Below are 112,077 nucleotides of genomic sequence, written 5' to 3' on the forward strand. Positions count from 1 at the left end.
GCAAGGGCCACACCGTCCTCGGCGTGGTGACCGGCAAGCCCCTGGCCGTCGGCGGCTCCCGCGGCCGCGCCGCCTCCACCAGCCGTGGCGTGGTCGCGATCGCGGTCGAGGCCCTGCGCCACCTCGGCATCGACCCGACCGGGGCGACCGCCGCGGTGCAGGGATTCGGCAAGGTCGGCCGCGGCGCATCCCGGATCCTGACCGAGCAGGGCGTCCAGGTCCTCGCCGTGTCCGACGTCTACGGCGCCCTCTTCTCCGCCGACGGCATCGACATCGCCGCCTTGGAGGCGTGGGTCGACGAGACCGGCTCGATCGTCGGGTTCCCCCACGCCACCCCGATCGACGGCCCCGACGTCCTCACCGCCGACGTCGACGTCCTCGTGCCGGCCGCGATCGAGGGCGTGGTCCACGCCCAGAACGCCGACCAGGTGAAGGCGCGGCTGATCGTGGAGGGCGCCAACGGCCCCCTGACCGCCGAGGCCGACCGCATCCTGCAAGCCCGGGGTGTGCTCGTCGTACCCGACATCCTGGCCAACGCCGGCGGCGTGGTCGTCTCCTACTTCGAGTGGGTCCAGGCCAACCAGTCCTACTGGTGGTCCGAGGACGAGGTCAACGAACGCCTCGTGGACCGGATGACCCGGTCCTGGCACGAGGTCCTCGACTACGCCCGATCCCACCAGCTCACCCTGCGACTCGCGGCCACCTGCCTGGCCGTCGAGCGCGTCCAGCAAGCCCACGAACTGCGAGGCCTCTACCCCTAGCCGAAAGAAGCCTCCCGGCCCGCCGAAAAGACAGTCGTGGCCCGCCGAGATCGCGATCTCGGCGGGCCACAACCCTTCATTCGGCGGGCCACAACTGTCTTTTCGCGCATCCAGCCCGGACAGGCCGGAGCCCCGGCCATCTCGGGACGGCCGGGGCTCCGGGGTTCGGGGCAGCGAGATCAGCGCACGGCGGCGAGGAATTCCCGGGTCCGGGGGTGCTGCGGGTCGCCGACGACCTGGGCCGCCGGGCCGATCTCGACGACGGTGCCGCCGTCGAAGAACGCGACCCGGTCGGCGACCTCGCGGGCGAAGCCGATCTCGTGGGTGACCACGAGCATCGTCATACCGCTGGACGCGAGGTCCCGCATGACGGCGAGCACGTCACCGACCAGCTCCGGGTCGAGCGCCGAGGTGGGCTCGTCGAAGAGCATCAGCCGGGGCTCCATGCACAGCGCCCGGGCGATGGCGACCCGCTGCTGCTGGCCGCCGGAGAGCTGGCGCGGGTAGCTGCCGGCCTTGTCGGCCAGCCCCACCCTCGCCAGCAGCTCCTTCGCCCGCGCCTCGACCTGCGACCGCGGCTGGCCGAGGACCTTGACCGGCGCCTCCATCACGTTCGCGAGCACCGTCATGTGCGGAAACAGGTTGAAGTGCTGGAACACCATCCCGACCTGGGTGCGCTGCCGGCACACCTCGCGGTCGCTCAGCTCGTGCAGCTTCGTGCCGCGCTGCCGGTAGCCGACGATCTCGTCACCGACCCAGATCCGGCCACCGTCGATCGCCTCGAGGTGGTTGATGCAGCGCAGGAAGGTGCTCTTGCCCGATCCGGACGGACCGATCAGGCACATCACCTCACCCTGCTGGATGGTCATGTCGATGCCCTTGAGCACCTCCAGGTGGCCGTAGGACTTGCGGACGCCCTGCGCCCTCACCATCGGCTGGGCCGACAGGGTCCGCGACGGCTGCTCGGCGAGCACGGTCATGACGCGCTCCTCTCGATCGGGGCATGCGTCCGCACCAGCTGACGCAGCCGTTGGAAGGGGGTGGGCGGCAGGGTGCGGTTGCCGCGGGCGTAGCGCCGCTCCAGGTAGTACTGCCCGATGCCGAGCACGGTGGTGACCGCGAGGTACCAGATGCTCGCCACGATGAGCAGCGGGATCGGCTGGAAGTTCTTCGCGTAGATGATCTGGCTGGAGTAGAGCAGGTCGTGCACCGCCAGGACGCTGACCAGCGCGGTCGTCTTCAGCATGCCGATCGTCTCGTTGCCGGTCGGCGGCACGATCACCCGCATCGCCTGCGGCAGGACCACCCGGCGCAGGGTCAGCCCGCGCGACAGACCGAGAGCGCCGGCCGCCTCGCTCTGGCCGTGGTCGACCGACAGGATGCCGGCCCGCACGATCTCCGACATGTACGCCGCCTCGTTCAGCCCGAGCCCGAGCACCGCCGCCAGGAACGGCGTGATCAGCGTGTTCGCGTCGAGGTGCACGCCCGGCAGGCCGAAGGTGATGTCCGGGTAGAGCGCCGCGAGGTTGAACCAGAACAGCAGCTGGACCAGGACCGGCGTACCGCGGAAGAACGAGACGTAGGCGAACGCCGTCCCCCGCAGGACCGGGTTGGCCGAGAGCCGCATCACGGCGAGCACGATGGCCAGCGCGATGCCGATCGCCATGCAGATCGCGGTGAGGACGAGCGTCGTCACCAGGCCGTGCCAGATCGAGATGTCACGCAGGTAGAGCCAGACGACGTCCCAGCCGAAGCGCTTGTTCCGGAAGACGTCGGCGAGCAGCAGAGCGGCGAACGGCCATGAGACCGGCGCTCAGCCAGCGCCACGGGTGCCGACGACGTACGACGGTGAGCTCGGCGAGCTCGACGTCGAGCGGGGCTGCCACAGCGGTCATCGCTCACGCCCCCGGGGTCTTGGAGAGGTTGCTGGCGGGGATGTTCCACTTCGCGGCCAGCTTCTGCACGGTGCCGTCGGCGTACAGCGCCTTGACCGCGGCGCTGACCGCGGGACGCAGCGACGAGCCCTTCTGCAGGGCGATCCCGGTGGGGGCGGCCTGGTAGATGTCGCCGGGCGCGAGCACGAACTTCCCGCCGGACAGCTCGCCCTGGTAGGAGATCGCGGTGCTGTCGGCCATCATCCCCTCGACGCGGCCGCTCGCGAGGGCGAGGATCGCGTCGTTCTGCGACGGGAAGAGCTGGGCGTCGACGGCGGGCTTGCCGGCGGTGGTGCACTGCTGCGAGATCTCGGGCAGCTCGGCGATGGCCTGGGTGGTGCCCTTCTGCGCGGCGATCGAGTGGCCGCAGAGCACCATCGGGTCCATCGAGAGGTTCTTCGGGTTGCCCGGCTGCACCGCGATGCCCGCGCCACCCTGCAGGTAGTCGACGAAGTCGACGACCTTCTGCCGCTCGGGCGTCACCGAGAAGCTCGACTCGGCGAGGTCGTAACGTCCCGCCTGGAGGCCCGTGAGGATCGTGTCGAAGCCGACGTTGACGAGCTTCGCCTTCAGACCCATCTTCTCGGCGACGGCCGTCGCGAACTCGGCGTCGAAGCCGATGATCGTCTTGTTGTCGTTCGCGAACAGCTCGAAGGGCGGGTACGACGCGTCCATCGCGACGCTGACCGCGCCCGCGGACTTGTACTTCGCCGGGACCAGAGCGGCGACGGCCGGGTCGGTCGCCACCGCCGTGACGGCCGAGGACGAGGCAGCCGGGCCTGGGAGGTCGGTCGCGGTCTCCGACGCCGTCGTGCAGGCGGTCAGGGCCGAGGCCAGCGTGGCGCCGGCGGCCAGGGTGAGCAGGAACTTCATGGTGACTCCAGAGGGTGTTGGTCAGGCGAAGCGGGGACGGGCAGGGATCGGCATGCCGGCCGGGTACGTCGTCACGACGCGACCAGCCGGCCTTCACGGGCCACGACGCGGCCGGTCTTGATGACCACCTCGCGGACCGGGAAGCTGACGACGGCCTCGGCGACGGTGCGCGCGCGGACCAGGACCAGGTCCCCGGGCGCACCGACCTCGATGCCGTAGGCGTCCAGGCCGAGAACCCGGGCGGCGTTGGTGGTGGCGCAGGCGAGCGCCAGGGCGATGTCGTCGTCGCGACGCAGCCCGTTGCGGTAGGCCACGTGCATGGCGCGCTGCAGCATGTCGCCGTTGCCGTAGGGGCCCCACAGGTCGCGGATGCCGTCGCTGCCCGCGGCGAGCACCACGCCGGCGTCGCACATCGTGACGGGCGAGGGGACGGGCACGTCGTACACGGCGGCGGTGACGAGGGCGACGCCCGCCTCGGCGAGGGTCTCCGCCAACCGCTGCCGGTGCTCGGGTGGCACGGTGCCCATCGCGTCGGCGTGGCTGAGGGCGACGCGACCCTGCAACCCGTGCTCGACGGTACGGCGGGCGACGAGCTCGATCTCCCAGGCACCCAGCGTGCCGGTGTCGTGCAGGTGCATGTCGATGCCGGCGCCGCGGCGAGCGGCCAGCTCGAAGAGCGCGTCCACCTGGGCGACCGGGTCGCCGTCGACCCCAGCCGGGTCCAGGCCGCCGAGCGTCGTGGCTCCCGCATCCAGCGCGGCCTCGAGCAGCTCCAGCGTGCCCGGGCGGCGGACGACGCCGTCCTGCGGGAACGCGACCTGCTCCACGTCGATCAGGCCGTCGACGGCCTTGGCGGCGCGGGCCACGGCCTCGATGCCGCTCAGGCCCGCGCCCGGGTCCACGTCGGTGTGGGTGCGGATCCGCGTCGTGCCGACGCTCACCATGTGCCGCAGCAGCGCCTCGATGTTCTCGACGGCGGGCAGGCCGAGCTCGGTGCGGCGTACGCGTTCGTTGGCGATCCGGTCGACCAGCCGCGGCCCGGCGCTGTGCGGCTCCCAGGGGCCGCCCCACAACGTCTTGTCGACGTGGCAGTGAGCGTCGATCAGGCCCGGAAGCAGCAGCAGCCCGGACGCGTCGAGCTCGCCCGCACCGGCCGGTGCGGCCTCGCTGCCCGCCGTGGCGACCCGGGCGATGCGGCCGTCGAGGACCAGGACGTCCTGCGACTCGTCGATCCCGGGAACGGTGGCTCCGCGGACGATCAGGCTGTGCGACATGCCCACCTCTCTCGTTGGTATTTGGTATACCGTAAACAGTCGACTGCGATGTGACAAGATTCATGGTGGGTCGGGCGACGACTCCCCGGGAAGGCCGGTCCAGCCGGACCCTTCTCGGATACGAGACAATGCGACGAGGGACAGGAGGGCCGATGACGCACGCGACCAACGCCGACAGCCTCGGCGCGCGCTACCGATCGCTGCGGGACGTCGCGTGCGACGAGCTGCGCGAGCAGATCATCGAGTCGGTGCTCCCCCCGGGTGAGCGGCTCGTCGAGCGCGACATCGCCGACCAGCTCGGCGTCTCCCGGATCGTCGTGCGCGAGGCCATCCAGCAGCTCGCCGGCGAAGGTCTGGTCACCGTTCTCCCCCGGCGCGGCACGCTGGTCTCGCTGCTGGACGTGGAGTCGGCGGAGCACCTGTTCGAGGTGCGGCTGGCGCTCGAGCCGCTCGCCGCCGGCGCGGCCGCCAAGCGCCGCACTGACACCGACCTGCAGCGGCTGGAGGACCTGGTGGCCGACGCCAAGGACGCCGTACGCCGCAAGGACCCGCGGACGACCGCCCGGCTCAACAACGACATCCACGAGGCGGTCGTCGAGGCGGCCCACAACCCGATCCTCACCACCATGATGCGTTCGGTGTCGGGCCAGGTGCTGCGGATGTTCCGCATCGCTCAAGCGGTCGACGCCCACGCCCTGCAGCACGAGCACCGTGAGCTGCTCGACCTGATCCGCAGCGGCAGCGCCGCGAAGGCCGAGCGGCTGATGCGGTCGCACGTGGCCGCCACCCGGGAGTCGACCATCCAGCAGCTCCGCCGCTCGCTGGAGGGCTGAGCCGGGCTCAGCCCGGTCCGTAGCCCGCGAGGAACAGGTCGACGGCTGCCGTCACCGGTCCTCCGACCTCGCCGTGCGCCTCTCCCCCGGTGAGCAGCAGCCGGTTGAGGGGGGCGCCGATGACCAGCCAGCTGAGCTGCTCGGCCGCGACCCGGGTATCCGCCACCCGGAGCCGTCCCTGCGCGTCGAGCCCGGCGAGCACCCCGGCCAAGGCCTGGACGTTGCGCTCCCAGCTCGCCTCCAGGTAGCGGCCCGCCACCTCGGGGAAGCGCTCGGCCTCACTGGTGACCAGACGTCGCATCCGGAGCACCGGAGCGCTCAGGATGCCGGCGCGCATCGCCTCGGCGAGCTCGACCAGGCCGGCACGGGTGTCCGTGCCGTCGGCGAGCCGGTCGAGGAACGGGCGCATCGCATCGCGCCCGGCGGAGGCCCAGTCGTCCACGACCGCGGCGAACAGTCGTTGCTTGGAGGGGTGCTCGCGATAGAGCGAGGCCTTGGAGATCCGGGCCCGGGCCGCGATCTCGTCCATCGTGGCGCCGGCGTACCCCCGCTCGAGGAAGACCTCGCGGGCGACCGCGAGGAGGTCGCTCCCGGTGCTTCCGGCGGGGCGGCCGCGGGGACGAGTGCTGCTCATGCCCGCGAGTTTAGTACTTGACCGGACTAAAAGAGCGGCGTAGCGTCCTTTAGTACCGACTAGTACTCACGGAGCTGATCTCATGGTCATCGGCATCCTCCTCGCGACCGTCGCCTCGTTCCTGTTCAGCGCCGTCCTGTACGGCGCTCCTCCGGTGGCCTCGCTCGTACGGCGCCACAGCACGCCGCTCCCCGGCGTACCGATGCCCGCCCAGGTGGCGGCCGTCCTGGCCCGCAGCCTGGTCGCCGCATGCCTCGTCGCCGGGCTCCTGCACGCCGCCGACTGGTCGGGCGCCGCCACCGGCGCCCTGCTCGGGCTGTCGCTCGGCGTCCTGCCCGCAGCCATCCTGTCGGGCGCGGTCGTGCACGAGTCGGTGCCCGTACGACTGGCGGCCGTGCACGCGATCGACTGGATCGCGAAGCTCACCATCATCGGCGCGCTCGTCGGCGCCTTCCGCTGAACCCAGGAGGAGCCGTGCCCGATCGCAGCGGTCCGCTCGACATCACCTTCGACGCCGTGCTCGGCAAGGTCCGGCCCGGCGACACCTGGACCTGCGTCCAGCTCCCGGACTCGGCCCGCATCTTCGGCACGCGCGGCCTGGTCAAGGTCGCCGGCACCGTCGACGGCGAGCCGTTCGAGGGCGCGTTCATGGCACTCGGCGACGGCACCCACAAGCTGCCCGTCACCGCCGCGGTCCGCCGCGCGATCGGCAAGGGCGACGGCGACACCGTCACGGTCCGCCTGACCCGCCGCCGCAGCTGAGCCCCTTCAGCGCCGCCAGGCCTGACGCAGCACGGCGGACAGCTCGGGACGGGTGACCGGGCGCGGGTTCGCGTAGGGGTGGGCGAGCACCTCGTCGGCCACACGCTCCAGGTCGTCCTCGCCGACGCCGAGCTCCGCCAGTCCCCCAGGTACGCCGAGCCGGTCGCCGAGCGCGAGCAGCTCCGCGGCCGGGTCGTCGACGCCCAGGGCACGCTGCATCGCCGCGAGAGCAGGCGGCACCGCCGGCAGGTTGAAGGCCGCCACGTGCGGCAGGACGATCGCGTGGGTCGTCGCGTGCGGGAGGTCGAACATGCCGCCGAGGACGTGGCAGAGCTTGTGGTGCAGACCCATCGTGGTGGCGCCGAGGCACGCGCCGCACAGCCACGCCCCCTGCAGGGCGGCGGCCCGCGCCGACCCGTCCCGAGGAGAGGCCGCCAGAGCGGGGAGCGCGGCCACGAGGTCGCGCACGCCCTGCTCGGCCATCGCCGCGACCACCGGCGAGCCGTCCGGTGCGTAGAGCGCCTCGACCGCGTGCGCGACGGCGTTGAGACCGCTCGTGACCGAGACGTCGAGGGGAAGACCGAGGGTGAGGTCCGGGTCGTAGACGACCGCTCGCGGGAGCACCGACGGGTCACGGCCGGTCTGCTTGCGGCCTTCGTCGGTGAGCCCCCAGATCGGGGTCATCTCCGAACCGGCGTACGTCGTCGGCACGGCCACGACCGGCTTCCCGGTGCGCAGGGCGAGGGCCTTGCCGAGCCCGGTCGTCGAGCCTCCGCCGGCCGCGACGAAACCGTCCGCACCGAGCTCGTCGGCCACCGCCATCGCCTCGTCGACGGTCGCGACGGGGACGTGCATGCGGGCCTGGTCGTGCACACCCACGCAGCGATCCCCCAGCAGCGCCGCGGCCCGGTCCCCGAGAGCCCGCTGCCCCGGCGTCGACAGCACAAGCACACGGGACAGGCCGAGCCGGTCGACCTCCTCCCCCAGCCGAGCGAGGCTCCCGGGTCCGAAGACGACCCGCATCGGCAGTGCCTCGTACGTGAAGCTCATGCCTCCTCCACGAGGCGTACGTCGAAGCGGGCCCGCCGGAAGGGCACCGGGAGTCCGGCCGCGCGGGCCTCGTCCAGGTCGTCGCACTCCTCGAACTCCCGCACCAGCGACCGCTTGACCGCGAAGACGGCGTCGCTGTCGACGTAGGGGCTGTCGGCGACGAACAGGTGCGTCGTGACCGGCGCGTAGCCCGGCGCGGTGACCTGGAGGTGCACGTGGGCGGGCCGGAACGGGTGCCGCCGCGTGGCGTCGAGCAGCGTGCCGACGGGTCCGTCGGTGGGGATCGGGTAGTGCGACGGGACGACGCTCCGGAACCGGTAGCCGCCGGCTTCGTCGGTGCGGAACACCCCGCGTCCGTTGCCCGGCGGCTGCACGTCCGGCTGCTGCACGTCGTAGAAGCCCTCCGCGGTGCACTGCCACACGTCGACGCTCGCGCCCGCGATCGGGACCCCGGCGATGTCGGTGACGGTCCCGCTGACGAGGCACGGCGTGCCCTGGCCGAGCAGGTCGATGGAGTCCCCGAGCTCCCGCGCTGGCGACTCCGTCATGTGGAACGGCCCCAGCACCGTCCCCTCGGTGGCGTGCTCGTCGCCGTTGATCGTCTCGACCAGCATGGAGATCCCCAGCACGTCGGAGAGCAGCACGAACTCCTGGCGCGTGTCGTCGCACTTCTGGCCCACCGCGGTCAGGAAGGCGATGGCCTGCTCCCACTCGGCCATGCTGGGACGCACCTCGCGCATAAGGGCGTGCAGGTGCGTCGTCACGGCCATCAGGACCTCGCGGACCCGGGCGTCTGGCGTGCTCGAGAAGCTCGCGAGCACCGCGTCCAGCGCGGTCTCCTCGGTGAAGTCCATCAGGCCCCCTCGGCCGGTCGCAGGTGCTCGGCGAACCAGTCGGCGACGAAGGCCGTCCGCTCGTCGGCGTGGTTGTAGATCGTGTGCTCGCCGTCGTCCCAGACCCTCAGTGTCGCCCGGTCGGTCGCGTCGAGGAAAGGCTGCTGCTCGGCCAGCGACACGATCGGGTCGGCGCCGCCGTGCAGCACGAGCACCGCGCCCGCGATCCGGTCGTCGTCGGGCAGGGCGAGCCGGTCGAGGTTGGCCTGCACCCGGTCCAGGTCGGTCGTGCCCAGCATGGCCGCGGCCTGCTCGTCGAAGGTGCGGAACCCGAGCAGCCGTGGCCGGGCGGGCGCCCCGTTGACGCAGATCGCGCTGATCCGTCGGTCGCGGGCGGCGGTCGTGCCGGCGTACAGGCCGCCCATGCTGTTGCCCCAGAGCCCGACCGCACCGCCGAGCGTCGGGTCGGCGAGCGCGACATCCACGAGCGAGGAGTACGCCGCCGGCACGTCCACGTCGAGCATCACACCGCCGAAGCGGGTCAGCCCTTGGCCCGGACCCTCGACGAGCAGGGCGGCCAGACCGCGTGCGACGAGCGCGTCGGCCGCGCGGAGGTACGCCGCTCCCCACCCCGACTGCCCGCCGAACACCAGCACGGTGCCGGCCGCCGGACCGGTCGGGCGGACGAGGAGACCGTGCAGCCGGCCTGCGCCGAACGGCACGGTGACGGACTCCCAACCGGCGATCTGCGCGGCGTCGGCCACCGCGCCTGCGAAGCGCTCGTATAGCTCGACCTTGCGAGGAACGTCGGTGTTGAAGGCCATCTGCGCGAACAGCAGGTCCGCGGCCGCGAGGCGGTAGGCCTCGACGGCTGCCGCTCCGCTCGCGGCCCGAGCCTCGGCGAGCCGGCGGACGGCCAGCTCCTCGAGCACCACGTCCCAGGCCCCGCCCTCGTCCGTGGCGGCCAGCAGCGCAGCGATGTCGGCGTCCGCCATCCCCGCGTCGCGCATCCGGGAGGGCGACATGGACCGCCACAGGACGTCGGCGGGCGGCAGCACGGTCACGCGCCGGCCCCGACCGGGACGACCGCCCACGCCAGCCGCTCGCCGAGCTGGTCCAGTGCCTCCGGCAGGTCCTCGAGCGCTCCGGCCCAGAACAGGTGGTAGTCCGGCCGGCCGATGAACGCGGTGGCGTCGTGCTCGGCCAGCCAGCCGGCGTACCTGCCCTCGACGTCGACCACCGAGTCCGGGGCACCCGGCGCGAGCGTGGCGGTGGTGACCCCCAGCGCCTCGACGAAGGTGAGCCGCTCGGCGTCGAGCACGGCGCGCCAGTCCCCCGCCGCGACCAGCGAGAAGCCACGACCGACCACGTCGTCGAAGAGGCCCTCCCCGCGCTCGGTCCGCACCACAGCCTGCGGCGTCAGCGTGCCGGCGTACGGGCTCACCTGCTCGCCGGTGTGGTGGACGACCCCGGCGACCAGCGTGGGGAACGCCGGTGGCGGCGGCACGTTCCCGGTCCGGAACGCCTCGTCACGTGCGGCCGCCTCGACCGGGTCGTGGGTGTTGGCGACCTTGCCGAGCGCGGTCGAGATCTCGGTGATCGCGGTCGCGTGCGGCCGCCGCTCGGTCTCGTAGGTGTCGAGCAGCTCGTCCCCGGCCAGCCCGCGCAGGACGAGGTCGAGCTTCCAGGCCAGCGTGATCCCGTCACGCATCCCGGAGCACGCACCCTGCCCCATGTACGGCGGCGTCGTGTGCGCCGCGTCGCCGGCGAGGAGGACCCGGCCGCTGCGCCACCGCTCCGCGATCCGGCCCTGGAAGGTGTAGACGACCTGGCGCAGGATCCGTACGTCGTCCGGCCCGAGCCCGTGCGTGTCCCGCAGCCAGCTCCACGCGAACTCCGGGTCCTCGTAGGGAGCCAGGTCCTCACCGGGGAGGACGGCGAGCTCGAAACGCTGCCGGCTCCTGCCGATCGGCATGAACATGTGCCCGCGCAGCGGGTCGCAGAACTGGGTGGTGCGGTCGAACCGTTCCGGGAGCGGATGCAGGCGCTCGGTGTCGATGTTGAGCCAGCGGTCGTCCACCCCGTTGTCGCTGCGCTCGATGCCGAGCGTGGTGCGGACGAAGCTGTTGGCCCCGTCGGCTCCGACCAGGTAGCGGGCGGAGATCGTGCGCTCCTCGTCGCTGTGCGACCACTGCCCGGTGCGCGACTGGCTCCACGGCCGGGCCGTGACCTCGACCCGGTCCCCCGTGTCGCGGAAGCTGACGACGCTCCACCCCTGGTTGATCTCCACGTTCCCGCTCGCGCGGGCACCCGCGTCCACGGCGTCCTCGATGTCGGGCTGGTACATCGAGATGTGCGCGGGGTGCCCGCTGGACTCGCCGCGCCAGTCCAGCTCGATCAGCTGCTCGCCGGCCCCGTTGTAGTAGCGGTAGTAGTCGAGCGGGAGCGCGTCGCGCAGGGCGTGGCCGAGGTCGCCGACCGACGCGATCACGCGAGCGGTCTCGCCGTCGATGTGGGTCAGTCGCGGCAGCCCGTACAGGCCCGGCCAGCGCTCGAAGACGACCACCTGGTGGCCGGCCTTCCCGAGGGCGGATGCCAGCACGAGGCCGGCTGGTCCGTATCCGACGATCGCGACGTCGTACTCGTTGCTCATGAAGGCGACGCTAGGAACGATCGGCGGTCGTGCCGATCCGCTTCACGCCACCCTGATCCGCGACGCGACATGAGCTGTGCGGGCGGTCACATCGTCCGGTTGCGGAGGGTCTGGGACGGCGCCTCGCCGTACCTGTCCTGGTACGCCGCCGCGAACCGCGGCACGTGCGCGAAGCCCCAGCGCAGCGCGATGTCGGCGACCGTCGTGCCGGGACCGGCGGCGAGCAGGTCGTCGTGTGCGCGAGCCAGCCGGACCCGGCGCACGTAGTCGCGCGGGGTGGCGCCGACGTGCTCGTGGAAGTGACGCTGCAGCGACCGCGGCGAGACCCCGGCGATCCGGGCCAAGGACTCGACCGAGTGGTCGCCGGCCGGGTCGGACTCGATCAGGTCGATGACGCGCTTGAGCGGGAGCGGCCGCCGCACGCCCTGCCGGTCGACGAGCTGATCGGTGTAGTTGTGCGGCTGGGCGAGCAGCAGCCCGCTCATCAGGAAGCGGCTCCACGGGTTGTTCTCGCCAGTGCCGGCCAGCCCGGCGGGATCCTCGAGGTCGCGCACCAGCAGGCGAACCGCCTGCGACCACGACTCGGCCGCCGGCGTGGCCAGGTCCATGGCGGGGGCGAACCGGATCGGCCCGGCCACCGGCCTGTCGATCAGCTCCTCGAGGTGGCGCTCCAGGGCGTGCCGCTCGATCCGCACGTGCAGCTGGCCGTACCCGTCGCTGAGCTGCATCTCCGCCATCATCCGCGGCGAGATGATGCCGGCGGTCGTCGCGTCCACCCGGGTCTGCTCGTCGCCGGTGACGAGGAGGTTGTGCCCGGACAGCGCGAGGTTCACGTCGTAGTAGTCGACCTGCTCGGTGAGCTGGACGCGGAGCTCCGCGCCGGCGTTGCGCCCGTAGACGAGCGACACCGGCCCCAGGTCGACCATGGCCAGGTCGGCCTCGACCGGACCCGCCGGCCCGAGCGGCGCAAGGCGGTGAGGAGTCAGGAACCGCGCGACGTTGGCACGGAACTCGTCGATGTTGCTCGTCCGGAGCACCAGGAAGCGCTCCAGGGTCGTCACCGGGCAATGGTAGGGCCGAATGACGTGCATCACACCGGCCGCTGGGTCACAATGGGCCGCTCTCACCTGGAGGTACGTCGTGTCGGAGACCGGATCCCGCCTGCCCAAGCTGCTCGACCCCAAGCGTTCCCTGGAGGTACGCCGGCAGGCGATCACCAACCTGTGGGACTTCCTGGTCCGGGGCGGCATCGCCGACACCACCCGCACGCCCTCGGAGGTGATCGACACCGGGCGCACCCGCGAGCTGCGCCGCTACATCGCCGACGACGGCGTGGAGACGAGCGGCATCCCGGTCCTCCTCGTGCCGCCGCTCGGCGCGCAGGCGTTCTGCTTCGACCTGCGCCAGGGCCTGTCGCTGGCCCAGCACCTCGTCGACACCGGCCGGCCGACCTACCTGGTCGACTACGGGCCGCTCAAGGGTGAGGACCGCTTCCTCGGCATCGAGCACTTCATCAATGACGTGCTGCCGCCGGCGATCCGCAAGGTATCCGAGGACAACGACGGCCAGGACGTGCACCTGGTCGGGTGGTGCATGGGCGGGCTGTTCTCGCTCGGCACCACGGCCGTCCACCAGGATCTGCCGATCCGCTCGGTCGCGATGGTGGCCAGCCCGTTCGACCTGTCCAAGAACCCGCTGCTCGCGCCGGTCCGCGTGATCAGCAAGGTGACCGGCGGCCGGATCATCAGCACCGCGCTCAAGGCGGCCGGCTCCGTGCCTGCGCCGGTGGTGAGCCTGGGCTTCAAGGCGACCGCGGCGACGACGTACCTGAAGAAGCCGAAGACCCTGTGGACCCGCCGTGACGAGCGCGACTTCCTGGGTCAGATCCAGGCCGTCGACGTGATCATGAACGACATGCTCACCTACCCGGGCCGCGCGACGCTGCAGGCCTACCAGAGGCTTGCGGTGCGCAACGAGCTCGCCAGCGGCAAGGTGCAGGGACCGAACCGGATGGTCGACCTGGCCGACGTGACGGTACCCGTGATGAACGTGGCCGGTGAGACCGACGTCCTGGTGCCGGCCCCGGTCGCGCACCACGTGGGTGACCTGCTGCCGAGCTCACCGGACGTCCGGCTGCCGATGGCGCCCGGTGGTCACCTCGGTGTCCTGACCGGCACGAAGGCGCCGGGCACGACCTGGACCTACGTGGACGACTTCCTCTCCGACCACGACTGAGCCGGCGGGGTCTCCAGCGCCAGCACCAGGGCGGCCACGTCCGCCGGACGGTCCAGCCGCCGGCCGGTCTTGTCCTCGAGCCGGCGCAGCCGGTAGCGCACGGTGTTGGCGTGGCAGAACAGCCGCTCGCCGGCCTTCGTCGCGGAGCCGCCGACGTCGACCCAGACCTGCAACGTCTCGAGCAGGGTGTAGCGCTCGGCCTCGGCGAGCGCGTCGAGCGGACCGAGAACCTCGGCCGCCACGCGCTGCGCGACCTCGCCGCCGGCGGCAGCGGCGACCCGCACCGGCTGGTCCTCGAACCGGACGACGCCGCCGTCGGCCGGTGCGGCGGTGCCGGCCAGCCGCGCCAGCTCGGTGGCCCGGGCGGCCGCGCTGATCTCGTCGAACTCCGGGCTCAGGCCGACCCGGGCCGTGCCGCCGCCGAGCACCTCCATGACCCGCTCCAACCGGGTGTCGCCCAGGTCGATGACCCCGACCTGCACGTCGGCGAGCAGCCGCCACGCCGACCGGCAGCCGACCCCGAGCAGGTCCGTCTCGATCCCCGGCAGCGCGAACCGGCCGGGCTGCGCGAGCACCGCCGAGGCCACGGCGAAGCGGCCGGAGACGGGCAGCCCGAGCAGGTCGGCCACCTCCCAGAGCGTGCGCCGGTCGAGCACCCTTCCCCCGAGCAGCGCCTCGACCAGCGCGGACCGCTCGGCCTCCTGGCTGACGATGCGCGCTGTCACTGTCGTGTTGTACGCACGCGCCATCGCCTCGGTGAACACGTCGTGGGCGACCATCGCGTCGGCCGTGGCCGCCAGGATGGAGTCGGCCGAGATCCCGTGCGCCCGAGCCTCGTCGCAGAACCGCTCCCAGGTGACCTGGAAGCCGATCCGGTACGCCGCCAGCACGGCCGGCAGCGGGACGTCGGCCTGGGCGCGGCGAACCCCCGTCGCAGCCGCGGGCGCTGGGTCCGTCGGCACGCCCCGGGCCAGTGCGTCGATGACGAAGCCGATGTTGTCCCCGCAGCTCGACTCGAGGTCGGCGAGGCTGACCGACGACGCATCCCGGTAGAAGGGGATCCGCTCACGCACCCGCTCCGCGACCTCTGCCCCACGCTGGGTCACGGTGTCGAGCAACGATGCGGCGAAAGCGCGCAGCTCTGCGACGTCGTCGGTCATAGGCGGACCCTACGAGAGCCGTCCGACGCAATGAACCCGATGGTGAGGGTCCACAGCGGGAGCCCGCCATCGCTGTGCGAGGTCACGACCGGAATGCCTGCACGCGCGCGTCGGATGGTCCTAGAGTCACCCTCGGACTCGTGAGTCCCGTCACAGCACTGGGGGTAACCGATGGCAGACAACAGCACGGCGGTCGACTCCGTCACCGGGTGGCAGGCGCAGGCCGTCACGGACCCGGAGGGCGCCGCGGCCGCTGCCTGGGAGCGGATCGTCGAGCTCCAGGAGCTCGGCAGGTCCGATCGCTCCACGGCGGAGGCCGAGCTCAACGAGCTGTTCCGCGCCGGCTCCCCCGCCCGCGGGCTGGACGGGCCCACCGACGGCATCCTCGTGCTGACCACGACCACGCGGCTGACCGACGTCGCGCTCAACGCGCTCACCTCGGCCTGGATGCCGTGGGAGGGCAAGCGCTTCGACTCCGAGACCCAGACCGGCGACAACCGGATGACCGACCAGGCCACGCTGGTCAGCAAGGCGCTGTGGCCGCGCTACTCGATGCGCGAGGAGGAGGCCGGCCGGATCGCGTTCGACTTCACGACGTACGTCGAGGCCGGCAAGGACGACCCGGACCGCGAGGTCATGGTCATCGACTACGCCGACATCGACAGCAACCCGCGGCTGCTCATCCGCAGCATCCGCGACGAGCTCGTCCAGCTGGTGCCCGGCGCGTACCTGGGCAAGATCCTCTACCGGCTGCCCACGAAGTCCTACGTGATGCTCGGCTACTTCGCGCTGCGCACCTGAGCCTCGACGTACTCCCTCGACCCCTCCACCGCTCCCGCCGAACCCAGGAGAGACAACCGATGAAGCCCACGCTCGACCCGACCAACCCGCTCGGCCTGGAGTGGTACCAGCACCCCTCGCTCGCGCTGCAGCTCGCCAACCTGTCGAAGGCACGCGACGACCTGCGCGAGAAGAACCTCTTCGAGGGCGAGGGCATGCGCCCCGAGGGCGACATGGGCGAGCCCACGCCCGAGGTGGAGCGGGCCCGTACCCCGGAGGGCACCTGGAACGACCTCGGCTGCCCGATGATGGGCGCCCGCGGCACCGGCTTCGGCCGCAACGTGCCGATCGAGAAGACCGTGGTCGACCGCAAGAACCTGCTCAACCCCGACCCGCGCGAGATCAGCCGCCGGCTGATGGCGCGCGACACCTTCAAGCCCGCGGGCATCCTCAACGCGCTCGGCGCCGCGTGGCTGCAGTTCGAGAACCACAACTGGTTCTTCCACGGCGACGGCCGCGCCGACCGCGTCATCGACATCCCGCTGCAGGAGGGCGACGACTTCCCGGAGAACCCGATGCAGATCCGGGAGACCATCCCGCTGCACGGCGGCGGGATCGAGGACGGCAAGCCGGCTCCCGTGTTCGCCAACCAGGAGACGCACTGGTGGGACGGGTCGCAGATCTACGGCAGCGGCCAGGAGAAGCAGGGCCAGATCCGCACCTTCGTCGACGGCAGGATCAAGGTCGACGACGACGGCCGGCTGCCGGTCAGCGACGTCCCCGGCGTCGACCTGACGGGCATGCAGGAGAACTGGTGGTTCGGCCCGGGCCTGCTGCACACCCTGTTCGCGCGCGAGCACAACTCCGTCGTCACCGCGATCAAGAAGTCCAACCCGGACCTGTCCGACCAGCGGCTCTTCGAGCTCGGCGTGCTCGTCGTCTCGGCGCTCATCGCCAAGATCCACACGGTGGAGTGGACCCCGTGCGTGCTGCGCCACCCCGCGCTGCAGATCGGCATGAGCGCGAACTGGTACGGCGCCCTCGGCGAGACCTTCCGCGACCGGATCGGCCGGCTCGGCGACTCCGAGGCCCTCTCCGGCATCGTCGGCTCGAGCACCGACCACCACGCGGCGCCGTTCTCGCTGACCGAGGAGTTCGTGTCGGTCTACCGGATGCACCCGCTCATCCCCGACGACTGGGACTTCTTCTCGCTGGAGAGCGGCGAGTTCCTGACCCACAAGTACTTCACCGACATCCAGGGCCGCTACACCCGCGACTTCATGGACAGCCTGCAGATGGGCGACATGTGGTACTCCATCGGCAAGGCCAGCGCCGGTGCGGTCTGCCTGAAGAACTACCCGAACGCGCTGCGCAACCTGACCCGCGTCGACGGCCAGGTCACCGACCTCGCCACCCTCGACATCGTCCGCGACCGCGAGCGCGGCGTCCCGCGCTACAACGACTTCCGCGAGGCGCTGCGGATGCCGCGTCGCAAGTCGATCGACGACATCACGCCGAACAAGGCCTGGGCCAAGGAGATCAACGAGCTGTACGGCGGCGACGTCGACCTCGTCGACCTGCAGATCGGCATGCAGGCCGAGCAGCCGCCGAAGGGCTTCGGCTTCTCCGACACGGCGTTCCGGATCTTCATCCTGATGGCCTCGCGCCGGCTGAAGTCCGACCGGTTCTTCACCAAGGACTTCCGCCCGGAGGTCTACACCAAGACCGGCTTCGACTGGGTCAACAACAACACCATGAAGGACGTCCTGCTGCGGCACTACCCTGAGCTGGAGCCGGTGATCGGCGACGTCGAGCGCGTGTTCGCACCATGGCACGAGCTGGGCGAGACCGAGCCGGGCAAGAAGCCGCGGATCATCCGAGCCGCGGACACCGTGAAGGCTTACCTGCCCTGGGGCTGACATGACCGCTGAGACCACCGACGTCCCTCTCGACTCCGGCGCGGTGGACGGCGCCGTGCTCGCCTCCCTCCTGGACGGTGAGTACGGCGCCCTCCGCGCGCAGGTGAAGGAGTACCTGGTCGACCACGCGTCCTTCGGGCGCGACGCCGAGACCTGGTCCTCCGACGAGTACCGCGACAAGGTGCGCGACATGGTCGTGGTCGCGGCCGAGACCGGCCTCACCGCCTCCGGCTTCCCGGCCGAGTACGGCGGCAAGGACGACGTCGGCGGGAACGTCGCCGCCTTCGAGACGATCGCGTTCGGCGACCTCTCGGTGCTGGTGAAGTTCGGCGTGCAATTCGGCCTCTTCGGCGGCGCCGTGCACCAGCTCGGCACGAAGCGGCACCACGACGCCTACCTGTCCGACATCGCCCAGGCCAAGCTGCTCGGCTCGTTCGCGATGACCGAGACCGGGCACGGCTCGAACGTGCAGGCGCTCGGCACCGCGGCGACGTACGACCCGGAGACCGACGAGTTCGTGATCCACACGCCCGACGACAGCGCGCGCAAGGACTACATCGGCAACGCCGCCCGGCACGCGCAGGCGGCGGCCGTCTTCGCGCAGCTCGTCGTCGGCGGCGAGAACCACGGCGTGCACGCGCTGTTCGTGCCGCTGCGCGACGAGTCGGGGCGCACCCTTCCCGGCGTACGCATCGAGGACTGTGGCCGCAAGCTGGGGCTCAACGGCGTCGACAACGGCCGGATCTGGTTCGACCAGGTGCGGGTGCCGCGCGAGAACCTCCTCAACCGGTACGCCGACGTCAGCGCCGACGGCGTCTACTCCTCCCCCATCGAGAACCCCGACCGGCGCTTCTTCACGATGCTCGGCACGCTCGTCCAGGGACGGGTCTGCGTGGGCGGCGCCGGCATCCAGGCCAGCAAGGTCGCGCTCACCATCGCCACGAGGTACGCCGCGAAGCGCCGCCAGTTCGGGCCTCCCGGCGAGCCCGAGTCGCTGCTCATCGACTACGGCCAGCACCAGCGCCGGCTGCTGCCGCTGATCGCGCGCACCTACGCCCTCACCTTCGCCCAGGCACGCCTCGCGAAGGACTTCAAGGACAGCTTCAACCCCGACGGCGCACACAGCGGCGAGGAGCACGAACGCCGCCGCCGCGCCCTGGAGTCACGCGCCGCGGCCACCAAGGCGCTCGGCACCTGGCACGCGACCCGGGCCATCCAGGAGTGCCGGGAGGCCTGCGGCGGCGCCGGCTACCTGACGGTCAACCGCTTCGCCGCGCTCAAGGCCGACACCGACGTGTTCACCACCTTCGAGGGCGACAACACGATCCTGCTGCAGCTGGTCGGCAAGGGCCGGCTGACCGACCTGCGCGACGAGTTCGGGGCGCTCGACGGTGTGGCCCTCGCCCGGTTCGTCGGCCGCCAGGCGATCGAGACGCTGGCCGAGAAGACCATCGCCCGCGCGCTCGTCGAGCGGGTCCGCGACGCCGCCCGCGGGAACGACGACGCCGAGCCCGGCGGCGACCTGGTCGACCACGACTACCAGCTCGCGATGCTGCGCACCCGGGAGGAGCGGATCACCTCGAGCGTGGCCCGTCGACTGAAGAGCGGCATGGAGTCCGACATGGACCCGGCCGAGGTGTTCAGCCGCTGCCAGCACCACCTGCTCGCCGCCGCGTCCGCGCACGCGGAGCGCATCGTGTTCGAGGCCTTCCTCACCAACGTGCAGGCCATGCCCGAGGGGCCGGAGCGGGAGCTGCTGTCCCGCCTCGCCAGCCTGCACGCCCTCGCCGAGATCGAGCGCGACCGCGCCTGGTGGCTCGAGCACGGCCGCCTCTCGACCGAGCGCGCCAAGGCGATCACCCGCGCCGTCGACTCCCTGTGCCGTGACCTCAGCAAACACGCCCTCACCCTCGTGGACGCCTTCGGCGTCCCCGAGGAACTACTCCCCCAGGAGATCTAAGTGGTTCAGGACTTCCAGCACGCCTCCGTGATCGAGGGCGTGCGCTTCACCGCGCAGGTCGGCGTCCCGAACGTCGCCCAGGGCCTGTTCCGCAAGCGGGAGAAGGTCGTCGCGGTCATCAACAAGGTGCCGGCCGAGCGGCTGGCCTACGACCTGGTCGCGGGCCTGGCGGCGAAGTACGGCCCGGACCCGTTCTGGGTGCGGGTCGGTGCCGAGGAGACGCTCCTCCTGACCCATCCCGACGACCTCAGGTTCGTGCTCGGTGGCAGCCCGAGCCCGTTCGCGTCGGACCCGGAGGCCAAGCGGAAGGGCATGAGCGCCTTCCAGCCGACGGCGCTGTCGATCTCACGCGGCGACCTGTGGGCGAACCGGCGGGCGTTCGCCGACGCGGTGCTCCAGCCGGGCTCGCCCCTGCACCCGCTGGCCGCCGGCTTCGTGGCGCTGGCGGCCGAGGAGGCCGACGCCCTCGTCGCCTCCGGCGAGCCGGTCACCTTCAACGCGCTGAACCTCGCGTTCCAGCGGCTCACCCGCCGCGTCGTGCTGGGTGAGTACGCCGCGGACGACGCCTGGATCTCCGAGCGGCTCGGCGAGCTGATGGCCGCCGGCAACTCGATGCCCGGCTCCCCCGCCGCGGGCTACGAGGAGTTCCACGAGCACCTGGCGGCGTACGTCGACGCGCCGGACGAGACCGCGCTCACCGGTCTGGTCGCGGGTGCGCCCCAGGACGCGGAGACCGACGTCCCCGGGCAGCTGATCCACTGGCTGTTCGCGATGGGCGACACGCTGCCCACCAACCTGTTCCGCACGCTGGCGCTGCTCGCCACCCATCCAGAGCAGCGCGCGAAGGCGCTCGCCGAGGTGGAGAGTCACGCCACCGACGACGTGGCGGCGATCGCCGGGGCGTCGTACCTCGCCGGTTGCATCCTCGACACCATGCGGCTGTGGCCTACCACGGCGCTGTTCGGGCGGGTGCAGGCCGAGGACGTGCGCTGGGCGAACGGCGAGAAGACCCCCGCCGGCACGCCGCTGCTGATCCACAACCTGTTCAACCACCGCAACCGCGAGCGGATCCCGTACGCCGACCGGTTCGCCCCCGAGGAGTGGAGCGACGGCGACGCCGGCCAGGACTGGTCGTTCAACTTCTTCAGCCACGGCCCGCAGGGCTGCCCCGGCGCGGGCCTGTCGGTGCTGCTCGGCCAGGCGTTCCTGGCGCGCGTCCTGACCACGTCGACACCCGTGCTGGCCTCCGGCCCGAAGCTCGACCCGAACCACCGGCTGCCCCACGGCTTCGACGTGTACGCCGGCGCGATCGACCTCACCACGCCGTAGAACCGGCTCGGCTGGGTACCTCTGGACCGACAGCCGTTCGCGAGGAGGTGCCGGGTGACAGGGGCGAGCAAGCCGATCGAGGACTACGCGCTGATCGGCGACCTGCACACGGCCGCCCTGGTGGCCCGCGACGGCTCGATCGACTGGCTGTGCCTGCCCCGCTTCGACGCGCCCGCCTGCTTCGCCGCGCTCCTCGACGACGAGGACGCCGGGCGTTGGCGGCTCGCCCCCACCGACAGCGAGGCGACCAGCACCCGCCACTACCACGGCGAGACGCTCGTCCTGCGCACGCGCTGGCGGACCGCGGACGGCGAGGTGGACGTCACCGACTTCATGCCGGAGCGCGGCGAGGCGGCGGACGTGGTGCGGATCGTCGACGGGCGGCGGGGTCGGGTGGAGATGGAGTCCGACCTGCGGCTGCGCTTCGAGATGGGCCGGATCACGCCGTGGATCAAGCACAGCCGCGACGGCGAGACCGCCGCGATCGCCGGACCCGAGGCGGTCTGGTTCACGTCGTCGGTCCCGGTGAGCACCGACGACGGGGACATCTGCGCACGGTTCAGCGTCGAGGCCGGCGAGCGGGTCACCTTCGTCCTCACCCACCAGAAGTCGCACCGCGACCGGCCGAAGCGGGTCGACGCCGAACGCGCGCTCCGCGAGACCGTCGACTTCTGGGAGTCGTGGATGCGGGGCTGCGACTACGACGGCGAGTGGCGCGAGCCGGTACGACGCTCGCTGCTGCTGCTCAAGGCGCTCACCTACGCCCCCACCGGCGGGATCCTCGCGGCCGCCACGACCTCGCTGCCCGAGGAGATCGGCGGTGAGCGCAACTGGGACTACCGGTTCTGCTGGCTGCGCGACGCGACGTACACGCTGCAGGCGCTGCTCGGCACCGGCTTCGTCGACGAGGCCAAGGCCTGGCGCGAGTGGCTGGTCCGGGCGGTCGCGGGCGACCCGTCGAAGCTGCAGATGATGTACCGGCTCGACGGCTCCCGCCGGCTGCCCGAGTCGACGGCCGACTGGCTCTCCGGGTACGCCGGTTCGCGGCCCGTCCGCGAGGGCAACGCCGCCGCGGGCCAGTTCCAGCTGGACGTGTGGGGCGAGGTGCTCGACGGCCTGCACCTCGCGCGCGAGAGCGGCATGACGATCACGCACCACGCCTGGGACGTGCAGCGGGACCTGCTGGACTGGCTGGAGGGCCACTGGCAGGAGCCGGACGACAGCATGTGGGAGGTCCGCGGCGAGCGCCGGCAGTTCGTCCACTCCAAGGTGATGGCGTGGGCCGGGGTCGACCGTGGGGTCCGCAGCATCGAGAACCACGGGCTGGACGGACCGCTCGACCGCTGGCGCGCGCTGCGCGAGCAGATCCACCGCGAGGTGTGCGCGAAGGGCTTCGACACCGAGCGCGGGACGTTCACCCAGTTCTACGGCTCGCGCGGGCTGGACGCGGCGCTGCTGCTCATCCCCCGGGTCGGCTTCCTCCCCTGGGACGACGCCCGCGTCCACGGGACGATCGCCGCCGTCGAGCGCGAGCTGTGCCACGACGGCTTCCTGGTGCGCTACGACCCGGAGGCGGACGGCGGCACCGACGGGCTGTCCGGCCGGGAGGGCGCGTTCCTCGCGTGCAGCTTCTGGATGGTCGACGCGCTGCACGGCACCGGCCGCGAGGACGAGGCCCGCGCGATGTTCGAGCGGCTGCTGCGGCTGCGCAACGACGTCGGCATGCTCAGCGAGGAGTACGACGTGAAGGCCGGCCGCCACCTGGGCAACACCCCGCAGGCGTTCAGCCTGGTCGGGCTGGTCAACAGCGCGCGGCAGCTCGGCGGCAGCGCCACCCAGACCTCGGCTAGCGGGAGCGAGCAGCAGATCGCCCACGGGTCGACGAGCGGCTGAGCGGCAGGGTCAGCGCGAGGATCGCCCAGGAGACGACGGCCGAGGCGAGGCACCACGAGCACCACGCGTGGACCACGAAGGCCTGGACCGCGACGAGCCCGACCCCGGTGAGGGCGAACCCGACGGCCCCGACCTCCAGCAGCAGCGCGGGCCAGCGGCGCGACCGGCCGTGCGGGGTGCCGGCGTACAGCACGAGCATCGCCTCCCCGGCGTACGCGAGAACGCCCAGCAGCGCGTCCGGGAAGGGCAGCAGGTTGGCCACCGACGACCCGATGACCGTGTCCGTGCCGTCGCCGAACACCGGGTCCCAGGCGTGGCGGACCACGTCCAGCTGGACGGCGGCGAGGTAGCCGGCGACACCGACGCCCAGCAGCGCGAGCAGGGCCGCGAGCGCGCGACGGACGCCGTCAGGCACGGGAGAAGAGCGCCCGCAGGAACGGCAGCGGGTCCTGCAGCGCCATCCGGGCGCCCGCGAGCACGAACGCGATCGGGTTGACCAGCCGGGCCACCCACTGCGGCGAGCGGGTCAGCGAGGCCTGGAGGGAGCGCGTCGACGCCCGCGCGTCGAAGCGGCCGTGGGTGCCGAAGTCGCGGCCGTCGGGGCCGTCGGCCGGCTCCCACAGGTTGGCCGGGCGGCCGGCGTCGGCGGGCTGGGAGGTCTGCTGGGAGTCGTAGCCGGTGAGCGCGAGGTAGCGGTCCAGGAAGCCGGCCGCGATCCGGTTGCCCAGGATCGTGGCGACGGCGCTGCCCCCGACGACGTACTCGCGGCGACGGGGATGCTCGGCGGCGTACACGATGGTCTCGGCGATCACCTCGGGCTGGAAGATCGGCGGCACCGGCTGCGGCCGGCGCGGGAGCCGGCTGAGCACCCAGTCGAACTGCGGCGTGTTCACGGCCGGCAGCTGCACCATCGTCGCGTGGACCCCGCTGCGGTCGTGCAGCAGCTCGCAGCGCAACGAGTCGTGGAAGCCCTGGATCGCGTGCTTGGCGCCGCAGTACGCCGCCTGCAGCGGGATGCCGCGGTAGGCCAGCGCCGAGCCGACCTGGACGATCGCGCCGCGGTCGCGCGGCAGCATCCGGTCCAGCGCGGCCTTGGTGCCGTGGACGAAGCCCAGGTAGCTGACCTCCGTGGTCCGCCGGAACTCCTCGAGCGTGGTCTCCTTGAACGGCGCGAACACGCTGCTGAAGGCGACGTTCACCCAGATGTCGATGGCGCCGAAGTGCTCCTCGGCCCGGCGCGCCGCCTCCTCGACCTGGGCGGGGTCCGCCACGTCGGTGGGTACGACGAGCGCCTGGCCGCCTGCCCGGCGTACCTCCTCGGCGGCTCCCTCCAGCCCTTTCTCCCCCCGCGCGACCAGGACGACCCGGTCGCCACGACGGCCGAACGCGATCGCGCTCGCTCGACCGACCCCGGCACTCGCTCCTGTCACCACCACGACTCGATGCATGCGGTGCCGGTGCCCAGAAGCCGTCCGCGGCACACCCCGCCGGTCGCCGGTCCGGCGGACCCAGCAATTTCCAAGATCGGACTCCTAGCGTCCAAGCGACGCCTCTCCCTTCCTGGAGGGCGCCCCGCGCTGGGACCCCTACAGCGCGGTGCGGCGGAGCCGACCCCCTCTTGCGGCCATCCGCCCGGCGGGCCTCCACGGCTGACCCCCGTGGAGGCCCGTTCGCCGTCGTGACCACCGGTCCGGAGGCGACCTCAAGGATTTCCCAAGGTCACCTTCCGATCGTGGTCGCATCCACCCCCGACTAGAGGCAGGTTCGATCATGCTCCAATTGCGTCCTCGCCACGGTCGCCGCTCGTCCGGCGCCCACGCCGACCCCGAACGCAGGCACCGGCGCCGCAGGCCACCCGACAGGAGGACGCGAGGTCGACTGGTCTCGCTCCTCACCGTCCGCAATCCGCGGGTCGCGCTCGCGACCGCCTTCGCGGTACCGCTCGCGCTCGGCATCCAGGTCGTGGCCATGCCCGCCGGCCAGGGTGCGGTCGGCCCGGTCGGCAACGGCTTCACCGTGACCACCGGTGACCTGGCCTTCATCCTCAAGCAGATCAAGATCGCCGAGCGGCACTCGTTCACGCGTACGCCGGCGCACCCCTGCAGCACGCTGCTCAACCAGCCCGGCGACGGCATCCCGGACGCCGAGCAGGTGCCCGACATCCTGACGTCGTACGGCCTGCGCACCGTGGACGGCAGCTGCAACAACCTCAAGCTCGGGGACGAGAACTTCGCCGCCGCCGACCAGCCCTTCCCGCGGCTCACGACCGCGAAGTTCCGCGACGCCGAGGACGCGACCCAGTTCGGTGGTCCGGCGAACTCGTCGTACAAGCAGAAGCTGGCCAACAACGTCGTGGTCGACTCCCAGCCGCGCGTCATCAGCAACCTGATCGTCGACCAGACCTCGACCAACCCCGCGGCCATCGCGGCCGCCGGGAACCCCGTCCGGTCGCAGGAGAACCCAGGCCTGCACCCGTGCACGACCGACCCCGACCCGACGGCCAACCCGCCGGTGGCGGCGGACCCGCCGGGTTGCGTGCCGTCGCACCAGACCCTGTTCATCCCGAACGTGACCACCGACGTCGGCCTCTCGCCGCCGTACAACAGCCTGTTCACGTTCTTCGGCCAGTTCTTCGACCACGGGGTCGACCAGACGGTCAAGAGCGGGGGCACCGTGTTCGTCCCGCTCAAGCCGGACGACCCGCTGCGGACCCTCGGCCCGGACGGCAAGCCGAACACCGGTGACGAGGTTCCCCCGTCGCAGGCGTTCATGGTGCTGACCCGCGCCCAGAACCAGCCCGGTCCCGACGGTGTCCTCGGCACGGCCGACGACATCACCGACGCGAACAACACCGACACCCCCTGGGTCGACCAGAGCCAGACCTACACCTCGCACCCGTCGCACCAGGTCTTCCTGCGTCAGTACGCGCCCTCGACGCGACCTGGCCCGTACGGCGCCGACAACCCGGCGGTCGTCTCGACCGGCTTCCTGCTCGGTGGCGAGCCGACCGGCGCGATCTACCCGAACTCGCCGGACGGCACGGAGGGTGAGAGCACCTGGCACTCGGTGAAGGCACAGGCTGCCTCGCAGCTCGGTCTGCTGCTCCAGGACAAGGACGTCACCAACGTCCCGATGCTGGCGACGGACCCCTACGGCAAGTTCATCCCGGGCCCGGCCCGCGGACTGCCGCAGTACGTGACCACCACCGGCCTGGTCGAGGGCAACCTCGCCAACCCGGTCCCGGTCCCGAACAACGTCCTGCACTTCGACACGCCGTTCCTCACCGACATCGCGCACAACGCAGACCCGAGCCCGCAGTTCGGTCCCGGCACCTGCAACTGCGTTCCGGTGCCGGACGCGGACAACACGCCGTCCGCGGACTTCGCGCACCAGCCTCCGGGCACCTACGACGACGAGATGCTCAACGCGCACTTCGCCTGTGGTGACGGTCGCTGCAACGAGAACATCGCGCTCTCCACGATCCACCAGATCTTCCACTCCGAGCACAACCGCCTGGTCGGCTACATCAACAACGTGCTGACCAGCGACACCTCCCCGGAGGGCGTGGCCGCGCTCGCCGACTGGAAGGCGATCGGGGTCTCCGGCTACGACTACGGCGAGCGCCTGTTCCAGGCGGCCCGCTTCGTCACGGAGATGGAGTACCAGCACCTGGTGTTCGAGGAGTTCGCCCGCAAGGTGCAGCCGGCGATCCACCCGTTCCACGTGTACTCGCCGGACGTCAACCCCGCCATCGACGCCGAGTTCGCCCACGCCGTCTACCGGTTCGGTCACTCGATGCTCGACGACACGGTCGCCCGCACGAATGCGGACGGCTCGGACAACTCGCTGCCGCTGCTGACGGCGTTCCTGAACCCACCCGAGTTCTTCGACGGTGGGACCGCGGGGACGCTCAACGCCAAGGCAGCCGCAGGAGCCATCGTCATGGGCTCCTCGGACCAGGTCGGCAACGAGCTGGACGAGTTCGTCACGGAGACCCTGCGCAACAACCTGCTCGGTCTGCCGCTCGACCTCGCCACGCTCAACCTGACCCGTGCGCGTGACGCCGGCATCCCGCCGCTGAACGACGTCCGTCGGCAGATCTTCGCGCAGACGAACGACGGTCAGATGCAGCCGTACACGAGCTGGAGCGACTTCGGACAACACCTGAAGCACCCCGAGTCGCTGATCAACTTCGTGGCGGCGTACGGCCTCCACCCGACGATCGTCAACGCGACGACCATCGCCGGCAAGCGGGCCGCGGCTCGCGCGATCGTCGACCCGCTGCCGACGGACACTCCCCCGGCCGACGCTGCTGACTTCATGTTCAGCACCGGTGCCTGGGCGAGCGACCCGAACGGCGTGACGACCACCGGTCTCGACAACGTCGACCTCTGGGTCGGCGGTCTCGCCGAGGCGACCAACCTGTTCGGTGGCCTGCTGGGCAGCACGTTCAACTACGTGTTCCAGCTCCAGCTGGAGAAGCTGCAGGACGGTGACCGGTTCTACTACCTGGCACGGACGCCGGGCCTGAACCTGCGCAGCCAGCTCGAGGGCAACTCCTTCTCCGAGCTGATCCAGCGCAACACCGACAACACCAACACGCTGAAGGCGGACGCGTTCGCGACCGCCGACTGCAAGTTCCAGCTGTCGCACCTCGCGGGCACCCCCGCCGGGTTCACCCAGTTCGGATCCACGGTGGCCGACGACCCGACCACGACCGACTGCAACGAGTCGCTGCTGCTGACCCGCTCGCCCGACGGCACCATCTCGTACAAGACGAGGAACACCGTCGACCCGCCCGGTATCAACGGCCAGGCGGTCTACCAGGGCACGGACGTCACCAACCCCGACACCCACGGCAACGACCGGGTCACGGGCGGTGTCGACAACGACACCTTCTGGGGCGGCACCGGCAACGACCGGATCGAGGGCCAGGGCGGTGACGACGTGGCACTCGGAGGCGAGGGCAACGACATCATCACCGACCTCGACGGAGCCGATGTCCTCAAGGGCGGTCCCGGCAACGACGCCGCTGACGGCGGCCCCGGTAACGACATCGTCCTCGGTGGCGACGGCAGCGACTTCCTCAACGGCGGTGCCAACGACAACGAGGAGTTCGCCGGTCCCGGCAACGACTACATCATCGCCGGCCAGGGTGCGGACGCCGTCTTCGGTGACGGAGGCGACGACTGGATCGAGGGCGGCACGGGTCAGGACCTGCTTCAGGGTGACCACGGAGCGCCGTTCTTCGACGACCCGGGTGAGATCGCACCAGGCAACGACATCTTCATCGGTCAGCCGGGTGAGAACGACTACGACGCCGAGGGTGGCGACGACATCATGCTGCAGAACGCGGCCATCGACCGCAACGCCGGCGCCGGCGGCTTCGACTGGGCCACCCACCAGGGTGACACCACCGCTGCCAACGACGACATGATGATCAACAACAACCTGGGCGGCCTGCCCATCCAGGTGATCGTCAACCGCGACCGCTGGCAGGAGACCGAGGCCGACTCGGGTGGCTCGTTCAACGACGTCATCAAGGGCACCGACGGCGTCCTGGCCAACCCCCGCCTCATCGGTGGCGGTGGCTTCCAGGGATGCGACGCCATCGACCAGGCCGGCATGAACCGGATCAAGGGCCTCAACGCCCTGCTCCCGCCGGTCGCCCAGTGGCTCGGCAACGCTGCCGACGTGGCTGCCATCTCCGCCTCCGGACGCTGCCCGCTCAGCGGCAAGGTCTGGGGCGAGGGTGACATCCTCCTCGGCGGTCCCGGAAGCGACACCATCACGGGTCGTGCGGGCGACGAGATCATCGACGGTGACAAGCAGCTGCAGGTCGCGATCAGCGTGACCGACGGCAACGGCAACGAGCTCGGACGCACCGACCTCATGGAGGGGCTGCCCACCAGCGGCAACTTCGGGCCGGGAACCGCCGGGATGACCCTGCAGCAGGCCGTCTTCGCCGGCCTCGTCGACCCGGGCAACCTGGTCAACATCCGGGAGATCGTGAACAACGTCAACGCCCCCGCCGACTGCGGTGCCAGCTCTCCGGTCAACTGCGACACCTCGGTGTACGCCGGTCCGCGCTCCCAGTACACGATCACGTCCAACCCGGACGGGTCGGTCACGGTCCACGACACCACCAGTGCGGCTCCGGCCCCCGGTGTCGTGTCCACGGGAGACGGAACGGACACGCTGTTCAACATCGAGCAGCTGCAGTTCAGCGACCAGACGGTCCTGCTCGCGGCACCCGACGCACCCACGATCGGAACGGCCACGGCCGGCAACGCCTCCGCTGACGTCACCTGGACGCCCGCGGCCACCGGTGCCTCCGCCACGTCGTTCGACATCCAGGTGCTCTCGGGTGGGGTCCAGCAGGGTGCTCTCCGCACCGCTCCGTCGACCGACACCAGCGCGCACATCACGGGCCTGACGAACGGCACGACCTACACCTTCAAGGTGCGGGCTGTCGGGAGCTTCGGGACCAGCCCGTACTCGGCGGAGTCGAACGCGGTCACCCCGCACTCGACTGTTCCGGGTGCGCCGACGATCGGTACGGCGACCGCCGGGGTGAACTCGGCGAGCGTCACCTGGACGGCTCCGGCCAGTGACGGCGGCTCGCCGATCACCGGCTACACCATCCAGGCGATCAACGGGTCGAACGTGGTGGTGGGCACGGCCTCGGCCGGGCCCGGCGCCACCAGCGCAACGGTCACCGGTCTCGCGGCCGGTACGTCGGTCCGGCTCCAGGTGTTCGCGTCCAACGCGAACGGCGCGGGCCCGACCAGTGCACCGTCCAACGCGGTGACGGTCCTGGCGGACACCACGCCTCCGACCGTGACGGCACGGGCACCCGCGAACGGGGCGATCAACGTCCCGCTCACGAGCACGGTGACGGCGACATTCAGCGAGCCGGTCACCGGGGTCAGTGGCACCACGTTCACCCTGCGGCGGACCGTGACCGGGGCTGCCATCCCGGCGACGGTCACCATGACGGGCAACACGGCCACACTGACGCCGAACGCGCCGCTGCCGCCCAACACGCAGCTGACGGCGACGCTGACCGGCGGTGCCACGGCGATCAGGGACCTGGCGGGCAACCCGCTGGCGACCACGTCGTGGAGCTTCCGATCGGTCCCGGACACGACCCCACCCACGGTCGTGTCGAGGACCCCGGCGCCCAACGCCACGGGTGTCTCCCGCACCACTCAGGTGGTGGTCACCTTCAGTGAGCCGGTGACCGGTGTGACGAACGGGACCTTCGCGTTGGCCACCGTGGCCGGCGGGCGGAACGTGCTGGCGCTCGTCACCCTGAGCCTCGACGGGAAGACGGCGACGTTGACGCCGCTCCTCCCGCTCACGGCGGGCACCAACTACCGGGTCAACCTCACCAACGGGATCCGGGACCTGGCCGGCAACAGGTTGGCTCCCGTCTCCTGGACCTTCCGGACCTAGGAGGCAGCACCACAGCACGACAGCACCAGGCGGATGCCCGTGGCCCGAGGCCACGGGCATCCGTGCGTCCAAGATCCGTGCAAGGAGCGCGGCGCACGATCGGTCCATGGACGCCACTGCGCTGCGCACCCACAGCCACCCGATCACCGTCCGGTGGTCGCTGGTCGCCGCCCTGCTCCTCGTCGCCGTCACGGCGTACGGCGGCTTGCGCGCCGTCTCCCTGTGGCAGACCGCCGGCGAGGACCCGTCGGCGCTGCGGCTCGGCGACGTGACGTTCCAGGTCGTGTCCGCCGAGGAGGTCGTCGGCATCGCCAACGCCGACCTCATGGGCGGCATGGGGCACAACATCCAGGGTCTGGTCAGCGAGGACCAGATGATGGTGCAGGTCTGGCTGGACGTCTCGTCGGGCAGCCGGAAGGCGGCGTACGACGCCGGGCAGCTGCGGGCCTACCTCCCCGGCTCCACCACGCCGATCCTGCCGGCGAGCGGGACGCTCGACGCCGGCGTCCTGACCCCGCACGCGACGGTGGAGGGCTCGATCGGTTTCGTCGTCCCTCGGGGCACCACCCACCTGGTCCTGGGTGCGGTCGGCACCCGTCACACGATCGACCTCCCCGCGCTCGCCGCGGGTGCGCCGTACGTCCCGAATCCCAACAGCTCCGAGCACCACCACTGAGCGCCCGCGCTCAGCACGCCGACCCTGGAGGTCACCATGAGTACGCGCCACGCTCCCGCCACTCTCGGACCCCGCTCCCTCATCCTCGGTCTCGACCTGCTCGCCGGGCTGGTCCTGTGCGTCGGTGGAGCCGCCTGGCTCGCCCTGCTCGAGCCGAACCGGCACGCCGGCCACGGCGGCGCGACCTCCCACCTGGTCGCGTTCGGCTCGCTCGTGGGCTACGCCCTCGTCCCCACGGTGACGGTGGTCGTCGCCCTCCTCAGCCTCCTGCGCCCGACGCGAGGTGGCACCCCTGCTCAGGAGGCGGGCGCAGCCCGGGAGCTCCTCCTGATCGGTCCCGCGGCAGCGCTTGCAGTGGCTGGTGGCGCACAGCTGCACGCGTCCGCGGAGACCGGGACGCTCAGCATCGGCCTCTGGCTCGCCGACGCGGCGACCCTGCTGGTCGTGCTGCTGCCCCTCCTCGCCCTGAACCACAGGGCGCGCCGGGCCGCCGGGACGTTCTCGTCCCGGCGGGTCCGGGCACTCCTCGCCCTCGCCGCCGCGACCGTCACGGTGGTCGGGACGAGTGCCCTGAGCACCGCGTCGCCCGCCGGCGCGGCCATCTCGACCGGTGACTGCCTGTCCGGCGGCCCGGTCGACAAGTCCTTCGACGTGACCGCGATCGACGTCGACATCCCGGTCAACCGGTTCGGCGACCACGACCCGAACGGCGTGATGTACGCGCTCAACGACGCGATCCCCGCGATCCGGCACCAGGAGCAGACCCAGCAGGTCTCGATCGGCGAGCACGACGACCCGATCCAGCCCCTGGTGATCCGCGCCAACGAGGGCGACTGCGTCTCGATCACCTTCACCAACAAGACCTCGCGCGGACCGGTCGGCATGCACATCGACGGCCTGAGCTTCGACGTCAGCTCCTCGGGCGACCAGGTCGGCGCCAACCCCGACTCCACCGCGTCCTTCGGGCAGACGGTCACCTACCGCTACTCGATCCCGGACGACCCGCGCGCCGAGGGCGGTCACCACATCCACCCCGGGCCCGGCAACCGGGCCGCGGTCGACCACGGGCTGTTCGGCGCCTTCGAGGTCGAGCCGCACGGATCGACGTACTGGGACGCCACCACGCCCGGCATGCCGCTAGCGTCAGGCTGGGAGGCCATCATCAAGCCCGCCGGCATGAACGTGCCGTGCGACCCGATGAGCACGATGCCCACCTGCGCGTTCCGTGAGGCGGCGCTGCTGCACCACGAGATCGGCAACGACAACGAGCAGCTCACCGCCAAGGACGGCAGCCTCGTGCCGCTGGTCGACAACACGACCGGCTCCTACCGGCCCGGCGCCTTCGCGCTCAACTACCGCAGCGAGCCGTTCCGCAACCGCCTGCTCAGCTTCCCCAAGGAGAAGGCCCACGCCTACAGCTCCTACACCTTCGGCGAGCCGTCGACCCCGATGATGCGGGGCTACCTGGCCGACCCGACCAAGATCCGGCTGATGCACGCCGGGGCGGAGAAGTTCCACATCTACCACCTGCACGGCGGCGGCGACCGGTGGCGCTTCAACCCGGTCTCCGACCCGACGTGGCACTACGCCCAGACCGGCCTGCAGAAGGACCCCGCCACGAACCTCTCGCCGTCGCAGCGGCTCGACTCCCAGTCGATCGGCCCCGGCGAGTCCTACAACCTCGAGCTCGAGGGTGGCGCCGGCGGCGTCCAGCAGTCCGTGGGCGACTTCCTGTTCCACTGCCACATCGCCAAGCACTACGTCTCCGGGATGTGGTCGGTGTGGCGGGTCTACGACACCATGCAGCCCGACCTGGTCCCGCTCCCCGACCGGATGTCCCCGCCGATGCCGGTGGACTCCACGGGGCTGATCGGGCACACCTACGGCGGCACCACGATCACCGCCAAGAACCTCGACGCCTGGATCCGCCCGCAGCTGCCGCCGTCGGGCATCAAGGCCGACGCCCAGGACGCCACGGTCATGGACTGGAAGGTGGCCGGCACGGCCAGCAAGCCGCTCTACCTCGGCGAGCCCGGTGACCAGACGAACTACATCGAGTCCGAGAAGGTCATCCCCGGCCAGCCCAACCTGTTGCCGATCGACCAGGGCCACATCGTGGGCGGACGCCCGGCGATCCTGTTCAACCCGCTCAACGGGCGGCCGGCGTACCCGCTGCTGCGCACGCACATCGGCCAACGACCGCCGTTCACGGGCAACGGGCACACCGGAGCGCCGTACCTCGGCGAGAACGCGGACACCCCGTCCGCGGGCAGGAACACCGTCAACCCGTGGACGAACCGTCCCGACGGCCTGTGCCCGGCCCACCGACCGTTGCGCACCTACAACGTCGTGGCCATCGCCAAGCCCATCCGGCGCACGCCGAGCTTCGTCGACCCGGACGGCAAGATCTTCGTCCTGGCGCAGGACAAGGACCGGATCCTCAACGCCGGGCCCGACGTGGGCGAGCCGCTCGCGATCCGGGCCAACCAGGGCGACTGCGTCGCCATCACGCTGAACAGCATGATCCCCGACGACAAGGCCTTCGACGGGTACTCCAAGGTGTCGATGCACATCCACCACGTGCAGTTCGACGTCCAGGGATCCGACGGCGTGAGCGCCGGCTTCGCCTACGAGCACAGCGTGCGGCCCTACACGGTCACCGACGCCACGCTGACGAAGCCCATGGCGGCCGGCGGCTCGACCCTCACCCTCTCGTCCGTCGCCGGCCTGACCGGAACCGACGCCAACGGCAAGGCGGCCCAGAAGTGGATCGCCATCGGCCAGGGCACCGAGAACATCGAGATCCGGCAGATCAAGTCGGTGAGCACGTCCACCCGGACGGTGACGCTGACGGCGCCGGTGCAGAAGGCCCATCCGTCCGGTGAGTACGCCGGCACCGAGTTCCTCCAGGAACGCTGGTACCCCGACGTCCAGCTCGACAACATCTTCTGGCACGACCACGTCGACGGCATCCACGGCTGGGGCCACGGCCTGGTCGGGCAGCTGATCATCGAGCCCAAGGGCTCGACGTGGACCGACCCGGTCACCGGCAAGCCCGTCGACTCCGGCACGCTGGTCGACATCCACACCTCGAACCCGCTGGCCCCCGGCCTGGTGGACGGCAGCTTCCGCGAGCTCGCGCTGTGGACGATCAACGACAACGACGCCGACGCCTACTCCACGCTCAACCTGCGGGCGAACCCGCTGGTCGACCGGCCGGACAAGGCCCACCAGTTCAGCTCGTGGAAGTACGGCGACCCGCTGACCCCGCTCCCGAAGCTGTACGCGAACGACCCGCTCGTGGTCCGCACGATCAGCATCTCGCCCACCCTCGACTCGCTGCACTTCCTCGGGGCGAACACGTTGCTCGAGCCACGACAGACGTTGAACGGCGTGCCGAACGGCACCCAGATCGACGCCGTCCACGGCGGCATCAGCGAGCGCTACACCCTCGTGCTCAACGGCGAGCCGAGCTCGATGCGGCTGAAGCCGGGTGACTACCTCTACGCCAACGGCATGGAGAACCGCACCCAGCAGGGCGCGTGGGGCATCGTCCGGGTCCTGCCCGGCATGGTCGGCGACCTGCAGCCGCTGCCGGGGGTGAGTACGCCGAGTGCGCCGTACACCGAGCCGACGATGACCGGGAACAACCCGCCGGCCGCCGACGGCCCCGGCAACCCCTGTCCGATGGGCGCACCGAGCCGGTCGTTCGACCTGACCGCGATGGACCGGTCGAACAACATCTCCAACGGCAGCCGCACGGCGTACGTCCCGACCGATGACGTCAACGCCATCAAGCTGGGCACCAAGGTCGCCCAGCCGCTCGTGATGCACGTCGTCGCCGGCGAGTGCGTGACCGTGACCCTGCACGACGCGCTCAACACGCCCGTCGGGTTCTCGATGGGCAAGCTCGACCGCGAGGTCGGGTCGGGCGGCGTCGACGTCGGCTTCAACCCGGAGCAGAACGTCGACCCCGGCGGGGTGCGGACCTACCGCTACTTCGTGCAGACCGACAAGATCGGGAGCGCGGTGATCGGCGACCTGGCCAACGCGGGCAGCCTGAAGAACGGCCTCTACGGCACCGTCGTGGTCGCACCGGCCTCGCAGGTCCCGGGCCAGCCGACGATCTTCCGGGACCCGGTCACCGGCGCCCTGAAGGACCTCGGCGCCCAGGTGCTGGTCCGTGCGCCCGGGACGGCGACGCCGAACTACCGGGACTTCACCGTCCCGTTCGCCGAGGACGACATCCAGATGGGTCGCGACATGATGCCCTACCCGACGGCCGCCACCATCGGCCGGACGCTGCTGGGCTACAACGCCGCACCCGCGGGGAACTCGTTCACCGACCCCGGATCGGTGCCCACCATGACGGCGTACGCCGGAGACCCGATGCTGGTCCACGTGATGATGACGCCCGGCAGCGAGAACAGCCACGTCTTCACCCTCGGCGGGCTCACCTGGCCGCAGGACCGGTTCATCCCGAACTCCAACTGGATGAGCGCCCAGGGCATGGGACCGTGGGAGACCTTCGACCTGGACGTCGTCGGTGGAGCAGGCGGCGGCCGACCCGGCGACTACCTGTACGGCGACTCGCGGCTGCCGTTCACGCAGGCCGGCGCCTGGGGCCTCCAGCACGTCCTGCCGGCCAGCAGCTGCTCGATCCTCCGGGTCGACGCCAGCGCCTGCTGAGCGTCGCACCCGGCACCGCACCCCCGCCGGCGCCCACTCACGAGGGTGGGCGCCGGCGGCAGCTTGTCAGCTGTCAGCGGCGCCCAGGGCATCGAGGAGGGGCAAGCTACGGTCGGCGGCGTCCCCGGCTCGGTCGAGTCCTGCGCGCACCATGAGCGTGCCGCCGGGGCTGTGCCGCCGGGAGGATCGTGTCCTCCTCGAGCGCCCGCGCAACCTCGGGACTCATGACGAGCTCACCTCGATGGACCGCGCGGACGGCGTCGACCAGCTCAGCCACGGTGGCGTCCTTGAGCACGTAACCGCTCGCACCGGCCGCAAGGGCCGCTCGGATGTGCACGGCGTCGCCGTGGCAGGTGAGGATCAGCGCCCGCGTGGCGGAGTGCCCCACGACGATCTCGGCCGCCGCAGCGAGTCCGCCCTCGCCGGGCATCGACAGGTCGAGCAGGGCCACGTCGGGAGCCTGATCACGGACCTGGACGACGGCGTCCTCGCCGCTGGCCGCGACACCGCACACGGTGATGTCGGGCTGGTCGTCGAGGATCGCCGCGAGCCCGTGACGGATAAGGGGGTGGTCATCGGCAAGAACTATCCGAATCATGTTTTCTTCCTCTCGCCCGAGCCGCGCCGGCGGCGGCGCCTCAAGGCAAGTCTGGTGACGGCCCCCTGTGGATTCCTTGGGCTGCTGTCGCCGACCTGGAGCTGGACGGACGATCACAGATCGGGCTGCGGGACCGGGAACGTTCCGAGCAGCACCGTGCCTCCCTCGTCCGCAGGCCGGATCGAGAGGTCCCCGCCCTGGTCGGCCACGGCGTCGAAGAGCAGCCGGAGCCCGATGTGGCCCGACTGCGGATCGGCGATGGAGACCGGTTCGGCGCCCGGTCCGTTGTCGCGCACCGAGACCTGGATGACGTCCCCGACGGCGCGGATGACGACCCAGGCACGGGTCGCCGTGGTGTGCTTGGCGACATTGAGCAGGCCCTCCCGGACGATCCGGTAGGCGAGCTGGTTCGTCGCGTGCCCGAGCGGCTGCTCGGTCTGCAGCTCGACGCTGACGACCAGGCCCGAGCGCTCCGCGCTCGAGGCGAGCTCGTTGATCGCCGTCGCCAGCTCGCCCAGGGCCAGGGACGGCGGGTAGATGTCGGCGAGCAGCGTCCGCAGCGTCGTCAGGTCGTTGCGGATCACCTCGGTGGCGTTGTCGACGATCTGGCGGGCGCTGTCGAGCTCGGACTCGTCGCGGATCCGCGAAGACGCCGACGGCAGGGCGAATCCGAGCCCGGCGAGGTCCTGGATGACCCCGTCGTGCAGCATCTGGGCGATCCGCGACCGCTCGAGGTCGGCCGCGCCGAGGGCATGGTTGAGGACCCGGTTGCGCTCGAGCACGCTCCGGTTGGCGTTGCGAGCGAGGTTGATCGCGACCGGCAGCATCAGCGTCATCAGCAGCAGGATCGATCCGAGCGACAGCGGCGCGATCTCCCACAGCACTCGCCGCTCGTCGGCGTGGATGCCGCTGGCCGACCAGTAGGTCTCGATGATGACCGGTACGCCGTCGGCGTCGGTCGCGCCGACGTACACCTCCAGGAGCCGGCCCGCGCTCAGCTCGAACTGGTTCTCCGGCTGGTCCAGGGTGGAGACCTCGGAGTGGACGAACTCGCTGCCCGCCTGGGCCTTGACCGGGGGGTCGAGGTCGAAGCGCTTGCCGATCAGGCCGTGCTCGTCGGCCCAGAGCACGGTCCCGTCGATCGCCCACAGCTTCATGTGCAGGATGGAACCGGCATTGATCCGGTTCTCCATGACGGTGCTGAACAGCTGAGTGGCGTCGGGGTCCCCGCTCCGGACGGCCTCGTTGACCAGGGGGGCTGCCACACCGCGGGCGAAGGCCTCGCCCCGCGCCTCCGCGGTGCGGAGCGCGATCTTCTCCGACATCTGCTGCGCGACGAGCAGGCTGGCCACGCTCGCCACGACGATGGCGACCAGCACCCCTAGCGCGAACTGGAGGAGTGCGTGACGGCCGAGTCCACCGGAGAGTGCCCTGGCGCCGTCACGGCGCGACATCGCCGACGCCGACCAGTCCGCTGCGCATCGCCAGCACGACGGCTTCGAGCTGCGAGTGGGCACCCAGCTTCGCCAGGATGTTCTTGACGTAGCCGCGACACGTGTTGACCGAGATGCCCAGCTCGTGGGCGATGACGCAGGCGTCGAGACCCGCGGCCAGGAACTGCAGGACGTCGCGCTCGCGATCGGTGAGCGCCGGCTGCCATGCCGGTGCGTGACGGGTCTCCGTGACCAGGTTGCGCAACAGCTCGGGCTGCACCACGAAGGTCCCGCTGCGTGCGGTGCGTACCGCGTGCAGGATCTCGTCGAGATCGCCGTCCTTGGGGTGGAGGGCACACGCGCCCGCCTCGGCTGCCCGGCGCATCAATGCGCTGTCGATGTGCCCGCTGAGCACCGCGACCCGCAGCCCGGGCGTCCGAGCCACGAGCTCGGCAGTCGCCGCCACGCCGTCGCCGTCACGCAGCCGGGCGTCCATCAGGACGAGGTCGGGCTGCAGCGAGGAGACCATCGCCAGCGCCGTGTCGACGTCGCCGGCGATGCCGACGACCTCCATGTCGGGCTGGTCGTCCAGCGTGAGCGCGAGCAGCTGGGCGAACATCAGGTGATCGTCGACGACGACGATCTTCAGTGTCCCGAGAGATGTTTCCTTGCGAACCATCGTTTGACTCATTGGACTTCCAACCTCTGGGAACTGAGGTCCCCCCCGACGTCAACAGTGAGGCCATTTGCAGAACCGCGCGGCGGGATTCGCGTTTCTTTGCCCGAGCTGTGGATTTCTTTGCCTTTGTCGCACGAGGCGTGTCACGCCATCGCGGCGATGACCTTCGCCGCGGCCGCCGAGAGCGCCGAGTCGCGCGCCGGGAGCACCGCTCCCGGGGTCGACGCGAGCGACTGCCGGAGCAGCACGAGGAGCGTCTGCAGCTCGGGTCCCGCGAAGCGGCGTCGGTCGCTGTCGTCCGAGGAGTCGCGGAGGACCGCGAAGTAGAGGTCGCGGCTCTCCGGCCCCGGCTCGTCGCCCAGCTCGTCGATCATGACCTGCCGGAGGTCGGCGTACGCGCGCAGCGCCTCGCCGTGCCGGCCGGACAGCCAGTACGCCCGGATGAGCTGCTGCCAGGCGAGCTCGCAGAGCCGGTCGAGGCGGACCGCCTCGTGGGCCAAGCGGGTCGCGTCGTCGAACCGGCGGACCCCGTTGGCGAGCCCGGCGGCGCGGACGTACGCCGTCACGGCGGACCGGCTGAAGACGTCCCGCGAGCGGTCCGCCCAGGCGGCGTACGGCTCGCTCTCGAGCAGCTCCCCCGTGGCCAGCCGGACCGCGGCGAGCGCGTGGTCGACGACGACGTCGGCCGAGCCGGAGGCGGCGAGGTGCCGGTGCGCCTCGCTCAGGTCGACGGAGACGTCCGGGCCGGCCAGCACGTAGCCGGCGGCGGACGTCGCGAGGACCGAGGCGCGGCCGCTCTTCACGCCCAGGCTGTGCCGCAGGTTGCAGACGTAGCTCTCCAGGGTGCCCTGGTACGACGCCGGCGGGGCGCCGTCCCAGACCAGGTCCGAGAGCCGGTCCTTGGCGACGGGCGCGCCGTCGGCTGCGGCCAGGATCTCGAGGATCTGTCGCGGTCGACCGCGGAGGGCTCCCGGAGGGAGCCACCTCCCGTCGACCTCGACCGACGTTGCTCCGAACAGCCTGACATTGATCATCGCGAGACCCCCACGCTCGACGGATGGATGTGACCGGGGCCCACCCTCGTCGTCGCGGCCGCGCGTCGGCACCCTCATGCGCGGGGGGGCCGACCCCCAAAACTGATTAGTCCGTCCGCCGGCCCCTGGCCGGGTCGGACCATCAGGCGGTGGCGGTGGTGGTGAAGGCGCCGGCGCCGCTGCCCGCCAGCCAGTCCGGCCACGCGACGTTGTAGTCGGCGTACCCGTTGTCGCCGTCGGCCTTGCCGCGCGGCGAACCGGTCATCGTCACCGGGTCGCCCTGCTTGGCGAGGTTGTAGTACCACTCGGCGTCGTTCCAGGAGAGGTGGACGCAGCCGTGCGAGCCGTAGCTGTGACCCGGGTACGGGTCGGCCGGCGAGTAGTGGAGGAAGGTGCCGGAGTTCGTGATCCGGACGTCCCACGGGAGCGTGAGGTCGTAGAAGTTCGGGTCGCTCTTGCTGCACGCGATGTTGACGCTGCAGGAGGTCATCCGGGTGGTGCGCTCCTTGTTGACCACGGCCATCGTGCCGTCCCAGGACGGGAACTCCGGGCTGCCGGCGTCGATCGGCATGGTGCGGACCAGCTTGCCGTCCTTGGTCACGGTCATCTTGTGCTTGGCGATGAAGACGTGGGTGCGGACGTCGGAGCCGATCGTGAAGTCACGCGTGTAGCCGTGCGTTCCGTAGCGGCCGTAGCCGTCACCGACGTGCTTGAAGGCGGCGACCATCGAGATCTTCGTGCCGGAGGGCCAGAAGTGCTTCGGGCGGAAGTCCACGCGCTGGTCCCCGAACCAGTGCCAGGCGCCGGTCACCGGCACCGAGGTCTTGAGCGTGATCGCCTGCTCGACGGCCTTGCGGGCGGAGGTCTTGACCGGATCGCTGAACACGATCGAGATCGGCATCGCCACGCCCACGGTCGTGCCGCTCAGCGGCGCGATGCTCTCCAGGAGCATCGGCGGCCCCTTCGGGAAGTGCTTCTTCGGCGTCGGGGCGGCGGTCGCCGTCGTCGATCCGGACGACGGCTGGGCCGAGGTGGAGGCACCGACCTGCTGGGAGGCGTCGTTCGAGCCCGCGTCGAGACCGCAGCCGGTCAGGGTCAGCAGCAGGCCGGCGGCTGCGGCCGCAGCGGCTCGGTGCGTCCACGTGGTCTTCATGCGGGCTCTGTCCTCTTCTCAACGGTGGGCTCGCCGAAGCCAAGGGTAGTCGGCGTACCGCGCCCGATCCGCCAGGCGAGGCGTGAGTGTGATGAGTCGCTCAGCGGTTCGGTTGCAGGGCGGCGCACCCGGGGTGGTGCCACGATGGTCACAGCACCTGCGAGAGCCGAGGCCCGATGACCGTCCACCACCCCGAGCTCGCCGAGCGCGTACGCCGCCAGGGCGTCCTCCAGCCGGCGATGTACGGCGAGGTCGACCTGTCCGCGACGCCGTACCGCTTCACGACCGACCCGGAGGTGAAGGCCTCGCTGCCGGACTGGGTCGCTCCGCGCGCGCCGCTGCTGGCCGACGAGGCGACCGTGGAGCTGATGCGGACCGCCACCCTGCTCGGCGACGTGGCGGCCGACCCCTACGCCGCGCTGATGGACACCTACGGCGTCAAGCGGCTCATCGCGATGCTGACCACGGCCTGCCGCGAGGACATCGACGCGGTCGAGGACCCGCCGCAGGAGCTGCGCGACTTCGTGGCCGCGATGGAGGTCGTCCCCGACTGGCTGGACAGGGAGCTCGTCGAGGAGGGCGCCCGCCACTCCCGCATCGCCGCGGCCCTCCTCGCTCCGTTCCTGACCCGCGGCGCGTTCCTGGCGACCTTCATCAACACCTACGCCGCGCTGCCGATGGCGCTCACCGGCGCGCTGTCGGACAAGCGGGCCGCGCGCCGGGTCGTCGAGACGACCAGCTTCTTCGCGGTCACCACGCTCCCCCACGCGTTGGATCGCCACGGGATCGGCTTCGAGACGACCGCCCACGTCCGGCTGATGCACGCGGTCGTGCGCCGCAACGCGCTGCGCTCGCCGCGGTGGGATCCGGAGGTCTACGGGGTGCCCGTCCCCCAGGTCGACCAGATGCCGGCCGGGATGATCAACGTCTACATCCTCGCCATGGCGGCGATCCGCGCCGGTCGCACCGCGTGGACACCGCGCGAGCGGGCGATCCACGAGTTCGTGCGCTACCGCTGCTACCTGATGGGCCTGCCCGAGGACCTGCTGCCCTGCGATCCCGCCGGGATCGTCCGGGTCTTCCACACCCGCGCCGCGACCCTGCGCGACGACTTCGACGAGGCGACCTGCGGTGCGCTGGTGCGGTCGACCCTGGCGGCGTACCTCCGGCCACGGCGTACGCCGCACGACCGGGTCGCGGACCGCGTCGAGAAGGCCTGGAGCAAGGTCTTCTTCGCCCGGGCCTTCGGCCGCGGGCGCGGCCTCGCCGCCGGGTCGAGCGTGCGGATCGACCGCGTCGATCGCGCGCTCGTGGCGCTCACCACGCCCTACGTGCTCGGACGGTTCACGGCGGTCGTGAAGGCCTCGGAGGTTCCCGCGCTGCGCCCCCTCGCCGACGCGTACGCCCTGCGCGTGCTGCGCCGGTGCCTCGCGCGCTACGGCGTCGACGAGGCGATGACCGAGTCGCACGGCCGCATGGCGGCCTGATGCAGCAGGTCGGGTTCGCCGTCGGGCTGGTCCTGATCGGGCTGCTGTCCGCCGGGATCGCCGGGTGGTCACGGCTCGACCTCGGCTGGCAGCCGGTCACCGCGCTCGCCCGGGCGACGGTGCAGCTCGCCGTCGTCGCCCTCCTGCTGCGCGGGGTGCTGTCGGTCCCCGCCACCGCCGCCGCGTTCGTGGCGCTGATGGTCGCGACGGCCTCGTGGACCTCGGGCGGGCGCCTGGACGCCGTTCCGCACGGACGACGCCTCGCGCTCCTCGGTGTCCTGACCGGGGCCGGGATCGCCCTGGTCGTGGCGTTCTCGGCCCGGATGGTCACCTTCGACGCGCGCCACGTCGTCGCGCTGGCCGGCATCGTGATCGGCAACGCGATGAACGCCGCCACGCTCTCGGGCCGGCGCTTCGCCCAGAGCGCCCAGCAGCGCCGCGACGAGGTCGAGGGCTGGCTGGCGCTGGGCGCCACGCCCGAGCAGGCCTACGACGAGATCGCGCGCACGGCCGTGCGCGAGGCGCTGCTGCCGAACCTCGACCAGACCCGCGCCACCGGCCTCGTCACGCTGCCCGGCGCCTTCGTCGGTGCGCTGTTCGGCGGCGCCGGGCCGGTGGCGGCCGCCGAGTTCCAGCTGGTCGTGCTGTCCTGCGTGGTGCTCGCGATGCTCGTCTGCGGGCTGGTGGTGGCCCGGACGGCCGCCCGCACGCCGTACGTCTTCGTGTGACCGCTCCGTGACCGTCAGGGCCGGAAGACCACCTTCACCGTCCCGTTCGCCTTGCCCTGGAAGTCCCGGTACGCCGCCGGCGCCTCCTCGAGCGGGACGTGGTGGGTGGCGAACGACTCGACCCCGAGCACGTCCTCGTCGGCGACCAGCGGCATCACGTCGGGCAGCCAGCGGTGCACGTTGGCCTGACCCATCCGCAGGGTCACCTGCTTGTCGAACATCGTCATCATCGGCAGCGGGTCGGTCTGGCCGCCGTACACACCGGAGAGGGAGACGGTCCCGCCGCGGCGTACCGCCTCGATGGCGGTGTGCAGGGCGGCCATCCGGTCGACCCCAGCCCGCTGCATCAGCGCGGCCGCCAAGCCCTTCGGCATCAGCGTGGTGGCCTTCTGCGCGAGCGAGGCGATCGGCGACCCGTGGGCCTCCATGCCGACGGCGTCCACGACCGAGTCGGCGCCACGGCCGAAGGTCCGGCTGCGCACCTCCTCGACCACGTCGTCGACGTGGCGCAGGTCGATCGTCTCGACCCCGTTGGCCGAGGCCCGGGCCAGCCGCTCGTCCACCATGTCGACGCCGATGACCCGGTAGCCGCGGTGCAGGCCGATCCGGGTCGCCATGTCGCCGATCGGCCCGAGACCGAGCACCAGGAGCGTGCCGCCGTCGGGGACGTCGGCGTACGCCACGGCCTGCCAGGCGGTGGGCAGCACGTCGGAGAGGAAGAGGAAGCGGTCGTCCGGTGGCCCCTCGGGCACCTTGATCGGGCCGAAGTCGCCGTGCGGGACGCGGAGGTACTCGGCCTGGGCGCCGTCGACCGCGCCGTACAGCTTGCTGTAGCCGAAGAGCGCGGCGCCGGTGCCGTGCTCACGCACCTGCGTGGTCTCGCACTGGGTGTGCAGTCCCCGCTCGCACATGAAGCAGTGCCCGCACGCGATCTGGAACGGTACGACGACGCGATCGCCCACGGCGAGGTTCTGGGCGCCCGGGCCGACCTCCTCGACGACACCCATCGGCTCGTGGCCGACGATGTCGCCGGGGGTCATGAACGGCCCGAGCGCCTCGTAGAGGTGGAGGTCGGACCCGCAGAGCCCGGACGAGGTGATCTTGATGATCACGTCGTTGGGCTCCTTGATGACGGGGTCCGGGACGGTCTCCACGGAGATCTTGCGCTGGCCCTGCCAGGTGACGGCGCGCATGTCAGACGTCGCCGCGCCAGCCGCCGGTGGCGGCACCGCGGGACTCGATGAAGTCCCGGAAGCGCTCGGCGTCCTTCTTCACCTGCCGCTCGTCGACCTTGACGGCCGAGCCGACCTTCTCGACGAGGTCGGAGGGCTCCCAGTCGATCTGGATCATCGCCCGCGTGGTGCGGTCGTCGAGCTTGTGGAAGGTGACGACGCCGGCGTGCTTGCTGTCGCCGGTGGTGCTGCGCCAGGCGATCCGTTCGTCGGGGTGCTGCTCGGTGATCTCGGTGTCGAACTCGCGGGTCACCCCGGCGATGTTGGTCACCCAGTGGTTGTGCGTGTCGTCGAGCTGGGTGACGGACTCCACGCCGGTCATGAAGTTCGGGAACGACTCGAACTGCGTCCACTGGTCGTAGGCGACGCGGACGGGCACATGGACGTCGACGGACTGCTGGATCGTGCTCACGAAGGACTCCCCTGCTCGTTGATCGTTGCTGTCGGTCCCCCGTGCCCCGGAGTCCTGATCGCAAACGGTTCCCAGCCTCAGCGCTGTTGCAGCAGGTACGGCAGCCGGCGCGTCAGGAAGGCGCGCGGGAACTCGTCCCGCAGCCGCCACAACCCGGTGTCGACCACGAAGTGGGCCATGACCAGGCCGAGGTACGCGCCGTAGAGCGCGCGAGCCGGGCCGTGCGCGGTGTGCAGGTGGGAGGCCTGGTTGAGCAGGAGCCCGCCCACGAGCGCGATGTTGACGAGGACGAGCACGCCGAGCCGGGGTCCCGTCGCGGACTCGACCGGAGCCCCCGCGAGCATGCCGAGCAGCAGCAGGTACTGCAGCCCGTGGGCGATGGTGAGGCCGGCCACGGCGGCGTACGGCGAGGAGAACAGGAACACCGGCGCGAAGAAGACCAGCGACGACAGGTACACCACCACGTAGGCACCCGGCCGGGCCGCAGGCGGACGGCGCCCGACCGCCACCAGCCCAGCCACCACGCTGCCCAGGAACAGCACCGCACCCGCCACGACGAGCCCGTGCAGACGGAGGTCCGGCTCCAGCCGCAGGAGCGCGGGATGGCCCACCAGCGCGAGGATCCCGCCGCATCCCGCCCCGACGAGGGCGCGTCGTTCGGCCGTCGCGAGCGCGGGCGCGCGCAGCGAGCGCGCAGCCAGCGCCGCGATGCCGAGGTTCTGCTTCTGGAAGTGGAGGAACTGCCAACCGAAGTAGACCAGCAGCGCGTCGACGAACCACGAGGGCGGCGCGACCACGGCGGCGACGGCGGTGCCGAGGACGAGGAGCGTCGGCGCGACGACATACCGACCGCGGTGCCGACGGGCGTGCGCCCGCACCTCCGGAACCGTGAAGAACCAGCCGGTCGCGCCGACGTGGGCCGACGACCCGACGAACAGCAGCCACACGAGGGCCGGTCCCGGGCGCGCTCCCGGCGCCGGCGCGAGCGCGATCGCCAGCACGAGCGGCACCAGCGTCAGCGCCGTGGTCGCGCCCAACCACCACCGCGTCGGACGCAGCAGCGGCGGCGCGGCGGTGTCAGCCACCACCGCAGTCACCGGCGGCGCCCGCCGAGGAGTTCATGAGGATCACGAAGACCGTGATCAGGGCCGCGAGGAACACCAGCCCCCAGAACAGCCACACCCTCATCGACGGACCGCCCCGGAGCGGCTCGACGTGCTCCACGACCGCCCCGGCCGGCGGCTCCGCACCGCTCCTCACGTCACTCATGCTGCCTGGGACGCGCGGGTGGCGCCGGAAGTTGCAGCCCATCGGTCGCGCCGGGTTCGGCGGCCCAGACCGGAGTCGAACCGGTCGCCGCGGTGGCGGCTGTTTCGTCGGCAATCCCTGCGGGCCTCGGCCGGCGCGGTGCTGCCGGCTAGAGGCCCAGTACCCAGATCGGCGCGGTCGTCACCGCTCCAGTGCCTGCGCGATGCGCGCGTCGAGGCTGAACCGACCCGCGCCGATGAGCGCCGCGGCGAGCGCCAGGCCGGCGATGGCCAGGTTCAGCTGGTACCCGGTGCCGGACCCGGTCGGGTTGAAGCCCTCCGCGCCGGTGACGGTGATCATCGCCATCACCATGTCGCCGACGAGCGCCAGCCCGGCCAGGCGCGTGAACAGGCCGAGCGCCATCGCGATGCCGCCGCCGAGCTCGGTCACGCCGGCCAGGACGGCGAAGAGCGTGCCCGGGTGGAGGTGCGCCCCCTGGGCCATGAAGACCGCGGTCTCGTGGATGCCGTGCGGGCCGCCCTCACCGGGGAACGCGCCGAACAGCTTGGCGGCGCCGTAGTAGACGAAGGTCCACGCCAGGACGACCCGCACCACGAGGAGAGCGACGTCCACCGGCGTACCGGACGAGGTGGTCCCGAGGAGCGTGCGCGCCCACCGCGCGGCGCTGGGCTGCGAGCCGGCCACGCTCACCACCGACCCTCGGGTCGGTCGTCCGTCATGTTCGGTGGGGGCTCCTTGACGGACGGGAGCGTGACCGGCTCCTTCATGGGCCGGAACGGCCCGAGCATCTGGGCGGTGAATACGCTGAGGTGGTGCGCTCCGTCCTCGTCCTGCTCGACGCGCAGCGGGCGCTGCGCCAGCCCGGTGTCGGCCCTGATGGTCTCCGGCGTGGGGAAGATCGCCCGGTGCGTGAGCTGGTCCCAGATCGTCAGCGTGAAGCCGAGGTTGACGTCCTGTGCGCCGGTCACGCGGTGGTGGATGCGGTGGTAGTTCGGGCTCACGAACACCCGGTCGAGCGGGCCGAAGCCGAGGTCGGTGTTGGAGTGGGCGAACGCCACCGCGCCGCCGTAGAAGACCAGCAGCAGCGTCGGCAGCTCGCCGTTGGCGAGCAGCACGAGAGCCGGGATCACGGCCAGCAGGTACGAGACGTGGATGAGCGGGTGGGTCCGGAACACGGTGAGGACGTTCATGTCCTCCTGGGAGTGGTGCAGCTCGTGGAAGCGCCACAGCACCCGCACACGGTGGTTGGCCAGGTGCACCAGCCAGTTGAAGAAGTCCATCCCCACCAGGATCACGAGGACCACGGCCCAGCGCGGGACCACGCCGAGCCGGGGCAGGATCACCCAGGGGGCGAGGTGTCGGGTGATGTCGGCCAGGCCCAGGGTCAACGCGGTCACGAGCGGTACGACGACCACGACGTACAGCACGGCGTACAACAGGTCATGGCGGTGACCACGGGCCACGAGCGGTCGCTCCTGCGCCGGGCGCACCCGCTCGGCCACGAGGAACAGCACGATCAACGCGGACGCCGTCGGGCCGATCGTCTCGACGCGGAGGTCCGTCATCGAGCTGGCGAACGCTGCCCCACCCCACCGCGTCGCCCAGCCGATCCCGACCAGGAGCACCCCTGCCACCGGGATCAGCAGGGCCGGGACGTAGACGAACGACGAGAGCCGACGCCAGGCCCGGACGGCTGGTCGGGGATCGGTCACCTCGGGGAGCGGCGTCGCGACGTCAAAGGTCTCCTGCACCATCTCCTGCACCACCTTCCCTGAGTGGACGCCGATCAGAACGCTGCGCCGCCGCCTCCGGGTGCCGACGTGGCCGGGGTCGTCGCGCCGGACGGCTGCCCGCCGGGCGTCTGGTCCTTGGCCGTCGAGCCGCCACACCCGGTGGCGAGCGTCAGTACGGCGGCGGCTGTCGCCGCGCCCAGGATCATCTTCCGTGCATGGGTCGTTGACATCTGGAACCTCATCTCCGGTGACGAGACCCCCGGGCGGGTGCCTCACCGAAAGACACGACGACACCCCGAGAATGGTTCAGATCGCGCCCGTAGGTCACTGTCCGTAGGAGAACCGCAGGTCGGCGAAGATCAGGTGGCTCATCCGCTTGCCCAGGGATGCGGCCGTGCTCTCGTCGGGCGGAGCATCCGGCGTCAGCAGGGTGAACCTGAGCCGCGTGTCGTCGCGGGCGCCGGAGAGCTCGAACACCACCCGGTCCCGGGGCCGGTCGGGCCACAACGACGACCAGACGACGCGGTCCGGGCGCACCGCCTCCAGGACCGTCGGCTCGACCTCGCCGCGCCGAAGGTTCAGCCACGGTCGGGCGCGCGGTGCGTGCGGCTCGGTCAGCGACTCCCACACCACCCACTGCGGAGCCGGCAGCCGCTTCGTCCGGCCCCCGTACTGCTGCATGCGGCACAACCTAGGTCGATCCCCCGTCGACGGCCAGCGATTTCACTCCACGCCGGTGGTCTCGCCCGCGCACCCGGCGTACGCTCGCGCCATGGTCAAGCCCCTGGTGGCGCGACAGTCGACGTTCGTTCCAGCTCCCGCGGACGTGCCGTTCGGGATGCTCCCCGAGCTGCCGCTCGACCACATCTATCGCCGGTGGTACTGGGTGATTCCGCCGATCCGGCGGGTCATCTACGACGACGGCGAGTGGAACAGCGTCGGCCGGAAGCGAACGATGGTCCTCCACGGTGGCACCGCGATCGCTGAGGTCGTGCACGTCGAGCGACCGAAGTCGTTCGGGTACGTGCTGAGCTCGATGACCGGGTTGCTGGCGCCCTTGATCCGCCAGGTCGAGGGCAAGGTCGACCTGGTGCCCGTCGCAGGCGGCACCGAGGTGACGTGGCAGTGGACGATCCACCCCCGAAGCCGGCCCGTGGTTCCGGCGGTCTATGTCTTCGCCTGCCTGTGGCCGTCATGGGCGCTCAAAGCCCTGAGCTACCTGGCAGCCGAGGTGGCCGAGCCCGGCCGCAGCACGGCCTGACCGTCACGGCCGCAGGTCCACGCGTCGGATGGCGACGCGCAGCGCGGTCCCGCGCCCGCCCCAGCTCCGGCTGCACCGCCTCCAGCGCGTGGGACTCCGCATCGGTCCTCATGGACCGAGCTTGTTCCGCGTTCACGCGGATCGCAACGGCACGACAGAACCGGCCCGAGGCAGGCGCGCCCGATCCGAAGGTCGGGCGCGCAACGCCTCGACAGCCGGACTGCCGTCAGAGACGTTCGATGATCGTCGCGTTGGCCAGGCCGCCGGCCTCGCACATCACCTGCAGGCCGTAGCGGCCCCCGCGCTGCTCGAGGACGTTGACCAGGCTGGTGGCGAGCCGGCCACCGGACGCGCCGAGCGGGTGCCCGATCGCGATGGCGCCACCGTTGATGTTGACCTTGTCGAGGTCGGCTCCGGTCTCCTTCTGCCACGCGAGGACGACCGACGCGAAGGCCTCGTTGACCTCGAAGGCGTCGATGTCAGCGAGCGTCAGGCCGGCACGCTGCAGCACCTTCTGCGTCGCGGGGATGATGCCGGTGAGCATGAAGACCGGGTCGTCGCCGACGACGGCGAAGGAGTGCACCCGCGCCCGCGGCGTGAGGCCGAGCCGGGTTGCCGCGTCCTCCGAGGTCACGAGGACGGCGGACGCGCCGTCGTTGACCGGCGAGCTGTTGCCGGCGGTGATGCGCCAGTCGATCTCCGGGTACGCCGCAGCCCAGTCCTCGCTCCAGAATGCCGGTCGTAGACCGGAGAGGACCTCCGCGGTGGTGCCCGGACGGATGGTCTCGTCGGTGCGCAGGTCGTTGACGAAGGTGACCTGGCTGTCGATCAGGCCGTCCTTCCAGGCCCGTGCGGCCCGCTCGTGCGACATCGCGGAGTACTCGTCCAGCCGGGTGCGCGACAGGCCCCACTTGTTCGCGATCAGCTCGGCGCTGATGCCCTGCGGCACCAGCCGTCCCGCGTAGCGATCGTTCACCGACGGGCCGAAGAAGTCCTTGCCGACGAACTGGCTGCCGATCGGGATCCGGCTCATCGACTCGATGCCCGAGGCCACCGCCACGTCGTACGCGCCGGCCATGACGCCCTGGGCCGCGAAGTGGAGCGCCTGCTGGCTGCTGCCGCACTGGCGGTCGACGGTCACACCGGGGACCGTCTCCGGGTAGCCCGCGGCGAGGAGCGCCCACCGCGCGGCGTTGCCGGACTGCTCCCCGATCTGGCCGACGGCGCCGGAGATGACGTCGTCGATCACGGCCGGGTCGATGCCGGTGCGGTCGACGAGCGCTCGCAGGGCGTGGGCATGGAGGTCGACGGGATGGATGTCGGCGTACGCGCCACCGGGCTTGCCCTTGGCGAGCGGCGTGCGGACGGCGTCGACGATGACTGCTGCGTTCATGATGTCCTCCTCGAGTGCTGACTCAACATTTTGAAGCCAGATCCGGAACGCTACACTCTGGCTATCGATTCCTGAAGTCAGTTGAAGGTGAGGTGGGTGACAATGCAGCTGCAGGCACCGCTCGACGACCGCTCGACGTGGTCCCCCGTCGGCCGCTGCCCGATCGAGAAGGCGATGGGCGTGGTCGGCGCCCGTCCGGCGATGCTGCTGATGCGTGAGGCGCACTACGGCACGCGCCGGTTCGACGACTTCGTCACGCGGATCGGCGTCGCACCGGCGACGGCAGCGACCCACCTCCGCAACCTCACCGAGGCCGGTCTGCTCGAGCGCAGGCCCTACCAGGACGACGGCGCGCGCACCCGCGACGAGTACGTCCTCACCGCGGCCGGCGTCGACCTGATGCCTGTGGTCATCGGCCTGTTCGCGTGGGGCCAGAAGCACGCCGACGGCTCCGACCAGCTCGAGCTCGCCCATGCCGGTTGCGCCGAGCCCGTCCAGGTCACGGTCGCCTGCGCGGCGGGCCACGAGGTCACCGAGGACGACGTCGAGGTCCGCCTGCGCAGGCCGAGCGGTACGACGGGCCGGCGCCGGCCCTAGCGGCGGACGGCCTCAGCTGCGGGCGCTCGGGGCGGCCTTGTCGAACACGTCGGCACCGAACGGGCGAAGACCCGCCTGACCCGCGAACCCGAGGTGGCCGTGGCCGTCCGAGCCACCGGTCGTGATGCCGAGGAGGTCCTCGTAGCTGCGCAGCGCCGAGTAGTGGTTGTACGGCGTCGGGTTGACGCTGCCCGCCTGGATCAGGACCGCGCCGACGCGGCCGCCGCCCGGGTACTGACCGGGCGCCGTCGGCGCGGGGAGGTGGCTGAAGAGGGCGTCGAGCGGCGGGTAGCCGGGGTTCGCGTTGTCCGGGCCCGCCTGCTCGCCGCAGCACGCCGAGGTGTCGTCGGGCGACGCCTCGTCGAAGGTCACGACCACCAGCATCTGACCGCTACGGTACGCCGGCGAGCCGAGGATCAGCGGCATCCAGTGCTTCAGCCACAGGTCGGCCCCCACCAGGCCGCCCACGTGGGTGCCTTCGGTGTTCGTGCCGACACAGGTGGCGTCGTGGCCGTCGGTGCAGACGTTGGGCGTCACGAAGGAGAACTGCGGCGTGGTGCTCAGCCGGGAGAGGTCCTGCGCGAGGTGCCCGGAGAAGGTGTCACCGGCCGCGCCGACCTTGACCGTGCCGAGCGGCACAACGTGCTGGTCGCAGTAGGCCTGGTCGTCGATGACCGAGTGGAAGAACAGGGCGGGGACGTGGCGGATCGCGTACTGGTCCGTGGTCGTGGCGTGGTTGGGGAAGGTGCCGTTGGTGGCCGGGTGGGCGCAGTCGGTGCCGCCGAGGAGGTCCGGGGTGCCGAAGTCGCGGGCGGGGTCGTTGCCCATGTCCTCGGCGTACTCCCGCCAGGTGATCGCCTTGGAACCGCGGGCGTTCTGGTTGGCCTGGGCGTCGAGCTGTCCACCGATCGTCTGCACCGAGGCCGGGTAGACGCACCCGCTGCCGTCGACCTGACCGGGGTACGTCGCCTGGTCCGGGTCGAGCGTACCCGGGGTGACGTCGGTGTAGGTCGAGGCGAAGGTGGTCGTGTTCGTGATGCAGTCGTTGCCCGAGGCCTTGTTCGGCGCCTGGCCCGAGATCTGCGCGAGGTAGTTGTCGGTGCTGAAGTGGCCGGTGGCGTAGTAGCTGGTCAGCAGCTGACCCTGGGGCACCAGCACCTTGTTGAGGTACGTCGCCGGCGAGCTCGGCCCGAACGAGTCGTCGAAGTCCTCGTTCTCCAGGTCGATCACCAGCACGTGCTTGACCACACCGCCGGTCACCGACGGCGAGCCGGGGGTCTGCGTGCCGGCGAACCCGGGCGCACCCAGTCCGAGCGCTGCCGCGGCCGCGGCCGCGAGTCCTGCCGTCACGATCGGGAACCTACGCACCGCTGCACCTCTTTCGGAGACGAATGATCTGGGCCACTCCATCGCCTCCACCCGAACAGCGGCGGAACGGTGCCGGACGACCGGCCGAACGACGCGTGATCAGGACGCGCTGGTCGGAGCGGCCGGGCCGGTGATCGGCACCCGCCCCGACGCCGCCGCGCGCGGTCAGGCCTCGGCGACCTCGCCGGCGTAGACCCGGAACGTCGTACCGCAGCCCGCGGCGTGCTGCTGGGTCGCTGCCATCTCGGGGGTCGCGGCCGAGGCCTGGAAGGCGGCCTCGCTCGGCCAGATCAGCTCGGCGACGAGGTACGGCGTACCGCCCTGCGGGTGGCTGAGCTGGAACCTGTCCAGCCCGGGCACGGCCTTGACCAGGGGCACGTGCTCGTCGGTGTAGCGGCGCTCGAAGGCCTCCTTGTCGGCCGGCTCGTCGTACTCCACGGTCAGTCGGTACATCGCTCACTTCCTTCTGCAGATCCTGTGTCGGTCGACGGGACGACAGCCTTCTCTCACCGAGACGGCGGCGCTCCACTCGAGGAGCGGACGACCAGCTCATGGGCGACAAGCTCGTCCTCGACCGGTCCTCGCGCCAGACGCTTCAGCACCATTTCGGCGGCGAGCTCCCCCTGCCGGGCGACCTCCTGGCGAACCGTCGTCAGGCCCATGAGCTCGGCCAACGGGTGGTCGTCGATGCCGACGATCGAGACGTCCTCCGGGACGCGAAGGCCGAGCCGCCGCGCCGCCTGCAGCGCACCGAAGGCGATCTCGTCGGAGAAGCACACGATGGCGGTCGGCGGCTCGGCCGAGGACAGCAGCCGCTCGGCACCCTCGGCGCCGAAGGTCGGCGTGAAGGGCACCGACACGACGTAGTCGTCCCGGGCAGCGATGCCGGCAGCCTCGAGTCCCCGCTGGTAACCCTCGAGCCGTTGCACGTCCGGGTCCCAGTGCACCTCGCCGTAATTCGTCGCCCGGATGAGTGCGATGCGTTCGTGCCCGAGCCCGACGAGGTGGTCGACCGCGGTCTGCGCGATCGCCCGGTCGTCGACCTCGACGTGCGGGAAGTCGCGGATGCGGCCGCCCGCGACGACCACCTCGACCCCGAGGTCGTCGAGCCGGCCGGCCTCCTCGGCCGGCAGGGGCAGCGCGATCAGGATGACGGCATCCACCTTCCGTCGCGTGGGGAGCTCGCGGAAGAACCGCTTCCTCACCTCGGCGTCCTTGACCTGGTAGATCAGGACGTCGAGGTCCGCGGCACGGAGCCGACTCTCGATCGCGGCGAGCATCTCGCCATAGAACCACACCTCCGCGGCCGGTACGACGACGCCGACCCGTCGCGTCTGGCCGCCGGACAGCCGCGATGCCTCCGGGGAGATGACGTACGCGAGCTCGTCGGCGATCCGCTGGATGCGCGCCCGCGTCTCCTCCCCGACACCCGGCAGCCCGCGAAGTGCGCGCGAGACGGTCGCCACGGAGACCTCTGCCCGACGCGCGACGTCGGCCATGTTGATCTCAGTCCGGTTCTGCACGCGCCCCAAGGTAGCCACTCCCGCCTCGTCCGCCGGCACCTCGACTCCGTGCCACCGGAGGAATCTCGGGCCAGGGGGTTGACAGCCCAGTGTGGCAGCCGTCACGATCTCACGCAAACGTTTGCTGCAAACGTTTGCGTGATGTCCCTCACCTCTCAGAAGGGTGCCTCTCTTGCTGCACAACGAGCCCGACGTCGACAGCCTCGCCAGGACGTCGCACAGCACGGCTGCCGCCCGGCCGACGCCCTGGTGGACGGACGCGGTGGTCTACCAGGTCTACATCCGGTCCTTCGCCGACGGCTCCGGGGACGGCATCGGCGACATCGCCGGTGTCCGTGCCCGGATCCCCTACCTGGCCGAGCTGGGTGTCGACGCCATCTGGATCAACCCCTGGTACCCGTCACCGCAGGCCGACGCCGGGTACGACGTGGCCGACTACCGCGACATCGAGCCCGCCTACGGGACCCTCGAGGAGGCTGACCAGCTGCTCGCCGAGGCCCATGCCGCCGGCATCCGCGTCATCCTCGACATCGTCCCCAACCACACCTCCGACCAGCACGCGTGGTTCCGGGCCGCGCTGGCCGGCGACGAGCAGGCCCGGTCCCGCTACGTCTTCCGGCCGGGACGAGGCGAGCACGGCGAGCTGCCGCCCAACAACTGGGAGAGCATCTTCGGCGGCCCGGCCTGGGCCCGTGTGCCTGACACCGACGGCAGCGCGGCGGAGTGGTACCTCCACCTGTTCGCCCCCGCCCAGCCCGACCTCGACTGGAACAACCCGGAGGTCCGCGCCGAGTTCGAGGACATCCTGCGGTTCTGGTTCGACCGGGGCGTCGACGGGTTCCGCATCGACGTCGCCCACGGCCTGGTCAAGCAGGACGGTCTGCCCGACGTCGGTGTCCACGACCCGGCCGCGCCGCACAACGAGCCGCATCCGGCGTGGGACAACGAGGGCGTCCACGAGATCTACCGCGGCTGGCGTCGGGTCGCCGACGCCTACGGACCGGACCGGGTCTTCGTGGCCGAGGCGTGGGTGCGGGACAACGAGCGTCTCGCGGCGTACCTGCGCCACGACGAGCTGCACACGGCCTTCCAGTTCGACTTCCTGCGGGCACCGTTCCGTGCCGGCTACATGAAGGGTGTCGTCGACGACGCGCTGGCAGCGACCGCCGCTGCCGGCGGCACCAGCACGTGGGTGCTGTCGAACCACGACGTCCCGCGCCACCTCACGCGCTACGCCCGCTCCCAGCCCGAGCACATGGTCGAGTCGACGTGGGACCGGCTGCGGTGGGCGACGGAGCCGGTCGACCTCGCCCTGGGCGAGCGCCGCGCCCGCGCCGCTGCGATCTTCGTCCTGGGCCTGCCCGGCACCGTCTACCTCTACCAGGGCGAGGAGCTCGGCCTTCCCGAGGTCGAGCACCTTCCCGACGAGGCCCGCCAGGACCCGACCTGGTTCCAGAACACCAACGGCGACCCGGGCCGCGACGGATGTCGCGTCCCCCTGCCGTGGGGTGGCGACGGTGCTTCCGCCGGCTTCAGCCCTGCCGGGGCCGCCGGCGAGCCCTGGCTTCCGCAGCCGGCCGGCTGGTCGGCGTACAACGCCGCCGACCAGGAGCGGGACCCGGACTCGGTGCTCAACCTCTACCGTCGCGCCCTTCGCCTCCGACGCTCGCACATCGTGGGTGCCGACGGCTTCGCGTGGGTGTACACGTCCGACAGCGTCGCCGCCTTCCGGCACGGGGACGTCGAGGTCTGGCTCAACACCGGAACCACGCCCATCCCCCTGCCCCCGGGCGAGGTCCTCGTCGCCTCGACGCCCGGCGCCGACCCGGACTCGCTCGCCCCGGCCGCCGCCGTCTGGCTGCGCCGACCCTGACCACCCTCCTCACGCCGTCCCCCACAGAAGGAAGTTCCATGCATCACTCCCGCACCGCCGTCTCGCTCGCCGCGCTCAGCCTCTGCGCCCTCCCGCTCGCCGCCTGCGGCAGCGGCGGAGGCTCCGCCAACGATGCCTTCTCCCAGCACCTGTCCGACCGTGGCCCGATCACGTACGTCCAGGGCAAGGTCAACGACAATGCCACGCGCGGCATCATCGCGAAGTGGAACGCGATGCACCCCGACGAGAAGGTCACGCTGAAGGAGCAGACCGCGATCGCGGACCAGCAGCACGACGACATCGTGCGCAACCTCGATGCGAAGAACCCCGGCTACGACGTCGTCTCGGTCGACGTGGTCTGGACAGCTGAGTTCGCCGCCAAGGGCTACCTCCAGCCGCTGACGGGCCCGCTGGCCCTCGACACGAACGGCCTGCTCCCGGCAGCGGTCAAGGCCGGCCAGTACAACGGCACCCAGTACGCCGCACCGGCGACCAGCGACGGCGGCATGCTCTACTACCGCACCGACCTGGTGAAGAGCCCGCCGAAGACCTGGTCCGAGCTGTTCGCGGACTGCGGCATCGCGAAGAAGGCAGGCATCGACTGCTACGCCGGCCAGTTCAACAAGTACGAGGGCCTGACCGTCAACGCGACCGAGGCCATCAACAGCGCCGGCGCCTCGGTGGTCGGACCGGACGGGAAGACGCCGACGGTGGACAGCCCGGAGGCGATCAAGGGCCTCAGCGTGCTGGCCGACGCGTACAAGGACGGCGACATCCCGAAGGCGGCGATCACCTACTCCGAGGAGGAGGGGCGGCAGTCGTTCGAGTCCGGCCACCTCTTGTTCTTGCGGAACTGGCCCTACGTCTACAGCCTCGCCTCGGGTGACGCGAGCTCGAAGGTGAAGGGCAAGTTCGCGGTCGCACCGCTGCCCGGCTTCGACGGTCCGGGGGCCTCCACCCTGGGTGGTCACAACCTCGCCATCAGCGCCTACTCCGACCACAAGGCGACGGCCCTCGACTTCATCAAGTACATGGAGTCCGAGGAGGCCCAGACCGCGTTCATGGAGAAGGGTTCGCTCGCACCCGTGCGGGCCGACGTCTACACCAAGCCGGCGCTCGTCGCGAAGTACCCCTACCTGCCCACGCTGCTGACCTCGATCGAGCACGCCGTCCCGCGCCCGATCACGCCGTTCTACCCCGGCGTCACGCTCGCCATCCAGGACAACGCGTACGCAGCCATCACCGGCAGCAAGCCCGTGCCGCAGGCGGTCGCCGACATGTCCGCTGCGATCAAGGCAGCGTCGAGCCAGTGAGCGCCGACGCCGCGCCGACCTCGGACCGGAGGCGCTCCCTGCGCCGCCGGTCCGGGGCCCGGTCCCTGGACCCGCACGAGCGTCGCCGCGCGTTCCTGCTCATCTCGCCGGCCATGGCGGTGCTCGCCGTCGTCATCGGCTACCCCGTCTGCCGGGCCGTCTACATGTCGTTCCAGAACGACCCACACCTGGACTCCGCCGGCTTCTTCGTGCCGGGCGGCTTCGCCGGGTTCCAGAACTTCACCCACTGGCTGTTCCAGCGGTGCGGCGGCGCCTCGTGCCCGCCGGGCAACCCCGGCTCGGCCTTCTGGAACGTCGTCGGCATCACCATCTTCTTCACCGTCGTCTCAGTGGCGATCGAGCTGGTCCTCGGCTTCTGGTTCGCCACGATCATGAACGGCAGCTACCGCGGCCGCAGCCTGGTGCGCGCCGCCGTGCTCGTCCCCTGGGCCATCCCGACCGCAGTCACCGCCAAGCTCTGGTACTTCATCTTCAGCTACGAGGGCATCGCGAACCGGGTGCTGCACGCCCACGTCATCTGGTTCGGCGACGCGTGGGCAGCACGAACGGCGATCATCGTCTCCGACGTCTGGAAGACCACCCCGTTCATGGCGCTGCTGATCCTCGCCGGACTCCAGATGATCCCCTCGGACGTGTACGAGGCCGCGCGGGTGGACGGCGCCACGAGGTGGCAGCAGTTCTGGGCCATCACCGTGCCGCTGGCCCGGCCCGCGATCGTCGTCGCGCTCCTGTTCCGCACCCTCGACGTGCTCCGCATGTTCGACCTGCCCTACATCATGACCGGCGGTGGCACGGGGAGCGGGCACGCCACCACGACGCTGTCGATCCTGGTCGTCAACCAGGTCCGCAACGGCTTCAACAGCGCGGCCGCCCTGTCGACGCTGACCTTCGTCTTCATCTTCGTGGTGGCCTTCGTGTTCGTGAAGTTCCTCGGAGCGAACGCGACCGGAGCCGAGGAGGAGACCCGATGACCGCCACCCGGACGCGTCTGCGGAGCGTGCGCACCTACCTGGGCATCGCGCTCATCCTGGTGTGGGGGCTGGCGCCCTTCTACTGGATGATCGTCACCGCGTTCCGCGACGTGCAGTTCACCTTCAGCTCGACGCCCTGGCCGACGCACGTCACGTGGGACAACTTCCGCGCGGTGTTCGACACCAGCCAGAACCACTTCGGCCGCGCGCTGGCGAACAGCGTCCTCATCGGCGTCGCCACCACGAGCATCGGGCTGGTCGTCGGGGTCTTCACGGCGTACGCGCTGGCGCGCATGACCTTCCCCGGAAAGCGGTTGATCCTGACGATCATCCTGGCCGCGTCGATGTTCCCCGGGGTTGCCCTGGTCACGCCGCTCTTCCAGCTGTTCCGCAACATCGGCTGGTTCGGCAGCTACCAGGCGATGATCATCCCCGACATCTCCTTCGTCCTGCCGCTCACGATCTACACCCTGTCGGCCTTCTTCCGACAGATGCCGTGGGAGCTCGAGGAGGCCGCGCGGATCGACGGCGCGACCAAGCGTCAGGCCTTCACCAAGATCATGCTGCCGCTGGCGGCTCCCGGCGTCGTCACCACGGCGATCCTCGCGTTCATCGCGTCGTGGAACGAGTTCCTGATCGCGAGCCAGCTCAGCAACGACAAGACCGCACCGGTCACCGTCGCCATCGCCGGCTTCGCCGGGTCGACGCCCCACGTCGAGCCGTACGCCGCCGTCATGGCCGCCGGCACGGTCGTGACCATCCCCCTCATCCTCATGGTCCTCGCCTTCCAGCGGCGCATCGTCGACGGCCTCACGGCCGGCGGCGTCAAGGGCTGACCGCGACAACAAGCTAGGAGAACACACAGTGGCACGAGTGACTTTCGCCGGAACCCAACGGTGGTACGCCGGCACGGAGAAGCCGGCGGTGCCCGGCATCGACCTGGACATCGAGGACGGCGAGTTCATGGTCCTCGTCGGGCCGTCGGGGTGTGGCAAGTCCACCACCCTGCGCATGCTGGCCGGCCTCGAGGAGGTCGACGCGGGCACGATCCACATCGGCGAGCGGGACGTGACCGGGCTGGAGCCCAAGGAGCGCGACATCGCCATGGTGTTCCAGAGCTATGCGCTGTACCCGCACATGACCGTGGCGGACAACATGGGCTTCGCCCTGAAGATGGCGAAGGTGCCGACGGAGGAGCGGAACCGCCGGGTGCGCGAGGCCGCCGAGCTGCTGTCGCTGACCGACTACCTCGACCGCAAGCCCAAGTCGCTCTCCGGTGGCCAGCGGCAGCGGGTCGCCATGGGGCGAGCGATCGTCCGCAAGCCCCAGGTCTTCTGCATGGACGAGCCGCTCTCCAACCTGGACGCGAAGATGCGCGTGCAGACGCGCACCGACATCGCCCGGCTGCAGCGGGAGCTCGGCGTGACGACCGTCTACGTCACCCACGACCAGGTCGAGGCGATGACCATGGGCGATCGGGTCGCGGTCATGAAGGACGGCGTCATCCAGCAGGTCGACACCCCGCTGGCGCTCTACGACAAGCCGGCCAACCTCTTCGTCGCCGGGTTCATCGGCTCGCCGCAGATGAACCTGCTCACCGGTACCGCCACGGCCGGCGGGGTGCAGGTCGGTGACTTCGCCGTCCCGGTCGACCCGACCGCCGCGCGGGCCATGTCGGGTGAGGTGGTCGTCGGTGTCCGTCCGGAGAGCTGGCGCCTGGTCGGTCCGGGCGAGGGGCTCCCCGTCGTCGTGAACGTCATCGAGGAGCTGGGCGCCGACGCCTACGTCTACGGCACCTGCGAGGCGCAGGGGACCCCGCACGACGTGATCGTCCGGGTGCCCGGCCGGGACACCACGGCCAAGGGCGACCTCCTCCACGTCACCACCGACCCCGCAGCCGTCCACGTCTTTGACAAGGCCACCGGTGAGCGCCTCTCCGCCTGAGGCACTCGTCGTCGGCGAAGCGCTGATCGACCTGATCCGACGGCCGGACCGTCCGCCGGTCTCCTCCGTCGGTGGCAGCCCGTTGAACGTCGCGGTCGGGCTGAGCCGGCTCGACGTGCCGGTGCTCCTCCACAGCCACATCGGTGACGACGAGCACGCCGATCTCATCACCGACCACCTCGACGAGAACGAGGTCAGGCTCACCCCGTCGTCGATCACCGCCGGCCCGACGTCCACCGCCGTCGCGACCATCGGGAGCGACGGCGCGGCGACGTACGACTTCGACATCCGGTGGGCGGTCGGCGAGGCGCCATCGGGCACGCCGGCGCTCGTCCACACCGGCTCGATCGCGTCTGTCCTCGAACCGGGTGCCGGCCCGGTGCGAGACCTCCTCGACGCGCTCCGCCCCTGCGCCACGATCTCCTACGACCCCAACGTCCGTCCTCGGCTGATGGGCGACCGTGGGGCGGCGCGGGACAACGTGGAGTCCCTGGTACGCCGCGCCGATGTCGTGAAGGCGAGCGACGAGGACGTGCAGTGGCTCTTCCCCGGCTGCGCCCCCACGGCTGTCGCACGCCGCTGGTCGGGCATGGGACCCGCCCTGGTCGTCGTCACGTCGGGAGCCGGCGGTGCGTACGCCGTCGGCTCCACCGGCACCAGCGTCGACGTACCGGCCCTGCCCACCCGCGTGGTCGACACGATCGGGGCCGGGGACTCCTTCATGGCAGGACTCCTCGCCGCACTCTCCGACGCCGGGGTGCTGGGGCGTGACCGCGCCTGGGCCCTCCACTCGCTCACGGAGGAGGCGATCGCAGAGCTGGTGGGGTTCGCCGCGCGCTGTGCGGCCGTCACCGTCTCCCGGCCCGGGGCGGACCCGCCCAGGCGTGAGGCACTCGCGTCCCCATGAGGTTCGTGTTCAACCCTCCCGCCGACAGCGCGACCGACCTGCTCGACCTCCCGTGGTCGGTCCCGCTCGCGGAGTGGGACGTCCCCACGCTCGTCGAGGTGCCTACGGCCGGCATCCATCGCCACGTCGTCCGGTTCGTCGAGACCCCGGGCGGCACCTTCGTGCTCAAGGAGCTGCCCCTCGAGCTCGTGCTGCGCGAGTACAGCCTGTTGCGCGCCCTGGCCGCCGACAGCATCCCGGCGGTCGAGGCCGTCGGTGCCTGCGTGGACCGCGTCGGACAGGACTCCATCGTCATCACGCGTTTCCTGGCGTACTCGGCGACGTACCGCCGGCTGCTCAGCACGATCCAGGCCGGACCCCAGTTCGACTCCCTCATCGGCGCGATGGTCGAGCTCCTGGTGCGCCTGCACTTGGCCGGCTACATGTGGGGCGACTGCTCGCTGTCCAACACCCTCTTCAAGCTCGACGCGGGCGACCTGGAGGCCTACCTCGTCGACGCCGAGACGATGGAGCACCACGCCCACCTGACCGACGGCCAGCGTCAGCTCGACCTCGACAACGCCTACGAGCGCATCGGAGGCGAGCTGCTCGACCTCGAGTCGGGCGGGCTCCTCGACGACGCCATCGACCCCCTGGACACCGCGGACGCCGTCGTCGCGCGCTACCACGCGCTCTGGTGCGAGATCACCCGCGACGAGGTGATCGCCCGTGGCGAGCAGCGCTACCTGATCGGCGAGCGCGTACGACGGATCGAGGAGCTCGGCTTCGATGTCGACGAGGTGGAGCTGATGCCGGCCGACGACGGGTCGAAGCTCCGGCTCCGCACGCGGGTCGCCGATCCCGGTCGCTGGCAGCGACAGCTCCGCAGCCGCACCGGCCTGGTCGTACAGGACCGGCAGGCCCGCCGCCTCCTCGCCGACATCGCGAGCTTCCGCGCCTGGCTCGAGCAACGCACGGATCGACCGGTCTCCGAAGCGGAAGCAGCCTCGCAGTGGCTCGCCGAGTGCTATCAGCCCGTCGTGTCCGTCATCCCCGAGACCCTGCGCGACAAGCGCGACGAGCCGGAGGTCTTCCACGAGGTCCTGGAGCATCGCTGGTTCCTGTCGGAGCGTGCGGGTCGGGACGTGAGCACGTCCGAGGCGGCTCGCGACTACTTCGAGGTCGTCCTGCCCGGGTTGCCCGCTGGCGCCATCCGGCGCATCCCGAAGGAAGGGAGCAGGGAGACGTGACGCGACCTGGCAGGGTGGAGCACGTGCGCACCAGGATGATCTACGGCTGCATGGGACTCGGCCGCTGGGACGGGGCGACACCGGACGCGGCCGACCTGGCGCGGGCCGAGGCCGCCGTCGCGGCCGCCCTCGAGGCCGGCATCACGCGCTTCGACCACGCGGACATCTACGGGCACGGCACGGCGGAGACGCTGTTCGGCGAGGTGCTGCGGCGCTCACCGGACCTGCGGGACCGGATCTGGATCCAGAGCAAGTGCGGGATCCGCCTGGGCAGCCCCTCCCGGCCGCAGCTGTACGACCTGCGACCCGCCACCATCCGGGAACGGGTGCACGCCAGCCTGGAGCGGCTCGGCACCGACCGCCTGGACAGCCTGCTGCTGCACCGGCCCGACCCGCTCACCCCACCCGAGGCGATCGGCACCGCCCTGAACGAGCTGTACGACGAGGGCGTGGTGCTCGCCGTCGGCGTGTCCAACATGAGTGCGGCGCAGATCGGTGCCCTGCAGGCACACACGGCGCCTCCGCTCGTGGTGAACCAGCTGGAGATGGGCCTCCACCGACGCGCCTGGCTCGAGGGCGAGGTGCTGGTGAACACCCCGGCATCGGCCGAGGTGGGCTTCCCGCACGGCACGATCGAGTTTTGCCGCGCCCACGGCGTGGAGCTCCAGGCGTGGGGAGCCCTGGCCAACGGCCGCTTCAGCGGTCGCCCGACGGAGCAGGGCGACAAGGTCGTCGCGCAGGTCGTCCGTCGGCTCGCCGACGCCTACGGCACCTCGGCCGAGACCGTGCTGCTGTGGTGGCTGCAGCAGCACCCGGCCGGCATCGTGCCCGTGATCGGCACGACCGACCCTGGTCGCATCGCGGCGTGCCGAGACGCGGCGACGCAGCCGTCCCCCCTCACCCACGAGGAGTGGTACGAGCTCTGGGTCACGGCGCGCGGCGAACGGCTCCCCTGACGCGTCACCGGGCCGCCGCCAGCGCCTGGGCGGCGAGACGGACGTGGGTGTTGGCCGAGCCGTAGCCGTCGTACCCGCCGCGGCGCTCGAGGATCTCGATGCTGAACCCGCCCGGCACGTCGGCGAGGTAGGCATGCAGCAGCTCGCCCTCGCCGATGCGGTCGTAGAGGATGCCCGAGGCGCGCAGGTCCTCGACCGTGTCCTCGTCCAGGCCGAAGCGGGCGACGAGGTCGTCGTAGTAGTTCTCCGGTACGTCGAGCAGGGGTACGCCGGCGGCGCGGAGCCGGCGTACCTCGGAGCGGAGATCGCCGCATGCGAACGCGAGCTGGGTGATGCCGCTGCGGGCGGCCGAGCGCGCGTCGACGACGTTGACGACGACCCGCAGGTCGCCCTCGGCTGGCCGGAGGGCACGGCTGCGCAGCCGGCCGCGGGGATCCATGAACTCCTCGACCGCACCCGGCGCGAGGTCGAAGACCGTGCGGAAGAACGAGATCTCCTCGTTGAGGTGCCCGGCGTCGATGGCCACGTTGAGGTGGTCGAGGCCCAGCCAGGTGCCGGTCGGTGCTCCGGGCACGCGCTCGAAGTCGCCCTGCCAGTCGCCGCGGGAGCCGGCCGCGTCGCTGAGCAGGACCTCCAGCCCCGAGGGCGTGGTGATGCCGGGCAGGGGCGCCTCGTCGGCGGCGCGGGTGTGGCTGACCGGCGGCCACAGCAGCGCCGCGGCCCGGGCGGCGACACCCTCGACGGGTGCGGCGACCAGCCCGAGCGCGCTCGGGCACGGCTCGATCGCACCGCTCTCGTTGACCACGATGTTCGCCCCACCGTTGCGCCACCAGGTGACCCGCTTGGAGCGGTGGCGCCCCGCCCGCTCGAAGCCGAGCGCCTCCAGCAGCGCGGGGTAGGCGCTCCACCGTGGCGCGGCGAGCTCGACGAACGCGGCGTCCACGCGCTGGGGCGCGGGCGGCGCCACGGACACGAGCGAGCGGTCGGCGACCTGCAGGCGGCCCGCCACCCGGTCCTCCAGGTAGTGCAGCGAGCGCATCGCCTCCCGCGCCGTCTCGGCCGGGTCGGCCGCGCGCACGACGTCGCTGAACACCTCGAGCGACAGGGGTCCCCGGTAGCCCGCGTCGACCGCGGCCGCGACGACGCCTGCCACGTCGAGGGTGCCCTCCCCCGGGAAGCAGCGGTGGTGCCGGCTCCACTCGAGCACGTTCATGTCCATCAGCGGCGCGTCGGCGACCTGCACGAACCCGATCCGCTCCCCCGGTACGCCGGCGAGCGCCTCGCCGCCGTCGCCGCGCGCGAGCATGTGGAAGGTGTCGACGGCGAGCTTCACCGCGGGGTGGTCGGCACGGCGTACGGCGTCCCAGGAGTGGGCCAGCCGGAAGACGTGCCGCCCCCACGCCAGCGCCTCGAACGAGATGGTGACGCCGTGCTCCGCGGCGAGCTCGCCGAGCCGGTGCAGCTGCGCGGCACGCAGGTCGGCGTCGTCGATCGCGTCGGGACGCACGTTCGAGCAGACCAGCACGTCGGTCGCCCCGAGCTGGGCCATGACGTCGAGCTTGCGCCGGAAGCGCCGCAGCGCCTCGGCGAAGGCCGCAGCGGACAGGCCCTCCAGGTCGCGCACCGGCTGGAAGAGGTCGATGGTGAGCCCCAGGTCCGCGCAGCGCCGGGCGATCTCCGCCGGGCTGCTGGGCGAGGCGATCAGGTCGTTGTCGAAGATCTCGACGCCGTCGAAGCCGGCGGCCGCGATCGCGTCGAGCTTCTCGGTCAGCAGGCCGGACAGCGAGACGGTCGCGATCCCGTGACGCATCAGCGCGTCAGCTCCTCGAAGTGCGCGAGCATCCGCTCGGGGTCGGCGGGGCGCTGGGTGAACAGCTCGAACGCCCCCACGGCCTGGAAGACGGCCATTCCTCCGCCGGGCACCACCCGGCAGCCGCGCTCGCGCGCCGCCGCGACCAGGCGGGTCTCGAGGGGCCGGTACACGACGTCGGACACCCAGAGGTCCGGGCGCAGCAGCTCCTCGGGCACCGGGATGCCGTCGTGCCCGAACATCCCGATCGGCGTCGCGTTGACGACCCCCTGGGCCGTCGCCAGCGCGTCGGCCAGGTCGTCGGAGACGGAGAGCCGCTCGTCGCCGTACACCTTGCCGAGGCGTACGACGCACTCGTCACGCTTCTCCTCGTCGAGGTCGACCACGGTGACGTGGGCGGCGCCCTGCTCGAGGAGCGCGTAGCCGACGGCGGCTCCGGCACCGCCGGCACCGACCAGCACGACCCGGTCGTGGACCGCGTCGGGAAGGACCCGGCGGAACCCGCGACCCCAGCCCGACCAGTCGGTGTTGTGCCCGTGGCTGCGGCCGTCGCGGAAGACGACGGTGTTCACGGCGCCGAGGTCGACGGCGTCCGCGGAGACCTCGTCGAGCAGCGGCAGCACGACCTGCTTGAACGGGTGGGTGACGTTGAGCCCGGCGTAGCCGAGGCGCTGTGCGGTGGCGAGCAGGTCGGCGAGGCCGTCGGCGTCGAAGCCGATGACGGCCGCGTCCATCAGGTGGTAGTCGAGGTCGAGGCCGGCCGCGGCGCCCTCGCGGCGCTGCAGGGCCGGCGTCAGCGACGGGCCGATCCCCTCACCGACGAGGGCGAGGCGGAGGCGGGGCGGGGTGGGCATTCAGTTCTCCCGGTGGTGGAGCTCGATGGCGTGCTGGATCGCGAAGGCGTAGCCGGAGGGGCCGCAGCCGGCGATGACGGCGGTCGCGACGGGTCCGACGTACGACGTGCGCCGGAACTCCTCGCGTGCGTGGATGTTGGAGAGGTGGACCTCGACGACGGGCACCTCGAGCGTCGCGAGCGCGTCGTGCAGCGCGATCGAGGTGTGCGTGTAGGCACCCGCGTTCACCACCACCGCGCTCGCCGACCCGCGTGCCGCGTGGACGTGCTCGACGAGCTCGCCCTCGTGGTTCGTCTGGCGGAAGTCCAGCTCGAAGCCCGCCTCGTCGGTGGTACGCCGGCACAGGTCCTCGACGTCCGCGAGCGTCGCGTGCCCGTAGATGTCGGGCTGGCGCCGGCCGAGGAGGTTCAGGTTCGGGCCGTTGAGCACGGTGATGGTGGGCATCGTCAGCTCACCGTGACCTCGGACGCGGCCGGCTGCGCGGCGGCCGAGGTGCGCCGGCCGAGGCCGGCGGTGGCGACCCGGTGCGTGCCGGACGGACCGCTCAGGACGGCCAGTGCGGAGATCATGAGCGCGGCGACGGCGAAGAGGGCGACGCGGTACCAGTTCGCGGGGTCGCCGCCGAGCAGGCTGCCCGCGATCGTGGGCGTGAAGCCGGCCAGCGCGAAGCCGAACTGGGTGCCGATGGCCATCCCGGAGAGCCGCACCCGGGTCGGGAAGTACTCGGCGTACGTCGAGGGCCAGACGGCGTTGGGCATGCTGTAGACGACGCCGGCGAGCAGCACGCCGAGGACGAAGGTGAGCTCGCCGTTGCCCCGGCTGATCGCCCACAGGAACCCGGTGACGAGGACCGAGCTGCCGACCAGGCCGGTCAGGAACACGGGGCGTCGGCCGATCCGGTCGGAGAGCACGGCCCACAGCGGGATCGTGACCACGGCGACGACGTTGGCGACGATCGCCAGCCAGAGCATCAGGGTCTTGCTGATGCCGACCGCGTCGGAGGTCGCGAAGCTGAGGGCGAACACGGCGAAGGTCGTGTTGACGATGGCGACGAACGCCGCGAAGAAGACGCGCAGGACGCCGGCCCAGTGGTCACGGAACAGCTCGACGAGCGGCGCGGGGCGCGCGGTCGTGGCCTCGACCTCGGCCTCGAACTCGGGCGTCTCGTCGAGGCCGCGCCGGATGAGGAAGCCGACGGCCATGACGACGACGCTGAGCAGGAACGGGACCCGCCAGCCCCACGACAGCAGCTGGTCCTCGGGTAGCGCCGCGGCGAGCGGCAGGAACACGGCCGGCGCGATGACCTGACCGCCCTGGGTGCCGCTGAGCGTGAAGCTGGTGAAGAACCCGCGCCGGTCGTCGGGGGCGTGCTCGAAGGACATCGAGTTGGCGCCGGCCTGCTCGCCGGAGGCGGAGATGCCCTGGAGCAGCCGCAGCGCGACGAGGAGACCCGGCGCGAGCAGCCCGACCTGGTGGTACGTCGGGAGGCAGCCCACCAGGAAGGTCGACAGGCCCATCAGCAGCAGGGTGCCGATGAGGACCTTTTTGCGCCCGAGCCGGTCGCCGACGTGGCCCATGAAGAACGAGCCGATCGGGCGGGCGACGTACCCGACGCCGAAGGTCGCGAAGGAGGCGATCGTCGCGGCCGTCGGGTTGCCCTCCGGGAAGAAGATCTTCGGGAAGACGAGCGCGGCCGCGGTGCCGTAGATCGCGAAGTCGTAGTACTCGAGCGCGCTGCCGGTCCAGGCGGCGAGCGCTGCCCGCTTCGGCGTACGAGCCGGGGTGGTGGTGGTCATGCGATGAGCCCTTCAGTGATGGCGGTCACAACGAAAGTAGAAGCCCGTCAACACGGTGGCAATCGTTTGCCATTTGTTGCCATACTGCAGGGCATGGCTGCTCACGAACGTCGTCGACGGGCCACGATCACCGACGTGGCGAAGGCCGCCGGGGTGGCCACCTCGACCGTGTCGCGGTCGTTCACCAACCCCGGCCGCGTGAACGCGGCGACCCGGGAACACGTCCTCACCGTCGCCGCCGACCTCGGCTACGAGCCGAACCCGATGGCACGCGCGCTCGAGTCGGGCCGCACGAACACCTTCGCCCTGCTGGTCCCCGACATCACCAACCCGTTCTTCGCCGGCGTCATCAAGGGCGCCGAGCGCGCCGCCGCGGCGAGCGGGCGGACCCTGGTCCTCGGCGACACCGAGGAGAACCCCGCCGTCGAGGAGCAGCTCATCCGGCGCCTCGGCGGAGCGGTCGACGGATTCGTCCTCGCGGCGTCCCGGCTGCGCGACGAGGAGCTGCAGGCCGTCGCCCGCACCAACCCCGTCGCGCTGGTCAACCGCGCGACCCAGGGGCTCCCCTGCGTCGTCGCCGACTACCGCAACGGCACCCGCCAGATCATCGACCACCTGACCTCGCTCGGCCACTCCTCGCTGGTGTTCCTCGCGGGTCCTCCCGAGTCGTGGTCCGGCGCCCGCCGGTGGGCCGGTCTGCAGGCCGCGGCCAAGCAGGCAGGGCTCGCCGCGCGCCGCCTCGGGCCCTATCCCCCGACGCTGGCGGGTGGGCCTGCGGCTGCGGACGCAGCGATCGCGGCGCGCGCGTCGGCGATCGTGTGCCACAACGACATGCTCGCGATCGGGGTGCTGCGGCGACTGGCGGAGCGCGGGCTCGCGGTGCCCGAGGACGTCAGCGTGGTCGGCTTCGACGACATCTTCGGGTCCGACCTGATCAGCCCGGCGCTCACGACGCTGGCCGAGCAGCGTGAGGAGGCCGGACGGCGCGCCGTCGAGCTGCTCGCCCGATCGGCGTACGAGCGGGTGGTGCCGGACGCAGCGCTGCTGCTCCCGACCCACCTCGTCATCCGCGCGTCGACGGGTACGCCGCGCCAGAGCACGTGAGGAACGCGAGCGATCGCACGCCCTGGCGACGAGCCAGGTGACCCGTCCCCCGCGACCGACCCCGGTGCGCGGGGGTGCTCGCGGCTCGCGCCAACCGCTGACGTCGTGGACGTGGCTGGCGCTCTGCGCAGTGTCAGATCGCCGGCCACCGCCGGATCGCGCCGGCCACAGCAGGCTCGAGCCGAGACAGGCGCTCCACCACCTGCTCGGGGGTCAGCTCCGGGTGGCCGAGAAGCTGGTGGAAGCTGCGGAGGGAGGACGTGCCGACGGCGTCCCACAGCTGTCCGGCGAGGTGGATGAGTCGGAACTCGTACCAGACGTAGTTGGTGACACCGGCCATCTCGATGCTCGGACCCATCAGCTCGAGGTCCGTCACCCGCCAGACCTCGTACCCGGCATCGAGGGTGGCCGCAGCCATCGCGGCCAGAAGGGTCAGCTGGTCCGGCTCGTGGCTGGCGAGGTAGCCGTGCATCCCGAGGTTGGCGAACAGCTCCGCGAGCCAGAGCGAGGGGAACTCCGAGCCCCCGGTGACCGGGTCGATCTCGTGGCAGAGGTGCGTCGCCTCGTGGGTGACGAGCAGGTCGGCGATGCCGGTGAACTCGGGCGGGTCACCGAAGGTTCGGGCGAGGCGAGCCGACGCGACCTCGGTCAGGTGGGGCCGGAGGGTCTCGACGTACTCCTGCCACCAGGCTGCGGGGGTGGTCGAGGTGCCGATCTTGCCGGGCAGCGAGAACGGCACGCCGTAGACGGGGATCTCGCAGACGCGGGGCCAGTCCCGCTCGTCGGCGACGACGAGGTCGAGGTGAGGGGTCTTGTCGGTGACGTGGCCGAGCCACGCCAGTGCGCGTGCAGCGCGGGAGGCGATGGAGCGGCCGCGCTCCTCGCTGCCAGGGCTGACGAAGACGGGGAACGGGAAGCCCGTGAGGGCGCTCAGGGTGGGGTAGGCAGTAGCGGTCATGCCTACTGGTGTCGCGGGTGGGGCGAAAAGTTCGCCGGCTCAGCCGGTGGAGTAGACCAGGTGGACGCCGACGATGTCCTCGCCGCGGTGCCGGTAGACCTGGGTGGTGAACGGCGGGCAGTGGTCGGGCCCGTCCACGGGATTGTGGAACGTGCCTTCGACCACGGTCAGGCCGCGTCCGGCCACGACGCGAAGGACACTCAGCCGCACGCCCTCGGCGAAGGCGGGCTCGAGGCTGCGGGTGATGGCGATGCCGCCGACGATGGGCTCGTCGACACCGTCTGCGGTGAGCTGCGCGTCCCGCGCGAGCGCCGTCGCCATCAGGGTCGGTTCCACGCCGCGGTTGTACTCCCCGATGATGGCCGCGAACAGGTGCTCACGGGCCCGGACGACTGCACCCCGATCGGCCGCGGAGGCGGCCTCGAGCTCACGCAGTCGCGAGACCAATGACGCGCGGGCCTCGTGCAACCGGCTGCGCACGGTGCCGATCGGGATGCCCAGGGCGGCCGCGATCGCGTCGTAGCTCACAGCGGAGCTGAAGTACCGCAGGACCACCACGTCGTGCAGCGCCGGGGACAGCCCGGTGATGGCGTCCCATACCCAGTCGCGCAGCGCCGCCTCGTCGAGCCGGCGTTCCAGGTCGTCGACCGAGGGCAGGTCGGCGAGGTCGCCGGGGAGGGGGTCGCGGTGGCGGAGCCGGGCACGTGCCAGGTTTCGGGTGATTCCCGTCAACCACGCCCGCGCGAGCTGCGGATCCCGCAGCCTTCCGAGATCGGTGAGCGCGACCAGCGACGCGTCCTGGACCACGTCCTCGACGTCCGGTCCCGCACCCATCACCGCGGCCGCCACGGCGTGCATGGCCGCGCGATGGCGCATCAGCAGCACCGCGAGCGATGGTGCGTCGCCGGCTCGCGCGGCCAGGACGAGGTCGCCGTCGGACGGCTCCATGCACCCAGGGTCGCACGTCGACTGGCGTCGTGCAGGGGTCCGCCGCCGATCTGCTCCTAACCCTCGAGGCCGAGCCGCTCGCGCAGCTCGTCCTCGCCGACCCCGAACGTCTCCCGGATCCGTACGCCGTCCGGGCCGACGTCGACGACGGCGTGGTCGGTGTACACCCGGCTGACGCAGCCGACACCGGTGAGCGGGTAGCTGCAGGACGGCACCAGCTTCGGCGAGCCGTCCTTGGCGAAGAGCGTCATCATCACGAAGACCTCCTTCGCGCCGATGGCGAGGTCCATCGCGCCGCCGACCGCGGGGATGTCGTCGGGGCGGCCGGTGTGCCAGTTGGCCAGGTCGCCGTCGTACGCGACCTGGTAGGCGCCGAGGACACAGACGTCCAGGTGGCCGCCGCGCATCATCGCGAACGAGTCGGCGTGGTGGAAGTACGAGCAGCCGGGGGTCTCGACCACGGGCACCTTGCCGGCGTTGGTGAGGTCGGGGTCGACCTCGTCGCCGACGGCCGTGCGGCCCATGCCGAGCATGCCGTTCTCGGTGTGCAGCACGACGCCGAGCTCGGCGGGGAGGTGGTCGGCGATCTTGGTGGGCTGGCCGATGCCGAGGTTGACGTAGGCGCCGGTCGGGATGTCGCGTGCGATGACGGCGGCCAGCTCGTCCATCGACAGCGGGTGGTCGGCGGTCATCGGTGCTGTCGGCGCGGGCATCAGCGTGCTCCCTGGACGGTGTAGTGGCGGGCCTCGACCTGCACGACGCGGTCGACGTAGATCGAGGGGGTGACGACGGCCTCGGGGTCGAGCGACCCCAACGGCACGACCTCGGCGACCTGCACGATCGTGGTGGCGGCCGCGGTCGCCATCACCGGACCGAAGTTGCGGGCGGTCTTGCGGTAGACGAGGTTGCCGAGCGGGTCGGAGCGGTACGCCGAGATGAGCGCGTAGTCGCCCCGGATGGGGTGCTCGAGCACGTACTCGCGATCGTCGATGACCCGCGCCTCCTTGCCCTCCGCGAGCGGGGTGCCCACGGCGGTCGGGCTGAAGAAGGCCCCGATGCCAGCACCCGCGGCGCGCATCCGCTCGGCGAGGTTGCCCTGGGGCACGACCTCGAGCTCGATCTTGCCGGCCCGGTACAGCTCGTCGAACACGTAGGAGTCGGCCTGCCGCGGGAACGAGCAGAGCACCTTGCGCACCTGCCCGGCCGCGAGCAGCGCGGCCAGCCCGACGTCGCCGTTGCCCGCGTTGTTGGACACGATCGTCAGGTCGCGCGCGCCCTGCCGGATCAGCGCGTCGATGAGGTCGAAGGGCATCCCGGCCAAGCCGAAGCCGCCGACCAGGACGGTGGATCCGTCCTCGATGCCGGCGACGGCCTCGTCGCAGGTCTCCAGCAGCTGGGTGCGGCTCATCGCGCGGCCTCCGTGGTGTCGAGGTTCTCGAGGACGACGGCCAGCGCCTGCCCGACCCCGATGCAGATGGCGGCGACGCCGTACCTCTCGCCGGTCTGGCGCAGGACCTTGGCCAGCGTCGCCACGATCCGGCCGCCCGAGGCGCCGAGGGGGTGGCCGATCGCGATGGCGCCGCCCTTCGTGTTGACGACGTCCGCCGAGCGCAGGCCGAGGGGCAGCCAGGCGTCGACGCAGGCCAGCGACTGGACCGCGAACGCCTCGTTCAGCTCGACGGCGCCGACCTGGTCCCAGGAGATGCCCGCGCGGGCCAGCGCGCGGTTCGCGGCCTCGACCGGGGCGAAGCCGAAGGCCTGCGGCTCGAGGGCCATCACGCCGCGCCCGGCGATGCGTGCCCACGGCTCGGCGCCGATGACCGTCGCGGCCGCCTCGCTGCCGAGGACGAGCGCCGAGGCTCCGTCGCTCAGCGGGCTGGCGTTGCCGGCGGTGATGGTGCCGTCCTTCCGGAAGACGGGCTTCAGCCCGGCCAGGACCTCGGGGGTCGACGTCGGCCGGATGCCCTCGTCGCGGGTCAGGTCCGTGCCGGGGACGGGTACGACGAGGTCCTCGTAGAACCCCTCCTGCCAGGCCTGCTCGGCGAGGCGGTGCGACCGGGCGGCGAACGCGTCCTGCCGCTCCCGCGAGATGCCGAACCGCTCCTGCAGCTGCTCGTTGGCCTCGCCCAGGCTGACCGTCCACTCCTTCGGCATGGCGGCGTTCACGAGCCGCCAGCCCAGGGTGGTCGAGACGGCCGTGACGTCGCCGGCGGGGAAGCCCTTGGCCGGCTTCGGCAGCACCCACGGCGCGCGCGACATCGACTCGACGCCACCGGCCAGGACCACGTCGGCGTCGCCGGACTCGATGGTCCGCGAGGCCATCATCAGCGCGTCGAGCGAGGAGCCGCACAGGCGGTTGACGGTCGTGCCCGGGACGCTGACCGGGAGACCGGCGAGCAGCCCGGCCATCCGGCCGACGTTGCGGTTCTCCTCCCCCGCCCCGTTGGCGTTGCCCCACACGATGTCGTCGATCCGGGCCGGGTCCAGCGCGGGCACCGCCGCCATGATCGAGGTGATGGCCGAGGCGGCGAGGTCGTCGGGGCGCACGCCCGACAGGCCGCCGCCGAAGCGGCCGAACGGGGTCCGCGTCGCGGCGTACAGGAAGGCACTCATAGCGCCGACGCTACGGCGGATGACACATATACTGAAGTATCAATATCTGCTGTCATTGATATCCTAATCATGATGAATCTGACGCACCTGCGCTACTTCACGACCCTCGCCGAGGAGCTGCACTTCGGCCGCGCGGCCGCGCGCCTGCACATGGCGCAGCCGCCGCTCTCCCAGGCCATCCGCCGGCTCGAGGCCGAGGTGGGCGCGGACCTCTTCGAGCGCACCACCCGGCGGGTGGCGCTCACCCCGGCCGGTCAGGCCTACCTCCGCGACGCCCGGGCCATCCTCGCGGCGGTCGACGATGCGGCCCACACCGCGCGCCTGGTCGCGGCCGGCTCGGTCGGGCACCTCACGATCGGGTGCGTGGGCTCGGCGACGTACAGCCTGCTGCCGGGGCTGTCGCGCCGGCTCTCGGCCGAGCTGCCCGGCATCGACTTCTCCTTCCGCGGCGAGATGCTCGCGCCCGACCAGGTCAGCGGCCTGCGGGACGGCACGATCGACATCGCGCTGCTGCGTCCGCCGGTCAGCGACCCCTCGCTCCTCGCCCACCGCCTCCGGCGTGACCGGCTGGTCGTGGCGATGCCCACCGACCACCCGCTGAGCGCGGCCGAGCGGGTCACACCGGCTGACCTGGCCGGCACCGACCTGATCGTGCACTCCGCGGAGCGCCGCTCGGTGATGTACGGCGTCGTGGTCGGCCTGCTGCACGAGGCCGGCGTCGAGCCCCACGTGCGCCACGAGGTCGGCGAGACCTCCACCTTGGTGACCCTCGTGGCCGGCGGGCTCGGCGTGGCCGTCGTACCGGAGCCGGTGACCGCGCTCGCGCTGGACGGCGTGACCTACCGGCCGCTGTCCGCGCCCGACGCCGGGATCGACCTGCTGGTCGCGCACCGCGCCGAGCGCAGCGAGCCGCACCTGGCCCGGGCCGTCGCGGTCGTGCGCGACTTCGCGGCGGACTAGGACCCGGCGTCGAGGTCCGCGAAGACCCGCTTGGCTACCCCGAACGCCGTGTTCGCAGCCGGTACGCCGACGTAGATCGCCGACTGCAGGAGCACCTCGACGACCTCTGCACGGGTCAGCCCGTTGCGCAGAGCTGCCGGGATGTGGAACTCCAGCTCCTCGAAGTGGCGGCCGGCCACCAGGGCGGTCAGCACCCCGATCGATCGGTCGCGCCGGGCCAGGCCCGGGCGCGTCCAGATCTCGCCCCACGCGTAGCGGGTGATGAGGTCCTGGAACTCGCGGGTCGTCTCGGTGATCCCGGCGGTGGCGCGGTCCACGTGCCCGTCGCCGAGCACCTGGCGGCGTACGGACATGCCGGCGGCGTACACCTGACGCCTGCTCGCACGTCCGGTCACGAGGTGCTCGCGCAGCAGGGCCGCGACCCGCTCCGGAGCCTCGGCGGGCGCCAGGTGGGCGACCCCGTCGAGAACCACGAGCCGGCCGTCGCGAACACCCTCGGCGACCTGTGCCAGCGTGGCGGGCGGCGTAGGCGCGTCGTCGGCCCCGGCCACGGCCAGCACCGGTCGCCCGATCTCCCCCAGCCGGTCCCGCACGTCGAACCCGTCGAGCGCCTCGCAGGTCTGCGCGTAGCCCTCGGCATCGGCCTCCTGCAGCACCGTGAGCAGCGCGGTCGCGACCCCCGGTGCCCGCTCCAGGAAGCCCGGTGCGAACCAGCGCTGCGCCGACCCGGTCACCTGGGTGGCCGTCCCGGAGGCCCGCACCGTGGCGGCACGCTCCCGGTAGACGCCGGGCTCACCGATCCGCGCACCGGTGCAGAGCAGCACCGCGGCGTCGATCGCCTGGGGCGCGTCGAGCAGGAGCTGCAGCCCGACGCAGCCGCCCATGGAGTCTCCGGCGTACGCGAAGGGCGCGGTGTCGGCGCGCGCCGACCGGACCTGCTCGGCGTAGGCCAGCACCCCCGCTGCCAGCTCGGCCATCGTGAACGGCTCCCCGACGGGTGCGCCCTCGTGACCCGGGAGGTTCCAGCCGACGACGTGGAAGTCGTCGCCCAGTCGGTGGGCGACGTCGCCCCACAGCGCCACCGCGCCGGTGCCGAGGGACGGACCGAGCAGCAGGAGCGGACGCGACGCGTCGCCCGCGAGCTCGGCGCCGGTGATGTGCGGAACGGTCACGGGTGGGTCTCCAGCCAGTCCTGCGCGCGCTGCCGCGCCGCGTCGATGATCAGGTCGTTCGCGCCGAGGTAGTCGCCCGTGGACGGCTGGGCTCCGGCGAAGCGCGCGATCGAGGCGCGCTCGGCGGTGAGGTCGTCCCAGGCCGCGCGGGCGTTCGCGGCCATCCGGTCGGCGTCGACGTGGAGGCCGGCGAGCAGCTCGGTGGCCTGCGACGCGGCGACGGCCGTACGACGGCCGAGGGCCTGCAGGGCCGGCCACTCGGCGTGCCACCCGCCGGCCGGACGCTCGTCCTCGGCGAGCGCCGCGGCGACGTGGGTCGTGCTCGCCAGCGGCGGCGCGGACAGCGCCGCGCGACGCAGCAGCGTGGACAGCACCGGGTTGCGCTTGTGCGGCATCGTCGAGGAGCCTCCACGCCCGGCCGGCTCGGCGAGCTCGGCGATCTCGGGGCGCGACAGGGTCAGCACGTCACCGGCCACCCGGCCCCAGGCGTCGGTGCACGCGACCAGCGCGTCGGCGTACGACGTCACGGGGGCGCGGCTGGTGTGCCAGGGCGTCGAGGGACGCAGCTCCAGGCGCGTGGCCGCGTCCTCGGCGATGCGCAGGGCCGCCGCGGGGTCGCCCATCAGCTCGGTGGTCGCGGCGTGGGTGCCGGCCGCACCGCCGAACTGGGCGGGGAAGGTCAGCGCGTCGAGGCGGTCGGCGGCGTCCAGGACACCGGTCAGCCAGCCCGCGGCCTTGAGCCCGAAGGAGACGGGGACGGCTGCCTGGGTGAGCGTGCGCCCGGTCATCACGGTGCCGCGGTGGTCGTCGGCCAGCGCTGCGAGAGCCGCGACCTGGGCGCGCAGCTCGGCGCAGATCGCGGTGACGACGTCGCGCAGGCAGAGCACGAGCCCGGTGTCGACGACGTCCTGGCTGGTCAGCCCGCGGTGCACCCAGGCGGCGCCGGCGCCGTCGGCCCGGGCGCGCAGCAGCGCGACCAGCCCCAGCACCGGGTTGCCGCCCGACTCCGCGCCGGCGGCGAGGTCCTCGAGATCCCCCGCTCCCACCAGCCCGGCCAGGTCCGGCGCGGCGGGCGCGACCCCGGCCGCGGCGAGCGCGTCGACCCACGCCTGCTCGACCGCGACCATGGCCTCCAGCCACGCGGTCGGGGACATCAGCCCGCCGGCTCGCTCGTCGCCGGGCCAGAAGAGGTCGCTCACAGGTGCATCCTCGCGCTCACCGGCCCGGGAAGGACAGGAAGACCGTCTCCCCGTCGCCCTGCAGCCGGATGTCGAAGACCAGCCCGGTGCCCTCGCTCGCGGCGACCAGCGTGGCGCGCCGGTCGGTGGGCAGCGACGCCAGCAACGCGTCGCGCTCGAGCGCGCCCTCGGCCTGCAGGTCCGCGGGCAGGTACGCCCGGGTGAACAGCCGGTCGAGCAGGCCGCGGGCGAACACGGTGACGGCGAAGAACGCAGCCGCCCCCGGCTCGGTCGGGCCTGGCACGAGGGTGCTGAACACGTAGCGGCCGTCCCGGCCGGTCGATGCCCGGCCGAAGCCGGTGAAGGTCCACCCGTCCCGGCGCAGCGAGCCGGGCTCCTGCGGGATCGTCCCGTCGGGACGCGCCTGCCAGAGCTCGACCAGCGCGTCGGGAACGGGCGCACCCGCTCCGTCGTACACGCGACCGTGGAGCTGCACGGAGCCCGGGCTGCCCGGCGGCACCAGGTCGCGGTCGCCGTCGTACGGGAGCGCGTAGTGGAAGAACGGTCCGACGGTCTGGCCGGGCGTGGGGCTGAGGCCGGTCATCACGCCTCCTCGGGCTCGGTGTACGTACGGTTGCTCCCGGTGAGCACGATGTCCCAGCGGTAGCCGGTGGCCCACTCGGGCGTCGTCAGGTCATGGTCGTACGTCGCCACCAGCCGTTCGCGCGCGGCCGGGTCGATGATCGCCTGCACGATCGGGTCGAGCGCGAGCAGCGGGTCGCCGGGGAAGTACATCTGGGTGACCAGCCGCTGGGTGAACTCCGTGCCGAACAGCGAGAAGTGGATGTGCGCCGGCCGCCACGCGTTGCGGTGGTTGCGCCACGGGTACGGGCCGGGCTTGATCGTGGTGAACCGGTAGAACCCGTCGTCGTCGGTCAGGCAGCGCCCCGCGCCGGTGAAGTTCGGGTCGAGCGGCGCCGGGTGCTGGTCGCGCTTGTGCACGTAGCGCCCGCCCGCGTTCGCCTGCCAGATCTCGACCAGCTGGCGGCGGACCGGGCGCCCGTCGCCGTCAGTGACGCGACCGGTCACCACCATCCGCTCGCCGATGGCCTCGCCGGAGGGGCCGACGGTGAGGTCGGCCTCGAGCGGGTCGACGTCCCACTGTCCGAAGCACGGCGCCCACAGCTCGATCGTCTCCGGGTCGGTGTGGTGCAGGTCCTTGGTCGGGTGGCGCAGCGTGCTGGAGCGGTACGGCGGGTAGTCGACGCGCGGCATCCGCTCGGCACTCCCGCGTGCGGCCCACTCCTCGCCGATCGCGGCGATCTCCGCGCTGATGGTCCCCTGGGTCTCGAGCTCGCTCATCGGGTCGGCCACCCCGTGTAGCCCTCGGCGAGGTACGTCGACCCGGCCCGCGATCCGACGACCGATCCGAGCTCGGCGAGCTGGCGCTGCTCGTCGAAGTCGGAGGTGCCCTCGGCGCGGTGCAGCATCGTGGTCATCCAGTAGGAGAAGTGCTGGGCCTTCCAGACCCGCGCGAGCGCGCGGTCGGTGTACTCACCCAGCGCCGCCTCGTCGGCCTTGCGCAGCGCGCGCTCGACGTGCTCGGCGAGCACGCGGACATCGGCGAGGGCCAGGTTGAGCCCCTTCGCTCCGGTCGGCGGGACGGTGTGCGCCGCGTCGCCGGCCAGGACCAGGTTGCCCTTGCGCATCGGCGTCTGCACGAAGCTGCGGAACGGCAGCACCGTGCGCTCCAGCACCGGGCCCTCCTGCAACCGGAAGCCGTCCTCGCCGGCCAGGCGGGCCTGCAGCTCGCCCCAGAGCCGGTCGTCGGACCAGGCGCTCGGGTCCTCGGCGGGGTCGCACTGGAAGTAGAGCCGCTGGACGGAGTCGGTGCGCTGGCTGACCAGCGCGAACCCACGGTCGGAGCGGGCGTAGATCAGCTCGGCCGCGCTCGGCGGCGCCTCGACGAGGACGCCGAACCAGGCGAAGGGGTACTCGCGGACGTAGCGCTGGGCGCCGGGTACGTCGAGGACGAGGTCGCGGCAGGTGCTGCGGGAGCCGTCGGCACCGACCACGAGGTCGGCGACGATCTCGTGGCGGGCGCCATCGGTGTCGGTGTAGCGGACCTTCGGGGCGTCCTCGATCTCGAGGACCTCGGTGCCGGTGATGCCGTAGCGCAGGTCGCCGCCGTCCGTCGTACGGCGTGCGTGGAGGTCCCTGAAGACGTCGGTCTGCGGGTAGAGCCAGCAGGACGCACCGGCGAGGTCCTCGAAGTCGATGCGGTGGCTGACACCGCCGAAGCGCAACGCGATGCCCTCGTGCCGGTGGCCGTCGGTCAGCACCCGGTCGACGCCGGAGTCGACGAGCAGCCGGACGCTGTCACGCTCGAGGATGCCCGCCCGGTGGGTGGTCTCGATCGTGTGGGCCGTGCGGTTGTCGACCACGACGCTGTCGATGCCCGACAGGTGCAGCAGGTGCGACAGCATCAGGCCCGCAGGTCCACCACCCACGATCGCGACCTCGGTCCTGGTCACGGACTCGACGCTCATGGACATCCCTCCTCGGATGATCTCGGTGGTCCGGACGTTAGTGAGACTGCCGTCACTCGTGACAGACTTGTCTTTCACTCAGTGAAAGGTAATGTCCATGGCGGGTGGCGGCGCGGGTACGTCGCTGGTCGCACGCACCCTCGACGTCCTCAACGCCTTCGACGAGCAGCACCGGCGGCTCACCCTCGCGTCGATCGCGCGGCGCTCCGGCCTGTCCGAGCCGACGACCCTGCGCATCGTCCGCGAGCTGGTCGCCGGCGGTGCCCTCGTCCGCGCCGAGGACAAGACCTACTCGATCGGGAGGGGCCTGTGGCAGCTCGGCCTGCTCGCCCCCGTCGAGAGCGACCTCCGCGAGGTCGCCTCGCCGTTCCTGCAGGACATCCACGCTGCGACCCGGGCGACGGTCCACCTGGCCATCCGCGACGGGCTACAGGTCCTCTACCTCGACCGGCTCTCCGGACAGGCCTCGGTGCCGGTCGTCAGCCGGATCGGCAGCCGGTTGGCGCTGCACTCCACGGGTGTCGGCAAGGTGTTGCTCGCACACGCCCCGGAGGACGTCGTACGGGCGGCGCTGAGGAGGTTGAAGCCCTTCACGCCGTACACCATCACGGCCCCGGGCCTGCTCGCGCGCGAGCTCGCGAAGGTCCGTGTCAACGGCTACGCGACGACGCGCGAGGAGATGACGCTCGGGGCGTGCTCGATCGCGGTGCCGGTCGTGAGCGGGGGCGACGTCATCGCGGCCGTCGGCGTGGTCGTGCCCGACCTCCGCCGCGACAAGGCGCGGCTGGTCACCGGGCTGACCGTGGCCGCGCGCTCGATCGGCCGTCTGTACCGGCCCGGCTGACCTCAGCGCCCTGCTCCTCCCCGGGTGGACGAGCCATGGTCACACCGGGTCATTTTCGGCCCGGGCGCGACACCAATGGCGTGCTGACGCCCCCGTCGAGCGCGGTCACGGGCCGGGTCTGACGCTCGTCCCCCATCCGCGAGAAGCCTGCGCCATGCACGTCCTGGTAGTCACCGACATCGGGATGTACCTGGACGGTATGGCTGCCGGACGCCGCGCACTCCCCGACCTCCGCTCGGCCGACACGGCCCGGGGCGGCGCGGGTGCCGTCACCTGCGCACGACGCCACGAAGGGTCCACATCCCGACGGCGTTCACTCTCACCGGGATCCTCAAGCTGGTGATCTCGGTGCTCGGCCTCAGCTGGCAGTACATCTGCTCCAAGCTCGTGAGGATCATCCCCGAGCCGATCCTCGTGGGTCTGGGAGCGGACGGTCTCGGTGCTCGTCGGGATGATCAGCAGGGCCCGCCGCTGCGTGAGAGCAGATCAGGAGCGAGTTGAGGACCAACAGATCAGCCAGGTCGTCGATCTGATCTCGTCCCAGGTCATCAGGCCGCCGTCACGAAGCTCGTCAGCATGCTCGGGCCCGCCGGCGCCGTCATCCAGGCGATCATCGCCACCTACAACACGGTGATGTTCGCTTATCGAGCGCGCCAGATCGGCGCCGTGGTCGCGTCGTTCATCGACTCGATCGCCGCCGGAAACATCGTCCGCGCCGCGACCGCGTCGAGGAGACACTCGTGAGCGGCCTGACCATCGCGATCAGCTTCATGTCCCGGTTCGTCGGCCTCGACGGCATCCCGAACCGAGTCGTCGGCAGCGTGCGCAGGATCCGCCAGCCGATCGACCGGGGCTCCACAAGATCGTCGGGTGGCTGGGAACGACCGTGGCACGACTCACGGCGCCACTGCACGCCACGAACGCGGACATCGTCCGAGATCACGAAAAGTTTGCTTGTCGCCTTTCGACGCGAACACAGATTGCCGTCCACTAGCGTCCGACCCGGTACCTGCTCGGGCGCGCACCATCCGTTGGAACGTGTGAAGACCCCTGGGAGCGACCGTGGCGAGCAGCTTGCTGATTGCAACCGGTGCTGGTCTCGGCGGAATGTTCGGCTGGGGAACCGCCGAGTTCGCGACGAAGAAGTCCGTTGACCAGATCGGGAGCGTCGCCAGTCTCGTGTGGGCGCACATCCTCGGCACCGTCGCGCTCGCCGGACTCGTTCTCGTCGGCGTCGTTGGGTTCGGACATCCGTTTGAGTTCCCGGCCGGTGTCGGCGCATGGGCTGGCCTGGTGTTCTTCGGCTGCTTGCAGACGGCCGTCTACTACTTCGCGTACCGGGCGTTCGAGCACGGACAGGTCGCCGTCCTGGCGCCGATCTTCGCCTCGTTCGCAGGACTGGTGGCGCTCATCTCCGTGGTGGTGTTCGGCGAGACCGTGAGTTCGGGCCTGGGGCCGTCACTCGTGGCGATCTTCGCCGGCGTGATGCTGCTGAATCTCGAGGTCGGCGAGCTGAGGCGCGGAGGCATCCGTCTCATGGGCGCGCTCGGTGTGCGCGACATCGGAATCGCCACCATCCTGGCGACCGGGTGGACGCTGGGCTGGGACCGCTTCGTGAACGGACACGACGGACCGTCGTATTCGCTGTTGATGTTCGTCTTCATGACGATCTCAGCATTCGCAGTCGCCCGGGTGCAGAAGGTCCGACTGGCCGGTGTCCGTCCGGTGATGCCAGCTCTCTGGTTGGTCGGCGCGGGCGAAGCAATCGCCTATTTCGCCATCAGCGTCGGCTATGCGGACACAACGCAGACGGCGATCGTTGCACTCCTCAGTGGCGCATCAGCATTGCCGACCATCGTGCTGGCCCGGATCTTTCTTCGCGAAAAGCTCACGGGCGTCCAGACCTTGGGCAGCCTGGTAGTCGTCGCTGGCGTGGCGCTCCTGTCAGTGAGCTAGCGGTGGACTTCTCGTCGATCGCCGAGGCACTGGATACTCGCGGGAGAAGCTCCGTACGTTGGTGCACACCGTCGCTGAACCCGTCGCTCGCACGCGTTCATTCACCGTACGACAGCGACGCATCCATCTCGTTCGAGTCATTCGGTCTGCCGCTCGAACCCACCGGACTTTTCAAACATGCCTTTGACAAGGCCGCCCGAGCGTTCGGCGCGGACCAGACGCTGTTCTCGGTGAACGGGACCACGTGGAGCAACTACGTCGTGATCAAGGCGCTCGCCAAGCAGGCGCCCAACCTTCGGATCCTGGCGAGCCGGAACGTGCATCGCTCGGTGGTGAGTGCCTGCGAGGACTACGGGGTCCGACTGATGTTCTTGCCTACTCGGATGCACGAGCGCTTCCACACCTTCATTCCCAACACCACGGACGAGGTACTCGAAGGCGTTGCCCGTACCAAACCGCAAGTCTTGCTGCTGACGACGCCGACCTACGAGGGCCTGGCTGCGGACCTGGCCGATCTCATTCGCAAGGTGCGCCGGCTGGATCCCCGTCTCGTGGTCTTCATCGACGAGGCATGGGGAGCTCACCTCCACTTCTCGAGCCTCATGCCCCTCTCAGCGATGGCCGCGGGGGCGGACATCTGTGTCCAGAGCACGCACAAGCAGGGCGGGTCTCTGCAGCAGACAGGCATGATCCACTGGCAGGGCGATCGCATCGACGCGGATCTGTTGCGCGATGCATACCGAACGCTAGGAACTTCCAGTCCCTCCTACCTCCTGATGGCGTCCCTGGAAGCAGCGACCCATGAGCTGGAACAGCACGGCGAGGACCATCTCGACAGGATGGTGGAGCTGGCTCAGCTGCTGACCAAATCCATCACCTCCATCCCCGAGTACGACGTCGCCGAGATCCACGAGGCGAACCACGACCGGGTCGACCGGGATGCGACGAAGGTCGTGGTGGACGTGTCGAGATGCGGACTCAGCGGGTACGAGGTGGCGCGCCAGCTCGAGCTTGATCACGCCATCGTCGTCGAGGCCTACAACATCAACACGGTCTTGTTGCTCGTTCCCTTCAACGCCACGATGGACGATATCGAAGCGACTCGAGAGGCATTGGCTGTCATTGCCTCTGAGCGGCGCCTCCCTGCCGACGTACACCTCAGACTGCCGCGCAACGTGCCCAAGGTCCTCGACCTCACCGAGGTCTCGCGGCTGCTGCCTGATCAATTGGAGGACGTGCCGCTACACGAAGCGGTCGGCCGGATCTGTGGGGAACACATCACGCCGTTCCCACCCGGCATTCCAACGACCATCAAGGGCGAGGAGCTCACCGACGAGATGGTGGCCTACTACGACCAGCTGAGAGCGGTACCCAACCTCCACATCGCCGCGCGCGACCCACGTCTAGGGACCGTGTGCGTGGTGCGGTGAGCACCCAGACGTCCGCGACTCGGCCACGAGGAGGCAGGGCAGGTGCAGCTCAGCGCAGCGGCGGACCCCAGCTGACCTCCTCCCGCAGCTTGGCCTTCAGCAGCTTGCCGCCCGCGTTGCGTGGCAGCGGCTCGGGCACGACGCTGACGTACTGCGGGATCTTGAAGTCGGCCAGCTGGGTCCGCAGGTAGCCGATGACCGCGTCGACGTCGACCGCCTCGCCTCCGCCGTACAGGAGCGCACCGACCTTCTCCCCCATCACGTCGTCGGGTACGGCGATCACGGCCGCCTCCAGGACGGTGGGGGCCGCGGCGAGGGCAGCCTCCACCTCGAGGCTGGAGATGTTCTCGCCTCCGCGGATGATGATGTCCTTCGTGCGGTCGACGATGTGGATCCGCCCGGCGTCGTCGACGCGGACGATGTCGCCGGTGTGCATCCAGCCGTCGGCCAGGGCGGCCGCGGTCGCCTCAGGCCGGTTCCAGTAGCCCCGCATGATGTTGGCGCCACGGGCGAGCAGCTCGCCGTAGGACGGGTCGTCGTCGACCGGGGCGACGGCCAGCTCCACCGAGGCCACGGCGAAGCCGACGGAGTCGGCGTGCTCGACCGCGTCCTCGTGCGGCAGCGACGTCAGCAGCGATGCCGTCTCGGTCATGCCGTAGCCGTTCATGACGCGCGCGCCCGGGAACGCCTTCTGCAGCGCCTCGACCAGGGAGGGCGCGATCGCCGCGCCGCCGTAGCCGACCCAGCGGACGTGGCTGACGTCGGCGTCGGCGAACGCGGGGTGGCGCAGGATGAGGGCGTACACCGCGGGCACGGTGACCATGAGGGTGATGCGCTCGGTGCTCAGGGTCTCGATCAGGCGGGCCTGGTCGAGGGCCGGCATGATCACGGCGGTGCCACCGACGTAGTGCGCGGTCAGCAGCTGGGAGTTGCAGCCCGTGACGTGGAACAGCGGCACGGAGACGAGCGTGCGGAAGTCGGACCCCGTCTCGCGGGAGCCCACCAGTCCACGCACCATGTTCTCGGCGTTGGTGAGGAACGCCTCGTGGTTGGTGGGCACCCCCTTGGCGCGGCCGGTGGTGCCCGAGGTGAAGAACATCGCGCACGGGTCGACCAGCCCGAGGTCGGGCTCGACGTAGGGCTCGCCGTCGGGAAGCGGGGAACCCGCGTCGAGGTCGACGGTGACGCCGGCGTCCTCGAGGAGACCTGCGATCTCCGGCGGCGCCGACCGGATGTTCGGCGCCACCGCGATGCCGCCGGCCATGATCGTGCCGTAGAAGGCGAGCACCCAGTCGACGCCGGCCGGGTAGCGCACGGCCACCCGGTCACCGCGCCGTACGCCGGCCGCGCGCAGACCGCCCGCGACGCGCGAGGCGCGCTCCCACAGCTGGGCGTAGGTCAGTCGCTCGCCGTCGAGCTCGACGACGGCCTCGACATCCGGGGTCGTCGTCACGAACCGTTCGAGGGAGGCGAGCAGGGACGCCGGGAGGTCCTCGAAGTGGGCCGCGCCCTGGTCGTCGTACCACACGCCGTCCTGGGAGTACGGGTTGTGCGTCCGCGGGATCGGACGGATCTCGGGGCGGGTCATCGCGCCTTCACCGAGAGCCACCGCGCCGGATTCTCCACCATCAGGGTGGTGATCTGGTCCTCGGTGACACCCGCCTCACGCATCGCGGGGAGCACGTCGTCGTGGATGTGCGTGTAGTGCCAGTTCGGCAGCAGCTCGGCCGGCCCGGACTCGGGGTAGAAGTCGGAGTAGCACGACGCGTCGTGCGACATCAGCATGCTCTCGACGTACCCGAGCCGGATCATCTCGACGACCGTCTTGGTGCGGTCGGGTGTCGTGCAGAAGACGTCGACGCCGAACCGGTCCATGCCGAGCATGACGCCCTGGTCGGCCAGCGTCCGGAGGTAGGCGATGTCGGTGCTGTCGCCGCTGTGACCGATGCAGACCTTGGAGAGGTCGGCACCCTCGGACTTCATCACCTCGAGCGCCGGGATGCCCATCTCGCCGTGCGCGTGCGTGTGGATGATGACCGGTACGCCGGTCTCCACGTGCGCCTGCGCGACCGCGTGCATCACCCGCTCGACGCCGTGGACCATGCCGGCCTCGTCGATCGCGCACTTGAGCACGCCGGCCTTGACGCCGGTGCCGGCGATGCCCTCGCGGATGTCGTTCACGAACAGGTCGACCATCGGCTCGGGGCGGTCGAACGGCAGGCCCGGACCCTGGAAGTGAAACTGCACCGGCTCGTCGTGGTAGGTGTAGATCCCCGTCCCGACGACGATGTTGATGTCGACCTGCTCGTTGATCCGCTGGATGCGCGGGATGTAGCGACCCAACCCGATCACCGTCGGGTCCACGATCGTGCGGACCCCGCGCGTCGTGACGTCCTTGAGCTTCGCGACCGCATCCGCGACGCGCCGATCCTCGTCCCACGGGTCCGGGAAGTCGGGGTAGTTCTGGCGGATCTCCGTGCCGATGGTGAAGACGTGCTCGTGGGCGAGCACCTGGCCGAGGTCCTCGACCGGCACCGGTCCCCTGACGGTCTCGACGGTGGTCATCCTGTGCTCCTTCTGATGGGTGGGTTGAGGTCGTGCTGTGTCCGGGCGAGTCGTGAGCGCGTACGGCGCAGCGCTCAGAGCTCCACCAGGGCGGGGAGCTCGTCGGCGAGGTGGTCGATGATCGTGCCGAGGTCGGGCACCAGCTCGGGGCACGCGGTGAGCCCGAACGCCAAGGTGTCGCCGTGGCTGATCACCGTGATGTTCAGACCCATGCCGTCGGTGATCATCGAGATCGGGTACTGCGCCTCGCACCGGGCGCCGGCCAGGTAGAGCGTCTCGCGCGGCCCGGGCACGTTGGAGATCACGAGGTTGAACGGCATCGCGACCCGGTCGGCCAGCTTCAGCGAGGCCGAGGTGCGTGCGGCCAGCTCGGCGGCGGCGGGGGCGGAGAAGTTGCCGAACTCCTGCAGCAGCGCTGCCGGGGTGGCCTTGAACTCCTCCTTCGCCGCCGCCATCTCGGCACGGACGGCATCGAGCCGCTCGCGCGCGGAGGCCAGGTGGGTCGGCAGGTCGGGGGCCATCGCCGCGACCTGGTTGCCCGCCGCGTCGGCGTCGGTGCGGATCGACACGGGGACCATCGCGCGGATCGGCCCGTCGGGCAGGTCGTCGTGGGCCGCGAGCCAGGAGCGCATCGCCCCCGCGCACATCGCCATCACGACGTCGTTGACCGTGCAGCCCTGCTTGGCCTTCACGGCGTGGACATCGCCGAACGGGACGCCACCGTAGGCGAACTCCCGGCGGGCGGTGATGCTCCTGTTGATGGACAGCCGCGGGGCAGCGCTCCGCACCGGCCGGCCGAGCTGCGACATCGCGAACTTCTGCCAGTCGGCCAGTCCGCGGATGACCAGCTCGGCCATCCTGCCGGGCCGCGTGGCCAGAGCCACGGCGGTGCGCTGCAGCAGCTCGAGATCGCTCGGCTTCGTCTCCGGGCGGGGCAGGGTGGCCGGCGGCGCCAGGGCCTCTTCGTCGGGGTCGGTCGTGAGCAGGGCCGACAGCAGCGCCATGTTCGCCTTGCCGTCGAACGCGGCGTGATGGGTCTTGGTGTAGATCGCGACCTTGCCGCCCTCGAGGCCCTCGATGACGTAGACCTCCCACAGCGACCTCGACCGGTCGAGCGGCCGCTCGTGCAGCCGACCGATGAGATCGGCCAGCTGCTGCTCGTTGCCCGGAGCCGGCAGCGCGGTGCCGCGGATGTGATAGCTCAGGTCGACGTCGTGGTCGTCGTACCAGTAGGGAAGGTCCATCCCCAGCGGCACCTCGGCGAGCCGCCACCGCAGAGGCGCGATGTGCGGGATCCGGGCGGCGTAGTGCTCCCGGATCGCAGCGGCGTCGACGGGCCGATCGGCGGTCGACGGGTCGAGGATCATCAGGCCGGCGGTGTGGCCGGTGACCCGGGCGTCCTCGATCTGGAAGAACGAGGTGTCCACCGCGCTGAGCTGCTGCATCGTCGTTGGCCTGCCGATCGAGCGTTCCCTGTGCCGGCCGCCCCACTATCCGACCGCGCGGTATGTATCGTGCCACAGCCGGATGCCCCTGAGTAGGGGTCACGGTGACGCAAGACACATCGCCGCCCTGCGATCCGCGGCCGGTCAGAGGCGCGGGTCGACCGGCTCGGACTCGAGGGCGAGCACGGCGAACACCGACTGGAGAACCTTCCAGGCGAGGCCGGGCGTCCTGGGCCATGCCACGGCCCAGGACGCCCCGCCGATTGCTCAGCAGCTAGCGACAGCCGTGTCCACGAACGGCGTGCCGGCCAACGACCCCGACGTTGCGCCGTTGTTGTAGAACGCGTCCGCGGAAACGTAGTAGGCGTTGCTCCACGGAGCGGGCGCGATCCGGTACCACCAGTTGTTGCCGTCGGCGACGGCGAAGCCTTGCAGACGGCAGGAGACCTGGATGGTCTGGAACGCCGAGACCGATGGGCCCTTCACGAGCGAGAGAGGTGCGGCGATTGCTCGATCGATCACGATGTCGTCGATCGGGGTGTTGTGCACGCCAGACAGGCAGATGCCGCGCGCGGACAGGTCGGGCGCCGGGCCGGACGGACTCGGGGCTTGCGCCTGGTGACCTGCCACCGAGCAGCCGCTGAGCATCAGCGCGGCGAGCGATGTCCCCACAGCTGCACGCCTCCGAGCCACATCCAGAGTCTGCCGCACACCGCGGCCGCGCGCTCAGCCTCCGGCCACGGTTGCTGCCACGCGGCGCGCGAGGGCGGGATCGCTCGAGCTCGTCCGGCCCGTCTCGACGTGGCCGGCCAGCTGGAGCCGGGTCGTCGCCGCCTCGACGGTCAGGTCGTACCAGCCGTCGTTGCCGGGGAACGCCTGCTCGACCGCGCTCCGGGCAGGAAGCGCGATCGTCGTCGACGTACCGCTGTAGCCGTCGGTGACCGTGACCCGGAGGGCCTGGGCGCCGGGGTTGCGGAGGCTGACGAGCAGGCCTCCACCGCGACCCGTGGGAGCTGCCGAGACGACGGGGGCGGCCAGGTCCAGTCCGGACGCCTGCCGGAAGAAGCCGTTGGGCCCGTGGATCTCCACCGACGTGGCGGTGGTCGTCGCCGCCAGCTCCGCGCGCATCGTCCGGCCCGCACCGACCGTGTACATCTGCGTGAGCTGCGCGGCCGGCGTGGTCGTCCGGATGTGGAACACCGCGCCGCGGTGCCCACGGTTCACGAGATCGACCCCGAGGCCCGCGGCGGTCGCCGAGACGATGGCGTCGAGGTCGTAGGGCAAGGGCCGCGCAGCGCGAACGCCGGGCTCCTGAGCGGGAAGCTGCTGCCGGGTCGGCGGCACCACGACGACGTCGGGGTGCCGGTTGCGGTCCGGCGGCGCGTACCCGGTGGTGCTCGGAAGCGACGGCACCGAGGTGCTGGCGCCGGAGAAGTCGAACGCCGACGTCAGGTCTCCGCAGACCGCACGACGCCAGGCCGTGATGTTCGGCTCGTGGACGCCGAAGCGCGCCTCCAGGAACCGGATGATCGAGGTGTGGTCGAAGACCTCGGACGTGACGAAGCCGCCCTTGCTCCACGGGGAGACGACCAGCATCGGCACGCGCTGACCCAGGCCGTAGGGCCCGGGTACGCCGGTGCTGCCGCCCGGTGTGTTGACCTCGCCGTGGTAGATCTCCCCCTCGGTGCTCACCGTCGACGCGCCGTCGGCGGCCGTCATCGGGGCGTACGGCGGGACGACGTGGTCGAAGAAGCCGTCGTTCTCGTCGTAGGTGATGAACAGGGCGGTCTTGCTCCACACGTCCGGGTTCGAGGTGAGGGCGTCGAGCACCTGGGCGACGTAGCCGGCGCCGTAGTTGGCGGGCCAGTTCGGGTGCTCGGTGTACGCCTCGGGCGCGACGATCCAGGACACCGACGGCAGCGTGCCGGCCGCCACGTCCGAGCGCAGCGTCTCGAACAGGTCCTGCCCGGACTTCGCGTCGGTGCCGGTGCGAGCGCCGACGTACAGCGGTGAACCGGGTGCGGCGTCCTGGTACTGCTTGAAGTAGAGCAGCGCGTTGTCACCGTAGTTGCCGATGTAGGCGTCGCTGGTCCAGCCCCAGTAGCCGGGGCCGTCCAGGCCGACGCCGGAGTCCTGGTAGACCTTCCAGCTCACCCCTGCCGACTGCAGCCGCTCGGGATAGGTCGTCCACGAGTAGCCGAGCTCGTCGTTGGCGATGACCGGACCGCCGCCGCCCTCGTTGCCGGGCGAGCCGCCGACCGAGCCCGTCCACATGTAGTAGCGGTTCGGGTCCGTCGGGCCCAGCAACGAGCAGTGGTAGGCGTCGCAGATCGTGAACGCGTCCGCCAGGGCGTAGTGGAACGGGATGTCGCCCCGGTCGAGGTAGGCCATGGTCGCGGCCGTCTTCACCGACACCCACTTGTCGTACTGACCGCCGTTCAGGGCCGCGTGCGTGCCGTTCCAGCTGTGGTCGAGGTCCTCGATGAACGCCAGTCCGGCGTCGGCGACGTCCGGGTGGAACGGCAGCACCTCGCCCGTCCCGTCGGGCTGGTGGAACACGCTCTTGCCCGAGGCGAACCTCGCCGGGTGCGGATCTCCGAAGCCGCGCACGCCGCGCAGGGTCCCGAAGTAGTGGTCGAACGAGCGGTTCTCCTGCATGAGGACGACGACGTGCTCGACGTCCTTGATCGACCTCGTACGTCGGTTCGGGCTGATCGCCACGGCCCGGTCGATGCTCTGCATGAGGACCGACGCGGCCGCGGTCCCCGCTCCGGCCTGCAGGAGGCGGCGGCGGCTCAGGTTCGTCATCGCCAGGTCCTCAGGGCCGGAAGAGCTCGACGAGCGAGCCGGACGTCGTCGGCGAGCAGGTGTTCGCGAGGCAGCCGAGGTGCCACATCTTCTCGATGGTCGCCAGCACCGTGTACTCGTCGGCGGGGGCGTCGGTGCTGATGTGCGGGCCGGCCGCCGAGTTGATCACCAGCAGGGGTGCGTCCCCTCCACCCAGCACCACGCCGTTGGCGCCGACGGGGCTGCCGGGTCCTCCCGAGAAGCCGGAGTAGTCGTTCTCGTCCCACATCAGCACGATGCTCGACTTCGTGGTCTTCCAGGTCTGCGAGCTCGTGATCTGCTGCACCGCCTGCTTGACGTACTCGTCGCCGAGCTGGATCGCGCCGTGGTCGAGCCCGCTGTCGGGGTAGCCGCACTTCGGGTTGCCGATCAGCGCCGCGCTCGACGGGGAGATGCCGTGCATGTCGTGGCACTGGTCCGGGCTGATCCACACCAGGTTCGGCACGTTGCCCGACGCGAGGTCGGCGCCGAACTGGTCACCGGGGACGATGTTCTGCAGCCGCGGGTTGCCGGGCGAGTTGATCCCGGAGAAGTACATGAACGGGTTGTGCTTCTGCGCGTAGAGCTTGACCGTCGTACCGTTGACGACCGGCGCGTACTCGCCCTCGAAGCCCACACTCGGCATCGACTGCATGTAGGCCTTCCAGGTCCGTCCGCTGGCCTCGAGCTGGTCGACCAGGGTCCTGCCGTCGAACAGGTGCGGGGTCTGCGAGGCGCTCGCGAACTGCTCAGGCGTGAGGGCGGCACCGTCGGTCGCGTCCCCCGAGCCCGGGACGAACTCCTCGGGCTCGCAGGTCACGTCAGCGCCCGCCTTGCAGTCGTCCCAGATGCCCTGGAAGCTGCCCGAGATGGCGGCGAGGTACTCGGGCAGGCTCGGGTGCGTCACGCCGTGGTAGTTCGTGGCGACGTTGTAGCGCCGGGCCAGCGAGGTGATGTACGGCGCGTCCGCGGTGTTGCCGATGACCTGGTCGGTGCCGTGGTTCTCCATCATGATCACGAACACGTGGTCCGGCCCGCTGGACGCGGCGGTGCGCTGAGCGTGCGCCGATCCAGGAACCAACGCCAGAGCGGAGGCAGCGAGCACGCCAGCCGCGGCCAGCGCCCGGGCAGTGCGGTGAGAAGTCGTCATCGAGAAACCACCTGTGAGAGGGAGACCGTCGACTCCGAATGCTCGCGGGCTCGGCCGGGGCAGGGCTCGACCGGCGGATGAACATTCCGCCAACTCCTCGGCAACCCTGGGCGGGTCACGTCCCTCTTTGCGTCTGCGCGCCAGCAGGCCGCTCCAGAAACTACGTCGAGACAACAACAGCTCGAGCTCGTCGAGCGATACCGAGCCGGTGCACTCCGACGAGAGTTGGCGGAGGTGTACGGCATCGGCACAGGCACGGTGTCCGCGATCCTCAAACGACACGATGCGAGTCGCAAGATCGGCCTCACGCCGGACGAGATCGAGGACGCTGCAGAGCGCTACGAGGCCGGACAGTCGCTCGCCAAGATCGCCGAGGCCTTCGACGTTGTGGCGAACACGGTGCGCACCGCTCTCCTAGGACACGGCATCACATTGCGATCGACGAGCGCGTCACGATCACCCTTGGGCCGGGACAACTGACCTCAGCGAGTTCTTGTCGAGCTTGCCTACGGCATTGGTCGGCAGCGCTTCCATCACGTGAACCGCGGTGGGGCGCTTGTAGCCGCTAAGGTGCTCGCGGCAGAGCGCCTTGAGCGACTCGACGTCGACGCTGGCATCTGGCCGGGGTTGGATGAAGGCGACAACCACCTCGCCCCACTTCTCATCGGGTACGCCGATCACCGCAGCGGCTACGACGTCGGGGTGGAGGGCGAGGACGTCCTCGATCTCCTTGGGGTAGATGTTCTCGCCACCGCGGATGATCATGTCTTTCGAGCGGCCTGCGATGGTGAGGTAGCCGTCCTCGTCGAGGAATCCGATGTCTCCGGTGCGTAGCCAACCTTCAGTGAGGACGGCAGCTGTTTCCTCGGGTCGTCCCAGGTAGCCGCGCATCACGTTCGGTCCGCTGACGACGACCTCGCCGACTTCTCCCTGAGGCAGCGGGTTTCCGTCGAGGCTGACGATGCGCAGTTCCTGGCCTGGGAACGGAAGCCCGACGGTGCCTGCCTTGCGAATGCCGTCGACCGGGTTGATGGCCGATCCGCAGGTCGCTTCCGAGAGGCCGTACGCCTCCACCAGCGGGAACCCGTATCGCACTTCGAACTTGGTGAGAAGTTCGGCCGGGGCCGGGGCAGCCCCGCAGACCGCGAACCGGACCGAGGAGGTGTCCGGCCGGATCTCGTCCGGCAAGGCCGCAAGCATGCTGTAGATCGTCGGCACGGCGGAGAAGAAGGTCGGTCGGACGTTCTCGACCGTCTTGAAGAAGGTGGCTGGGTTGAACCGCTCTGAGATGACGACGCTGGCGCCGACAAGGAGCGGCGAGAGGATGCTGACGACGATCCCGTTGACGTGGAACAGCGGCAGGATCAACAGGCACCTGTCGGTGGGTCCGAGCTTGAGGCCTTCGCGTCCCATCTCGGTCATGGCATCCAGGTTGGCGTGGTCGAGCATCACCCCCTTGGGCACTCCGGTGGTCCCCGACGTGTAGATGAGCAGAGCCAGCCGCTCCGTGTCGTCGACAACCCGCTCCGTGTCGTCGACAACCGCTGCGTCGTCGGGGGTCGCGAGGTCGTAGCGGAGCTCGGAGACCGAGAGGCAGGCGATGCCCTCGACCGGGTCACTGTCGTCCTCGATGACGAGGAGCCTCGCGCCCGAGTCGGCGAGCTGGCGAGACACCTCACTGGACGTGAGGGCCGGGTTGACCGGGGTGATCGTCGCCCCGATGCGCCACGCCGCGAAGAGCAGGACGACGAACTCGACGCGGTTCGTGAGCCGGAGCGCCACGACGTCATCCATGCCGACGCCGAGCTGGCCCAACTGGGCCGCGACCGACCGCACCTGGGCGAGGAGGTCGGCGTTGGTGAGTGCCTGGTTGGAGTCGGCGACAGCCGCAGCACCGGGTTCGGCGGCCGCTCGGCGGTCCGGGAGGGTGGCGAAAGTCATCGCGCCTCCTTGAGGTGGCGCAGGAGGAAGTCGGTCTGGTCGGCGACCACGGCCTCGAAGGGAGCGCCGAGGTAGATGTCGAAGTGGCCGGCCTCGTACCTGCGGATCTCGGCCTTGGGTGCTGTCTTCGCGTAGGCGACAGTCTCTTCGGGCGGTGTCACGGAGTCATGGTCGGGGACGCAGAACAGGATCGGCATCCTGACGTTCTTCGCTGCCTTTCCCGGGCGGTGCCGGGTGATGGTCGGCGCGACCCGGGCGGCGACCTCGTTGATGAAGGTGACACCTTCGGGCACGAGTGCCAGGTAGCCCGGCAGGGCGTCGGGTGCGGTCATGAGTGCCCGCTCCCCCGGCGATCCGGCGAGCTTGACCAGCACGGGGTCTTTCCGTAGCGCGCCGGCGAGGATGTCCTGGGCGACCACAGAAAGCAGGCGCAGGGTTCCTGCCGGGCCGAGTGCGCGGGCTGAGGCGATGCCGTCGGTGAACGGGCACTGTGAGATGGCTGCGCGCAGCTCGGGATGGCGCGAGGCCACGATGATGGCGTGGCCACCACCGAAGGAGCTGCCCCACACCGCGATACGGGTGCCGTCGATGTCAGTTCGCGCCTTGGCGTGAGCGATGGCCGCGTCCCAGTCGGCGAGCTGGCGATTGATGGAGAGCAGTTGGCGCGGTTGACCGGTGGAGTCACCGAAGTGCCGGTAGGTGAAGGCCATGGCGGCGATACCGGCCTGGGCGAATCGCCGAGCGAAGGCGTCCAGGCCCATTTCCTTGGTGGCGCCCAGGCCGTGGCCGAGGATGACCAGCGGCGGGTTGTCGACGCCGTCGGGCAGGAAGAGCCAGGCCGAACAGGTGTCACCGTTCGAGGCGAAGGTGATGTCGTGATGGGTGACGGTGTGCCTGCTCATGCCTTCGCCCCTGCCGTCGGGGCGCCGGCGCCCCGGGTGTTGCCTGTTGCGAGTACTTGCTCGAAGACGCCGGGCTGGTAGAGCGGCAGTTCGCCGCTGGCCTCGGTGTTGGCCATGTAGTCGAGCATGAGTTCCTGGCCGATCTTGGACAGCGCGGTCGCGAGGAACTCCGAGCGCTCGATGTGCAGGCCTTCCTCGAGGTCGGCAGAGCCGCCGAAGTAGACGGCCCGCTTGATCGCTGCACGCGACGTCTTCGGCCGGGACCCGAGGGTCGCCGCGAGCTCCAGTGCGCGGTCCAGGACCTTCTCGGGTGCCACGACGTCGTCGACGGCGCCGATCTCCAGAGCTTGTTCAGGAGTGAAGGGCTGGCCGGACAGGATCGCGACCAGTGCTTTGTGGTTGCCGACGAGTCGCGGCAGGCGCTGTGTACCTCCCCCGCCGGGCATGATCCCCAGCAGGACTTCGGGCTGGCCGATGAAGTAGTCGCCTTCGGGCATGACCCGCAGGTCGTTGGCCCAGCTGAACTCAGCGCCGAGGCCGAGTGCTGAGCCGTTGAGCGCGGCGATGAAGATGACGCCGCTGCGGTTCATCTTCAGGAACGTCTGGTGAACCCTCTCAAGCTGGACCGCAGGCCACAGCGGGGTCTTGCCGAGTGCGCCCTTCATGCCGCCGACGCGGGTGACGCCACGGGCAACATGCGCCAGCGCCGAGGCTCCCTTCACCCCGACTGATGGCACTGTGGCGCCGCCTTCCTGCAGCCAGCGGACTTCGGCGTGGGAGACGAAGCGGCCCGGGTGAGTGCCCGTGAAGACGACCGCGTGGATGTCGGGGTCGGCGTCGGCACGGTCGACAAGTGCGTCGAGCTGCTCGGCGATGTCGTTGCCGAACAGGCCCAGGGGTCCTCCGTCGATTCGGGCGATCAGGACCGGCCCACGGTCTTCGATGTCGAGGTTTCCTCTTACTTCTTGTGCCATGACGAGTCCTTGCGACGGGCGCCTTCGCGCTGCTTGATTTCAAGAGAATAACGAAGTTATCGTGATGGGGCAACCAACCGAGGAGAACCATGAGCAGAGTCAGGCCGCCCGACTACGACTGGGTCATCGTCGGTTCAGGTTTCGGGGGCAGCGTCGCCGCGATGCGCCTGGCCGAGAAGGGCTACCGCGTCGCGGTGATCGAGCGTGGGCGCGACTACGCCGACGAGGATTTGCCTCGGTCGGCCTCCGACCGGCAGCGCTTCGTCTGGGCTCCCGCACTGGGATTGCGCGGGATCATGCGCAACGTCTTGTTCGGCCATGTCTTCAGCTCGACGCAGACCGGTGTCGGCGGCGGCAGCCTGGTGTACGGCGGCGTGCTGTTCCGTGCACAGGATCCGTTCTTCGACGACGCGCAGTGGCATGACCTGGCCGAGTGGAAGCACGTGCTGGAGGGGCATTACGCGGAGGCCGAGCGGATGCTCGGGGTCGCCACGACTCCATGGGAGTCGGCGACCATGGGGTTGACTCGTGAGGTCGCTCAGCAGTTCGGAACTGGCGACGGATTCGCGCCTGCTCCCGTGGGCGTGTTCTTCGGTGAACCGGGAAAGACGGTGCCCGACCCCTACTTCGGAGGCGCCGGACCCGACCGAACGGGCTGCACCCGCTGCGGCGAGTGCATGACCGGATGCCGTACCGGTGCCGCGAACCGGCTGACGAAGAACTACCTGTGGTTCGCGGCGAAGGCTGGCGCGCAGATCCATCCGGAGCGCGAGGTCGTCGATGTTGCTCCCCGGGGGGCGGCCGACGGTGCAGACGGCTACCTGATCACGACCCGCCGTCCGGGCAGGCTGGTCGGCCGCGACACCCGCACCTTCACCGCTGGCGGCGTGGTGTTCGCCGCAGGCGCAGTAGGAACCAACGAACTACTCGCCGACTGCAAGCACCGCGGGTCGCTCCCCCGGATCAGCGACCGGCTCGGCGCTCTGGTGCGCACCAACAGCGAAGCAGTGCTGTCAGTCCTGCTTCCCTCCGATCTCGGGACATGGCGGGACGTGACCGCCAGCAGCCGCGTGATCATCGACGGCGACACCCAGATCGAGTTCCTCACCTATGGCCCCAACGGGGACTTCATGCGGCTGCTCTTCACGGTGCTGGTCGGCGAAGGGCGAACCTTGCGAAGGCTGTTGAAGTGGGGCGGTTCGGTGGCCCGTCACCCCGGGCGATGGGTCGCGACCCTGCGCTCCGGCTGGAGCAGCCGGACGCTGATGATGCTCGTCATGCAGCCTCGAGACAACGCGATCCGCTTCGAGGCCAAACGTCGCCGGTTGCGGCGTGGGTACCGGATCGTGTCCCAGGTCGATGGGGACCGGCCCGCGCCGACCTACATCGACGCCGGGCACAAGGTGGCCACGTGGCTGGCGGAACGGACCGGCGGCATCGCCCAGAGCAGCGTGTTCGAGGCGTTGGGCAACAAGCCGATGACCGCCCACGTCCTGGGAGGCGCCGCGATCGGCGCGACGGCCTCGACCGGCGTCGTCGACGCGCACCTCCACGTGTTCGGCTACCGCAACATGGTGGTCTGCGATGCTGCCGCGCTCCCGGCAAACCCGGGCGTGAACCCCGCATTGACGATCACCGCGCTCGCGGAGCATGCGATGGCACAGATCCCCGCTGCGGGTTTGGAACGATAGCCACATGGCCGAGGACACGACCGCTGCGGAATCCCCCTCCAACGGCATCGCCGAACGTTTGATCGCTGCGACGATCTCTCTGCTCGCCACGCAGGGCCCCGGTGCGATCAAGGCACGGACCGTGGCGGCGGAGGCCGGGATGTCGACCATGGTCGTCTACAACTACTTCGGCGGCGTGCCCGAGCTCGTCAACGCCGTCGTGGACCACGGCTTCAATGAGATCGGAAGCGCCTTCGAGCGCCTGGACGTCACGGACGACCCGGTGGCCGACCTGTTCACGATGGCGCTCACGACCCTGGCGTACGCCCGCAGCAACCCGCACCTGTACGACGCGATGTTCGGCCTCTCGCGCCGCGCCACCTACCGCCCAGAGGAAGGGACGAGCGCGCACCTCGCCGGGCACTCCGCGGCGTTCCGCGCCGCCTATGTCCACGTCACCGAAGCGGCAGCCCGCCTCGGGGTCTCGGCTGGACTGTCGATCGACGACCCGACCGCGGCTGCGGGCGCGTTGTGGAGCTTCGTCCACGGCTACATCACCTTGGAACTGGCGAGCCACTTCGCCGAGTTCGACGATCCGGTGCGGCAGGTCCTGGTGCCCATGGGCGTCACCTTCTGCGTCGGGTTGGGCGCGGACCGCGAGGCCGCAGTGATCTCGCACGAAGCAGCTCTGGCCCGGGTACCGCTTCCCCGCCTCTAAGCCTTCAGGCGAGGACCTCTGGATAGAGATCCTCGATGGCACCAGCGAGGCCGGCTTTGACCCGGGCCGTGACCTCATCGGCCACCACCTCGAAACCGTCGCGCTCGACGACGTCCAGGACCGCAGTCACCAGTTCGTCAGGGGTCATCTTCGGGCCACTGGCCCCGGCGGCCATGGCGGTGTCGACGTAGCCCATGTGCACCCCGACCACGTGGACGCCGCGCGGCGCGAGCTCGAGGCGCAGGCTGTTGGTCGCGGCCCAGAGTGCTGCCTTCGAGGCGCTGTAGACGCCGCCGAAGTGGTACCAGCTCGCAACCGAATGCACGTCGACCAGCACCGCTGCGTCGTGGCGCTCCAGCAGGGGCGCGAAGGCTCGGGCCACGGCGACCGGGCCGAAGAAGTTGGTCTCCATTCCCTCGCGCAGCTGGTCGTCGGTCAGGTCGAGGATGCTCGCGCTGGCCGGGAGGTTGCCGGCGTTGTTGACCAGCATCGTGACATCGTTCGCGGCGGCCGCCGCAGCGTCAATCGATGCCGCATCGGTGACGTCGAGGGCGAGTGGAACCACGCGGTCGTCTTCCCAGTCTCGGGGGGTGCGTGCTGTTGCGTAGACCTTGGTCGCGCCACGTTCGAGGGCCTGGTGCACGAATGCCGTACCGATGCCTCCGTTGGCTCCGGTGACGAGCAGGACCTGTCCGGCAAGGGTGGGCATGTCAGTTCTCCTGTCCTTGGTGGATCACGGTGGTGCCGCGGTTGGTCGGCGGCAGCTCTGGGAATGCGTCCTGGTCGATCCCGAGGCGGCCCGAGCAGGCCAGCGGCCTCACTTGGAGGAACACCCCGACCCGGTGGGTCTTCTGCGTCAGGGCGTGCTTCATCCCACTGGCGTGTCCCCCGGGCTTGTAGGCGAAGTCCTGGGCGAGCCCGTAGGTCTTCCAGAGGCTGATCGAGGTGTGCTCGAACGGCAGCTGGGAGGAGATGTCGATGCTGCCTCGGTGTCCCGGGTGGTGGGCTGCTCGGCTGGCGGCGTGCAGGTTGTTGCGCACGAAGGTGAGGAGCTCTCCGCGCCGGAGGATGCCGTGGACGATCGCCACCATCGGCTCCTCCTTGGCCAGGGGTGCGGCGGTTCCCGCTCGGGGAGTCCAACCGTGCCAGTGGTCGAGCTCGGACTCGGAGTCGATCCGGACCCGGGCGAGTTCACCGTCGAGACTGAAGCAGCCCGGGTGGTCGACAGTCTCCTTCAACGGCCCGGCGAAGGCCGCTTCAGCAGCCTCGGGTGATTCCCAGGCAGCCACGAGCGCACAACCTCCCGGCACGATCGAGGGCGGTACGGCGTAGGTCCCGTTGTTGGAGTAGTTGACGCTAGCGCCACGAAGTCCGTCGATTCCCTGATCAATCAGACGCCGCGCGGATCTGCGCCAGCGGATCCGTCCACCGGTCGGCCGCGCGAAGGCGTCGATGGTGACGAAGTCTGGCCTGGTCATCAGCTCTCACCCAGGAACTCAAGGACTTCCGGCACGAACTCGTGGTGGTACTGGAAGACACCGCCGTGGCCGGAGTCGGGGTAGATCCGCAGGCGCGAGTCTGGGAGTCGCGCTGCCATGTCCTTGGAGTGCTCGCTGGCGACCATCAGGTCCTTGTCGCCGTTCGCCACGAACACGGGGATCTTGATCTGTGACAGGTCGTCGGCGGCGTGCAGGCCAGCGCTCGTGATGGCTCGGAGTTGGGCCAGGCGCGCTTGGGACGAGATCGGCTCGTCCCGCCCGGTTGTCCGCTCAGCCAGGCGCGCGAAGTAGTCGTTGGCCGCCTTCTTGCCCGAGGTGGTGCGGGGGAAGAACAGGAAGTGGCGTGGATCCTTCCGAGTCAGGAAGGCCTTGGTGTAGGCACCGCCGACGATGAAGGGCATCTTCCAGATGCCACCGCCTCCGCGCGGGCCGCTGCCAGCGACCACCATCCGGCGAACCAGGTCAGGCGCCTGAAGTGCGACCATCTGGGCGACGGCGCCGCCGAGGGAGAAGCCGATGAGGTCGACGTGGTCGTACCCCAGCGCACGGATGAAGGCGATCGCGTCTGCGCCCATCTGCTCGATGTCGCTCGGCACGCGGCCGCCGGTCGACCCGACGCCGCGGTTGTCGAACGCGATGACGTGGTGCTGGGCGGCGATTCCGTCGAGGACTCGCGGGTCCCAGTCGTCGAGGACTGCGGTGAAGTGGTGCAGGAACACGACGGGCACGCCGCCGGGTTCGCCGAGCTCGCGGTAGGCGAACGAGGTGCCGTCGACGTCGATCGTCTTGGTGGGTGTGGTCTTCCAGCTGGTCATGACTTCTTCCTTCGCGAGGGTGCGGCGGCAGTGGCGGACAGCGACGTCGAGGCGCGGGCGTCGAGGCGGGCGAGGACGTCGAGGATGCGGCGGTCGTGGGTGAAGCGGGTGTCGAGGGTCGGGCCGAGGATGCCGCGTAGGGAGGACACCGGGCCCCACAGGTTCGGGCGGATCACCCGTACGGCGCGGCTCTCCAGGCCGTCGGCGATGCCTGCTGCCGCGTGAGCCGGCGCGATCCGCTTGAGCATCGCCTTGGGCAGCGCGCCCAGCAGCTCCATCACGACCGGGTCCTCGTCGACGCCGCGAGCGATCATGTCGGTCTGCACCAGTGAGAAGTACGCCGTGAGAACCGAGACGCCGTGGTCGGCGAGTTCGATGCGCAGGCCGCGGCCAAGCTGCTCGACGGCAGCCTTGCTCATGGCGTACGGGATCGTGCCCATGCCGTTGAGGAAGGCGAAGACCGAGCTGATGAGCACCACCTGACCCTGGTTCGCGATGACCTGGGGCAGGGCCGCCGCGACGGTGTTCGCCACGCCGGTCACGTTCACCGCCAGCGTCGCCTCGATGTCAGCGGCCGGAGTGTTCCGCAGGGTGGCCGCCTTCGCCAGCAACCCGGCGTTGGCGATGACGACGTCGAGCCGGCCGAAACGGTCGACCGTGTGCTCGACGGCCTGCTCGAGGGAGCCGCGGTCACGGACGTCGGCGACGCAGCCGAGGGTGTTGTTCGGGTGCAGCTCGCGGGCCCGGTCAGGCGTGTTCGGGGCGATGTCGGCGATCGTCACCCTGGATCCCCTGTCGAGGAGAGCGCGGGCCGTCGCGGCACCGATCCCCCCGTTGCCACCGGTGATGAGGACGACCTTGCCGTCGAGGTCGTACGTCGCGCGGCTCACTTGAGGCCTCGCCGCGGCGAGAAGGAGATCCGGCCGTTGCGGCGCACCATCGCCAGCGCGGTGACCAGCGGGCCACGGTCCAGGTCGGGCTCGAGCCCGCGCGCGAGCCGGTGCAGCTGGTCGGTGTTCCAGCTGATGTTGAGGAAGCCGTCGAGCGCCTTGAGGTCGGTCAGGCGGCCGAGGATCGGGCGCAACCCCGCCTGGATCTCGTGGGTCGTCAGGGTGGCCGTGCGCCCGTCGAGGATGCTCGCCGCGGCGTCGGTCGCGGTGACGGTCGGACGGGCGATACCCACGAGGTCGCAGTCGCCGGCCGCGAGCGCGTCCTCCATCGCGGACCGGCTGCGGAACCCGCCGGTCACGGCGATCGGGATGCCGCCCGCCTCCTGCCGAACCGATCGCGCATAGTCGAGGAAGTACGCCTCCCGCTCGCGGGTCGAAGAAGCTTCGGAGCCCCCCATGGCCGGGGACTCGTAGTTACCGCCGCTGACCTCGATCAGGTCGACAGCCTCGGCGGCCAGTGCGGCGACGACGGCGCGCGAGTCGTCCTCGGAGAAACCGCCGCGCTGGAAGTCGGCGGAGTTCAGCTTGACCGCGACCGCAAAGCCTGGGCTGACACGTCCGCGGACGCGTCGTACGACCTCGATCAGGAACCTCATCCGGCGCTCCGGGGTGCCGCCCCACTCGTCGGTGCGCAGGTTGGTCAGAGGCGAGAGGAACTGGGTGATCAGATAGCCGTGTGCGGCATGCAGCTCGACGCCGTCGAAGCCGGCCTCCCCGCACACCGCGGCTGCCGTCGCGAACCGCTCGATGATCTCCTCGATCTCGGGGCCGGTCAGCGCGCGCGGCGTCGTGGCGCCCGGCATGGCCAGCGCGACGGCGCTCGGAGCGACCGGGGTGTGGCCCAGGGCGAGCAGGTTGGACTGGCGGCCGGGGTGGTTGAGCTGGGCGAAGATCGCGGCACCGCCGTCGTGGGCGGCCTTGGTCCACTCGGTCAGCTGCGGGAGGTCTCGATCGTCCTCGATGGCGATGTTGCCCGGCTCGCCCAGGTGTGCGCGGTCGACCATGATGTTGCCGGTGACCAGGAGGCCGTAGCCGCCCTGCGCCCACCGCCGGTACAGCGTGACGATCCGGTCGTCGGGCGAGTTGTCGGCATCGCCCAGGGCCTCGCTCAGCGCCGCCTTCGCGATGCGGTTGGGCAGGCGTACGCCGGACGGCAGGTCGAGAGGATCGGCAAGCGAGGCCATGGTGTGCTCCAGTTCATGATTGCAGTACGTTCATAATAGTATGATCGTAATGCTATCGTGTTGACAAGCCCCCGGAAGGAGATGCACGCCATGGCCAGGTACAGCCCCGAACACAAGGAAGCCACCCGCCGCCGGATGATCGAGACAGCAGGCCGCCGCTTCAAGAGCGACGGCATCGACGGCTCCGGCATCGCCACGCTGGTCGCCGATGCAGGCCTGACCAACGGCGCCTTCTACGGCCACTTCGCCTCGAAGGACGACCTGGTGGCCTCCGTGGTGACCCAGCAGCTCGCCGACCAGGTCGCCGTCGTCAACGACCTGCCCGCCGGCCTCGCGTCGGTCGAGTCCTACCTGCGTGAGTACCTCTCCCCCGCGCACCGCGACGACCTAGCGGGCGGCTGCCCCTCGGCCGCTCTGCTCGACGAGATCGGCCGCTGCGACCTCACGGTCCGCGAGGCCTACACCGAAGGCGCTCGCGCAATGATCGAGGCCATCGCGCGCCACCTCGACGACGGCGATCCGCAGCGGACCCGCGAGCGCGCGATCGGCCTGTTCACCCTGCTGGTCGGCTCGATCCAGGCCGCCCGCGCGGTCACCGATCCCGAGCTGTCCGAGCAGATCCTCGCTGCGGCGTACTCCAACGCGGTGACGCTGGCCACCGCCGGTCAACCGACCACCCACCCGACCCGACAGGACACACCATGAAGGCATTCGTCGTCACCCACTACGGACCCGACGGGCTCAAAGCGGCCGACGTACCGTCGCCGAGCCTCGGACCTCGTGACGTCCTGGTGGACATCCGCGCGGCCAGCATCAACCCGCTCGACAAGATGGTCCGCAACGGCGAGTTCAAACAGCTCATCAAGTACAAGCGCCCCCTCACACTCGGCCACGACCTGGCCGGCGTCGTGCTCAAGGTCGGCGCCGATGTCCGCGGCTTCCAGGCCGGGGACGAGGTCTACGCGCGGCCGCGCGACCTGCGCATCGGCGCCTTCGCCGAGCAGATCGCGATCGATGCTGGCGACGTCGCCCTGAAGCCCTCCTCCCTCTCGTTCGACGAAGCGGCCGCCGTGCCCCTCGTCGCTCTCGCGGCGTGGCAGGCCCTGGTCGAGGTGGCGGAGGTGCGGCCCGGACAGAAGGTCCTGATCCACGCAGGCGCCGGCGGACTCGGATCGACTGTCATCCAGGTCGCCAAGCATCTCGGCGCCTATGTCGCGACGACGGCCCACACCAACGACATCGAGCGGGTCCGCGCCCTCGGCGCGGACGAGGTCATCGACTTCACCCAGCAGGACTTCACCCAGGTCGTGTCCGGCTACGACGTCGTTCTGGACTCGCTCGGACCGGCCAGCCTGGAGAAGTCCCTCACGGTCCTCAAGCCCGGCGGCCTGGCCATCAGCGTCGTGGGCCCGCCCGACCCATCTTTTGCCGACCAGCTCGGACAGCCCCTCCTCAAGCCGGTCATGGCCGTGCTGAGCCGCAAGGTGCGCCGGCAGGCCCGCAAGCTGGGCGTGCGCTACTCGTTCTTCTTCATGCGGGCCAGCGGCAGCCAGCTCGCGACCCTGGCCGCGCTCTACGACAACGGCACCCTGCGGCCGGTCCTCGACCGCTCTTTCCCGTTCGAGCGGACCCTCGACGCCATGGCGTACGTCGAGCAGGGCAAGGCCGCCGGAAAGATCGTGGTGACCCGATGACGACGTCGACAACGGCGGCGGCGCAGACCTCGGCAACGACCCCTACTCAGTACCTCGAGGCAGCCGGCACCACGTTCGCCTACCGCGAGCTCGGTCCCCGCTCTGGCGTACCGCTCGTGATGCTTCACCACTTCACCGCGACCATCGACGACTGGGACCCACGCGTCCTGGACGGCATCGCGGCCGAGCGGCACATCATCTACGTCGACCTCCGCGGCGTCGGCGGCACCAAGGGGCGCGTGCCGATGAAGGTCGACGCGATGGCCCAAGACGCGATCGCGTTCATCGGCGCGCTCGGGCTCACCGAGGTGGACCTCCTGGGGTTCTCTCTCGGCGGGTTCATCGCCCAGGTCGTGGCGACCTCAGAGCCGAGCCTGGTGCGACGACTGATGCTGACCGGCACCGGACCAGCGGGCTTCAAGGGTGTCGGCCAGTTCAACCGTCGACTGCTGACCGACTCGGCCCAGGGCGCCGCCAAGATGACCGATCCGAAGCCCTTCCTCTTCTTCACCCGCACCCAGAACGGGCGCGCAGCTGCCGCCGACTACATGATGCGCATCAGCGAGCGAACCGAGGACCGGGTGAAACGGACGTCCATCCGCGCGGCGGCTCACCAGCTGATCGCCATCGCCAGATGGGGCGCTCAGCCACCGATGGACCTCGCCGCGATCACCCAACCCACACTGGTAGCCAACGGCGAGGACGACCGGATGCTCGCCACCCGCGGCTCCTTCGAGCTGGCCCACCGGATCCCGAACGCCCAGCTCGTCATCTACCCCGACGCCGGGCACGGAGGCGTCTTCCAGCACCACGACCGGTTCGTATCGGAAGTCCTGGACTTCCTGCGCTAGCAGGTAGCCCATCCCCGACGCGCTGTTCTCCGGCGCCACCACGTCCTCAGGAGCCCGCCATGAGCCACAACAGCACCGAACCCGTCATCACGTCGTACGCCCAGGCACCGACGCGCAGCATCGCCGTCGGAGACACCAGATACGCCTACCGGGAGCTCGGGCCGAAGGGCGGGATCCCGGTCGTCTTCTTCGTCCACCTCGCAGCAACCCTCGACAACTGGGATCCGCGGATCGTCGACCCGATCGCGCGCACTCGTCACGTCATCGCCTTCGACCAGCGCGGAGTCGGCGCCTCCACCGGACATGTGCCCGGGACCCTCGAGGAAGCGGCTGACCACGCGTACGAGTTCATCGCAGCGCTCGGCTACGACAAGATCGACGTGTTCTCCTTCTCGATGGGCGGCATGATCGCGCAGGACCTCATCGTCAAGCATCCCGACCTGGTCCGTAGGCTCATCCTGACCGGGACCGGACCGCGTGGCGGCAAGGACGTGGACAAGGTCGTCGGCGTGACGTACTGGGACATCCTCCGAGCCACCCTGACCCGGTCGGACCCGAAGGAGTTCCTCTTCTTCAACCGCGATGCAGAGGGCAAGGCCGCGGGCAAGGCGTTCGTCAAGCGACTCCAGGAGCGCACCGTCGACCGGGACCAGGAGATCAGCATCGGGGCACTGCGCACCCAACTGAAGGCGATCCAGAAGTTCGGTCGCTCGGCCCCGTCGGACTTGTCGGCCTTCACCCAGCCGACGCTGATCGCAAACGGCGACCACGACCGGATGGTTCCCACCGTCTTGTCCGAGGACCTACATCGCCGGATCCCCGACAGCCAGCTGATCATCTATCCCAACTCGGGGCACGGTGGCATCTTCCAGTTCCACGAGACGTTCGCCCCAGTCGCGGCTGCGTTCCTCGCCGACTGAGCGAACTCCGCCAACAGAGCTCTGGAATTGGGAGCGTGGAAGTCCGGCTTCCAACGCGCGTCGTGGACCGGAGCAAGCTTCAACCACCCGGGAACGCGACGAGCCTTGACGAACCGAAGCGGTGGTGAGACAGATGAGTAGAACGCGGCGACCTTACGAGGTGCGAGCCACCGGGGTTCGACGACCCGAACCCGGACCTCGAGATGATCGTCCAGACGATTCTCCTGCACGTACAACTCGAACAAGCTGCAGACGGCGGCACCAAGGCGCAGACAGTTGAGCATCCTGATCCGCCAGGTTTCGGGTCCCCTCAGCCTCATTGACATAAGCATCATCAAGGGCCGTGCTTACGGTCAGACGACCGTCACAGGGGCCCCAAAGACCCCAGGAATGCACAGAAGCGGGCCGTTTCCGGCCCGCTTCTGCAGTTTTCTACTAAACCGCCTCGGTGGAGGTGAGGGGACTCGAACCCCTGACCCCCTGCATGCCATGCAGGTGCGCTACCAGCTGCGCCACACCCCCGGGGTCATCGCTCCGCGGAGCGACGAGACGAAATATTAGCGAACGCGTCGCGGGAGGTGAAATCGGGGTCCGCGATCGCGGTCCGCCCTGCCGTGCGGCAGGGCGGACCGACGTACGACGGACGGGTCAGCAGCCCGTCGCGGGCTGGCGGAACCCGTCGAACGGGTTGAGGTCGCCCATGAAGGTGTAGCGGCCGCCGGAGCCGCTCTGGTTCGCCTCGGAGCCGGTGGCGGTGGCCGGGGAGCGCATGAACCACGGCAGCAGAGCCTCGTCCTCGGGGTGGTAGAAGCCGTCGGCGCTCTGGGTGCCGTTCGGGTTCGGTCCCTGGAAGTACGGGTTGGTCCCCATCGCGAACCCGATCCCGACGACCGGGTCACCGGTCTCGAGGACGCTCGTGCAGCCGTACTGCGGCGCGGTCGGTGTCAGCCACGGCTCGACGTAGTTGTTCACGAACGGGTCGTCGGCCCACTCCGCGATCTCGTGGGTGATCGCGTGGATGTCCTGGAGCGCCCAGAACGACCCACCGTCGGGACGGGCGTACACCCCCGGCTGGAGGTACGACGCCCACGCGAACGTCTGCACGGCGCCGTTGCCCTGGTTCTTCCCGAAGCCCTTCTTCAGACCCGCGGCGCCGGTCCCGTGGAACCCGATGACGCCCGTTGTGCTGAGGTCGTTGTTCGTGTACAGCAGCACGTCGTTCGTCAGGTACAGCGGCAGGTGCGTCGGGTCGGCGGCGGTCTCCAGGTTGTTGATCTGCCCGGCCCACCACGTGTAGTCGACGGCGGCGATCACGACCCCGCGGCCGCTCCGGAGCAACGTGCCCTGCTGCTGCGGGACGGTGATCGTGACGGGCGGCAGCAGGTTCGGGTGCAGGCGCAGGTGGTACGGGCTCGCCCCGGTCTTGTCGAACTGTGCGCGCATCGTCGCGTCCTGCAGCTGCAGCGGTACGCCGGCGTCCTCCTGCGAGAGCGCTCCCCCGGGTCCACGGACCTCCTGCGGGGTGCCCGGGAAGCTGCCCGCGGCCGTGGCGGCCGGCGTCGACCCGTAGTCGTTCTCCTGGAAGACGGGCGAGGCCAGGGTCGGGGTGACCACGTCGTTGCCGTCGAAGGTCTGGCCGGCGACCTTGACCACGACGGGCGTGACGTCGACCTGGACGGTGACGTCGCACGCGCTGCCCGAGCAACCACCGGGGTCGGCACCGACCATGTTGTAGGCGTAGGTGACGCCGTCGTGCGGGTCGAGCGTGTGGCCGTACCAGTGCGGCACGGTGCGGGTCGTCGGCAGCACCTTCGCACCGCCGTTCAGCACCGTGGTGCGTGCCGAGGACGCGTCCCCGGTGAAGGGCTGCGGGGCCGACGGCGAGGACGCCGCGGTGGCCGAGACGGCCGGGACGAAGGCCGCCACCACGACACCCGTGGCGCCGGCGATCCGGAGCTTGTTGATCGAAATCTTCATCTGTGATCCCCACTCGGGCAGCGCCCCGACCCCGTTGCCAGGGCGACATCCCAGATTCGCACGCCCGGAGGCGCGGCGCTAGAGAACCGCGATGTTGTACGCCGAGACGGCCCAGCCGCCCTCCTCGCGCTCGGCCAGCTCGACCCGGGCGCAGTTGGTGAGGTGGCCGAGGTCGGCCGCGGTCGCCGGCGGCCACCCGAGCCAGGCCACCAGCCCGGTGCGGATCGCGGCGCCGTGGGCGACAGCCACGCCGAGCTCGTCCGGGCCGAGCGCGTCGACGAGGTCGCCCAGGCAGGCGGTGAACCTCTTCGCGACGGCCTCCGGCGGCTCGGCGTCGGCGAGCTCGTCCCACTGTCCGGTGCGGAACAGCTCGAAGGCGGCGGGGTCCTCGGCCGCGAACTCGGCGTGGGTGGAGCCCTCCCAGCGCCCGAGCGAGTACTCGCGCAGCCGCTCGTCGGGGACCGGTGTCAGGCCGCAGGCCTCCCCCACCACCTCAGCGGTACGACGGGCGCGGGCGAGGTCCGAGGTCCACAGCAGGGCCGGCCGCAGGGCAGCCACGACCGGCGCGACCGCAGCCGCCTGCGCCAGTCCCACCGCGTCCAGCTGCGAGTCGATCTGCCCCTGGATGCGGTGCTCCGCGTTCCACGAGGTCTGCCCGTGCCGCAGCAGCACCAGCCGGCGCACGGCTCAGAGCCCGTCGGGCAGCGGGATGGTCGGGCAGTCGCGCCAGAGCCGCTCGAGCGCGTAGTACTGCCGCTCCTCCTCGTGCTGCACGTGCACCACGATGTCGCCGAAGTCGAGCAGCACCCACCGGCCGTCCCGCTCGCCCTCGCGGCGGATCGGCTTCGCGCCGGCCTCGCGGACCCGGTCCTCGATCTCCTCGACGATCGCCTTGACCTGGCGGTCGTTCGAGCCCGAGGCGAGCAGGAACGCGTCGGTGATGGCGAGCTGCTCGCTGACGTCGAAGGCGATCAGGTCGGTCGCGAGCTTGTCGGACGCGGCACGCGCCGCGACCTCGATCAGGCCGACGGCGAAGTCGGTGGCGGTCATGGAGTTCCTTGGGTCTTCGGGGGGTCCACGGGGGGCGAAGCCCCCTGTGTGTCCGGGTAGAGGCGGTGCTTGTCGATGTACTGGACGACGCCGTCCGGCACGAGGTACCAGATCGGCTGCCCGGCCGCCTGTCGCTCACGGCAGTCGGTGGACGAGATCGCCAGCGCCGGCACCTCGAGGATGGTCACCTTGTCGCCCGGAAGCGAATCGACGACCTCCGGAGCCAGGTCGGCCCCCGGCCGGGTGCAGCCCACGAAGTGGGCGAGGTCGAAGACCTCGTCCGCGTCGCGCCAGGTGGCGATGTTCGCCAACGCGTCCGCGCCGGTGATGAAGAACAGGTCGGCGTTCGGCCGCACCGCCTGCAGGTCGCGCAGCGTGTCGATCGTGTACGTCGGACCGGGCCGGTCGATGTCGACGCGCGACACCGTGAACCGCGGGTTCGCCGCGGTGGCGATCACCGTCATCAGGTAGCGGTGCTCGGCCGGGGAGACGCGCCGCTCGGCCTTCTGCCACGGCTGTCCGGTCGGGACGAAGATGACCTCGTCGAGGTCGTACCAGCCCTGGACCTCCGAGGCTGCGACGAGGTGGCCGTGGTGGATCGGGTCGAAGGTGCCGCCCATCACCCCGACCCGCTGCTGGCCCGTCACAGCGGAACCTCGACGAAGATCAGGGCTGGAGAGCGCACGAGCGCGTCACCCAAGTCTTGCCGCCAGACCAGGGCTGGACCTACGCGAGCCAACTGCGGGCCGGCAGCGTGGCGCCGCCGACGCCGAGGCCGAGCGCGGGCGTCGAGCGACGAAGGGAGCGAGGAACGAGCAACCGGAGGAGTGAGACGCCCAAGTGAGGCGAGGCGTCGAAAGCGGCGACACGCTCGGCCAGACTCACGTGTGGTCGCGTCCGCCACCGAAGGCCACCAGGGCTACCAGCATGAGCAGCAGGACCAGCAGGAAGCCACCACCGACGAGCCACGGGTCAATCTCGAGCGCGAGCATGGCGCTGATGCTATCCAATCAGCACGTGGATCACGTCGACGCCCATGAACAGCAGGGCGAAGCGGATGCTGCGGCCGACCACGACGGTCGGGATGAAGACCCACATCGGCATCTTGAGGAAGCCCGCGACGGCCGCCATCGCGAGCAGCGGCGGGATGCCCACGGAGGCCGCGACGAACATGATGGCGGCGGCGTACCAAGGGCGTCCCTGCATCCGCGTGGTCCAGCGCTCGTAGGCCTCGGCGATCTTCGGCTTCGACAGCTTGCGCTGCACCCAGGGCAGCTTGCTGCCGTGCAGGGCGAGCTCGTACCAGATGATCTTGCCGAAGGTCGCGCCGACGCCGGCCGCGATGCCGAGCGAGATCGCGGCGCCGGTGCTGTCACCGTACTTGGCCCCGGCCCCCAGGATGTACACCTCCATCGGGAGGAACGGGAGCAGCGCGGACGCCAGGCTGAAGACGCAGGTCGTCAGCCAGACCAGGATCATGCGGTGGCGATCCGGTCGCGGATCTCGGCCGGGAGGTGCTCGGGGATCGGGCGGTCCGGGACGGGCAGGCCCAGCTGCAGCAGCCAGCGCAGCGAGACGCACTTCACCACCAGCAGACCCACGGCGATGATCGTCCCCAGCCACCACCAGCCGCTGAACAGCAGGATCACCGCGAACGCGCCCGAGTTGGCGCCCTTGCCGATCCGCGACCAGTTCCACAGGTAGATCCGCTTGTCGACGACCCAGAAGTAGTTAGGGCTGCGGATCGGCCAGGCCAGGAACGCCGTCGACAGGAACATGTCGACGACCATGAACTCCAGCAGGTAGATCCCGATGGGGATCCCGATGAGCGTCATGTGGCCCTGGTCGAACAGCCAGCCCTTCGGCTGCAGCCACACCAGACCGCCGTACAGGACACCACAGGCCAGCCGGTCGCACATCATGTCGACGACCGCACCGATCCGGGTCTCGCAGTCGAACCAGCGCGCCCACTCGCCGTCCAGGCTGTCGCCGATCCAGTGCGACACCAGCCCGATCCACATCCAGGTCAGGGACTGCTCGTGCGCCGCCCACAGCGCGATCACCAGCGTGATGACGATCCGGACGAAGGTGATGATCGTGGCACCGGTGAAGAGACGCTCGCTCGCGGCGTCGGCCATGATCCGCTCGTGGGTCCCCGCCATGGCCCGCAACCTATCGTGCAGCGGTACGACGCCCGCACACTCCCCGTCACGTCAGCGCGACATCCACGCGCCGTTCACCGTCGGGCCACGTCGCCCACCTAGCGTCCGGGACGTGATCTGGCTGGCGATCGGCTTCGCGCTCGCGAGCGCCGGCACCACCGCACTCTCCACCGCGGTCCAGCACCACGCCGCCGGCGCCGGGCCGCTCACCGGCCTGTGGCGGCGCCCCCGGTGGCTGCTGGCCCTCGCCCTCGGACCGGTCGGGTTCACCTGGCACGTGCTGGCCCTGCGGTACGGCCCGATCAGCCTGGTCCAGCCGATCGTGGTCGTCGGGATCGTCGTGGCGCTGCCGCTGCGCGAGCTGATGGTCGGCAGCAGGCCGGAGTGGCGCGACGTGCGGACCGCGACGACGACGGTCGCGGCGCTCGCGCTCTTCCTGCTCGTCGCGGACCCCGGGTCGGCGCCGGCCGCCCCGGACCCGACGCAGCTCTTCCTGGCCGTCGGGACCTGCGCGCTGGCCGCCGGCGCGGTCGCCGTGCTGGCGCGGGCGGCGCGCCGACCCGCGACCCGCGCCGCCGCCCTCGGCGTGACCTCCGGGGTCCTCTTCGGGCTGATGGCCGTCCTCGTCGACGCGACCCAGCTGTGGCTGCGCACGCACCCGGCGGCGGCGCTCCCCCTCACCTGGCTCCCGTACGCCGTGGTCGCCTGCGGGGTCGGTGGGCTCGCGGTGAACCAGGTCGCCTACAGCGCGGGCCCGCTGTCCACGTCGATGCCGGTCCTCAACGTCACCAACTGCCTGCTGACCGTCGCCTTCGGCGTGACCGTGCTCCGCGAGACGGTCGACACCTCGCCGACGACCATCGCGATCGCCGTGCTGTGCCTGGTTGTGATCGCCCACGGCCTCTGGAGCTTGCGTCCAATAGTTGTTGTCGTACAATCATTTCCATGCGACGCACGAGCTCCGACCCGATCGCGGTCTGGATGGGCCTGATGGGCCTGGTCATGGACCACAAGCGACTGGCTCCGGCCCTGCTCCAGGAGGCGAGCGGCATGCCGTGGAGCCGCTACCGCGCCCTGCGCCGCGTCGAGGACCGGCCGCTGAGCCAGCGCGAGCTGGCCGAGGCGATGCACGTCGACGCCCCGGCGATGTCGGGCATCGTCAACGACCTCGTCCGTCGCGGGTACGCCGCGCGGGTCCCCCACCCCGACGACGCCCGCATGCGGCTCGTGACCATCACCGACGCCGGCCGCGACCTGATGGAGCGCCTGCGCCACCTCCCCGGCGTGGTGCCCGCCCCGGTCGCCACCCTGACCGCCGCCGAGCGACGCGAGCTGGCCCGGCTGGTCGACAAGATGCGAGAGGCGGCGGAGGCATGAGCGCCCCGACGGCGTACGACGGCGACCTGACCCACGGCCGGCGGATGGGCGTGCTGGCCATCTGCTGCCTCAGCCTCTTCATCGTCGGCATCGACGTGACCGGCGTGAACGTGGCGCTGCCGTCGATCGCGCGCGACCTCGCCGCCAGCGGCGACCAGCTGCAGTGGGTCATCGACGCGTACACCCTGGTCCTGGCCAGCCTGCTCATGCTCGGCGGGTCCACCGGCGACCGGCTCGGCCGGCGCCGCGTCTTCCAGGTGGGCCTGGTGCTGTTCGGCCTGGGCTCGCTGCTGTGCTCGGCCGCGCAGTCCCCCGACGTGCTCATCGCCGCCCGCACGCTCCAGGCCGTCGGCGGGTCGATGCTCAACCCGGTGGCGATGTCGATCATCACCAACACCTTCCACGAGCCGCGCGA

Annotated in this window: 106 protein-coding genes and 1 tRNA gene (1 of these 107 only partly in view); 41 read left to right on the plus strand and 66 right to left on the minus strand. The window is 70.8% G+C overall.

From position 1 onward, the window contains the following. A partial coding sequence (locus tag ACYVAQ_RS13170) for a Glu/Leu/Phe/Val family dehydrogenase (RefSeq protein ID WP_460790219.1) occupies positions 1-761 on the plus strand: 761 nt, incomplete at its 5' end. Between the two features lie 179 nt (positions 762-940). On the opposite strand, the gene ACYVAQ_RS13175 is transcribed toward ACYVAQ_RS13170, so the two are convergent. The 5 genes from ACYVAQ_RS13175 to ACYVAQ_RS13195 all read right to left on the minus strand — a co-directional run bounded on the left by ACYVAQ_RS13175 (position 941) and on the right by ACYVAQ_RS13195 (position 4,842). Further along, positions 941-1,741 (minus strand): amino acid ABC transporter ATP-binding protein, encoded by an 801-nt coding sequence (locus tag ACYVAQ_RS13175; RefSeq protein WP_460790222.1) that lies wholly within the window; start codon positions 1,739-1,741, stop codon positions 941-943. Then, positions 1,738-2,457: an amino acid ABC transporter permease gene (locus tag ACYVAQ_RS13180; RefSeq protein ID WP_460790223.1), complete on the minus strand. Its 720-nt coding sequence runs from the start codon at positions 2,455-2,457 to the stop codon at positions 1,738-1,740. The genes ACYVAQ_RS13175 and ACYVAQ_RS13180 overlap by 4 nt, the downstream gene beginning before the upstream one ends. 22 nt (positions 2,458-2,479) lie before the next feature. Beyond that, positions 2,480-2,656: a hypothetical protein gene (locus tag ACYVAQ_RS13185; protein WP_460790226.1), complete on the minus strand. Its 177-nt coding sequence runs from the start codon at positions 2,654-2,656 to the stop codon at positions 2,480-2,482. 3 nt (positions 2,657-2,659) lie between these two features. Beyond that, on the minus strand, positions 2,660-3,568 hold the full coding sequence (locus tag ACYVAQ_RS13190) for an ABC transporter substrate-binding protein (RefSeq protein ID WP_460790227.1): 909 nt from the start codon (positions 3,566-3,568) through the stop codon (positions 2,660-2,662). 71 nt (positions 3,569-3,639) lie between these two features. Then, positions 3,640-4,842, minus strand: a complete 1,203-nt coding sequence (locus tag ACYVAQ_RS13195; protein WP_460790229.1) for an amidohydrolase — start codon at positions 4,840-4,842, stop codon at positions 3,640-3,642. A gap of 152 nt (positions 4,843-4,994) precedes the next feature. Between ACYVAQ_RS13195 and ACYVAQ_RS13200 the strand changes: the two genes are divergently transcribed. Then, complete coding sequence (locus tag ACYVAQ_RS13200) at positions 4,995-5,675, plus strand: GntR family transcriptional regulator (RefSeq protein ID WP_460790232.1); 681 nt, start codon at positions 4,995-4,997, stop codon at positions 5,673-5,675. 7 nt (positions 5,676-5,682) lie between these two features. On the opposite strand, the gene ACYVAQ_RS13205 is transcribed toward ACYVAQ_RS13200, so the two are convergent. Then, entirely contained in the window at positions 5,683-6,309 is a 627-nt protein-coding gene (locus ACYVAQ_RS13205) for a TetR/AcrR family transcriptional regulator (RefSeq protein WP_460790233.1), read from the minus strand. A gap of 82 nt (positions 6,310-6,391) precedes the next feature. On the opposite strand from ACYVAQ_RS13205, the gene ACYVAQ_RS13210 reads away from it, so the two are divergent. Next, the gene (locus ACYVAQ_RS13210; RefSeq protein ID WP_460790235.1) at positions 6,392-6,769 is read left to right on the plus strand and encodes a DUF1761 domain-containing protein; all 378 of its coding nucleotides are present in this window, start codon (positions 6,392-6,394) and stop codon (positions 6,767-6,769) included. Positions 6,770-6,783: 14 nt separating this feature from the next. Further along, positions 6,784-7,071, plus strand: a complete 288-nt coding sequence (locus tag ACYVAQ_RS13215) for a DUF1905 domain-containing protein (protein ID WP_460790237.1) — start codon at positions 6,784-6,786, stop codon at positions 7,069-7,071. A 6-nt stretch (positions 7,072-7,077) separates the two neighbouring features. Here the strand turns inward: ACYVAQ_RS13215 and ACYVAQ_RS13220 are convergent, their stop codons facing one another. From ACYVAQ_RS13220 to ACYVAQ_RS13240, 5 genes are all read right to left on the minus strand, one after another. After that, the gene (locus ACYVAQ_RS13220; RefSeq protein ID WP_460790239.1) at positions 7,078-8,121 is read right to left on the minus strand and encodes a maleylacetate reductase; all 1,044 of its coding nucleotides are present in this window, start codon (positions 8,119-8,121) and stop codon (positions 7,078-7,080) included. Then, a complete protein-coding gene (locus ACYVAQ_RS13225; RefSeq protein ID WP_460790241.1) occupies positions 8,118-8,975 on the minus strand; it encodes a dioxygenase family protein in 858 nt (285 codons plus the stop codon). Before ACYVAQ_RS13225 ends, ACYVAQ_RS13220 begins: the two co-directional genes overlap by 4 nt. Then, the gene (locus ACYVAQ_RS13230; RefSeq protein ID WP_460790244.1) at positions 8,975-10,018 is read right to left on the minus strand and encodes an alpha/beta hydrolase family protein; all 1,044 of its coding nucleotides are present in this window, start codon (positions 10,016-10,018) and stop codon (positions 8,975-8,977) included. Before ACYVAQ_RS13230 ends, ACYVAQ_RS13225 begins: the two co-directional genes overlap by 1 nt. Then, positions 10,015-11,607, minus strand: a complete 1,593-nt coding sequence (mhpA, locus tag ACYVAQ_RS13235) for a bifunctional 3-(3-hydroxy-phenyl)propionate/3-hydroxycinnamic acid hydroxylase MhpA (RefSeq protein ID WP_460790246.1) — start codon at positions 11,605-11,607, stop codon at positions 10,015-10,017. Before mhpA ends, ACYVAQ_RS13230 begins: the two co-directional genes overlap by 4 nt. Positions 11,608-11,693: 86 nt before the next feature. After that, complete coding sequence (locus tag ACYVAQ_RS13240) at positions 11,694-12,668, minus strand: AraC family transcriptional regulator (RefSeq protein WP_460790248.1); 975 nt, start codon at positions 12,666-12,668, stop codon at positions 11,694-11,696. Between the two features lie 79 nt (positions 12,669-12,747). Here ACYVAQ_RS13240 and ACYVAQ_RS13245 point away from each other — a divergent pair, with 79 nt between their 5' ends. Further along, entirely contained in the window at positions 12,748-13,842 is a 1,095-nt protein-coding gene (locus tag ACYVAQ_RS13245; RefSeq protein ID WP_460790251.1) for an alpha/beta fold hydrolase, read from the plus strand. On the opposite strand, the gene ACYVAQ_RS13250 is transcribed toward ACYVAQ_RS13245, so the two are convergent. Next, a complete protein-coding gene (locus tag ACYVAQ_RS13250) occupies positions 13,809-15,002 on the minus strand; it encodes a PucR family transcriptional regulator (protein WP_460790254.1) in 1,194 nt (397 codons plus the stop codon). The genes ACYVAQ_RS13245 and ACYVAQ_RS13250 overlap by 34 nt on opposite strands. Before the next feature lie 171 nt (positions 15,003-15,173). Between ACYVAQ_RS13250 and ACYVAQ_RS13255 the strand changes: the two genes are divergently transcribed. From ACYVAQ_RS13255 to ACYVAQ_RS13275, 5 genes are read left to right on the plus strand one after another with little or no spacing between them, the layout of a single operon-like run. Continuing rightward, positions 15,174-15,803, plus strand: a complete 630-nt coding sequence (locus tag ACYVAQ_RS13255) for a hypothetical protein (RefSeq protein WP_460790256.1) — start codon at positions 15,174-15,176, stop codon at positions 15,801-15,803. Between the two features lie 59 nt (positions 15,804-15,862). Continuing rightward, complete coding sequence (locus ACYVAQ_RS13260) at positions 15,863-17,701, plus strand: peroxidase family protein (protein ID WP_460790259.1); 1,839 nt, start codon at positions 15,863-15,865, stop codon at positions 17,699-17,701. Between the two features lies 1 nt (position 17,702). Continuing rightward, positions 17,703-19,661 (plus strand): acyl-CoA dehydrogenase family protein, encoded by a 1,959-nt coding sequence (locus ACYVAQ_RS13265; protein ID WP_460790261.1) that lies wholly within the window; start codon positions 17,703-17,705, stop codon positions 19,659-19,661. Next, on the plus strand, positions 19,662-20,990 hold the full coding sequence (locus ACYVAQ_RS13270; RefSeq protein WP_460790264.1) for a cytochrome P450: 1,329 nt from the start codon (positions 19,662-19,664) through the stop codon (positions 20,988-20,990). It begins immediately after the preceding gene. Between the two features lie 54 nt (positions 20,991-21,044). Then, positions 21,045-22,883 (plus strand): glycoside hydrolase family 15 protein, encoded by a 1,839-nt coding sequence (locus ACYVAQ_RS13275; protein ID WP_460790265.1) that lies wholly within the window; start codon positions 21,045-21,047, stop codon positions 22,881-22,883. Here ACYVAQ_RS13275 and ACYVAQ_RS13280 read toward each other — a convergent pair. Together ACYVAQ_RS13280 and ACYVAQ_RS13285 are read right to left on the minus strand one after the other, a co-directional pair. Next, positions 22,837-23,298, minus strand: a complete 462-nt coding sequence (locus tag ACYVAQ_RS13280; protein ID WP_460790268.1) for a vitamin K epoxide reductase family protein — start codon at positions 23,296-23,298, stop codon at positions 22,837-22,839. The genes ACYVAQ_RS13275 and ACYVAQ_RS13280 overlap by 47 nt on opposite strands. Next, the gene (locus tag ACYVAQ_RS13285) at positions 23,291-24,331 is read right to left on the minus strand and encodes an SDR family oxidoreductase (protein ID WP_460790270.1); all 1,041 of its coding nucleotides are present in this window, start codon (positions 24,329-24,331) and stop codon (positions 23,291-23,293) included. Before ACYVAQ_RS13285 ends, ACYVAQ_RS13280 begins: the two co-directional genes overlap by 8 nt. A gap of 322 nt (positions 24,332-24,653) precedes the next feature. Here ACYVAQ_RS13285 and ACYVAQ_RS13290 point away from each other — a divergent pair, with 322 nt between their 5' ends. The 3 genes from ACYVAQ_RS13290 (at position 24,654) to ACYVAQ_RS13300 (ending at position 35,706) form a co-directional block, all read left to right on the plus strand. Continuing rightward, the gene (locus ACYVAQ_RS13290; RefSeq protein ID WP_460790272.1) at positions 24,654-30,341 is read left to right on the plus strand and encodes a peroxidase family protein; all 5,688 of its coding nucleotides are present in this window, start codon (positions 24,654-24,656) and stop codon (positions 30,339-30,341) included. Between the two features lie 106 nt (positions 30,342-30,447). Beyond that, positions 30,448-31,017, plus strand: a complete 570-nt coding sequence (locus tag ACYVAQ_RS13295; protein WP_460790275.1) for a hypothetical protein — start codon at positions 30,448-30,450, stop codon at positions 31,015-31,017. A gap of 36 nt (positions 31,018-31,053) precedes the next feature. Further along, a complete protein-coding gene (locus tag ACYVAQ_RS13300) occupies positions 31,054-35,706 on the plus strand; it encodes a multicopper oxidase domain-containing protein (protein ID WP_460790277.1) in 4,653 nt (1,550 codons plus the stop codon). 106 nt (positions 35,707-35,812) lie between these two features. On the opposite strand, the gene ACYVAQ_RS13305 is transcribed toward ACYVAQ_RS13300, so the two are convergent. The 5 genes from ACYVAQ_RS13305 to ACYVAQ_RS13325 all read right to left on the minus strand — a co-directional run bounded on the left by ACYVAQ_RS13305 (position 35,813) and on the right by ACYVAQ_RS13325 (position 40,603). Further along, positions 35,813-36,304 carry a response regulator gene (locus ACYVAQ_RS13305; RefSeq protein ID WP_460790279.1) on the minus strand — a complete coding sequence of 164 codons (492 nt, stop codon included), beginning with the start codon at positions 36,302-36,304 and terminating at the stop codon, positions 35,813-35,815. Between the two features lie 113 nt (positions 36,305-36,417). After that, positions 36,418-37,758, minus strand: a complete 1,341-nt coding sequence (locus tag ACYVAQ_RS13310) for a sensor histidine kinase (protein WP_460790280.1) — start codon at positions 37,756-37,758, stop codon at positions 36,418-36,420. Continuing rightward, a complete protein-coding gene (locus ACYVAQ_RS13315; protein ID WP_460790283.1) occupies positions 37,745-38,416 on the minus strand; it encodes a response regulator in 672 nt (223 codons plus the stop codon). The genes ACYVAQ_RS13310 and ACYVAQ_RS13315 overlap by 14 nt, the downstream gene beginning before the upstream one ends. A 143-nt stretch (positions 38,417-38,559) precedes the next feature. Beyond that, positions 38,560-39,450 (minus strand): AfsR/SARP family transcriptional regulator, encoded by an 891-nt coding sequence (locus ACYVAQ_RS13320; RefSeq protein ID WP_460790286.1) that lies wholly within the window; start codon positions 39,448-39,450, stop codon positions 38,560-38,562. Positions 39,451-39,592: 142 nt separating this feature from the next. Then, positions 39,593-40,603, minus strand: coding sequence for a L,D-transpeptidase (locus tag ACYVAQ_RS13325; protein ID WP_460790288.1), 1,011 nt, complete (start codon positions 40,601-40,603; stop codon positions 39,593-39,595). Positions 40,604-40,779: 176 nt separating this feature from the next. Here ACYVAQ_RS13325 and ACYVAQ_RS13330 point away from each other — a divergent pair, with 176 nt between their 5' ends. After that, positions 40,780-42,090 carry a hypothetical protein gene (locus tag ACYVAQ_RS13330; RefSeq protein ID WP_460790291.1) on the plus strand — a complete coding sequence of 437 codons (1,311 nt, stop codon included), beginning with the start codon at positions 40,780-40,782 and terminating at the stop codon, positions 42,088-42,090. Then, entirely contained in the window at positions 42,090-42,818 is a 729-nt protein-coding gene (locus tag ACYVAQ_RS13335) for an ABC transporter permease (protein WP_460790293.1), read from the plus strand. Before ACYVAQ_RS13330 ends, ACYVAQ_RS13335 begins: the two co-directional genes overlap by 1 nt. Positions 42,819-42,832: 14 nt before the next feature. On the opposite strand, the gene ACYVAQ_RS13340 is transcribed toward ACYVAQ_RS13335, so the two are convergent. The 8 genes from ACYVAQ_RS13340 to ACYVAQ_RS13375 form a co-directional block, all read right to left on the minus strand. After that, positions 42,833-44,011: an alcohol dehydrogenase catalytic domain-containing protein gene (locus ACYVAQ_RS13340; RefSeq protein WP_460790295.1), complete on the minus strand. Its 1,179-nt coding sequence runs from the start codon at positions 44,009-44,011 to the stop codon at positions 42,833-42,835. Between the two features lies 1 nt (position 44,012). Next, positions 44,013-44,462: an SRPBCC family protein gene (locus ACYVAQ_RS13345; RefSeq protein WP_460790297.1), complete on the minus strand. Its 450-nt coding sequence runs from the start codon at positions 44,460-44,462 to the stop codon at positions 44,013-44,015. A gap of 77 nt (positions 44,463-44,539) precedes the next feature. Then, a complete protein-coding gene (locus ACYVAQ_RS13350; protein ID WP_460790299.1) occupies positions 44,540-45,547 on the minus strand; it encodes a hypothetical protein in 1,008 nt (335 codons plus the stop codon). Then, a complete protein-coding gene (locus tag ACYVAQ_RS13355) occupies positions 45,540-45,722 on the minus strand; it encodes a hypothetical protein (protein ID WP_460790301.1) in 183 nt (60 codons plus the stop codon). Before ACYVAQ_RS13355 ends, ACYVAQ_RS13350 begins: the two co-directional genes overlap by 8 nt. 189 nt (positions 45,723-45,911) lie before the next feature. Then, positions 45,912-46,421 carry a DoxX family protein gene (locus tag ACYVAQ_RS13360; protein ID WP_460790303.1) on the minus strand — a complete coding sequence of 170 codons (510 nt, stop codon included), beginning with the start codon at positions 46,419-46,421 and terminating at the stop codon, positions 45,912-45,914. Further along, positions 46,418-47,485 (minus strand): sterol desaturase family protein, encoded by a 1,068-nt coding sequence (locus ACYVAQ_RS13365; protein WP_460790305.1) that lies wholly within the window; start codon positions 47,483-47,485, stop codon positions 46,418-46,420. Before ACYVAQ_RS13365 ends, ACYVAQ_RS13360 begins: the two co-directional genes overlap by 4 nt. Positions 47,486-47,517: 32 nt before the next feature. Then, the gene (locus ACYVAQ_RS13370; RefSeq protein WP_460790307.1) at positions 47,518-47,694 is read right to left on the minus strand and encodes a hypothetical protein; all 177 of its coding nucleotides are present in this window, start codon (positions 47,692-47,694) and stop codon (positions 47,518-47,520) included. A 94-nt stretch (positions 47,695-47,788) separates the two neighbouring features. Beyond that, entirely contained in the window at positions 47,789-48,145 is a 357-nt protein-coding gene (locus ACYVAQ_RS13375) for a hypothetical protein (protein WP_460790310.1), read from the minus strand. 91 nt (positions 48,146-48,236) lie between these two features. Between ACYVAQ_RS13375 and ACYVAQ_RS13380 the strand changes: the two genes are divergently transcribed. Then, complete coding sequence (locus tag ACYVAQ_RS13380) at positions 48,237-48,725, plus strand: SRPBCC family protein (RefSeq protein WP_460790313.1); 489 nt, start codon at positions 48,237-48,239, stop codon at positions 48,723-48,725. Positions 48,726-48,951: 226 nt separating this feature from the next. Here the strand turns inward: ACYVAQ_RS13380 and ACYVAQ_RS13385 are convergent, their stop codons facing one another. Beyond that, positions 48,952-50,118 carry a thiolase family protein gene (locus ACYVAQ_RS13385; RefSeq protein ID WP_460790315.1) on the minus strand — a complete coding sequence of 389 codons (1,167 nt, stop codon included), beginning with the start codon at positions 50,116-50,118 and terminating at the stop codon, positions 48,952-48,954. A gap of 102 nt (positions 50,119-50,220) precedes the next feature. On the opposite strand from ACYVAQ_RS13385, the gene ACYVAQ_RS13390 reads away from it, so the two are divergent. After that, positions 50,221-50,715: a winged helix-turn-helix transcriptional regulator gene (locus ACYVAQ_RS13390; protein WP_460790318.1), complete on the plus strand. Its 495-nt coding sequence runs from the start codon at positions 50,221-50,223 to the stop codon at positions 50,713-50,715. A gap of 12 nt (positions 50,716-50,727) precedes the next feature. On the opposite strand, the gene ACYVAQ_RS13395 is transcribed toward ACYVAQ_RS13390, so the two are convergent. The 3 genes from ACYVAQ_RS13395 to ACYVAQ_RS13405 all read right to left on the minus strand — a co-directional run bounded on the left by ACYVAQ_RS13395 (position 50,728) and on the right by ACYVAQ_RS13405 (position 53,606). Then, on the minus strand, positions 50,728-52,065 hold the full coding sequence (locus ACYVAQ_RS13395; protein ID WP_460790320.1) for an alkaline phosphatase family protein: 1,338 nt from the start codon (positions 52,063-52,065) through the stop codon (positions 50,728-50,730). Between the two features lie 183 nt (positions 52,066-52,248). Next, positions 52,249-52,536 (minus strand): EthD family reductase, encoded by a 288-nt coding sequence (locus tag ACYVAQ_RS13400; RefSeq protein ID WP_460790322.1) that lies wholly within the window; start codon positions 52,534-52,536, stop codon positions 52,249-52,251. A gap of 53 nt (positions 52,537-52,589) precedes the next feature. After that, a complete protein-coding gene (locus tag ACYVAQ_RS13405; RefSeq protein ID WP_460790323.1) occupies positions 52,590-53,606 on the minus strand; it encodes a LacI family DNA-binding transcriptional regulator in 1,017 nt (338 codons plus the stop codon). A 172-nt stretch (positions 53,607-53,778) separates the two neighbouring features. Here ACYVAQ_RS13405 and ACYVAQ_RS13410 point away from each other — a divergent pair, with 172 nt between their 5' ends. Genes ACYVAQ_RS13410 through ACYVAQ_RS13445 form a run of 8 tightly spaced genes read left to right on the plus strand, consistent with a single transcriptional unit; the run spans position 53,779 to position 62,820 of the window. Continuing rightward, positions 53,779-55,479, plus strand: a complete 1,701-nt coding sequence (locus ACYVAQ_RS13410; protein WP_460790325.1) for a glycoside hydrolase family 13 protein — start codon at positions 53,779-53,781, stop codon at positions 55,477-55,479. Positions 55,480-55,517: 38 nt separating this feature from the next. Beyond that, entirely contained in the window at positions 55,518-56,792 is a 1,275-nt protein-coding gene (locus ACYVAQ_RS13415; RefSeq protein WP_460790327.1) for an ABC transporter substrate-binding protein, read from the plus strand. Next, complete coding sequence (locus ACYVAQ_RS13420; RefSeq protein WP_460790328.1) at positions 56,789-57,784, plus strand: carbohydrate ABC transporter permease; 996 nt, start codon at positions 56,789-56,791, stop codon at positions 57,782-57,784. Before ACYVAQ_RS13415 ends, ACYVAQ_RS13420 begins: the two co-directional genes overlap by 4 nt. After that, a complete protein-coding gene (locus ACYVAQ_RS13425) occupies positions 57,781-58,620 on the plus strand; it encodes a carbohydrate ABC transporter permease (RefSeq protein ID WP_460790330.1) in 840 nt (279 codons plus the stop codon). Before ACYVAQ_RS13420 ends, ACYVAQ_RS13425 begins: the two co-directional genes overlap by 4 nt. Before the next feature lie 28 nt (positions 58,621-58,648). Then, positions 58,649-59,728, plus strand: coding sequence for an ABC transporter ATP-binding protein (locus ACYVAQ_RS13430; RefSeq protein WP_460790332.1), 1,080 nt, complete (start codon positions 58,649-58,651; stop codon positions 59,726-59,728). Beyond that, positions 59,709-60,635 (plus strand): carbohydrate kinase family protein, encoded by a 927-nt coding sequence (locus tag ACYVAQ_RS13435; RefSeq protein ID WP_460790333.1) that lies wholly within the window; start codon positions 59,709-59,711, stop codon positions 60,633-60,635. Before ACYVAQ_RS13430 ends, ACYVAQ_RS13435 begins: the two co-directional genes overlap by 20 nt. Beyond that, positions 60,632-61,864 carry a DUF4032 domain-containing protein gene (locus ACYVAQ_RS13440; protein ID WP_460790335.1) on the plus strand — a complete coding sequence of 411 codons (1,233 nt, stop codon included), beginning with the start codon at positions 60,632-60,634 and terminating at the stop codon, positions 61,862-61,864. Before ACYVAQ_RS13435 ends, ACYVAQ_RS13440 begins: the two co-directional genes overlap by 4 nt. A 23-nt stretch (positions 61,865-61,887) precedes the next feature. After that, entirely contained in the window at positions 61,888-62,820 is a 933-nt protein-coding gene (locus ACYVAQ_RS13445; RefSeq protein ID WP_460790338.1) for an aldo/keto reductase, read from the plus strand. Between the two features lie 4 nt (positions 62,821-62,824). Here ACYVAQ_RS13445 and ACYVAQ_RS13450 read toward each other — a convergent pair whose 3' ends face one another. Genes ACYVAQ_RS13450 through ACYVAQ_RS13465 form a run of 4 tightly spaced genes read right to left on the minus strand, consistent with a single transcriptional unit; the run spans position 62,825 to position 67,280 of the window. Continuing rightward, positions 62,825-64,630: a TIM barrel protein gene (locus ACYVAQ_RS13450; RefSeq protein WP_460790340.1), complete on the minus strand. Its 1,806-nt coding sequence runs from the start codon at positions 64,628-64,630 to the stop codon at positions 62,825-62,827. Next, positions 64,630-65,484: a shikimate dehydrogenase gene (locus ACYVAQ_RS13455; RefSeq protein ID WP_460790342.1), complete on the minus strand. Its 855-nt coding sequence runs from the start codon at positions 65,482-65,484 to the stop codon at positions 64,630-64,632. The genes ACYVAQ_RS13450 and ACYVAQ_RS13455 overlap by 1 nt, the downstream gene beginning before the upstream one ends. Further along, entirely contained in the window at positions 65,485-65,928 is a 444-nt protein-coding gene (aroQ, locus tag ACYVAQ_RS13460) for a type II 3-dehydroquinate dehydratase (protein WP_460790345.1), read from the minus strand. Between the two features lie 2 nt (positions 65,929-65,930). Continuing rightward, positions 65,931-67,280: an MFS transporter gene (locus ACYVAQ_RS13465; protein ID WP_460790348.1), complete on the minus strand. Its 1,350-nt coding sequence runs from the start codon at positions 67,278-67,280 to the stop codon at positions 65,931-65,933. Positions 67,281-67,373: 93 nt separating this feature from the next. Here ACYVAQ_RS13465 and ACYVAQ_RS13470 point away from each other — a divergent pair, with 93 nt between their 5' ends. Continuing rightward, the gene (locus tag ACYVAQ_RS13470; RefSeq protein ID WP_460790350.1) at positions 67,374-68,384 is read left to right on the plus strand and encodes a LacI family DNA-binding transcriptional regulator; all 1,011 of its coding nucleotides are present in this window, start codon (positions 67,374-67,376) and stop codon (positions 68,382-68,384) included. A gap of 133 nt (positions 68,385-68,517) precedes the next feature. On the opposite strand, the gene ACYVAQ_RS13475 is transcribed toward ACYVAQ_RS13470, so the two are convergent. Genes ACYVAQ_RS13475 through ACYVAQ_RS13495 form a run of 5 tightly spaced genes read right to left on the minus strand, consistent with a single transcriptional unit; the run spans position 68,518 to position 72,903 of the window. Next, a complete protein-coding gene (locus ACYVAQ_RS13475) occupies positions 68,518-69,342 on the minus strand; it encodes a hypothetical protein (RefSeq protein ID WP_460790352.1) in 825 nt (274 codons plus the stop codon). Positions 69,343-69,381: 39 nt separating this feature from the next. Continuing rightward, positions 69,382-70,290: an RNA polymerase sigma factor gene (locus tag ACYVAQ_RS13480; protein WP_460790354.1), complete on the minus strand. Its 909-nt coding sequence runs from the start codon at positions 70,288-70,290 to the stop codon at positions 69,382-69,384. Positions 70,291-70,346: 56 nt separating this feature from the next. Next, positions 70,347-71,003: a 3-oxoacid CoA-transferase subunit B gene (locus tag ACYVAQ_RS13485; protein ID WP_460790356.1), complete on the minus strand. Its 657-nt coding sequence runs from the start codon at positions 71,001-71,003 to the stop codon at positions 70,347-70,349. Continuing rightward, entirely contained in the window at positions 71,003-71,698 is a 696-nt protein-coding gene (locus ACYVAQ_RS13490) for a 3-oxoacid CoA-transferase subunit A (protein WP_460790358.1), read from the minus strand. The genes ACYVAQ_RS13485 and ACYVAQ_RS13490 overlap by 1 nt, the downstream gene beginning before the upstream one ends. Further along, complete coding sequence (locus tag ACYVAQ_RS13495; RefSeq protein WP_460790360.1) at positions 71,695-72,903, minus strand: thiolase family protein; 1,209 nt, start codon at positions 72,901-72,903, stop codon at positions 71,695-71,697. The genes ACYVAQ_RS13490 and ACYVAQ_RS13495 overlap by 4 nt, the downstream gene beginning before the upstream one ends. A 72-nt stretch (positions 72,904-72,975) precedes the next feature. Here ACYVAQ_RS13495 and ACYVAQ_RS13500 point away from each other — a divergent pair, with 72 nt between their 5' ends. Beyond that, positions 72,976-73,863, plus strand: coding sequence for a LysR substrate-binding domain-containing protein (locus ACYVAQ_RS13500; protein WP_460790362.1), 888 nt, complete (start codon positions 72,976-72,978; stop codon positions 73,861-73,863). Here ACYVAQ_RS13500 and pcaDC read toward each other — a convergent pair. From pcaDC to ACYVAQ_RS13525, 5 genes are read right to left on the minus strand one after another with little or no spacing between them, the layout of a single operon-like run. Beyond that, positions 73,860-75,035: a bifunctional 3-oxoadipate enol-lactonase/4-carboxymuconolactone decarboxylase PcaDC gene (gene pcaDC, locus ACYVAQ_RS13505; protein WP_460790363.1), complete on the minus strand. Its 1,176-nt coding sequence runs from the start codon at positions 75,033-75,035 to the stop codon at positions 73,860-73,862. The genes ACYVAQ_RS13500 and pcaDC overlap by 4 nt on opposite strands. Next, a complete protein-coding gene (locus tag ACYVAQ_RS13510; RefSeq protein WP_460790366.1) occupies positions 75,032-76,234 on the minus strand; it encodes a lyase family protein in 1,203 nt (400 codons plus the stop codon). Before ACYVAQ_RS13510 ends, pcaDC begins: the two co-directional genes overlap by 4 nt. Before the next feature lie 16 nt (positions 76,235-76,250). Continuing rightward, positions 76,251-76,817, minus strand: a complete 567-nt coding sequence (gene pcaG, locus ACYVAQ_RS13515; protein WP_460790368.1) for a protocatechuate 3,4-dioxygenase subunit alpha — start codon at positions 76,815-76,817, stop codon at positions 76,251-76,253. Next, positions 76,817-77,575 carry a protocatechuate 3,4-dioxygenase subunit beta gene (pcaH, locus tag ACYVAQ_RS13520; RefSeq protein WP_460790370.1) on the minus strand — a complete coding sequence of 253 codons (759 nt, stop codon included), beginning with the start codon at positions 77,573-77,575 and terminating at the stop codon, positions 76,817-76,819. Before pcaH ends, pcaG begins: the two co-directional genes overlap by 1 nt. Continuing rightward, positions 77,572-78,762: a 4-hydroxybenzoate 3-monooxygenase gene (locus ACYVAQ_RS13525; protein WP_460790372.1), complete on the minus strand. Its 1,191-nt coding sequence runs from the start codon at positions 78,760-78,762 to the stop codon at positions 77,572-77,574. Before ACYVAQ_RS13525 ends, pcaH begins: the two co-directional genes overlap by 4 nt. A gap of 97 nt (positions 78,763-78,859) precedes the next feature. On the opposite strand from ACYVAQ_RS13525, the gene ACYVAQ_RS13530 reads away from it, so the two are divergent. From ACYVAQ_RS13530 to ACYVAQ_RS13545, 4 genes are all read left to right on the plus strand, one after another. Beyond that, a complete protein-coding gene (locus ACYVAQ_RS13530) occupies positions 78,860-79,606 on the plus strand; it encodes an IclR family transcriptional regulator (protein WP_460790374.1) in 747 nt (248 codons plus the stop codon). A gap of 576 nt (positions 79,607-80,182) precedes the next feature. Then, complete coding sequence (locus tag ACYVAQ_RS13535) at positions 80,183-80,350, plus strand: hypothetical protein (RefSeq protein WP_460790376.1); 168 nt, start codon at positions 80,183-80,185, stop codon at positions 80,348-80,350. Positions 80,351-80,668: 318 nt separating this feature from the next. Beyond that, positions 80,669-81,562, plus strand: a complete 894-nt coding sequence (locus ACYVAQ_RS13540; protein WP_460790379.1) for an EamA family transporter — start codon at positions 80,669-80,671, stop codon at positions 81,560-81,562. 2 nt (positions 81,563-81,564) lie between these two features. Beyond that, positions 81,565-82,992, plus strand: coding sequence for an aminotransferase class I/II-fold pyridoxal phosphate-dependent enzyme (locus ACYVAQ_RS13545; RefSeq protein ID WP_460790381.1), 1,428 nt, complete (start codon positions 81,565-81,567; stop codon positions 82,990-82,992). A 49-nt stretch (positions 82,993-83,041) separates the two neighbouring features. Here ACYVAQ_RS13545 and ACYVAQ_RS13550 read toward each other — a convergent pair whose 3' ends face one another. From ACYVAQ_RS13550 to ACYVAQ_RS13575, 6 genes are all read right to left on the minus strand, one after another. Next, complete coding sequence (locus ACYVAQ_RS13550; RefSeq protein ID WP_460790384.1) at positions 83,042-84,601, minus strand: class I adenylate-forming enzyme family protein; 1,560 nt, start codon at positions 84,599-84,601, stop codon at positions 83,042-83,044. Continuing rightward, on the minus strand, positions 84,577-85,557 hold the full coding sequence (locus tag ACYVAQ_RS13555; protein WP_460790386.1) for a phosphotriesterase family protein: 981 nt from the start codon (positions 85,555-85,557) through the stop codon (positions 84,577-84,579). Before ACYVAQ_RS13555 ends, ACYVAQ_RS13550 begins: the two co-directional genes overlap by 25 nt. 74 nt (positions 85,558-85,631) lie before the next feature. After that, positions 85,632-87,002 carry a WS/DGAT/MGAT family O-acyltransferase gene (locus ACYVAQ_RS13560; protein ID WP_460790388.1) on the minus strand — a complete coding sequence of 457 codons (1,371 nt, stop codon included), beginning with the start codon at positions 87,000-87,002 and terminating at the stop codon, positions 85,632-85,634. 267 nt (positions 87,003-87,269) lie between these two features. Further along, positions 87,270-87,674 (minus strand): hypothetical protein, encoded by a 405-nt coding sequence (locus ACYVAQ_RS13565; RefSeq protein WP_460790390.1) that lies wholly within the window; start codon positions 87,672-87,674, stop codon positions 87,270-87,272. A 54-nt stretch (positions 87,675-87,728) separates the two neighbouring features. After that, the gene (locus ACYVAQ_RS13570) at positions 87,729-89,810 is read right to left on the minus strand and encodes a phosphocholine-specific phospholipase C (RefSeq protein ID WP_460790392.1); all 2,082 of its coding nucleotides are present in this window, start codon (positions 89,808-89,810) and stop codon (positions 87,729-87,731) included. Positions 89,811-89,820: 10 nt separating this feature from the next. Then, positions 89,821-90,978: an alkaline phosphatase family protein gene (locus ACYVAQ_RS13575; protein ID WP_460790394.1), complete on the minus strand. Its 1,158-nt coding sequence runs from the start codon at positions 90,976-90,978 to the stop codon at positions 89,821-89,823. Between the two features lie 234 nt (positions 90,979-91,212). Here ACYVAQ_RS13575 and ACYVAQ_RS13580 point away from each other — a divergent pair, with 234 nt between their 5' ends. Next, on the plus strand, positions 91,213-91,458 hold the full coding sequence (locus ACYVAQ_RS13580) for a hypothetical protein (protein ID WP_460790396.1): 246 nt from the start codon (positions 91,213-91,215) through the stop codon (positions 91,456-91,458). On the opposite strand, the gene ACYVAQ_RS13585 is transcribed toward ACYVAQ_RS13580, so the two are convergent. The 3 genes from ACYVAQ_RS13585 to ACYVAQ_RS13595 are packed head-to-tail and all read right to left on the minus strand — an operon-like array spanning position 91,435 to position 94,795. Then, the gene (locus ACYVAQ_RS13585) at positions 91,435-92,919 is read right to left on the minus strand and encodes a class I adenylate-forming enzyme family protein (RefSeq protein ID WP_460790398.1); all 1,485 of its coding nucleotides are present in this window, start codon (positions 92,917-92,919) and stop codon (positions 91,435-91,437) included. The two genes, ACYVAQ_RS13580 and ACYVAQ_RS13585, sit on opposite strands and share 24 nt — an antisense overlap. Then, positions 92,916-93,821 (minus strand): alpha/beta hydrolase, encoded by a 906-nt coding sequence (locus ACYVAQ_RS13590; RefSeq protein ID WP_460790400.1) that lies wholly within the window; start codon positions 93,819-93,821, stop codon positions 92,916-92,918. The genes ACYVAQ_RS13585 and ACYVAQ_RS13590 overlap by 4 nt, the downstream gene beginning before the upstream one ends. Next, positions 93,818-94,795: an enoyl-CoA hydratase/isomerase family protein gene (locus ACYVAQ_RS13595; RefSeq protein WP_460790402.1), complete on the minus strand. Its 978-nt coding sequence runs from the start codon at positions 94,793-94,795 to the stop codon at positions 93,818-93,820. The genes ACYVAQ_RS13590 and ACYVAQ_RS13595 overlap by 4 nt, the downstream gene beginning before the upstream one ends. An 89-nt stretch (positions 94,796-94,884) precedes the next feature. On the opposite strand from ACYVAQ_RS13595, the gene ACYVAQ_RS13600 reads away from it, so the two are divergent. Continuing rightward, the gene (locus ACYVAQ_RS13600; RefSeq protein ID WP_460790404.1) at positions 94,885-96,486 is read left to right on the plus strand and encodes a GMC oxidoreductase; all 1,602 of its coding nucleotides are present in this window, start codon (positions 94,885-94,887) and stop codon (positions 96,484-96,486) included. A gap of 4 nt (positions 96,487-96,490) precedes the next feature. After that, positions 96,491-97,183, plus strand: a complete 693-nt coding sequence (locus ACYVAQ_RS13605; RefSeq protein ID WP_460790407.1) for a TetR/AcrR family transcriptional regulator — start codon at positions 96,491-96,493, stop codon at positions 97,181-97,183. Positions 97,184-97,187: 4 nt separating this feature from the next. On the opposite strand, the gene ACYVAQ_RS13610 is transcribed toward ACYVAQ_RS13605, so the two are convergent. The 5 genes from ACYVAQ_RS13610 to ACYVAQ_RS13630 are packed head-to-tail and all read right to left on the minus strand — an operon-like array spanning position 97,188 to position 101,631. Further along, complete coding sequence (locus tag ACYVAQ_RS13610; protein WP_460790409.1) at positions 97,188-97,892, minus strand: SDR family oxidoreductase; 705 nt, start codon at positions 97,890-97,892, stop codon at positions 97,188-97,190. Position 97,893: 1 nt separating this feature from the next. Beyond that, positions 97,894-98,661 carry a hypothetical protein gene (locus ACYVAQ_RS13615; protein ID WP_460790411.1) on the minus strand — a complete coding sequence of 256 codons (768 nt, stop codon included), beginning with the start codon at positions 98,659-98,661 and terminating at the stop codon, positions 97,894-97,896. Continuing rightward, positions 98,661-99,497 carry an alpha/beta fold hydrolase gene (locus ACYVAQ_RS13620; RefSeq protein WP_460790413.1) on the minus strand — a complete coding sequence of 279 codons (837 nt, stop codon included), beginning with the start codon at positions 99,495-99,497 and terminating at the stop codon, positions 98,661-98,663. Before ACYVAQ_RS13620 ends, ACYVAQ_RS13615 begins: the two co-directional genes overlap by 1 nt. Continuing rightward, complete coding sequence (locus ACYVAQ_RS13625) at positions 99,494-100,387, minus strand: SDR family NAD(P)-dependent oxidoreductase (RefSeq protein ID WP_460790416.1); 894 nt, start codon at positions 100,385-100,387, stop codon at positions 99,494-99,496. Before ACYVAQ_RS13625 ends, ACYVAQ_RS13620 begins: the two co-directional genes overlap by 4 nt. Next, positions 100,384-101,631, minus strand: a complete 1,248-nt coding sequence (locus ACYVAQ_RS13630; protein WP_460790419.1) for an NADH:flavin oxidoreductase/NADH oxidase family protein — start codon at positions 101,629-101,631, stop codon at positions 100,384-100,386. Before ACYVAQ_RS13630 ends, ACYVAQ_RS13625 begins: the two co-directional genes overlap by 4 nt. Before the next feature lie 90 nt (positions 101,632-101,721). Here ACYVAQ_RS13630 and ACYVAQ_RS13635 point away from each other — a divergent pair, with 90 nt between their 5' ends. The 4 genes from ACYVAQ_RS13635 to ACYVAQ_RS13650 are packed head-to-tail and all read left to right on the plus strand — an operon-like array spanning position 101,722 to position 105,096. Then, positions 101,722-102,336, plus strand: coding sequence for a TetR/AcrR family transcriptional regulator (locus tag ACYVAQ_RS13635; RefSeq protein ID WP_460790421.1), 615 nt, complete (start codon positions 101,722-101,724; stop codon positions 102,334-102,336). Further along, entirely contained in the window at positions 102,333-103,325 is a 993-nt protein-coding gene (locus tag ACYVAQ_RS13640; RefSeq protein WP_460790423.1) for an NADP-dependent oxidoreductase, read from the plus strand. Before ACYVAQ_RS13635 ends, ACYVAQ_RS13640 begins: the two co-directional genes overlap by 4 nt. Further along, positions 103,322-104,176 (plus strand): alpha/beta fold hydrolase, encoded by an 855-nt coding sequence (locus tag ACYVAQ_RS13645; protein WP_460790425.1) that lies wholly within the window; start codon positions 103,322-103,324, stop codon positions 104,174-104,176. Before ACYVAQ_RS13640 ends, ACYVAQ_RS13645 begins: the two co-directional genes overlap by 4 nt. Before the next feature lie 59 nt (positions 104,177-104,235). Beyond that, positions 104,236-105,096 (plus strand): alpha/beta fold hydrolase, encoded by an 861-nt coding sequence (locus ACYVAQ_RS13650; protein WP_460790428.1) that lies wholly within the window; start codon positions 104,236-104,238, stop codon positions 105,094-105,096. Positions 105,097-105,545: 449 nt separating this feature from the next. On the opposite strand, the gene ACYVAQ_RS13655 is transcribed toward ACYVAQ_RS13650, so the two are convergent. The 7 genes from ACYVAQ_RS13655 to ACYVAQ_RS13685 form a co-directional block, all read right to left on the minus strand. After that, positions 105,546-105,618: transfer RNA gene (locus ACYVAQ_RS13655), tRNA-Ala, on the minus strand. A 126-nt stretch (positions 105,619-105,744) separates the two neighbouring features. Next, on the minus strand, positions 105,745-107,073 hold the full coding sequence (locus ACYVAQ_RS13660) for a hypothetical protein (protein WP_460790430.1): 1,329 nt from the start codon (positions 107,071-107,073) through the stop codon (positions 105,745-105,747). Positions 107,074-107,151: 78 nt separating this feature from the next. Further along, positions 107,152-107,757, minus strand: a complete 606-nt coding sequence (locus ACYVAQ_RS13665) for a histidine phosphatase family protein (protein ID WP_460790432.1) — start codon at positions 107,755-107,757, stop codon at positions 107,152-107,154. A gap of 3 nt (positions 107,758-107,760) precedes the next feature. Further along, positions 107,761-108,123, minus strand: a complete 363-nt coding sequence (gene rsfS, locus ACYVAQ_RS13670) for a ribosome silencing factor (protein ID WP_460790434.1) — start codon at positions 108,121-108,123, stop codon at positions 107,761-107,763. Next, the gene (gene nadD / locus ACYVAQ_RS13675; RefSeq protein ID WP_460790606.1) at positions 108,120-108,743 is read right to left on the minus strand and encodes a nicotinate-nucleotide adenylyltransferase; all 624 of its coding nucleotides are present in this window, start codon (positions 108,741-108,743) and stop codon (positions 108,120-108,122) included. Before nadD ends, rsfS begins: the two co-directional genes overlap by 4 nt. Before the next feature lie 382 nt (positions 108,744-109,125). Beyond that, the gene (locus tag ACYVAQ_RS13680) at positions 109,126-109,602 is read right to left on the minus strand and encodes a hypothetical protein (RefSeq protein ID WP_460790436.1); all 477 of its coding nucleotides are present in this window, start codon (positions 109,600-109,602) and stop codon (positions 109,126-109,128) included. Continuing rightward, positions 109,599-110,285, minus strand: coding sequence for a CDP-alcohol phosphatidyltransferase family protein (locus ACYVAQ_RS13685; protein WP_460790440.1), 687 nt, complete (start codon positions 110,283-110,285; stop codon positions 109,599-109,601). Before ACYVAQ_RS13685 ends, ACYVAQ_RS13680 begins: the two co-directional genes overlap by 4 nt. A 112-nt stretch (positions 110,286-110,397) precedes the next feature. On the opposite strand from ACYVAQ_RS13685, the gene ACYVAQ_RS13690 reads away from it, so the two are divergent. The 3 genes in view from ACYVAQ_RS13690 to ACYVAQ_RS13700 are tightly spaced (each overlapping or abutting the next) and all read left to right on the plus strand, a layout consistent with a single transcriptional unit that may run on beyond the window. Continuing rightward, positions 110,398-111,276, plus strand: coding sequence for a DMT family transporter (locus tag ACYVAQ_RS13690; protein WP_460790443.1), 879 nt, complete (start codon positions 110,398-110,400; stop codon positions 111,274-111,276). After that, a complete protein-coding gene (locus ACYVAQ_RS13695) occupies positions 111,231-111,662 on the plus strand; it encodes a MarR family winged helix-turn-helix transcriptional regulator (protein ID WP_460790445.1) in 432 nt (143 codons plus the stop codon). The genes ACYVAQ_RS13690 and ACYVAQ_RS13695 overlap by 46 nt, the downstream gene beginning before the upstream one ends. After that, positions 111,659-112,077: the start of an MFS transporter gene (locus ACYVAQ_RS13700; RefSeq protein ID WP_460790447.1), read on the plus strand. It continues 1,021 nt past the right edge of the window; 419 of the gene's 1,440 nt are visible here — the first part of the coding sequence; its start codon is at positions 111,659-111,661; its stop codon lies beyond the right edge, outside the window. The genes ACYVAQ_RS13695 and ACYVAQ_RS13700 overlap by 4 nt, the downstream gene beginning before the upstream one ends.

The organism is Nocardioides maradonensis, from assembly GCF_054777115.1.

Coding starts and splice junctions, on each gene's coding strand:
- ACYVAQ_RS13310 (WP_460790280.1), bottom strand. CDS start 37,758: ATGTCGCGCCGTGACGGCGCCAGGGCACTCTCCGGTGGACTCGGCCGT.
- mhpA (WP_460790246.1), bottom strand. CDS start 11,607: ATGAGCAACGAGTACGACGTCGCGATCGTCGGATACGGACCAGCCGGC.
- ACYVAQ_RS13295 (WP_460790275.1), top strand. CDS start 30,448: ATGGACGCCACTGCGCTGCGCACCCACAGCCACCCGATCACCGTCCGG.
- ACYVAQ_RS13525 (WP_460790372.1), bottom strand. CDS start 78,762: ATGAGCGTCGAGTCCGTGACCAGGACCGAGGTCGCGATCGTGGGTGGT.
- ACYVAQ_RS13500 (WP_460790362.1), top strand. CDS start 72,976: ATGAATCTGACGCACCTGCGCTACTTCACGACCCTCGCCGAGGAGCTG.
- ACYVAQ_RS13485 (WP_460790356.1), bottom strand. CDS start 71,003: ATGCCCGCGCCGACAGCACCGATGACCGCCGACCACCCGCTGTCGATG.
- ACYVAQ_RS13470 (WP_460790350.1), top strand. CDS start 67,374: ATGGCTGCTCACGAACGTCGTCGACGGGCCACGATCACCGACGTGGCG.
- ACYVAQ_RS13570 (WP_460790392.1), bottom strand. CDS start 89,810: ATGACGAACCTGAGCCGCCGCCGCCTCCTGCAGGCCGGAGCGGGGACC.
- ACYVAQ_RS13595 (WP_460790402.1), bottom strand. CDS start 94,795: ATGGCACAAGAAGTAAGAGGAAACCTCGACATCGAAGACCGTGGGCCG.
- ACYVAQ_RS13600 (WP_460790404.1), top strand. CDS start 94,885: ATGAGCAGAGTCAGGCCGCCCGACTACGACTGGGTCATCGTCGGTTCA.
- ACYVAQ_RS13610 (WP_460790409.1), bottom strand. CDS start 97,892: ATGCCCACCCTTGCCGGACAGGTCCTGCTCGTCACCGGAGCCAACGGA.
- ACYVAQ_RS13315 (WP_460790283.1), bottom strand. CDS start 38,416: ATGGTTCGCAAGGAAACATCTCTCGGGACACTGAAGATCGTCGTCGTC.
- ACYVAQ_RS13590 (WP_460790400.1), bottom strand. CDS start 93,821: ATGAGCAGGCACACCGTCACCCATCACGACATCACCTTCGCCTCGAAC.
- ACYVAQ_RS13650 (WP_460790428.1), top strand. CDS start 104,236: ATGAGCCACAACAGCACCGAACCCGTCATCACGTCGTACGCCCAGGCA.
- pcaG (WP_460790368.1), bottom strand. CDS start 76,817: ATGACCGGCCTCAGCCCCACGCCCGGCCAGACCGTCGGACCGTTCTTC.
- ACYVAQ_RS13695 (WP_460790445.1), top strand. CDS start 111,231: ATGCGACGCACGAGCTCCGACCCGATCGCGGTCTGGATGGGCCTGATG.
- ACYVAQ_RS13440 (WP_460790335.1), top strand. CDS start 60,632: ATGAGGTTCGTGTTCAACCCTCCCGCCGACAGCGCGACCGACCTGCTC.
- ACYVAQ_RS13225 (WP_460790241.1), bottom strand. CDS start 8,975: ATGGACTTCACCGAGGAGACCGCGCTGGACGCGGTGCTCGCGAGCTTC.
- nadD (WP_460790606.1), bottom strand. CDS start 108,743: ATGGGCGGCACCTTCGACCCGATCCACCACGGCCACCTCGTCGCAGCC.
- ACYVAQ_RS13620 (WP_460790413.1), bottom strand. CDS start 99,497: ATGACCAGCTGGAAGACCACACCCACCAAGACGATCGACGTCGACGGC.
- ACYVAQ_RS13575 (WP_460790394.1), bottom strand. CDS start 90,978: ATGACGACTTCTCACCGCACTGCCCGGGCGCTGGCCGCGGCTGGCGTG.
- ACYVAQ_RS13330 (WP_460790291.1), top strand. CDS start 40,780: ATGACCGTCCACCACCCCGAGCTCGCCGAGCGCGTACGCCGCCAGGGC.
- ACYVAQ_RS13560 (WP_460790388.1), bottom strand. CDS start 87,002: ATGCAGCAGCTCAGCGCGGTGGACACCTCGTTCTTCCAGATCGAGGAC.
- ACYVAQ_RS13495 (WP_460790360.1), bottom strand. CDS start 72,903: ATGAGTGCCTTCCTGTACGCCGCGACGCGGACCCCGTTCGGCCGCTTC.
- ACYVAQ_RS13480 (WP_460790354.1), bottom strand. CDS start 70,290: ATGGAGCCGTCCGACGGCGACCTCGTCCTGGCCGCGCGAGCCGGCGAC.
- ACYVAQ_RS13375 (WP_460790310.1), bottom strand. CDS start 48,145: ATGCAGCAGTACGGGGGCCGGACGAAGCGGCTGCCGGCTCCGCAGTGG.
- ACYVAQ_RS13660 (WP_460790430.1), bottom strand. CDS start 107,073: ATGAAGATTTCGATCAACAAGCTCCGGATCGCCGGCGCCACGGGTGTC.
- ACYVAQ_RS13335 (WP_460790293.1), top strand. CDS start 42,090: ATGCAGCAGGTCGGGTTCGCCGTCGGGCTGGTCCTGATCGGGCTGCTG.
- ACYVAQ_RS13175 (WP_460790222.1), bottom strand. CDS start 1,741: ATGACCGTGCTCGCCGAGCAGCCGTCGCGGACCCTGTCGGCCCAGCCG.
- ACYVAQ_RS13255 (WP_460790256.1), top strand. CDS start 15,174: ATGGCAGACAACAGCACGGCGGTCGACTCCGTCACCGGGTGGCAGGCG.
- ACYVAQ_RS13390 (WP_460790318.1), top strand. CDS start 50,221: ATGCAGCTGCAGGCACCGCTCGACGACCGCTCGACGTGGTCCCCCGTC.
- ACYVAQ_RS13585 (WP_460790398.1), bottom strand. CDS start 92,919: ATGACTTTCGCCACCCTCCCGGACCGCCGAGCGGCCGCCGAACCCGGT.
- ACYVAQ_RS13455 (WP_460790342.1), bottom strand. CDS start 65,484: ATGCCCACCCCGCCCCGCCTCCGCCTCGCCCTCGTCGGTGAGGGGATC.
- ACYVAQ_RS13630 (WP_460790419.1), bottom strand. CDS start 101,631: ATGGCCTCGCTTGCCGATCCTCTCGACCTGCCGTCCGGCGTACGCCTG.
- ACYVAQ_RS13555 (WP_460790386.1), bottom strand. CDS start 85,557: ATGACCACCGTCGAGACCGTCAGGGGACCGGTGCCGGTCGAGGACCTC.
- ACYVAQ_RS13380 (WP_460790313.1), top strand. CDS start 48,237: ATGGTCAAGCCCCTGGTGGCGCGACAGTCGACGTTCGTTCCAGCTCCC.
- ACYVAQ_RS13285 (WP_460790270.1), bottom strand. CDS start 24,331: ATGCATCGAGTCGTGGTGGTGACAGGAGCGAGTGCCGGGGTCGGTCGA.
- ACYVAQ_RS13475 (WP_460790352.1), bottom strand. CDS start 69,342: ATGACCGCTACTGCCTACCCCACCCTGAGCGCCCTCACGGGCTTCCCG.
- ACYVAQ_RS13400 (WP_460790322.1), bottom strand. CDS start 52,536: ATGTACCGACTGACCGTGGAGTACGACGAGCCGGCCGACAAGGAGGCC.
- ACYVAQ_RS13635 (WP_460790421.1), top strand. CDS start 101,722: ATGGCCAGGTACAGCCCCGAACACAAGGAAGCCACCCGCCGCCGGATG.
- ACYVAQ_RS13640 (WP_460790423.1), top strand. CDS start 102,333: ATGAAGGCATTCGTCGTCACCCACTACGGACCCGACGGGCTCAAAGCG.
- ACYVAQ_RS13365 (WP_460790305.1), bottom strand. CDS start 47,485: ATGGTGCAGGAGACCTTTGACGTCGCGACGCCGCTCCCCGAGGTGACC.
- ACYVAQ_RS13205 (WP_460790233.1), bottom strand. CDS start 6,309: ATGAGCAGCACTCGTCCCCGCGGCCGCCCCGCCGGAAGCACCGGGAGC.
- ACYVAQ_RS13340 (WP_460790295.1), bottom strand. CDS start 44,011: ATGCGCGCCGTCACCTGGCAGGGCCAGCGCAAGATCTCCGTGGAGACC.
- rsfS (WP_460790434.1), bottom strand. CDS start 108,123: ATGACCGCCACCGACTTCGCCGTCGGCCTGATCGAGGTCGCGGCGCGT.
- ACYVAQ_RS13260 (WP_460790259.1), top strand. CDS start 15,863: ATGAAGCCCACGCTCGACCCGACCAACCCGCTCGGCCTGGAGTGGTAC.
- ACYVAQ_RS13290 (WP_460790272.1), top strand. CDS start 24,654: ATGCTCCAATTGCGTCCTCGCCACGGTCGCCGCTCGTCCGGCGCCCAC.
- ACYVAQ_RS13195 (WP_460790229.1), bottom strand. CDS start 4,842: ATGTCGCACAGCCTGATCGTCCGCGGAGCCACCGTTCCCGGGATCGAC.
- ACYVAQ_RS13305 (WP_460790279.1), bottom strand. CDS start 36,304: ATGATTCGGATAGTTCTTGCCGATGACCACCCCCTTATCCGTCACGGG.
- ACYVAQ_RS13605 (WP_460790407.1), top strand. CDS start 96,491: ATGGCCGAGGACACGACCGCTGCGGAATCCCCCTCCAACGGCATCGCC.
- ACYVAQ_RS13320 (WP_460790286.1), bottom strand. CDS start 39,450: ATGATCAATGTCAGGCTGTTCGGAGCAACGTCGGTCGAGGTCGACGGG.
- ACYVAQ_RS13645 (WP_460790425.1), top strand. CDS start 103,322: ATGACGACGTCGACAACGGCGGCGGCGCAGACCTCGGCAACGACCCCT.
- ACYVAQ_RS13425 (WP_460790330.1), top strand. CDS start 57,781: ATGACCGCCACCCGGACGCGTCTGCGGAGCGTGCGCACCTACCTGGGC.
- ACYVAQ_RS13685 (WP_460790440.1), bottom strand. CDS start 110,285: ATGGCGGGGACCCACGAGCGGATCATGGCCGACGCCGCGAGCGAGCGT.
- ACYVAQ_RS13300 (WP_460790277.1), top strand. CDS start 31,054: ATGAGTACGCGCCACGCTCCCGCCACTCTCGGACCCCGCTCCCTCATC.
- aroQ (WP_460790345.1), bottom strand. CDS start 65,928: ATGCCCACCATCACCGTGCTCAACGGCCCGAACCTGAACCTCCTCGGC.
- ACYVAQ_RS13190 (WP_460790227.1), bottom strand. CDS start 3,568: ATGAAGTTCCTGCTCACCCTGGCCGCCGGCGCCACGCTGGCCTCGGCC.
- ACYVAQ_RS13210 (WP_460790235.1), top strand. CDS start 6,392: ATGGTCATCGGCATCCTCCTCGCGACCGTCGCCTCGTTCCTGTTCAGC.
- ACYVAQ_RS13220 (WP_460790239.1), bottom strand. CDS start 8,121: ATGAGCTTCACGTACGAGGCACTGCCGATGCGGGTCGTCTTCGGACCC.
- ACYVAQ_RS13535 (WP_460790376.1), top strand. CDS start 80,183: ATGCTCGGGCCCGCCGGCGCCGTCATCCAGGCGATCATCGCCACCTAC.
- ACYVAQ_RS13250 (WP_460790254.1), bottom strand. CDS start 15,002: ATGACCGACGACGTCGCAGAGCTGCGCGCTTTCGCCGCATCGTTGCTC.
- ACYVAQ_RS13325 (WP_460790288.1), bottom strand. CDS start 40,603: ATGAAGACCACGTGGACGCACCGAGCCGCTGCGGCCGCAGCCGCCGGC.
- ACYVAQ_RS13200 (WP_460790232.1), top strand. CDS start 4,995: ATGACGCACGCGACCAACGCCGACAGCCTCGGCGCGCGCTACCGATCG.
- ACYVAQ_RS13385 (WP_460790315.1), bottom strand. CDS start 50,118: ATGAACGCAGCAGTCATCGTCGACGCCGTCCGCACGCCGCTCGCCAAG.
- ACYVAQ_RS13615 (WP_460790411.1), bottom strand. CDS start 98,661: ATGACCAGGCCAGACTTCGTCACCATCGACGCCTTCGCGCGGCCGACC.
- pcaH (WP_460790370.1), bottom strand. CDS start 77,575: ATGAGCGAGCTCGAGACCCAGGGGACCATCAGCGCGGAGATCGCCGCG.
- ACYVAQ_RS13185 (WP_460790226.1), bottom strand. CDS start 2,656: ATGACCGCTGTGGCAGCCCCGCTCGACGTCGAGCTCGCCGAGCTCACC.
- ACYVAQ_RS13680 (WP_460790436.1), bottom strand. CDS start 109,602: ATGATCCTGGTCTGGCTGACGACCTGCGTCTTCAGCCTGGCGTCCGCG.
- ACYVAQ_RS13415 (WP_460790327.1), top strand. CDS start 55,518: ATGCATCACTCCCGCACCGCCGTCTCGCTCGCCGCGCTCAGCCTCTGC.
- ACYVAQ_RS13450 (WP_460790340.1), bottom strand. CDS start 64,630: ATGCGTCACGGGATCGCGACCGTCTCGCTGTCCGGCCTGCTGACCGAG.
- ACYVAQ_RS13465 (WP_460790348.1), bottom strand. CDS start 67,280: ATGACCACCACCACCCCGGCTCGTACGCCGAAGCGGGCAGCGCTCGCC.
- ACYVAQ_RS13530 (WP_460790374.1), top strand. CDS start 78,860: ATGGCGGGTGGCGGCGCGGGTACGTCGCTGGTCGCACGCACCCTCGAC.
- ACYVAQ_RS13265 (WP_460790261.1), top strand. CDS start 17,703: ATGACCGCTGAGACCACCGACGTCCCTCTCGACTCCGGCGCGGTGGAC.
- ACYVAQ_RS13490 (WP_460790358.1), bottom strand. CDS start 71,698: ATGAGCCGCACCCAGCTGCTGGAGACCTGCGACGAGGCCGTCGCCGGC.
- ACYVAQ_RS13370 (WP_460790307.1), bottom strand. CDS start 47,694: ATGTCAACGACCCATGCACGGAAGATGATCCTGGGCGCGGCGACAGCC.